The 113321-nt window shown below is 73.2% G+C and carries 104 protein-coding genes (2 of these 104 cut by a window edge); 60 read left to right on the plus strand and 44 right to left on the minus strand.

What is annotated here, in order from left to right:
- From ACFPFQ_RS29330 to ACFPFQ_RS29340, 3 genes are all read right to left on the minus strand, one after another.
- Positions 1 to 491, minus strand: the start of a protein-coding gene (locus ACFPFQ_RS29330) for a cytochrome ubiquinol oxidase subunit I (protein WP_379624555.1). 910 nt of this gene lie to the left of the window's left edge; 491 of the gene's 1401 nt are visible here — the first part of the coding sequence; its start codon is at positions 489 to 491; its stop codon lies beyond the left edge, outside the window.
- Between the two features lie 508 nt (positions 492 to 999).
- Positions 1000 to 1710: a zf-HC2 domain-containing protein gene (locus ACFPFQ_RS29335; protein ID WP_379624557.1), complete on the minus strand. Its 711-nt coding sequence runs from the start codon at positions 1708 to 1710 to the stop codon at positions 1000 to 1002.
- Positions 1707 to 2267, minus strand: coding sequence for a sigma-70 family RNA polymerase sigma factor (locus ACFPFQ_RS29340; RefSeq protein ID WP_379624559.1), 561 nt, complete (start codon positions 2265 to 2267; stop codon positions 1707 to 1709). Before ACFPFQ_RS29340 ends, ACFPFQ_RS29335 begins: the two co-directional genes overlap by 4 nt.
- A gap of 90 nt (positions 2268 to 2357) precedes the next feature.
- Between ACFPFQ_RS29340 and ACFPFQ_RS29345 the strand changes: the two genes are divergently transcribed.
- The 9 genes from ACFPFQ_RS29345 to ACFPFQ_RS29385 all read left to right on the plus strand — a co-directional run bounded on the left by ACFPFQ_RS29345 (position 2358) and on the right by ACFPFQ_RS29385 (position 11733).
- Positions 2358 to 3035 (plus strand): hypothetical protein, encoded by a 678-nt coding sequence (locus ACFPFQ_RS29345; RefSeq protein WP_379624561.1) that lies wholly within the window; start codon positions 2358 to 2360, stop codon positions 3033 to 3035.
- Positions 3035 to 3739, plus strand: coding sequence for a DUF6529 family protein (locus tag ACFPFQ_RS29350; protein ID WP_379624563.1), 705 nt, complete (start codon positions 3035 to 3037; stop codon positions 3737 to 3739). The genes ACFPFQ_RS29345 and ACFPFQ_RS29350 overlap by 1 nt, the downstream gene beginning before the upstream one ends.
- 50 nt (positions 3740 to 3789) lie before the next feature.
- The gene (locus tag ACFPFQ_RS29355) at positions 3790 to 4242 is read left to right on the plus strand and encodes a Rieske (2Fe-2S) protein (RefSeq protein ID WP_379624565.1); all 453 of its coding nucleotides are present in this window, start codon (positions 3790 to 3792) and stop codon (positions 4240 to 4242) included.
- A 78-nt stretch (positions 4243 to 4320) separates the two neighbouring features.
- Positions 4321 to 6231, plus strand: a complete 1911-nt coding sequence (locus ACFPFQ_RS29360) for a methylmalonyl-CoA mutase family protein (RefSeq protein WP_379624567.1) — start codon at positions 4321 to 4323, stop codon at positions 6229 to 6231.
- Positions 6228 to 8432, plus strand: coding sequence for a methylmalonyl-CoA mutase (scpA, locus tag ACFPFQ_RS29365; RefSeq protein WP_379624569.1), 2205 nt, complete (start codon positions 6228 to 6230; stop codon positions 8430 to 8432). The genes ACFPFQ_RS29360 and scpA overlap by 4 nt, the downstream gene beginning before the upstream one ends.
- On the plus strand, positions 8432 to 9418 hold the full coding sequence (meaB, locus tag ACFPFQ_RS29370) for a methylmalonyl Co-A mutase-associated GTPase MeaB (protein ID WP_379624571.1): 987 nt from the start codon (positions 8432 to 8434) through the stop codon (positions 9416 to 9418). The genes scpA and meaB overlap by 1 nt, the downstream gene beginning before the upstream one ends.
- Before the next feature lie 136 nt (positions 9419 to 9554).
- On the plus strand, positions 9555 to 10208 hold the full coding sequence (locus ACFPFQ_RS29375; protein ID WP_379624573.1) for a DUF742 domain-containing protein: 654 nt from the start codon (positions 9555 to 9557) through the stop codon (positions 10206 to 10208).
- A gap of 249 nt (positions 10209 to 10457) precedes the next feature.
- Entirely contained in the window at positions 10458 to 10919 is a 462-nt protein-coding gene (locus ACFPFQ_RS29380; protein WP_379624575.1) for a phosphotransferase, read from the plus strand.
- A 1-nt stretch (position 10920) separates the two neighbouring features.
- Complete coding sequence (locus tag ACFPFQ_RS29385) at positions 10921 to 11733, plus strand: metal-dependent hydrolase (protein ID WP_379624577.1); 813 nt, start codon at positions 10921 to 10923, stop codon at positions 11731 to 11733.
- Between the two features lie 13 nt (positions 11734 to 11746).
- On the opposite strand, the gene ACFPFQ_RS29390 is transcribed toward ACFPFQ_RS29385, so the two are convergent.
- From ACFPFQ_RS29390 to ACFPFQ_RS29400, 3 genes are read right to left on the minus strand one after another with little or no spacing between them, the layout of a single operon-like run.
- Positions 11747 to 13783 (minus strand): prolyl oligopeptidase family serine peptidase, encoded by a 2037-nt coding sequence (locus ACFPFQ_RS29390; RefSeq protein ID WP_379624579.1) that lies wholly within the window; start codon positions 13781 to 13783, stop codon positions 11747 to 11749.
- A 14-nt stretch (positions 13784 to 13797) separates the two neighbouring features.
- Positions 13798 to 14769: a quinone oxidoreductase family protein gene (locus ACFPFQ_RS29395; RefSeq protein WP_379624583.1), complete on the minus strand. Its 972-nt coding sequence runs from the start codon at positions 14767 to 14769 to the stop codon at positions 13798 to 13800.
- Between the two features lie 27 nt (positions 14770 to 14796).
- Positions 14797 to 15753, minus strand: coding sequence for a COX15/CtaA family protein (locus ACFPFQ_RS29400; RefSeq protein WP_379624585.1), 957 nt, complete (start codon positions 15751 to 15753; stop codon positions 14797 to 14799).
- A gap of 302 nt (positions 15754 to 16055) precedes the next feature.
- Between ACFPFQ_RS29400 and ACFPFQ_RS29405 the strand changes: the two genes are divergently transcribed.
- A complete protein-coding gene (locus ACFPFQ_RS29405) occupies positions 16056 to 16955 on the plus strand; it encodes a type IV toxin-antitoxin system AbiEi family antitoxin domain-containing protein (RefSeq protein ID WP_379624587.1) in 900 nt (299 codons plus the stop codon).
- A gap of 83 nt (positions 16956 to 17038) precedes the next feature.
- On the opposite strand, the gene nhaA is transcribed toward ACFPFQ_RS29405, so the two are convergent.
- From nhaA to mptB, 4 genes are all read right to left on the minus strand, one after another.
- The gene (gene nhaA / locus ACFPFQ_RS29410; protein WP_379624589.1) at positions 17039 to 19690 is read right to left on the minus strand and encodes a Na+/H+ antiporter NhaA; all 2652 of its coding nucleotides are present in this window, start codon (positions 19688 to 19690) and stop codon (positions 17039 to 17041) included.
- Between the two features lie 47 nt (positions 19691 to 19737).
- On the minus strand, positions 19738 to 20520 hold the full coding sequence (locus tag ACFPFQ_RS29415; RefSeq protein WP_379624591.1) for an ABC transporter permease: 783 nt from the start codon (positions 20518 to 20520) through the stop codon (positions 19738 to 19740).
- Positions 20517 to 21446 carry an ABC transporter ATP-binding protein gene (locus ACFPFQ_RS29420; protein ID WP_379624593.1) on the minus strand — a complete coding sequence of 310 codons (930 nt, stop codon included), beginning with the start codon at positions 21444 to 21446 and terminating at the stop codon, positions 20517 to 20519. The genes ACFPFQ_RS29415 and ACFPFQ_RS29420 overlap by 4 nt, the downstream gene beginning before the upstream one ends.
- An 82-nt stretch (positions 21447 to 21528) precedes the next feature.
- Positions 21529 to 23091, minus strand: a complete 1563-nt coding sequence (gene mptB, locus ACFPFQ_RS29425; RefSeq protein WP_379624595.1) for a polyprenol phosphomannose-dependent alpha 1,6 mannosyltransferase MptB — start codon at positions 23089 to 23091, stop codon at positions 21529 to 21531.
- 193 nt (positions 23092 to 23284) lie between these two features.
- On the opposite strand from mptB, the gene ACFPFQ_RS29430 reads away from it, so the two are divergent.
- The 7 genes from ACFPFQ_RS29430 to ACFPFQ_RS29460 are packed head-to-tail and all read left to right on the plus strand — an operon-like array spanning position 23285 to position 29581.
- Positions 23285 to 24037 (plus strand): helix-turn-helix transcriptional regulator, encoded by a 753-nt coding sequence (locus ACFPFQ_RS29430; protein ID WP_379624597.1) that lies wholly within the window; start codon positions 23285 to 23287, stop codon positions 24035 to 24037.
- Entirely contained in the window at positions 24034 to 25461 is a 1428-nt protein-coding gene (gene sufB, locus ACFPFQ_RS29435) for a Fe-S cluster assembly protein SufB (RefSeq protein WP_379624599.1), read from the plus strand. The genes ACFPFQ_RS29430 and sufB overlap by 4 nt, the downstream gene beginning before the upstream one ends.
- Positions 25458 to 26645, plus strand: coding sequence for a SufD family Fe-S cluster assembly protein (locus ACFPFQ_RS29440; RefSeq protein ID WP_379624601.1), 1188 nt, complete (start codon positions 25458 to 25460; stop codon positions 26643 to 26645). The genes sufB and ACFPFQ_RS29440 overlap by 4 nt, the downstream gene beginning before the upstream one ends.
- Positions 26646 to 26675: 30 nt before the next feature.
- Positions 26676 to 27446 (plus strand): Fe-S cluster assembly ATPase SufC, encoded by a 771-nt coding sequence (gene sufC, locus ACFPFQ_RS29445; RefSeq protein ID WP_379624603.1) that lies wholly within the window; start codon positions 26676 to 26678, stop codon positions 27444 to 27446.
- Positions 27443 to 28723 (plus strand): cysteine desulfurase, encoded by a 1281-nt coding sequence (locus tag ACFPFQ_RS29450; RefSeq protein ID WP_379624605.1) that lies wholly within the window; start codon positions 27443 to 27445, stop codon positions 28721 to 28723. The genes sufC and ACFPFQ_RS29450 overlap by 4 nt, the downstream gene beginning before the upstream one ends.
- Positions 28723 to 29178, plus strand: coding sequence for a Fe-S cluster assembly sulfur transfer protein SufU (gene sufU / locus ACFPFQ_RS29455; protein WP_379624607.1), 456 nt, complete (start codon positions 28723 to 28725; stop codon positions 29176 to 29178). Before ACFPFQ_RS29450 ends, sufU begins: the two co-directional genes overlap by 1 nt.
- The gene (locus tag ACFPFQ_RS29460) at positions 29171 to 29581 is read left to right on the plus strand and encodes a metal-sulfur cluster assembly factor (RefSeq protein WP_379624609.1); all 411 of its coding nucleotides are present in this window, start codon (positions 29171 to 29173) and stop codon (positions 29579 to 29581) included. Before sufU ends, ACFPFQ_RS29460 begins: the two co-directional genes overlap by 8 nt.
- 30 nt (positions 29582 to 29611) lie before the next feature.
- Here ACFPFQ_RS29460 and ACFPFQ_RS29465 read toward each other — a convergent pair whose 3' ends face one another.
- Positions 29612 to 30562, minus strand: a complete 951-nt coding sequence (locus tag ACFPFQ_RS29465) for an adenylate/guanylate cyclase domain-containing protein (protein ID WP_379624611.1) — start codon at positions 30560 to 30562, stop codon at positions 29612 to 29614.
- A gap of 130 nt (positions 30563 to 30692) precedes the next feature.
- Complete coding sequence (locus tag ACFPFQ_RS29470) at positions 30693 to 31142, minus strand: universal stress protein (protein ID WP_379624613.1); 450 nt, start codon at positions 31140 to 31142, stop codon at positions 30693 to 30695.
- 159 nt (positions 31143 to 31301) lie between these two features.
- Between ACFPFQ_RS29470 and ACFPFQ_RS29475 the strand changes: the two genes are divergently transcribed.
- Together ACFPFQ_RS29475 and ACFPFQ_RS29480 are read left to right on the plus strand one after the other, a co-directional pair.
- Positions 31302 to 34004, plus strand: coding sequence for a LuxR C-terminal-related transcriptional regulator (locus ACFPFQ_RS29475; RefSeq protein ID WP_379624615.1), 2703 nt, complete (start codon positions 31302 to 31304; stop codon positions 34002 to 34004).
- 151 nt (positions 34005 to 34155) lie between these two features.
- Complete coding sequence (locus ACFPFQ_RS29480) at positions 34156 to 34614, plus strand: nitroreductase family deazaflavin-dependent oxidoreductase (protein ID WP_379624617.1); 459 nt, start codon at positions 34156 to 34158, stop codon at positions 34612 to 34614.
- Position 34615: 1 nt separating this feature from the next.
- Here the strand turns inward: ACFPFQ_RS29480 and ACFPFQ_RS29485 are convergent, their stop codons facing one another.
- From ACFPFQ_RS29485 to ACFPFQ_RS29500, 4 genes are read right to left on the minus strand one after another with little or no spacing between them, the layout of a single operon-like run.
- A complete protein-coding gene (locus ACFPFQ_RS29485) occupies positions 34616 to 35374 on the minus strand; it encodes an SDR family NAD(P)-dependent oxidoreductase (protein WP_379624619.1) in 759 nt (252 codons plus the stop codon).
- Complete coding sequence (locus ACFPFQ_RS29490) at positions 35371 to 36420, minus strand: phosphotransferase family protein (RefSeq protein ID WP_379624621.1); 1050 nt, start codon at positions 36418 to 36420, stop codon at positions 35371 to 35373. The genes ACFPFQ_RS29485 and ACFPFQ_RS29490 overlap by 4 nt, the downstream gene beginning before the upstream one ends.
- Complete coding sequence (locus ACFPFQ_RS29495; protein ID WP_379624623.1) at positions 36417 to 37190, minus strand: SDR family NAD(P)-dependent oxidoreductase; 774 nt, start codon at positions 37188 to 37190, stop codon at positions 36417 to 36419. Before ACFPFQ_RS29495 ends, ACFPFQ_RS29490 begins: the two co-directional genes overlap by 4 nt.
- Entirely contained in the window at positions 37190 to 38488 is a 1299-nt protein-coding gene (locus tag ACFPFQ_RS29500; protein WP_379624625.1) for an acyl-CoA dehydrogenase family protein, read from the minus strand. The genes ACFPFQ_RS29495 and ACFPFQ_RS29500 overlap by 1 nt, the downstream gene beginning before the upstream one ends.
- 115 nt (positions 38489 to 38603) lie before the next feature.
- Here ACFPFQ_RS29500 and ACFPFQ_RS29505 point away from each other — a divergent pair, with 115 nt between their 5' ends.
- Both ACFPFQ_RS29505 and ACFPFQ_RS29510 read left to right on the plus strand, forming a co-directional pair.
- Positions 38604 to 40280 (plus strand): class I adenylate-forming enzyme family protein, encoded by a 1677-nt coding sequence (locus tag ACFPFQ_RS29505; protein WP_379624627.1) that lies wholly within the window; start codon positions 38604 to 38606, stop codon positions 40278 to 40280.
- Positions 40277 to 40948: a helix-turn-helix domain-containing protein gene (locus tag ACFPFQ_RS29510; protein ID WP_379624629.1), complete on the plus strand. Its 672-nt coding sequence runs from the start codon at positions 40277 to 40279 to the stop codon at positions 40946 to 40948. Before ACFPFQ_RS29505 ends, ACFPFQ_RS29510 begins: the two co-directional genes overlap by 4 nt.
- 200 nt (positions 40949 to 41148) lie before the next feature.
- Here the strand turns inward: ACFPFQ_RS29510 and ACFPFQ_RS29515 are convergent, their stop codons facing one another.
- Both ACFPFQ_RS29515 and ACFPFQ_RS29520 read right to left on the minus strand, forming a co-directional pair.
- Complete coding sequence (locus ACFPFQ_RS29515; RefSeq protein ID WP_379624631.1) at positions 41149 to 42309, minus strand: lycopene cyclase family protein; 1161 nt, start codon at positions 42307 to 42309, stop codon at positions 41149 to 41151.
- Between the two features lie 16 nt (positions 42310 to 42325).
- Positions 42326 to 43414: a serine hydrolase domain-containing protein gene (locus ACFPFQ_RS29520; RefSeq protein ID WP_379624633.1), complete on the minus strand. Its 1089-nt coding sequence runs from the start codon at positions 43412 to 43414 to the stop codon at positions 42326 to 42328.
- An 82-nt stretch (positions 43415 to 43496) separates the two neighbouring features.
- Between ACFPFQ_RS29520 and ACFPFQ_RS29525 the strand changes: the two genes are divergently transcribed.
- The 6 genes from ACFPFQ_RS29525 to ACFPFQ_RS29550 all read left to right on the plus strand — a co-directional run bounded on the left by ACFPFQ_RS29525 (position 43497) and on the right by ACFPFQ_RS29550 (position 50994).
- Entirely contained in the window at positions 43497 to 44963 is a 1467-nt protein-coding gene (locus tag ACFPFQ_RS29525; RefSeq protein ID WP_379625469.1) for a deoxyguanosinetriphosphate triphosphohydrolase family protein, read from the plus strand.
- A gap of 143 nt (positions 44964 to 45106) precedes the next feature.
- Positions 45107 to 46738, plus strand: coding sequence for an ABC-F family ATP-binding cassette domain-containing protein (locus tag ACFPFQ_RS29530; RefSeq protein WP_379624635.1), 1632 nt, complete (start codon positions 45107 to 45109; stop codon positions 46736 to 46738).
- Between the two features lie 316 nt (positions 46739 to 47054).
- Entirely contained in the window at positions 47055 to 47264 is a 210-nt protein-coding gene (locus ACFPFQ_RS29535) for a helix-turn-helix domain-containing protein (protein ID WP_028932228.1), read from the plus strand.
- Positions 47265 to 47366: 102 nt separating this feature from the next.
- Positions 47367 to 48164 (plus strand): enoyl-CoA hydratase/isomerase family protein, encoded by a 798-nt coding sequence (locus ACFPFQ_RS29540; RefSeq protein ID WP_379624637.1) that lies wholly within the window; start codon positions 47367 to 47369, stop codon positions 48162 to 48164.
- Between the two features lie 161 nt (positions 48165 to 48325).
- The gene (locus ACFPFQ_RS29545; protein WP_379624639.1) at positions 48326 to 50290 is read left to right on the plus strand and encodes an ABC transporter ATP-binding protein; all 1965 of its coding nucleotides are present in this window, start codon (positions 48326 to 48328) and stop codon (positions 50288 to 50290) included.
- A gap of 53 nt (positions 50291 to 50343) precedes the next feature.
- The gene (locus tag ACFPFQ_RS29550; protein WP_379624642.1) at positions 50344 to 50994 is read left to right on the plus strand and encodes an SAM-dependent methyltransferase; all 651 of its coding nucleotides are present in this window, start codon (positions 50344 to 50346) and stop codon (positions 50992 to 50994) included.
- A 13-nt stretch (positions 50995 to 51007) separates the two neighbouring features.
- On the opposite strand, the gene ACFPFQ_RS29555 is transcribed toward ACFPFQ_RS29550, so the two are convergent.
- Both ACFPFQ_RS29555 and ACFPFQ_RS29560 read right to left on the minus strand, forming a co-directional pair.
- On the minus strand, positions 51008 to 52504 hold the full coding sequence (locus ACFPFQ_RS29555; protein WP_379624644.1) for a CoA transferase: 1497 nt from the start codon (positions 52502 to 52504) through the stop codon (positions 51008 to 51010).
- Positions 52501 to 54264, minus strand: a complete 1764-nt coding sequence (locus tag ACFPFQ_RS29560) for an acyclic terpene utilization AtuA family protein (RefSeq protein ID WP_379624646.1) — start codon at positions 54262 to 54264, stop codon at positions 52501 to 52503. Before ACFPFQ_RS29560 ends, ACFPFQ_RS29555 begins: the two co-directional genes overlap by 4 nt.
- 97 nt (positions 54265 to 54361) lie before the next feature.
- Here ACFPFQ_RS29560 and ACFPFQ_RS29565 point away from each other — a divergent pair, with 97 nt between their 5' ends.
- A complete protein-coding gene (locus ACFPFQ_RS29565) occupies positions 54362 to 55234 on the plus strand; it encodes a LysR family transcriptional regulator (protein ID WP_379624648.1) in 873 nt (290 codons plus the stop codon).
- A 20-nt stretch (positions 55235 to 55254) separates the two neighbouring features.
- On the opposite strand, the gene ACFPFQ_RS29570 is transcribed toward ACFPFQ_RS29565, so the two are convergent.
- Entirely contained in the window at positions 55255 to 56715 is a 1461-nt protein-coding gene (locus tag ACFPFQ_RS29570) for a glycosyltransferase family 39 protein (protein ID WP_379624650.1), read from the minus strand.
- 160 nt (positions 56716 to 56875) lie between these two features.
- A complete protein-coding gene (locus ACFPFQ_RS29575; protein ID WP_379624652.1) occupies positions 56876 to 57463 on the minus strand; it encodes a TetR/AcrR family transcriptional regulator in 588 nt (195 codons plus the stop codon).
- Positions 57464 to 57581: 118 nt separating this feature from the next.
- Here ACFPFQ_RS29575 and egtA point away from each other — a divergent pair, with 118 nt between their 5' ends.
- Genes egtA through ACFPFQ_RS29600 form a run of 5 tightly spaced genes read left to right on the plus strand, consistent with a single transcriptional unit; the run spans position 57582 to position 62569 of the window.
- Positions 57582 to 58931: an ergothioneine biosynthesis glutamate--cysteine ligase EgtA gene (gene egtA, locus ACFPFQ_RS29580; RefSeq protein ID WP_379624654.1), complete on the plus strand. Its 1350-nt coding sequence runs from the start codon at positions 57582 to 57584 to the stop codon at positions 58929 to 58931.
- Positions 58928 to 60280: an ergothioneine biosynthesis protein EgtB gene (gene egtB / locus ACFPFQ_RS29585; RefSeq protein WP_379624656.1), complete on the plus strand. Its 1353-nt coding sequence runs from the start codon at positions 58928 to 58930 to the stop codon at positions 60278 to 60280. The genes egtA and egtB overlap by 4 nt, the downstream gene beginning before the upstream one ends.
- Positions 60281 to 60296: 16 nt before the next feature.
- Positions 60297 to 61067: an ergothioneine biosynthesis protein EgtC gene (gene egtC / locus ACFPFQ_RS29590; protein WP_379624658.1), complete on the plus strand. Its 771-nt coding sequence runs from the start codon at positions 60297 to 60299 to the stop codon at positions 61065 to 61067.
- Complete coding sequence (gene egtD, locus ACFPFQ_RS29595) at positions 61064 to 62035, plus strand: L-histidine N(alpha)-methyltransferase (RefSeq protein WP_379624659.1); 972 nt, start codon at positions 61064 to 61066, stop codon at positions 62033 to 62035. Before egtC ends, egtD begins: the two co-directional genes overlap by 4 nt.
- 21 nt (positions 62036 to 62056) lie before the next feature.
- Positions 62057 to 62569, plus strand: a complete 513-nt coding sequence (locus ACFPFQ_RS29600; protein WP_379624661.1) for a cupin domain-containing protein — start codon at positions 62057 to 62059, stop codon at positions 62567 to 62569.
- Here the strand turns inward: ACFPFQ_RS29600 and ACFPFQ_RS29605 are convergent.
- Positions 62536 to 63768 carry an FAD-dependent monooxygenase gene (locus tag ACFPFQ_RS29605; protein WP_379624663.1) on the minus strand — a complete coding sequence of 411 codons (1233 nt, stop codon included), beginning with the start codon at positions 63766 to 63768 and terminating at the stop codon, positions 62536 to 62538. The two genes, ACFPFQ_RS29600 and ACFPFQ_RS29605, sit on opposite strands and share 34 nt — an antisense overlap.
- A gap of 172 nt (positions 63769 to 63940) precedes the next feature.
- On the opposite strand from ACFPFQ_RS29605, the gene ACFPFQ_RS29610 reads away from it, so the two are divergent.
- Positions 63941 to 64882, plus strand: a complete 942-nt coding sequence (locus ACFPFQ_RS29610) for a TetR/AcrR family transcriptional regulator C-terminal domain-containing protein (protein WP_379624665.1) — start codon at positions 63941 to 63943, stop codon at positions 64880 to 64882.
- Positions 64883 to 65022: 140 nt separating this feature from the next.
- On the opposite strand, the gene ACFPFQ_RS29615 is transcribed toward ACFPFQ_RS29610, so the two are convergent.
- A complete protein-coding gene (locus tag ACFPFQ_RS29615) occupies positions 65023 to 67878 on the minus strand; it encodes an aconitate hydratase (protein WP_379624667.1) in 2856 nt (951 codons plus the stop codon).
- 283 nt (positions 67879 to 68161) lie between these two features.
- Here ACFPFQ_RS29615 and ACFPFQ_RS29620 point away from each other — a divergent pair, with 283 nt between their 5' ends.
- The 6 genes from ACFPFQ_RS29620 (at position 68162) to ACFPFQ_RS29645 (ending at position 74699) form a co-directional block, all read left to right on the plus strand.
- Entirely contained in the window at positions 68162 to 69490 is a 1329-nt protein-coding gene (locus ACFPFQ_RS29620) for an NlpC/P60 family protein (RefSeq protein WP_379624668.1), read from the plus strand.
- Positions 69491 to 69773: 283 nt separating this feature from the next.
- A complete protein-coding gene (locus ACFPFQ_RS29625; protein WP_379624670.1) occupies positions 69774 to 70814 on the plus strand; it encodes an AAA family ATPase in 1041 nt (346 codons plus the stop codon).
- Between the two features lie 74 nt (positions 70815 to 70888).
- Positions 70889 to 71770: a DUF58 domain-containing protein gene (locus tag ACFPFQ_RS29630; RefSeq protein WP_379625471.1), complete on the plus strand. Its 882-nt coding sequence runs from the start codon at positions 70889 to 70891 to the stop codon at positions 71768 to 71770.
- 2 nt (positions 71771 to 71772) lie between these two features.
- The gene (locus tag ACFPFQ_RS29635; protein ID WP_379625472.1) at positions 71773 to 72759 is read left to right on the plus strand and encodes a VWA domain-containing protein; all 987 of its coding nucleotides are present in this window, start codon (positions 71773 to 71775) and stop codon (positions 72757 to 72759) included.
- A gap of 102 nt (positions 72760 to 72861) precedes the next feature.
- Positions 72862 to 73737 carry an ABC transporter ATP-binding protein gene (locus tag ACFPFQ_RS29640; RefSeq protein ID WP_379624672.1) on the plus strand — a complete coding sequence of 292 codons (876 nt, stop codon included), beginning with the start codon at positions 72862 to 72864 and terminating at the stop codon, positions 73735 to 73737.
- Positions 73734 to 74699 (plus strand): hypothetical protein, encoded by a 966-nt coding sequence (locus tag ACFPFQ_RS29645; RefSeq protein ID WP_379624674.1) that lies wholly within the window; start codon positions 73734 to 73736, stop codon positions 74697 to 74699. Before ACFPFQ_RS29640 ends, ACFPFQ_RS29645 begins: the two co-directional genes overlap by 4 nt.
- Positions 74700 to 74721: 22 nt before the next feature.
- Here the strand turns inward: ACFPFQ_RS29645 and ACFPFQ_RS29650 are convergent, their stop codons facing one another.
- A complete protein-coding gene (locus ACFPFQ_RS29650) occupies positions 74722 to 75411 on the minus strand; it encodes a hypothetical protein (RefSeq protein ID WP_379624676.1) in 690 nt (229 codons plus the stop codon).
- Between the two features lie 136 nt (positions 75412 to 75547).
- Here ACFPFQ_RS29650 and fabG point away from each other — a divergent pair, with 136 nt between their 5' ends.
- On the plus strand, positions 75548 to 76258 hold the full coding sequence (gene fabG, locus ACFPFQ_RS29655) for a 3-oxoacyl-ACP reductase FabG (protein ID WP_379624678.1): 711 nt from the start codon (positions 75548 to 75550) through the stop codon (positions 76256 to 76258).
- Between the two features lie 37 nt (positions 76259 to 76295).
- Positions 76296 to 77072 (plus strand): enoyl-ACP reductase FabI, encoded by a 777-nt coding sequence (gene fabI, locus ACFPFQ_RS29660; protein WP_379624680.1) that lies wholly within the window; start codon positions 76296 to 76298, stop codon positions 77070 to 77072.
- Positions 77073 to 77074: 2 nt separating this feature from the next.
- Here the strand turns inward: fabI and ACFPFQ_RS29665 are convergent, their stop codons facing one another.
- Entirely contained in the window at positions 77075 to 77554 is a 480-nt protein-coding gene (locus tag ACFPFQ_RS29665) for a GNAT family N-acetyltransferase (RefSeq protein WP_379624682.1), read from the minus strand.
- A 55-nt stretch (positions 77555 to 77609) separates the two neighbouring features.
- Here ACFPFQ_RS29665 and ACFPFQ_RS29670 point away from each other — a divergent pair, with 55 nt between their 5' ends.
- Genes ACFPFQ_RS29670 through ACFPFQ_RS29680 form a run of 3 tightly spaced genes read left to right on the plus strand, consistent with a single transcriptional unit; the run spans position 77610 to position 79387 of the window.
- Entirely contained in the window at positions 77610 to 78212 is a 603-nt protein-coding gene (locus ACFPFQ_RS29670) for a TetR/AcrR family transcriptional regulator (protein WP_379624684.1), read from the plus strand.
- A gap of 8 nt (positions 78213 to 78220) precedes the next feature.
- Positions 78221 to 79249, plus strand: a complete 1029-nt coding sequence (locus ACFPFQ_RS29675) for a ferrochelatase (protein ID WP_379624686.1) — start codon at positions 78221 to 78223, stop codon at positions 79247 to 79249.
- 9 nt (positions 79250 to 79258) lie between these two features.
- Complete coding sequence (locus ACFPFQ_RS29680) at positions 79259 to 79387, plus strand: hypothetical protein (RefSeq protein WP_379624688.1); 129 nt, start codon at positions 79259 to 79261, stop codon at positions 79385 to 79387.
- 279 nt (positions 79388 to 79666) lie between these two features.
- Here the strand turns inward: ACFPFQ_RS29680 and ACFPFQ_RS29685 are convergent, their stop codons facing one another.
- Both ACFPFQ_RS29685 and ACFPFQ_RS29690 read right to left on the minus strand, forming a co-directional pair.
- Positions 79667 to 80845: a tyrosine-type recombinase/integrase gene (locus ACFPFQ_RS29685; protein WP_379624690.1), complete on the minus strand. Its 1179-nt coding sequence runs from the start codon at positions 80843 to 80845 to the stop codon at positions 79667 to 79669.
- A gap of 34 nt (positions 80846 to 80879) precedes the next feature.
- Positions 80880 to 81083, minus strand: a complete 204-nt coding sequence (locus ACFPFQ_RS29690) for a hypothetical protein (RefSeq protein ID WP_379624692.1) — start codon at positions 81081 to 81083, stop codon at positions 80880 to 80882.
- 412 nt (positions 81084 to 81495) lie between these two features.
- Between ACFPFQ_RS29690 and ACFPFQ_RS29695 the strand changes: the two genes are divergently transcribed.
- Entirely contained in the window at positions 81496 to 82539 is a 1044-nt protein-coding gene (locus tag ACFPFQ_RS29695; protein WP_379624694.1) for a response regulator receiver protein, read from the plus strand.
- Positions 82540 to 82623: 84 nt separating this feature from the next.
- On the opposite strand, the gene ACFPFQ_RS29700 is transcribed toward ACFPFQ_RS29695, so the two are convergent.
- Positions 82624 to 83106 carry a VOC family protein gene (locus ACFPFQ_RS29700; RefSeq protein ID WP_379624696.1) on the minus strand — a complete coding sequence of 161 codons (483 nt, stop codon included), beginning with the start codon at positions 83104 to 83106 and terminating at the stop codon, positions 82624 to 82626.
- A 62-nt stretch (positions 83107 to 83168) separates the two neighbouring features.
- Between ACFPFQ_RS29700 and ACFPFQ_RS29705 the strand changes: the two genes are divergently transcribed.
- The 5 genes from ACFPFQ_RS29705 to ACFPFQ_RS29725 all read left to right on the plus strand — a co-directional run bounded on the left by ACFPFQ_RS29705 (position 83169) and on the right by ACFPFQ_RS29725 (position 87080).
- Positions 83169 to 84122 carry a helix-turn-helix transcriptional regulator gene (locus ACFPFQ_RS29705; protein WP_379624698.1) on the plus strand — a complete coding sequence of 318 codons (954 nt, stop codon included), beginning with the start codon at positions 83169 to 83171 and terminating at the stop codon, positions 84120 to 84122.
- A 121-nt stretch (positions 84123 to 84243) separates the two neighbouring features.
- Positions 84244 to 84915: a hypothetical protein gene (locus tag ACFPFQ_RS29710; protein ID WP_379624700.1), complete on the plus strand. Its 672-nt coding sequence runs from the start codon at positions 84244 to 84246 to the stop codon at positions 84913 to 84915.
- A 10-nt stretch (positions 84916 to 84925) separates the two neighbouring features.
- Positions 84926 to 85774, plus strand: coding sequence for a heavy metal-binding domain-containing protein (locus ACFPFQ_RS29715; protein WP_379624702.1), 849 nt, complete (start codon positions 84926 to 84928; stop codon positions 85772 to 85774).
- A gap of 25 nt (positions 85775 to 85799) precedes the next feature.
- Positions 85800 to 86630, plus strand: coding sequence for a heavy metal-binding domain-containing protein (locus ACFPFQ_RS29720; protein WP_379624704.1), 831 nt, complete (start codon positions 85800 to 85802; stop codon positions 86628 to 86630).
- Between the two features lie 12 nt (positions 86631 to 86642).
- Entirely contained in the window at positions 86643 to 87080 is a 438-nt protein-coding gene (locus tag ACFPFQ_RS29725; RefSeq protein WP_379624706.1) for a hypothetical protein, read from the plus strand.
- An 83-nt stretch (positions 87081 to 87163) separates the two neighbouring features.
- Here the strand turns inward: ACFPFQ_RS29725 and ACFPFQ_RS29730 are convergent, their stop codons facing one another.
- From ACFPFQ_RS29730 to ACFPFQ_RS29760, 7 genes are all read right to left on the minus strand, one after another.
- Positions 87164 to 88027, minus strand: coding sequence for a MurR/RpiR family transcriptional regulator (locus ACFPFQ_RS29730; protein ID WP_379624707.1), 864 nt, complete (start codon positions 88025 to 88027; stop codon positions 87164 to 87166).
- On the minus strand, positions 88006 to 88845 hold the full coding sequence (gene phnE, locus ACFPFQ_RS29735; RefSeq protein ID WP_379624709.1) for a phosphonate ABC transporter, permease protein PhnE: 840 nt from the start codon (positions 88843 to 88845) through the stop codon (positions 88006 to 88008). Before phnE (ACFPFQ_RS29735) ends, ACFPFQ_RS29730 begins: the two co-directional genes overlap by 22 nt.
- Positions 88842 to 89630: a phosphonate ABC transporter, permease protein PhnE gene (gene phnE, locus ACFPFQ_RS29740; RefSeq protein ID WP_379624711.1), complete on the minus strand. Its 789-nt coding sequence runs from the start codon at positions 89628 to 89630 to the stop codon at positions 88842 to 88844. Before phnE (ACFPFQ_RS29740) ends, phnE (ACFPFQ_RS29735) begins: the two co-directional genes overlap by 4 nt.
- Positions 89627 to 90433: a phosphonate ABC transporter ATP-binding protein gene (phnC, locus tag ACFPFQ_RS29745; protein ID WP_379624713.1), complete on the minus strand. Its 807-nt coding sequence runs from the start codon at positions 90431 to 90433 to the stop codon at positions 89627 to 89629. Before phnC ends, phnE (ACFPFQ_RS29740) begins: the two co-directional genes overlap by 4 nt.
- Positions 90433 to 91464: a phosphate/phosphite/phosphonate ABC transporter substrate-binding protein gene (locus ACFPFQ_RS29750; RefSeq protein WP_379624715.1), complete on the minus strand. Its 1032-nt coding sequence runs from the start codon at positions 91462 to 91464 to the stop codon at positions 90433 to 90435. The genes phnC and ACFPFQ_RS29750 overlap by 1 nt, the downstream gene beginning before the upstream one ends.
- Positions 91461 to 92189 (minus strand): HAD family hydrolase, encoded by a 729-nt coding sequence (locus tag ACFPFQ_RS29755; RefSeq protein WP_379624717.1) that lies wholly within the window; start codon positions 92187 to 92189, stop codon positions 91461 to 91463. The genes ACFPFQ_RS29750 and ACFPFQ_RS29755 overlap by 4 nt, the downstream gene beginning before the upstream one ends.
- A 73-nt stretch (positions 92190 to 92262) precedes the next feature.
- Positions 92263 to 93150, minus strand: a complete 888-nt coding sequence (locus ACFPFQ_RS29760) for a LysR family transcriptional regulator (RefSeq protein ID WP_379624719.1) — start codon at positions 93148 to 93150, stop codon at positions 92263 to 92265.
- 79 nt (positions 93151 to 93229) lie between these two features.
- Between ACFPFQ_RS29760 and ACFPFQ_RS29765 the strand changes: the two genes are divergently transcribed.
- Positions 93230 to 94063 (plus strand): oxidoreductase, encoded by an 834-nt coding sequence (locus ACFPFQ_RS29765; RefSeq protein WP_379624721.1) that lies wholly within the window; start codon positions 93230 to 93232, stop codon positions 94061 to 94063.
- Between the two features lie 91 nt (positions 94064 to 94154).
- Here ACFPFQ_RS29765 and ACFPFQ_RS29770 read toward each other — a convergent pair whose 3' ends face one another.
- Positions 94155 to 94952, minus strand: a complete 798-nt coding sequence (locus ACFPFQ_RS29770) for a hypothetical protein (protein ID WP_379624723.1) — start codon at positions 94950 to 94952, stop codon at positions 94155 to 94157.
- Between the two features lie 139 nt (positions 94953 to 95091).
- Between ACFPFQ_RS29770 and ACFPFQ_RS29775 the strand changes: the two genes are divergently transcribed.
- The 3 genes from ACFPFQ_RS29775 to ACFPFQ_RS29785 all read left to right on the plus strand — a co-directional run bounded on the left by ACFPFQ_RS29775 (position 95092) and on the right by ACFPFQ_RS29785 (position 97992).
- Positions 95092 to 95901 carry a DUF3097 domain-containing protein gene (locus ACFPFQ_RS29775; RefSeq protein WP_379624725.1) on the plus strand — a complete coding sequence of 270 codons (810 nt, stop codon included), beginning with the start codon at positions 95092 to 95094 and terminating at the stop codon, positions 95899 to 95901.
- A 34-nt stretch (positions 95902 to 95935) separates the two neighbouring features.
- Entirely contained in the window at positions 95936 to 96367 is a 432-nt protein-coding gene (locus ACFPFQ_RS29780) for an NfeD family protein (RefSeq protein ID WP_379624727.1), read from the plus strand.
- 113 nt (positions 96368 to 96480) lie between these two features.
- Positions 96481 to 97992 carry an SPFH domain-containing protein gene (locus ACFPFQ_RS29785; protein ID WP_379625474.1) on the plus strand — a complete coding sequence of 504 codons (1512 nt, stop codon included), beginning with the start codon at positions 96481 to 96483 and terminating at the stop codon, positions 97990 to 97992.
- Between the two features lie 10 nt (positions 97993 to 98002).
- Here ACFPFQ_RS29785 and ACFPFQ_RS29790 read toward each other — a convergent pair whose 3' ends face one another.
- The gene (locus tag ACFPFQ_RS29790; RefSeq protein ID WP_379624729.1) at positions 98003 to 99469 is read right to left on the minus strand and encodes an NAD-dependent succinate-semialdehyde dehydrogenase; all 1467 of its coding nucleotides are present in this window, start codon (positions 99467 to 99469) and stop codon (positions 98003 to 98005) included.
- Positions 99470 to 99665: 196 nt separating this feature from the next.
- Between ACFPFQ_RS29790 and ACFPFQ_RS29795 the strand changes: the two genes are divergently transcribed.
- The 4 genes from ACFPFQ_RS29795 to ACFPFQ_RS29810 all read left to right on the plus strand — a co-directional run bounded on the left by ACFPFQ_RS29795 (position 99666) and on the right by ACFPFQ_RS29810 (position 105107).
- Positions 99666 to 101129 carry a DHA2 family efflux MFS transporter permease subunit gene (locus tag ACFPFQ_RS29795; protein ID WP_379624730.1) on the plus strand — a complete coding sequence of 488 codons (1464 nt, stop codon included), beginning with the start codon at positions 99666 to 99668 and terminating at the stop codon, positions 101127 to 101129.
- Between the two features lie 106 nt (positions 101130 to 101235).
- Positions 101236 to 102423, plus strand: a complete 1188-nt coding sequence (locus ACFPFQ_RS29800) for an acyl-CoA dehydrogenase family protein (protein ID WP_379625476.1) — start codon at positions 101236 to 101238, stop codon at positions 102421 to 102423.
- Positions 102420 to 103454 carry an acyl-CoA dehydrogenase family protein gene (locus ACFPFQ_RS29805; RefSeq protein ID WP_379624732.1) on the plus strand — a complete coding sequence of 345 codons (1035 nt, stop codon included), beginning with the start codon at positions 102420 to 102422 and terminating at the stop codon, positions 103452 to 103454. Before ACFPFQ_RS29800 ends, ACFPFQ_RS29805 begins: the two co-directional genes overlap by 4 nt.
- 12 nt (positions 103455 to 103466) lie before the next feature.
- A complete protein-coding gene (locus ACFPFQ_RS29810) occupies positions 103467 to 105107 on the plus strand; it encodes a protein kinase domain-containing protein (protein WP_379624734.1) in 1641 nt (546 codons plus the stop codon).
- A gap of 286 nt (positions 105108 to 105393) precedes the next feature.
- Here ACFPFQ_RS29810 and ACFPFQ_RS29815 read toward each other — a convergent pair whose 3' ends face one another.
- From ACFPFQ_RS29815 to ACFPFQ_RS29830, 4 genes are all read right to left on the minus strand, one after another.
- A complete protein-coding gene (locus ACFPFQ_RS29815; protein WP_379624736.1) occupies positions 105394 to 107250 on the minus strand; it encodes a serine/threonine-protein kinase in 1857 nt (618 codons plus the stop codon).
- A 7-nt stretch (positions 107251 to 107257) separates the two neighbouring features.
- Entirely contained in the window at positions 107258 to 107713 is a 456-nt protein-coding gene (locus ACFPFQ_RS29820) for a pyridoxamine 5'-phosphate oxidase family protein (RefSeq protein WP_379624738.1), read from the minus strand.
- 197 nt (positions 107714 to 107910) lie between these two features.
- On the minus strand, positions 107911 to 108615 hold the full coding sequence (locus tag ACFPFQ_RS29825) for a phosphonatase-like hydrolase (RefSeq protein ID WP_379624740.1): 705 nt from the start codon (positions 108613 to 108615) through the stop codon (positions 107911 to 107913).
- Positions 108616 to 108639: 24 nt separating this feature from the next.
- A complete protein-coding gene (locus tag ACFPFQ_RS29830; protein WP_379624742.1) occupies positions 108640 to 109764 on the minus strand; it encodes a TIGR03364 family FAD-dependent oxidoreductase in 1125 nt (374 codons plus the stop codon).
- Between the two features lie 143 nt (positions 109765 to 109907).
- Between ACFPFQ_RS29830 and ACFPFQ_RS29835 the strand changes: the two genes are divergently transcribed.
- Entirely contained in the window at positions 109908 to 110648 is a 741-nt protein-coding gene (locus ACFPFQ_RS29835) for a GntR family transcriptional regulator (RefSeq protein ID WP_379624744.1), read from the plus strand.
- A 7-nt stretch (positions 110649 to 110655) separates the two neighbouring features.
- Here the strand turns inward: ACFPFQ_RS29835 and ACFPFQ_RS29840 are convergent, their stop codons facing one another.
- A complete protein-coding gene (locus ACFPFQ_RS29840) occupies positions 110656 to 112245 on the minus strand; it encodes a bifunctional 3'-5' exonuclease/DNA polymerase (RefSeq protein WP_379624746.1) in 1590 nt (529 codons plus the stop codon).
- Positions 112242 to 113321, minus strand: the 3' portion of a protein-coding gene (locus tag ACFPFQ_RS29845; RefSeq protein ID WP_379624748.1) for an FAD-dependent oxidoreductase. Its footprint extends 459 nt past the window's final position; the window shows 1080 of its 1539 coding nt (coding positions 460-1539); its start codon lies off the right edge, out of view — the gene reads right to left on this strand; the stop codon is at positions 112242 to 112244. The genes ACFPFQ_RS29840 and ACFPFQ_RS29845 overlap by 4 nt, the downstream gene beginning before the upstream one ends.

Below are 113321 nucleotides of genomic sequence, written 5' to 3' on the forward strand. Positions count from 1 at the left end.
CCACCGACCGGCTGGTCGACGGTGAAGCCGACGGGGTGTCGCATCCAGGCGTTGGCGGCGAGGATGAAGTAGGCCGACAGGTTGGAGCCGATGGCCGCGATCCAGATGGTGGCGAGGTGGACGCGGCGCGGCAGCCGATCCCAGCCGAAGATCCACAGCCCGAGGAACGTGGACTCGAGGAAGAACGCGAGCAGGGCCTCCATGGCCAGCGGGGCACCGAACACGTCGCCGACGAAGGTGGAGTAGCTGCTCCAGTTCATCCCGAACTGGAACTCCTGCACGATGCCGGTGACCACCCCCATCGCGAAGTTGATGAGGAAGAGCTTCCCGAAGAAGCGCGTGGCGCTGAGGTACTCGGGACGGCCGGTGCGGTGCCACGCGGTCTGCAGCGCGGCCACGACGACCGAGAGCCCGATCGTCAGCGGCACGAACAGGAAGTGGTAGATCGTCGTGATCCCGAACTGCCACCGGGACAGGTCCAGCGTGTCCACCGCAGTGCCTCCTCGCGCGAACTTCTACGTTCTGTAGTAGTTCTACCGCATGTAGAAGAAGGATGCGAGGAGGGGGAGATCACGTGCGGGGCGGCACCTGGGCGTTGCAGGAAAGCCACTTTCCTGCAACGAGGTTGCGGGAAAGTGGCTGTCCGGAGAATCCCCATCCGAACGCGGCCTACCAGCGGGACCTACCGGGAACCGCACCCGACGCCCCCGCGCCGGCCCCGTTGCGAGAGCCCGCCGCGCCGGGCGAGTGATCAACGCCCACCGGTTCCGGTTCGATCATGAGCCAGTACGCGCTCGGCGGCGAACGCGCTGATCAACGCCCACTGGCTCATGGTCAACACGGAACCAGTGGGCGTTGATCACCCGCACCACAGCGCCGTCCCGAGGACCGCGGGATGCGGCTCGTCCGCGCCGGGTGGCTGTGGTGCCCTCCCTGTTGATCTGCCGGCGGGGACCTTCCGGCAACGGGAGTCCTCGCGCCGCTGCGGCGATGCCGCGCTCAGGCGTTGAGGTGCAGGTACTCCGTGCCCTCGGTGTTCTCCACCACCACGGCGGCGACGTCGCCCACCGCCACCGCGGCAGAGCCGTTGAGCGTGACCCCGTTGGTCTCGGCCGTGACCGGCACGATCCAGGAGCCTGCGGTCTCGCGCGTGCCGTCCTTCGCCACGACGATGATCCGGCAGTGCTCGCCTGCCGGCACTCCGCGCACGTTCGCCACCACCCGCACCCAGTTGCGGGCCGGCGCCACGGTGGCCTGCATGCTCGTGCCCTCGACGCCGTTGCCGACCAGCGTCAGCGTGCCGGCGGGCAGGGGAGCGGCCGGTGGCAGCGCCACGGCCACCGGTGGGGCGGTGGCGCGACCGACGGCCACCCCGCCGCCGAGCAGCGCCCCGGCCACCACGACGGCCGCCGCGGCGATCCCGAGTAGCCGGCGCCGCCTGCTGCTCGCCCGTTCGCTGCGCATCTGCCGCAGCGTGCGGGCCAGTACGAGGTCGGAGTCGGGCGGGCCGTCGAGGAAGGCCTCCGGTGGCACGTCGTCGAGCAGGACGGACATGGCGTGGAGGTCCTCCCACTCGGCGCGGCACGATGGGCAGCTCGCCACATGCTCCTCCACGGCGCGGGCCGCGTCGGCGTCGAGCAGGCCCAGCGCGTGCGCGCCCAGGTCGACGCGGTCGTGGCCCGTGGCGGGGTCGTGCTCGCGCCCGCTCATGCCGACATCCCCCCGGGTGCTTGACCGTTGTCGGCCAGGGTGGCGCGCAGTGCCCGCAGCGCGTAGTAGGACCGCGACTTCACGGTGCCGGCCGGGATGCCGAGCGCGTCGGCGGCCTCGACGAGGCTGCGGCCCTGGAAGTACAGCTGCTGGAGCACGCCTCGATGGTCCTCCGAGAGCTCGTCCATCGCACGCAGAACCGTGACGGAGGCGACGACGCTGTCGGCGTGGTCGCGCTGCACGGGCGGTGCGGTGGGGTCCTCGGCCACCTCCTTCGGGCGGGCCGCGCGCGCCCGGATCCGGTCGGTGACGAGGTTGCGGGTGACGGTCAGCAGCCAGCCGCGCGCCGACCCCTTGCCGTTGGTGAGCACCTCGGGGTGGCGCCACGCCCGGATCAGGGTCTCCTGCACCACGTCCTCGGCGGCGGCGCGGTCACCGAGCAACCGGGTGGCGTAGGCGAGCAGCGCGCGCCCGTGTTCGGCGTACACCGTGTGCACCAGCGCCTCGTCGGCGTCAGGCCGCCCGCGTGCGCCGCCGGGAGCGCTGCTGACCGCCATCAACCCCCCTCACGGGACCAGGAACCCCGCCGACACTAGCGGAGCGGAAACTGCGATGAACCGAGCATGGTCCTCGCTCGTGTAGTCGGCATGAAGCGCTACGGACCCCTGCTGACCCTGCTGGTGGTCGCGGTGCTCGGCGGGCTGCTGTTCGTGGTCAACCGAGCCGGCGATCCTGCCAACAACCCTGCTCCCGCCGCGGCCGCTGCCGCACCGGCGGCCGCCACCACGACCGCGCCACCCCCGGCCGCCGCGGCCACCCCGACGAAACCGCCCGCTGCCGCCGTGCAGCGCGTGTACGCCGGGCGCTCGTCGGGCAACGAGGTCACCGTCGCCATCGCGATCAAGGACGGGCGCGCCGTCGCCTACGTCTGCGACGGCAAGAAGGTGGAGGCCTGGCTGGAGGGCACCGTCTCGGGAGAGACGCTGTCGCTGACCGGCCCCAACGGTGCGACGATCACCGGCTCGGCGAGCGCAGCCAACTCGCTGGGCACCATCGCCGTCGGCGGGAAGCAGTGGCCCTACGCCGCGAAGACCGTCGACACGCCCGCCGGGCTCTACCAGGGCCGGGCCGACGTCAAGGGCGTCGCCAACCGGATCGGCTGGATCGTCCTGCCCGACGGCACCCAGACCGGCATCCGCTACGCCGGCGGTGAGCGCAGCCCCGCACCGGTGCTCGACCCGGCCCGACCCGCAGCAGTGACCATCGACGGGGTCCCGGTCACCGTCGAGACGCTCGACGGCGACTCCCAGGTGGTGGCGAAGTGATGAACGACGAACCGACCCGTCCGATCCGGCGCGAGGACCTGATCCCGCCGGGCCAGCAGGGTGCCCCGTACCCGGGACCGCCGCTGCGACCCGGGACGGCACCCGGCCCGATGGGAACGGGGCAGCTGGCCCCGGCCGGACCCCCCACCGGACCCCCCGCCCCCGCTGCACCCGCTGCTCCCAACATCGGCGCGGTGCTGGTCGCGGCGGCGCTCGCCGCGCTGGTCAGCGTCGGGATCGGGGTGTACGGCCGCTACCACGAGGCCACCTTCTTCGCGTTCAACATCGCCGGGTTCTCCTCCGGTGTCGCCGCGAAGGCGTGGCTGGCGACGCTGGCGTTCGTGCTCGCGCTCGTCCAGCTCGGCTCGGCCTTCGTCATGTACCGCGGGTCGTCGCCGGCCCCGGCGTGGATCAGCCCGCTGCACCGCTGGTCGGGCCGGGCCGCCGTGATCATCTCGGTGCCCGTCGCCGTGCACTGCCTCTACGCGCTCGGCTTCCAGCCCGCCGAGCCCCGCACGCTGATCCACTCGCTGTTCGGCTGCTTCTTCTACGGCGCGTTCGTCGCAAAGATGCTGCTGCTCACCCGCAAGGGCACACCCGGATGGACCCTGCCCCTGTTCGGCGGTGCCGTGTTCACCGCGCTCACCGCGCTGTGGCTGACGTCCTCGGTGTGGTTCTTCGCCACCAGCGGCATCACCTTCTGACCGTTTCGGCACCTCCCCGACCCACCACACGAACTTCCGGGAGCACGACGATGGAGCACCTGACCCGCCGCGCCGTACTGGCCGGCGCCTGCACCGCCTGCGCGGCCGTGGCCGTGACCGGCTGCGCGGGCTACGGCGCGGGCGGTCCGGCCGCGGCGGCCCCCGCCCCGGCGGCAGGCGGGGCCCCACCCGCAGCGGGTGCGGCGCCTGCCGCGGGCGGCGCGCTGACCACCACGGCCGACATCCCGGTCGGTGGCGGCAAGATCTTCGCCGACAAGGGCGTGGTGGTGACCCAGCCCGTCGCGGGCACCTTCAAGGCGTTCTCGACGACCTGCACGCACCAGGGCTGCACCGTGACGGCCGTGGCGGGCGGCACGATCAACTGCCCCTGCCACGGCAGCAAGTTCCGCATCGCCGACGGTTCGGTGGCAGGTGGGCCCGCTCCCAAGCCGCTGCCGAGCGCCTCGATCGCCGTGAAGGGGACAGCGATCACACTCGCCTGAGCGGGTGGGGAGCGCTACCGCGTCATTACACTCCGACCACTGCGGCACAGCGGCCGCGGTGGGCGGAGGAGCTGGAAGATGAACGCCGGAGAGGTCGCCGAGGCGGGTGTGGGGGACGCCGCCGTGCTCTCGCTCGCGGCGGGGTTCCCCCCTGCCGACGAGGCACAGTGGGCAGGGCTGGTCGATCAGGTGCTGCGGCGGTCCGGGCGGCTCGGCGAGGACGCCGCGCCCGGCTCCGGTGTCGAGAAGCTGACGTGGACGACCCCCGAGGGGATCCGCGTCCGCCCGCTCTACACCGCCACCGACGCTGCCGGCGCGGCCCCTGCCGGTGTGCCCGGCCTGCGCCCCTTCACCCGCGGCTCCCGTGCCGCGGGTGTCACCGCGGGCGGCTGGGACGTCCGGCAGCGCCACGCCGGCGCCGACGCCCGCGTGCTGCACGAGGCGGTGCTGGCCGACCTCGAGAACGGGGTCACGTCGATCTGGCTGCGGGTGGGCACCGGCAGCATCACCGCCGACGAACTGGCGGTCGCGCTCGAGGGCGTGCTGCTCGACCTCGCCCCGGTGATCGTCGACGACGGCGGTGCCGGCGTGGCCGCCGAGGCGTTCCTCGCGCTCGCCGACCAGCAGCCCGTGGCGCCCGCCGACCTGCTCGGCACGCTCGGGCTGGACCCGATCGGGCTGCGCGCCCGCACCGGCGCCGGCCCGGACGTCGCGTCGGTCGTTCCCGTCGCGAAGCGGGTGGCGGAGGAGTTCCCCAAGGTCAAGGCCATCGTCGTCGACGCGCTGCCGGTGCACGACACCGGCGGCTCCGACGCGCAGGAGCTCGGCTTCTCCCTCGCGGCGGGTGTCGCCTACCTGCGGGCGCTCGTCGACGCGGGTCTCGGCGTCGACGCGGCGGCCCGCACCCTGGAGTTCCGCTATGCCGCCACGGCCGAGCAGTTCGCCACCATCGCCAAGCTCCGCGCCGCCCGCCGCGTCTGGGCGCGGGTCCTGGAGGCCTGCGGCGCCGCTCCCGACACCGCGCAGGCGCAGCACGCCGTGTCGTCGCCGGTGATGTTCACCCGGCGCGACCCGTACGTGAACCTGCTGCGCGGCACGATCGCGGGCTTCGCCGCCGGTGTCGGGGGCGCCGACGCGGTCACCGTGGCGCCGTTCGACGCCGCGCTCGGGGCGTCCACCCCGTTCTCGCGCCGCATCGCGCGCAACACCCACGCGCTGCTGATGGAGGAGTCCCACCTCGCGCGCGTGATCGACCCGGCGGGCGGCTCCTGGTACGTCGAGTCGCTCACCGACGCCGTCGCTACCGCGGCATGGGCCTTCTTCCAGGAGATCGAGGCCGCGGGCGGTGTGGTCGCCGCACTCGACTCCGGGCTCGTCGCCGAGCGCACCGCCGCGGTGCGAGCCGCCCGGGAGCGCGCCATCGCCACCCGCAAGGTGCCGATCACGGGCGTCAGCGAGTTCCCCGACCTCGACGAGAAGCCCGTGGTCCGCGAGCCGCTCCCGCTGTTCGACGAGGACGGTGGGCTGCCCGTCTACCGCCCGGCGCAGGTCTACGAGTCCTTCCGCGACCGCTCCGACACGATCCTCGACGATGCCGGATCGCGCCCGCAGGCGTTCCTCGCGACGCTGGGCCCGCTCGCCGCCTACACCGCCCGCGCCGGGTTCGCCCGCAACCTGCTGCAGGCCGGCGGGATCGCGGCACCCGAGGCCGGTCCCACCGAGACGGCGCAGGACGTCGTCGCCGCGTTCGAGCAGGCCCACACCCCGGTGGCGGTGCTCTGCTCCACCGACGCGCTCTACACCGAGCGCGGTGCCGAGACGGTCGAGGCGCTGCGGGCCGCCGGCGCTCGGTACGTGCTGGTGGCCGGCAAGGCCGACATCCCTGGTGTCGACGGCCAGCTCTTCGCCGGCTGCGACGCCCCGGCCGCGATCGGCGCGGTCTACGCCGCTCTCGATGCCGCTCTTGATGGATCTCCGGAGGCGAAGTGAGCATCCCCGACTTCACGAAGGTCGACCTCGCCACCGCGGCGCCGACGGCCACCTGGTCCGACGCGCTGGCCGGGGCCGCCGAGCCGCCGGTATGGGACGCGCCGGAGGGCATCGGCGTCAAGCCGCTCTACACCGCGAGCGACACCGCCGAGCTGGACTTCCTGGGTACCTACCCCGGCATCACGCCCTACCTGCGCGGCCCGTACCCCACGATGTACGTGACGCAGCCGTGGACGGTGCGCCAGTACGCCGGGTTCTCCACGGCGGAGGCCTCCAACGCGTTCTACCGGCGCAACCTCGCGGCCGGGCAGAAGGGCCTCTCGATCGCCTTCGATCTGGCCACCCACCGCGGCTACGACTCCGACCACCCGCGCGTGGCCGGTGACGTCGGCATGGCCGGGGTGGCCATCGACTCCATCTACGACATGCGCCAGCTCTTCGACGGCATCCCGCTGGACAAGATGTCGGTGTCCATGACGATGAACGGCGCCGTGCTGCCCGTGCTCGCGCTCTACATCGTCGCGGCCGAGGAGCAGGGGGTGAAACCGGAGCAGCTCACGGGGACGATCCAGAACGACATCCTCAAGGAGTTCATGGTCCGCAACACCTACATCTACCCGCCGCAGCCGTCGATGCAGATGATCTCCGACATCTTCTCGTTCACCTCGCGGAAGATGCCGAAGTTCAACTCGATCTCGATCTCGGGCTACCACATCCAGGAGGCCGGGGCCACCAACGACCTCGAGCTGGCCTACACCCTCGCCGACGGGGTCGAGTACCTCCGCGCCGGGATCGCCGCCGGTCTCGACGTCGACAAGTTCGCCCCGCGCCTGAGCTTCTTCTGGGCGATCGGCATGAACTTCTCGATGGAGGTGGCCAAGATGCGGGCCGCCCGGCTGCTGTGGGCCAAGCTGGTGAGCCAGTTCGAGCCGCCACATGGTCCTGCGCTCAATGCCAAGTCGCTGTCGCTGCGCACGCACTGCCAGACCTCGGGCTGGTCGCTCACCGCGCAGGACGTCTACAACAACGTGGTGCGCACCTGCATCGAGGCGATGGCCGCGACGCAGGGCCATACGCAGAGCCTGCACACCAACGCGCTCGACGAGGCGCTCGCGCTGCCCACCGACTTCTCCGCTCGCATCGCGCGCAACACGCAGCTGCTGCTGCAGCAGGAGTCGGGCACCACCAAGGTGATCGACCCGTGGGGTGGCAGCCACTACATCGAGCGGCTCACCCACGACCTGGCGCGCCGGGCGTGGGGCCACATCGAGGAGGTCGAGCGCGCCGGCGGCATGGCGCAGGCCATCGACGAGGGCATCCCGAAGCTGCGCGTCGAGGAGGCCGCCGCCCGCACCCAGGCGCGGATCGACTCCGGGCGCCAGCCCGTGATCGGCATCAACAAGTACGTCGTCGACGTCGAGGACGACGCTGCGGAGATCGAAATACGCAAGGTCGACAACGCCGACGTCCGAGCCCAGCAGATCGAGAAGCTGCGGCGGCTGCGCGAGGAGCGCGACGACCGGGCCGTCGACAGCGCGCTGCAGGCGCTCACCAACGCCGCGGCCGCGATCGCCGAGGGCTCGCCGCGCACCGACGAGCAGAACGTGCTCGCGCTGGCCGTCGACGCGGCCCGTGCCATGGCCACGGTCGGGGAGATCTCCGACGCTCTGGAGAAGGTCTTCGGGCGCCACGCCGGCCAGATCCGCATCATCTCCGGGGTGTACTCCGAGGAGGCAGGGAAGAATCCCGCCATGGACCGCGCCCGCGAGCTGGTCGAGGAGTTCGCCGCCGAGGAGGGCCGCCAACCCCGCATCCTGGTGGCGAAGATGGGCCAGGACGGCCACGACCGCGGCCAGAAGGTGATCGCCACCGCCTTCGCCGACCTGGGCTTCGACGTCGACGTCGGCCCGCTGTTCCAGACCCCCGGCGAGGTCGCCCGCCAGGCCGTCGAGGCCGACGTGCACGTGGTCGGCGTCAACTCGCTGGCCGCCGGGCACCTCACGCTGGTTCCGCAGCTTCGCGACGAGCTCGCGGCGCTCGGGCGCGGCGACATCATGGTCGTCGTCGGGGGCGTGATCCCGCCCGGTGACTACCCCGCGCTCCACGAGGCGGGGGCCGCCGCCGTCTTCGGGCCGGGCACCGTGATCGCCGAGGCTGCGGTGGACCTGCTGCAGAAGCTGACGGCGAGCCTCCAAGACTGATGGCTCGCACCATCGACGTCCCGGAGCTCGTCAAGGGCGTGCTGGACGGCAACCGGGCGGTGCTGGCGCGCGCCGTCACGCTCGTGGAGAGCAGCCGCGTCGACCATCGGCAGTCCGCGCAGCAGATGCTGATGGAGCTGCTGCCGCACGCAGGCGGGGCGCAGCGCGTGGGGATCAGCGGCGTTCCCGGGGTCGGGAAGTCGACGTTCATCGAGTCGCTGGGCACCCGGCTGACCGGCGACGGGCACCGGGTGGCGGTGCTGGCCGTCGACCCGTCCTCGACCCGGACCAAGGGGTCGATCCTCGGTGACAAGACCCGCATGGCGAAGCTGTCGACGCAGGAGCACGCGTTCGTGCGGCCCTCCCCGAGCGCGGGCACGCTCGGCGGGGTCGCCCGCGCCACCCGCGAGACGATCGTGCTGATGGAGGCCGCGGGCTACGACGTGGTGCTGGTCGAGACGGTCGGTGTCGGCCAGTCCGAGGTGGCCGTTGCCGGGATGGTCGACACGTTCCTGCTGCTCACGATCGCGCGCACCGGCGACGCGCTGCAGGGGATCAAGAAGGGCATCCTCGAGCTCGCCGACGTCGTCGCCGTCAACAAGGCCGACGGGCCGCACGAGCGCGAGGCGAAGGGTGCTGCCCGCGAGCTGAGCAGCGCGCTGCGGCTGATGGCGCCCGGGCCTGCCGACTGGCGCCCGCCGGTACTGCCCTGCAGCGCGCAGTCCGGCGCGGGGATGGGTGAGGTCTGGGACAAGGTCGTGGAGCACCGGGCCGCGCTGGAGGCCGGCGGTGACCTGGCGGCGAAGCGGGCCCGCCAGCAGGTGGAGTGGATGTGGGCGATGGTGCGCGACCAGCTGATGGACCGGCTGCGCTCCGACCCAGGGGTGCGCGAGCAGCTCCCGCGGCTGGAGCAGGGTGTGCGCTCCGGTGAGCTGACCCCGACGCTGGGAGCGCAGTCGATCCTGGACATGCTCGGCCTGGGCTGACCCCTGGGTGTCACGTTCCGTGAGTGATCGTGACCAGAAGTCACGATGGTGGAACCCGCAGGCAACAGAACCGAAACACGACGACGCCACGGTGATCCCGACGGGCAGGCGCCCGGCGGGCGGGAGGTGCCGGCGGATGATCGTGGTCGAGCGCGACGACGGGCCCGAGGTCGGCCTCACGGGCGCGCGGTTCGGCGGCGCCGGGCGGCGCCGGAAGGCCAAGGCCCTCCCCGACACCGACCCGGCCATCGACGCCGCCACCGACGTGTTCGCGGTGGTCTCGTCGCCGCCGGAGCCCGCACCCGCCGTCGGGCTCACGGGAGCCCGGTTCGGCGGAGCGACCCGCCGCAAGCGCACGCCCCGTGCGGTGGCGCCGCTCGCCGCACCCGCAGTCGACGCGCCTCCGCCGCTGCAGCTCGTCTCGCCGCCGTTGCCCGGCGTCGAACCGGAGCCAGCGGAGCTCGTCGCGTCCGGCGTCGCCGTGCGGCCCTACGTCCTCACCGGCGGTCGGACCCGGTCGCCGTGGGAGTTCGGCCTCGAGACGCTGATCTCGGCCGTCCCGCGGGCCACACCCGATCCGGAGCACCAGAGCGTCTTCGCCCTGTGTCGCGAGCCTCGCGCCGTCGCAGAGATCGCCGCACTGCTGCGGATCCCGTTAGGTGTGGCCCGCGTGCTCGTCGGCGATCTCGCGGCCGCGGGCGCGGTGGCCGTCCACCGCGCGCCGAGCACGGGTGGCCCCGACCTCGTGCTCATGGAACGCGTGCTGGGCGGGCTGCGCAGGCTGGCGTAGAGCCGGCGCGTCCGGTTGCGCGGTCTGCGAGGGTGGCGCCGTGGTCGACGTCCCGGTGCTGGTGCAGAACAAGGCCCGCTCGGTCGGCGCGACGGCGTGGCTGGCCGCGCTTCCCGGCGTGCTCGCGGAGCTGGAGCGCGAGTGGTCGATGAGCATCGGTCGGGCCTACGACAGCGGGACGGAGGCCTTCGTCGCGCGGGCGATCCTGCGCGACGCGACGCCGGTGGTGGTCAAGCTGATCATCCCAACGTGGTTCGCGAGTGGGAACGGCTCGACCGGCCGTGCAGCGAGCGCGCCGTCGAGCAGGCGGTGCGCTGTGCCGAGCGGTGCATCGCCGCGCACGACGACGAGCGGGCGGTGCTGGTGCACGGCGACGTGCACCAGTGGAACGCGCTGGAGGCGGGTGGCGGGTTCGCCTTGATCGACCCGGACGGGCTGCTCGCGGAGCCGGAGTACGACCTCGGCGTCCTGATGCGCGAGGACCCCGTCGAGCTGCTCGCCGAGCGGGAACCGTTCGACCGCGCCGCCCGGCTGGCGGCGTGGACGGGCCTCGACGCGAGCGCGATCTGGGAGTGGGGAGTGGTCGAGCGCGTCTCGACCGGGCTGATCTGCGCCGCGATCGAGCTGCAACCCGTCGGTCGCCAGCTGCTGGCCGCGGCCGACCGCGTCGCGGCGGCGTGGCACCACCTCGGACGGGTGAACGACGGCTAGCGTGGACGCAGTGCTCGGGATCAGCCATGCAACCTCCGGTGCGGCTCTCGGGCTGGTGGTGGCGGGGTACGCGCCGCAGCTGGCGGGCCTGCACCCCACGGCGGGCGGGATCGTCACGTTCGCCGCCGTGTGCGCGGGTGCGGCGTTGCTGCCCGACCTGGACCACCCGTCTTCGGTGGCGACGCGGCGGTTCTCGGTGGCGTCGTGGATCGCGAGCCGGGTGGTGCGGCCGCTCTCGGCCGTCACCTATGACCTCACCCGGGGCAGCCGCGACACCGGCCGCGGCACCCATCGCGGTCTGACCCACACGGCCGTCGCCGCCGTGCTGCTCGGCGTCGGGATCAATGCGGCGTCGGCGCGCTGGGGCACGCCGGTGCTGCTCGGCACGCTGTTCGTGTGCATCGCGCTCGCGATCAAGGGCCTGGACGCGATGGTGCCCGGCCCGCCGTCGCTGGTGATCGCGGCCGGGTTCACCTACGCCGTGGAGGAGTTCGTGCCGGGCGGCACGGCGGGCACCGCGGGGTGGCTCGGCTCGGCCGTGACGCTCGGGATGCTCGTGCACTCCGTCGGCGACGCCATCACCGAGTCGGGCGCGCCGCTGCTGTGGCCGCTGCGGATCCGCAAGCGCAGTTGGTACCCCGTCGGGACCCCGCGGCCGCTGCGGTTCCGCACCGGCGGGGCGGTGGAGCTCTGGCTGGTGGCGCCGGCACTGACCGTGGCGGTGTTCCTGCTGGCCGCGCTCGTGGTGCCCGGGCTGGGGGAGCTGTTGCTGCGGCTCAAGGACCAGGTGGTGGCGTTGCTGCCGGGGGCGTGACACGGGGGCGGCGCTACCGCAGCAGGTCCGGGGTCTCCCAGCCCTTGCCCAGCACGTGGTGGTCCAGGAACGCCTGCACCGTCTGGTACCAGACCGTCGCGTTGCCCGGGGTGAGCACCCAGTGGTTCTCGTCGGGGTAGTAGAGGAACCGGTGGGGCAGCTGCGCCGGGTCACCCTCGTGGCGCGACACCAGGTCCCACCACAGGTGCAGGGCCTCACCGATGGGTACGCGGTAGTCGCGGTCACCGTGGATCACCAGCGTCGGGGTGACGATCGCGTCGGCGCTGTGGTGCGGGCTGTTGCCGGCCGCCATCTCCGCGGTCATCTCCCGCGCCCAGTAGCTGGCGTCGTCGGTGGTGGAGCCGAAGCCCTCGAGGTCCCACAGGCTCGCGTGCGTGACGATCGCGGCGAACCGGTCGGTGTGGCCCGCCACCCAGTTGGCCATGTACCCGCCGAAGGAGCCGCCCATCGCGGCCGTGCGGTCGGCGTCGATGTCGGGCCGGGCGACGGCGGCGTCGGTGAGCGCCATGAGGTCGGTGTAGGGCGCGCCGCCCCACTGCCCCCAGCCGCGCGCGATGAAGTCGAGGCCGTAGCCGGTGGACAGTGCCGGGTCCGGCAGCAGCACCGCGTAGCCGCGGGCGGCGAGCAGCCACGGGCACCAGCGCCACGACCAGGCGTTCCAGCTGCCGAGCGGGCCACCGTGGATCCACAGCACCAGCGGCGCGGGCGACGCCGCCGACGCGCCGTCGGGCAGCACCAGCCAGGACCGCAGCGGCGTGCCGTCGGCGGCGGTGGACTGCACCTCGGTGAGCGTGCCCGGCAGCGGGCCGGACGCGGCCGGGCCCGGCAGCGGCACCGGCTGCTGGTCGGGGGTGTGCGCGTCGATCCGGACGGGTGCGGGCGGGGCGTCGACGGCGCTGCGCAGCAGGTAGACCGTGGAGCCGTCGGGCGCGACCTGCGGGTCGGAGTACGCACCGTGGTCGCCGGTGAGGCGCGTGATCGTGGCCGGGCCGCTGCCGTCGAGGTCGAACCGGAACGCCGGGGACCGCCCGTTGTCATCGGCGGTGACGATCAGCGCGGCGCTGTCAGGCGCCCAGGCGAACGCCCCGGGCCAGCGGTCCCAGCCTGCGGTGAGGTCGCGAGCGGCGCCGCCCGCGATCGGCAGCACGACGAGCGCGAGGTCGGTCGGCTCCGTCGGGGTGGAGCGCGACTCCCGGTAGCAGGCGACGAACCGGCCGTCCGGGCTGATGACCGGGCCGTAGAACTCCAGGCCCGCCTCGTCGGCGAGCGGGCGCACCGCGCCGGTGCTGACGTCGATGGCCACCAGGGTCGGGCGCTGGGCGCCGCCGGTCTCGGGGCGTGCCCAGTGCGCCACGACCGTGGAGCCGTCGGGGGTGATGTCGTAGGAGCCCTCGCGCAGCGCGGCCCCGGGGGCGGGCGTGAGGTCGTTCCAGACGATCGGGCCGTCGGTCGTCGGATCACCGGTGAGCAGTCGCGGCTGGTCGGGACCGAGGTCGTGGTCCCAGTAGCGCACGGGGTAGGCGGTGTGCAGGATCGCCGACACCTTCTGCTCCCGGCGGGCCTTGCGGCGCGTCTCGTCGTCCTCGGTGGTGACGGAGCCGGGCAGCGTCATCGACGTGACCAACACGGTGCCCGCGCTGCGGGCGACGACCGCGCCACCCACCCCACCCGGGCGGGTGCCGACGACGTGCGCCTCCCCGCTCGCCGGCAGGCACCACAGCGCGGGCGGCTCGTCGGCCGGCTGGTCCTTGCGCTCGGCGTCGGGACGGGCGGAGCCGAAGAGCAGGTCGCCGCCGGGGGTGAACACCGGCGACGACTCGCCCTTCGGACCGCGGGTGAGCCGCCGGGCGGGCTGCTCTCCGGTCGGGTCGATCTCCCACAGCGCCGGTCGGAACCGGGTCTTCTCGGGATCGAGCGTGGCCACGGTGGTGACCAGGCGCGTGCCGTCCGGGGAGAGCGCGAGGCCAGACAGGCGGGGGAGCGCCTGGAAGGCCTGCAGGTCATGGAAGCTGGTCGGGTTCTCCGTCACCAGCCGAGTATGTATCAGGGGGTGAGCAGCACCTTGCCGGTGGTGCGCCTGCCCTGCAGGTCCTCGTGCGCGCTCTTCGCGTCGGCCAGCGGGTAGCGGGCGCCGATGCGGATGTCGAGCGTGCCGTCGGCCACCGCGGCCAGCACCGCCGCGGCGCGGGTGCGCAGCTCCTCGGTGGTGATGACGTGGTGGGCCAGCGTCGGCCGGGTGAGGAACAGCGACCCGCCGCTGTTGAGCCGCTGCGGGTCCACCGGGGGCACGGGGCCGCTGGCGGCGCCGAACAGCACGAGCGTGCCGCGGATGCGCAGGCTCGCGAGGCTCGCGTCGAAGGTGGTGGCGCCCACGCCGTCGTAGACCGCGGCGACGCCCGTGCCGCCGGTGAGCGCGCGAACCTCCGCGGCGAGGTCGTCGACCTCGGTGTAGCGCACGACGTCGGACGCGCCCGCGGCCCGCGACAGCGCCTCCTTCTCGGCGCTGGAGACCGTGGTGATCACCCGGGCCCCGAGCGCCGTGGCCAGCTGGGTGAGCAGCAGCCCGGTGCCGCCCGCGCCGGCGTGCACGAGGATGTCGTCGCCGGGCCGGACGTGGTAGCTGTCGTGGAGCAGGTAGTGCGTGGTCATGCCCTGCAACATCGCGCCGGCGGCCTGCTCGTCGGTGATCCCGTCGGGCACCGGGACGACGCGCGCAGCCGGCACCGCGGCCAGCTCGGCGTAGCTGCCCGCGACGTCGCCCCACGCGACCCGGTCGCCCACGGCGACGTCGGTGACGTCCGCACCCAGTGCGCGCACGCGACCGGCCGCCTCCATGCCGGGAACGAAGGGCAGCGGGATCGGGTAGATGCCCTGGCGCTGGTAGGTGTCGATGAAGTTGACGCCCGCCGCGGCGACCTCGACGAGCACCTGGCCGGGGCCGGGCTCGGGGGTGGGCAGGTCGGCGGGGGTCAGGACATCGGGTCCACCGGTGGTGGTGATCTGGATGGCGCGCACCGGCTCATCATTCCCCGGCCGAGACGATCAGGTGCGGGCGGCCTCGGCCAGTTCCGGAGCCGTCGCGGCGGCCGTGACGAGCGGCGGGCGGGCCGTGGTGGCGGACCAGACGGCGGCCGCCCCGAGCGTGACCAGCGCCGCGCCGAGCACGTGCAGCGCAGCGAGGAGCTCGGGAACGCCCAGCGCGTACTGCGTGCCGCCGAGCGCGCCCTGCAGCAGCACGAGCGCGACGAGCCAGAGGTAGCGCCGCCATACCCGCTGCGGTGCGGCGACGGCGCGGAGCATGAACCCGAGGCCGATCAGCAGGCCGAGGTAGCCGAAGAGCAGGTCGGCGTGGAGCTGGGCGAGCTGCGGCACGCCGATGTCGAGGCGCGGCGTCCGGGCGTCGCCGGCGTGGGGCCCGGCGGCGGTGACGAGCGTGCCGGCCACGAGCAGCGCGGCGAGCACCGCGGAGCTGGCGGCGATGAGCCCGCGCACCGGGCGCCCGACGAGCAGGTGCCGCGGACCGTCGCCGTCGGAGGTGGCGTCGACCAGCAGCACCGACAGCCAGACCAGGATGATCGACGCGAGGAAGTGCAGCGACACGCTCCACCAGACCAGGCCGGTGAGCACCGTCATCCCGCCGATCACGGCCTGCGCCACCACCCCGAGTGGCTGCGCGAGCGCCAGCAGGGTGACGCGGCGCCGCCGGGGCCGCAGGTTGAGCGCGGCGAGCAGGCAGATGCCGGCGATGATCACCACGGCGACGCCGAGGAGCCGGTTGCCGAACTCGATCCACTGGTTGAGCGCGGCCACGTCGGAGTGCGGTGTGGGCACGAGGCTGCCGGGATAGCACTCCGGCCACGTCGGGCAGCCGAGCCCGGAACCGGTGACGCGCACCGTGGCCCCGCCGATCGCCACCCCCACCTCCGCGACCAGTGCGGCGATGGCGATGCGGCGCATCACGACGGCCGAGGTACCGGGCAGGCGAGCGATGACGGACACACCGAGATGGTATGCGGCGGCGTCCGGCGATCTTCTACGGGTCGTCGTAGACGGCGGCGTCGCGTCCTCGCACACCCTGTCCGGTCGTCGCAGGGGTTGGGCGCCGTGCGAGGTCGGGAGAGCCTCTGCGAGGTCGGGCGGGGTGTGCGGGTGCACACGTCGCACACCGTCGGAGGTCTTCGCACGATCTCGCAGGTCGTCGCAGGGGTTGGATGCCGTGCGACGTCGGGAGAGAGCATGCGATGTCGAGCGGGTTTGCGCGTTCGGGCCCGCGATCGCGCCCTGGTCGTCAACCTTGGCCCATGACATCCGGGATCCAGTGGAGGCGGTCGCTGCTCGCGGCGGGCGTCACCGAAGACGAGCTGCGCCGATGGCTGCGGGCGGGCTCGCTCGTGCCGCTCCGCCGTGGTGCCTACGCCACGGGCCTCCCGCCACGACCGGAGGACCAGCACCTGCTTCAGGCGCTCGCCGCTGCGCGGGAGCTCGCCCCTGATGCGGTGCTGAGCCACGTGTCGGCGGCCGTCCTGCACGGGCTCGACGTCTGGGGCGTGTCCCTGGACCGCGTGCACGTCACCCGGCATCGCCGCAGCGGGGTGCGGATCGGGCGCCAGATCCACGTCCATGCGGCCACGCTCGCCCCCCACGAGATCGTCTCGCTGCACGGCCTACGCGTCACCTCGCTGGCGCGGACGGTGGCCGACAACGCGCGGTCCCTGCCGATGCCGCCTGCGGTGGTGATCGCCGACTCGGCGCTGCACACCGGAACGGTCACGCATGCGGAACTGGTCGACGCGCTCGGTGAGCGCCGGCCGGGTGCGGCAGCGGCCCGGCGCATCCTCACCTTCGCCGACGGCCGCGCCGACAACCCGGGGGAGTCGCTGAGCCGGGTGCAGATGCGGCTGGCGGGGCTGCCTCCGCCCGACCTGCAGCACACCGTGCTGACGCGCGGTGGTCGGTTCGTCGGAACCGTCGACTTCTGGTGGCCCGGCGTGGTCGGTGAGTTCGACGGCCGCGTCAAGTACGGCCGGCTGCTCGAACCGGGCCAGGAACCCGGCGACGTGGTGTGGAAGGAGAAGGTGCGCGAGGACGCGATCCGGGCCGAGGATCACGCCGTCGTGCGCTGGATCTGGGCGGATCTGACCAACTTCGACCCGGTCGCCGCGATGCTGCGGGAGCGGATCGGCCGCGGCCATCGACGCTGACGTCGCACACGTTGCGGGGTCGTCGCACGGTGTGGGCGGTGTGCGACGACACTGCCGGGTGTGCGAGGTCGGGCTGGGTGGGTCTAGCCGAGGGCGCGGCCGAGATCGTCGGTGGAGGGTCGGCGCAGGATCGTGCCGTCGCGCAGCGTCACCATGGGGGTGTCGGTCGCGGCCACCCCGAGCTCGTCGAGCAGGCTGCCGGCGCCGGTGTCCTCGTCGAGGTCGGTGAAGGCGTGCGTCACGGCGTTCGCCGCGGCCCAGCGTCGCAGCTCTCCGGTGAGCGGGTCGGCGCCGCGGCCGATGACGCGCAGGTCGGCGGCGTCGGCGAGCAGGTGGGAGCGGCGCAGCAGGAACGCGCGCAGCACGATGTCGTGCAGCCGCGGGGACTCGGCGAACGCCGCGCGCAGGCCCGCGACGTCGAGGTCGATCACCGTGCCGGGCCGCGTCACCACCGCGGAGAGGAAGACGGGCTGGTCGCCGAGCAGGTTGAGCTCGCCGAGGAAGCGGCCGGTGCCGCTGACCGACAGGACCCGGCTGCTGGCCCGGTCGAGGTCCTCGACCACGGCGACGAGGCCGTCGAGGACGACGAAGAAGTCGTAGCCGGGGTCGCCCTCGCGGAACAGGACGTCCCCGACGGCGACGCTGCGGCGCACCCCGTGGCGCTCCAGCAGGTCCAACAGCTCCGAGGGCAGGCGCGGGAACGACCCGTCGGGGTCGTCGGTCTCCCGGTCCCCCTCCGGGAGCGTGGCGTCGGCCATCTGCTCGCCGCGCTGCTCGTCGCTGCGCCTGTTGCCGAGCATCGGCGTCGTTACGGCCATCGGGGCCCCGTCGCGGTGCGCCGGTTCGACACCGAGCCCGCCGGCGGATGCGAGGAGCCGCGCGGCGAGCGTCTCGGCGTCGTAGGGATCGGTGTGCCGGTGGCCGCCGACGAAGAACGTGGGCGTCGATCCCACGCCGCTCGCCTCGGCCGACGCGGCGTCGTCGCGGACGCGGCGGGCGTAGCGGGCATCGCCGAGGTCACGGCTGAAGCGCTGCACGTCGAGGCCGACGGCGGCGGCGTGGTCGAGCAGGTCGAGCGCCGAGAGCGCGTCCTGGTGGGCGAAGAGCCGGTCGTGCATCGCCCAGAAGTGTCCCTGCGCGGCCGCCGCCTCGGCCGCTTCGGCGGCGAGCATCGCGTGCGGATGGACGTCCTCGAGCGGGATGTGCCGGAAGACGTAGCGCAGGCGGTCGCCGAAGCGCTCGCGCAGCTCCTCGACGACGCCGGTGGCCCGGCCGCAGAACGGGCACTCGAAGTCGCCGAACTCCACGAGCGTCAAGGGGGCGTCGACGGGCCCGCGGATGTGGTCGCGCTCGACGTCGACGGGTGGGTCCAGCCGGGTCGGTCGCATCGACGCCTGCGGGCCGCGCAACCGGTCGCCGAGCCGGAAGACCCCCCAGCCCAGCGCCGCTGCCAGCAACGATCCGACCAGCACGCCGATCCTGGCCTGGTCGGCGAGCGCCCGGTCGGGCAGCGACAGGTCGATGATGAACAGGGAGATCGTGAAGCCGATGCCCGAGAGCGCGGCCCCGCCGGCGAGCTGCCACGCGCCCAGTCCCGGAGCCAGGGTGCCCAGGCGCAGCCGGACCGCGGCGGCGACGCCGAACGTCACCCCGATGCCCTTGCCGAGCACCAGACCGGCGATGACGCCGAGCGTCACCGGCGACGCCCACGCCGCCCGCAGCGCTGTCGCATCCAGCGTGACGCCGGCATTGGCCAGTGCGAACACCGGCACGATCACGAAGCTCGACCACGGCTGGTAGAGCAGTTGCAGCCGTTCGGTGCCCGAGACGGAGCGGTCGATGCTGAGCCGGGCCGCCCTGGCGAACTCCGCGTTGGGGGACTGCCGGAAGGCGCGCGTGAGCCGCTCGGCGTCCTCGACGTCGTCGCGGCGCGGCCGGTAGGCCGGGGAGAACAGCGCGATCACGACACCGGCAATGGTGGGGTGCACGCCCGAGGCGTACATCGCGATCCAGATCCCGACGCCGACCACCCCGTAGGCGGGACCGCGCCAGACCTTCAGCCCGAACCGCAGCACCAGCATCAGCCCGAGCCCGGCGACGGCGAGCAGCAGCGGGCCGATCGCGAGGTGGTCGGTGTAGAAGACGGCGATGATCGTGAGCGCCCCGACGTCATCGGCGACGGCGAGGGTCAGCAGGAACAGCCGCAGCTGCAACGGGCAGGCCGGGCCCACCAGCACGAGAACCCCGAGCAGGAACGCCGTGTCGGTGGAGATCACCGCCCCCCAGGCCTGGGCGGCGGCGCCGGTGGGGTTGAACGCCAGGAAGATCAGGGCGGGGACGGCGAGCCCGGTCAGGGCCGCGACCACCGGGATCGCCGCCCGGCGCCGGTCGGTGAGCTCGCCGATGGCGAGCTCGCGCTTGACCTCGAGCCCGACGACGAAGAAGAAGAACACCATGAGGCCGTCGTTGACCCAGTGGCGCAGGTCCAGCGCGAGCTCGGCGTTGCCGACCCGGACCGCGAGCTGGGTCTCCCAGAACTCGGCGTAGGTCGCGGCCCACGGCGAGTTGGCCCAGATCAGCGCGATGACGGTGGCGGTGAGCAGCAGCCCCGCGCTGCTGGCCTGGTTGGCCATCAGCGACCGCAGCGGCGCCGCGACCTGCGCGACCAGCGTCCGCCCGCGCGGTTGCGTCCGGCCGGTGCCGATCGTCGGTCCGGCCGGTTGCGGCGAGTTCACCCGCGCAACCTAAGGGATGGGGCCCACGTGCCCGGCCGCGGTGCGCGTCAGCGCAGGCGGACCGTGCGGATGGCCAGTGCGGTGGCGGCCACCGCCCACCCCAGCAGCACGAGCACCGGCGACCAGCCCGGTGCTGCGCCCGTGGTGAGCGTGGTGCGCAGGCCCTCGGCCAGCGCGCCCGACGGCAGCACCGAGGCCACGGCGCCGAGCGGACCGGGCAGCTGCGCGATCGGCAGCACGATGCCGCCCGCGAGCAGCAGCAGGAACCACACGATGTTGGCGACGGCGAGCGTGACCTCGGCCCGCAGGGTGCCGCCGAGCAGGATGCCCAGCGCACCGAAGGCGGCACAGCCCAGCAGCACCAGCAGCACCGCCCAGCCGATGCCCGCGGGCTCGGGCCGCCAGCCCAGCGCGAGCGCGAGACCGCCGAGGACGACGGTCTGGATGACGACCACCCCGAGCACGGCCGCGAGCCGCCCGGTGACCAGCAGCCAGCGGGGCAGCGCCGTGGCGGCCAGCCTGCGGATGACCCCGTAGCGGCGGTCGAAGCCCAGCGCGATGGCCTGCCCGGTGAACGCCGTGGACATGACGGCGAGCGCGAGGACCCCGGGGGCGACGGTGGCGATGCGCGGAGTCGGGAGCGCCACGATGTCGAGCAGGCTCAGCCCGATCAGCAAGACGATGGGGATGAGCAGGGTGAGCAGCACCTGCTCGCCGTTGCGCAGCGCCAGCTTCAGCTCGGTGCCCGCCTGCGCGGTGAGCATCCGCAGCGGCCTGCCGGCGCCCGGCTGCGGGGTGAACGTGCCCGCGGGGAAGCGGTTGGCCGTCATGATCGCAGTTCCTTGCCCGTGAGCTCGAGGAACACGTCCTCGAGGCTGCGCCGCGCCACCTGGACGTCGTCGGCGAGCGCTCCCTGGTCGGCGCACCACGACGTGATCGTGGACAGGACGCCGGGGTCGATGCGGCCCTGAACGAGGTAGCGCCCGGCGCGGGGCTCGGCCGTGCGGTAGTCGGCGGGCAGCGCGGCGGCCAGCCCGTCGAGGTCCATGCCGGGACGGGCCCGGAAGCGCAGCTCCTGCTGCGGGCCGCACGCCGTGAGCGCCGCCGGGCTGCCGTTGGCGACGACCCGGCCGTGGTCGACGATGACGACGTCGTCGGCGAGCGCCTCGGCCTCCTCCATGAGGTGGGTGGTGAGCAGGACGGCCACGCCATCGCGGCGCAGGGCGTCGATCAGCTCCCAGACGAGGTGGCGACCCTGCGGATCCATGCCGGCGGTGGGCTCGTCGAGGAAGACCAGCTCGGGGCGACCGACGACGGCGCAAGCGAGCGCGAGGCGCTGCTGCTGCCCGCCGGAGAGGCGCTTGTAGGGCGTGCGGGCCGAGGTGTCGAGCCCGAGCACCTCGAGCAGCCAGCGGGTGTCGAGCGGCTGCGCGGCGCACGCGGCGACGACCCGCAGCATCTCGCCCGCCCGCACCCCGGGATAGGCGCCGCCGCCCTGGGGCATCACGCCGATGCGGGCCCGCAGCGCGTCGGGGGCGCCCGTCGGGTCGACGCCCAGCACCCGCACCTCGCCCGCGTCGGCGGTGAGGTTGCCCGTGCACGTCTCGACGGCGGTGGTCTTGCCGGCGCCGTTGGGGCCCAGCAGCGCGAGCACCGAGGCGGGCGGGAGCTCGAGGTCCAGACCGTCGACGGCGGTGGTGCGGCCGAACCGCTTGACCAGTCCCCGTACGGAGAGCGCGGGCGGTGTCGGACTCACCTGCCGGAGTCTAGGGCGTGCCGGGCGGCGGCCCTGACCTGGTGTCGCCGCCCCACTGGCCGGGATGCCACGGGTCGGGACGCTACTGGTCGGGACCGCGGCCGGGCAGCGCGTCGATGTCGACGCCGGTCTGCCCCGTGAGGCGCCGCCGCTGCACGATCAGGACGATGATCATGAGCACGACGCCGGCGAGTACCGCCACCTGCAGCTGGTAGGCGCGGAAGTTGAAGTCGGCTCCCGTCGGCGGGACCACGAGCGCCAGCACGGCCGACGCCCCGAGCAGCCAGCGCCGGTACTGCGGCAGTCCCTGCGTGGCGGCCAGCGGGATCACGGCCCACAGGAAGTACCACGGGTGCGCCACCGGACCGAAGATCACGACGGCACCCAGCCCGGCGGCCATGCCGGTGACGGGGTCGAGCCGCCCGCGCAGCGTGCGCAGCAGCAGGATGACGCAGAGCACCGCCGCCAGCGCGAGGCCGATCCCGCGTGTGACGTCGAGCACGGCGTCGGTGTGGTCCCCGATCCCGCCGAGCACCCCGACCTGGCCGCCGATCATGCCGAGGTCGGTGGACACCGACATCCAGCTGCGGATCAGGCTCGGCGTGTCGAGCGTCTTGGCCCAGCCGATGCCCACACCGGTGCCCACGGAGATGGGGATGTAGAGCACGGCGGTGACGGCGGCGAGCACCGCCCCCACCGACACGATGTGGCGCAGCCCCCCACCCTGTCTTCGGGCCCACTCCAGCCCCAGGAAGCCGAGTGCGAGCAGGGCCGGGAGCTTGACCAGCGACGCGCAGACGATCAGGGCGGCCCCGCCGAGCAGCGCCGGATCGAGCAGGCGCGGCTTGGCACGCAGCCCGATCTCCATGCCCGCGAGCAGGAAACCGATCATGAGAGACTCGTTGTGGATGCCGCTGACCAGGTGGAACAGCACGAGCGGGTTGGCCGCGCCGAGCCACAGCGCCAGCCCGCCGTCGAGCCCGCAGCGGCGCGCCAGCCGTGGCAGCGCCCAGATGATGGCCGCGATGCCGCACAGCGCCAGCACCCGGTGCAGGAAGATCCCGAGCACGACGTTGTCGCCCGAGAGCGCCGTGATCCCGCGCCCCATCAGCAGGAACAGCGGGCCGTAGGGGGCCGGGGTGTCGCGCCAGATCGTGGGGATGCTGCGCACCAGCGGGTCGTCGATGCCCAGCGCCGCCGCCGGCCCGAGCACGTACGGATCCAGCCCGCGGGCGAGGATCGCGCTCTGCGCGAGGTAGCTGTAGACATCACGCGAGAACATCGGTGGCGCCACGGCGAGCGGGATCATCCACGTGATCGCGGTGCGCGCGAGCTGCATCGGGGTGGGCGCCGGCGCGACGGCGCCGTTGTTGCGCAGCATCTTGCCGACCCACAGCCAGCAGAAGACCATCAGGATGATGCCGGTGTAGGTGACCGCGATGGCGATGGTGGCGTTGCGGGCGGGCAGGCCGAGGATGCGCAGCCCCGAGAGCGGGTTGGGCACGGGCAGCGCACCGGATCCGAGCGCCCCGACGGCCATCAGCAGGCTGGCGGTCAGCCCCAGCCTGCGCACGATGCGGGTAGGGTCACGCGGCGGTCCCTGGAGCGTCGACGGGCGTGCGCCGTCGAGCTCGGGTGCGACCATGAGCAGAGGGTAGCGAGCGGGGTCGCACCGCCGACCGGCGGTTGGGGCGGCCCGCCCGGGGGCTGCGCCACCTGCGGCGGGACCTACACCACGGCAGTGCTCCGAACGTTGCACCGCTGTTGCAACGTGGCCGTCCTCACGCCACCGGCGGCCCGCGTTGCGCCGCCCCCCTGATATAGGCAACACTGGTGTTGTGAAAAGCGCCGGCGAGCTTCCGGTCGAGTCCCGCGACGGGCACTCGACCGGTGACGGGCGCACCCGTGCGGCGGTCGCGCGCCTGCTCATGGAGCAGGGGCCGGTCACCGCGGCGGCGGTCGCAGCCGATCTGGAGCTGTCGGCCCCGGCCGTGCGGCGCCACCTCGACGCTCTCGTCGCCGACGGTGAGGCGGAGGTCCGCAAGGCCTCCACCCGCGGCCCGCGCGGGCGTGGCCGCCCGGCGGGCCACTACGTGCTCACCGACGCCGGCCGGGCCCGGTTCGGCCATGGCTACGACGACCTCGCCGTGGCGGCGCTGCGCTACCTCGCCGAGTTCGGTGGCCCCGACGCGGTGCAGGGCTTCGCCCGCACCCGGGTCAAGGACCTGCTCGGGCCCGCCTCCGCGCAGATCGCCGCGGCGTCGCCCGACGAGCGCGCCGAGCTGCTGGCCACGGCGCTCACCACCCGCGGGTACGCCGCACAGGCGCGCGCCGGGGGCATGGGCGTGCAGCTGTGCCAGCACCACTGCCCGGTCGCGCACGTCGCGGCCGAGTTCCCGGTGCTGTGCGAGGCCGAGACGGCGGCGTTCGCCGACCTGCTCGGCACGCACGTGCAGCGGCTGGCCACCATCGCACGCGGCGATTCCGCGTGCACCACCCACGTTCCGCTCGACGTTCCCGACGCCGGGCGGAAGCACTCCACCACAACCATTTCAGGGGATCGATCCCTGAGAGGGAGGCAGTCCGAATGACGACCGCTCCTGAGGCACTCACCCAGGAGGAGACGCTCGCGACGCTCGGCCGCTACGACTTCGGCTGGGCCGATCCGGACGCCGCCGGCGCCACCGCACGTCGCGGCTTGTCCGCCGACGTCGTCGCCGACATCTCCGCACTGAAGAACGAGCCGCAGTGGATGCTCGACTTCCGGCTCAAGGCTCTCGACATGTTCGAGAAGAAGCCGATGCCGCGGTGGGGTGCCGATCTCTCCGGGATCGACTTCGACAACATCAAGTACTTCGTCCGTTCGTCGGAGAAGCAGGCCGCCACCTGGGACGACCTGCCCGCCGACATCAAGAACACCTACGACAAGCTGGGCATCCCGGAGGCCGAGAAGGCCCGACTGGTGTCCGGTGTCGCGGCGCAGTACGAGTCCGAGGTCGTCTACCACTCGATCCGCGAGGACCTCGAGGAGCAGGGCGTCATCTTCCTCGACACCGACACCGCGCTGCGCGAGCAGCCGGAGCTGTTCAAGGAGTACTTCGGCTCGGTCATCCCCAGCGGTGACAACAAGTTCTCCGCGCTCAACTCCGCGGTGTGGTCGGGCGGCTCGTTCATCTACGTGCCCAAGGGCGTCAAGGTCGACATCCCGCTGCAGGCCTACTTCCGGATCAACACCGAGAACATGGGCCAGTTCGAGCGCACGCTGATCATCGTCGACGAGGGTGCCTACGTGCACTACGTCGAGGGCTGCACGGCGCCGATCTACTCGTCGGACTCGCTGCACTCCGCGGTCGTCGAGATCATCGTGAAGAAGGGCGGCCGCTGCCGCTACACGACCATCCAGAACTGGTCGAACAACGTCTACAACCTGGTGACGAAGCGGGCCAAGGCCGAAGAGGGCGCCACCATGGAGTGGGTCGACGGCAACCTCGGCTCCAAGGTCACCATGAAGTACCCGGCCGTGTGGCTGATGGGTGAGCACGCCAAGGGTGAGGTGCTCTCCATCGCGTTCGCGGGCGAGGGCCAGCACCAGGACGCCGGCGCGAAGATGGTGCACCTGGCGCCGTACACGTCCTCCACGATCATCTCCAAGTCGGTGGCGCGTGGCGGTGGCCGCACGTCCTACCGCGGGCTCGTGCAGGTCAACCCGCGCGCGCACCACTCCCGGTCCACGGTGAAGTGCGACGCGCTGCTGGTCGACACGATCAGTCGGTCCGACACCTATCCCTACGTCGACGTGCGCAACGACGAGGTGTCGATGGGCCACGAGGCCACGGTGTCGAAGGTGAGCGGCGACCAGCTGTTCTACCTGATGAGCCGCGGTCTCACCGAGGACGAGGCCATGGCCATGGTCGTGCGCGGGTTCGTCGAGCCCATCGCGCGCGAGCTGCCCATGGAGTACGCCCTGGAGCTCAACAGGCTCATCGAACTGCAGATGGAGGGTTCGGTCGGATGACCGAGGTAGTTGCCGGTCTCGCGCCTGAACTGGCCGGGGCGAAGAAGGGGCAGGGCTCGAAGCCGCTCGCCTCCGCCAGCGAGCGCTTCACCTCCTACGACGTCGACGCCTTCGAGGTGCCCGGCGGTCGTGAGGAGAACTGGCGCTTCACGCCACTGCGCCGCATCAACGGCCTGCACGACGGGTCGGCCACGTTCGAGGGCACCGCGGCCGTCACGGTCGAGGACACGGGGGCGGGTGTCACGGTCGAGACCGTGACGCGCGATGACGCGCGCATCGGCGGCGCCGGAGTGCCCGCCGACCGCGTCGCCGCCGCGGCCTGGTCGGCGTTCCGCGAGGCCACCGTCGTCACGCTCGACGGTGCTCCGGCGCCCGTCACCGTGAAGGTCACCGGGCCGGGCGTCGGGGCCACCGCCGCCGGGCACCTGCACCTGCGCACCACGCCGCACGCCGCGGCCACGGTGGTCGTGGAGTACAGCGGTTCCGGAACGCTCGCCGACAACCTCGAGGTCGTCGTCGCCGACGGGTCCCGCCTCACGCTCATCGTCACCGGTGAGTGGGCCGACGACGCCGTGCACGTGGGCGCGCAGCACCTCTCGATCGGCCGCGACGCCACGCTGCGGGCCACCTCGGTGGCGCTGGGCGGCAGCCTGGTGCGCGTCAGCCCCACCGTGAAGTACCGCGGGCCGGGCGGCGACGCCGAGCTGGCCGGGGTGGGCTTCGCCGACGCGGGCCAGCACCTGGAGCAGCGACTGCTCGTGGATCACTCCGTGCCCAACTGCACGTCCAACGTGGTCTACAAGAACGCGCTGCAGAGCGTGAAGGGTGCCACCGCGCACACGGTGTGGATCGGTGACGTGCTGATCCGGGCCGCCGCGGAGAACACGCAGACCTTCGAGCTCAACCGCAACCTGGTGCTCACCGAGCACGCCCGCGCCGACTCGGTGCCGAACCTGGAGATCGAGACCGGCGAGATCGCCGGCGCCGGCCACGCCAGCGCCACCGGCCGCTTCGACGACGAGCAGCTGTTCTACCTGCAGAGTCGGGGCATCCCCTCCGACGTCGCCCGCCGCCTGGTCGTGCGGGGCTTCTTCGGCGAGATCCTGAGCAAGATCACCCTGCCCGAGCTGCGGGAACGGCTGGAGGCGGCCATCGAGGCCGAGCTCGCCGTCACCGGCGTCTGACACCCACCACCACACGGAGCACTGACTTACATGTCCACCTTGGAGATCAAGGACCTGCACGTCTCGGTCGCGACCGACGACGGCGCCAAGGAGATCCTGAAGGGCGTCGACCTCACCATCTCCGCGGGCGAGACCCACGCGATCATGGGGCCCAACGGCTCGGGCAAGTCCACGCTGGCCTACGCCATCGCCGGGCACCCGAAGTACGAGGTCACCTCCGGCACCGTCACCCTCGACGGGGAGGACGTCCTCGCGATGACCGTCGACGAGCGGGCCCGCGCCGGCCTCTTCCTGGCCATGCAGTACCCGGTGGAGGTGCCCGGCGTCTCCACGTCGAACTTCCTGCGCTCCGCCGCCACCGCCGTCCGCGGCGAGGCCCCGAAGCTGCGCACCTGGGTCAAGGAGGTCAAGCAGGCGATGACCGACCTCGACATCGACCCCGCCTTCGGCGAGCGCAACGTCAACGAGGGCTTCTCCGGCGGTGAGAAGAAGCGCCACGAGGTGCTCCAGCTCGCGCTGCTCAAGCCGAAGTTCGCGGTGCTCGACGAGACCGACTCGGGCCTGGACGTCGACGCGCTGCGCGTCGTGTCCGAGGGCGTCAACCGCTACAAGGCGGGCGGCGACGTGGGCGTCCTGCTGATCACGCACTACACGCGGATCCTGCAGCACATCACCCCCGACGTCGTGCACGTGTTCGCGGGTGGGCGCATCGTCGAGTCCGGCGGTCCGGAGCTGGCCGACGAGCTCGAGCGCAACGGTTACGTGCGGTTCGCGACGCCCGCCGAAGCAGCGGTGTCGTGACCGCCGGCCTCCAGGGGCCGGACATCCAGAAGATCCGAGCCGACTTCCCGATCCTGTCCCGCACGGTGCGGGAGGGCAAGCCACTCATCTACCTGGACTCCGGTGCCACGTCGCAGCGGCCGCGCCAGGTCATCGACGCCGAGCGCAGCTTCCTCGAGCAGCACAACGCGGCTGTGCACCGCGGTGCGCACCAGCTCTCGGAGGAGGCCACCGACGCGTACGAGTCGGCCCGCGCGCGGATCGCCGCGTTCGTCGGCGCCGACGCGAGCGAGCTGGTGTTCACGAAGAACGCCACCGAGGGCATCAACCTGGTGGCCTACGCCATGGGCAATGCCGCGGTGCGCACCGGGCTCGGCCCCGAGTCGGAGCGGTTCGCGCTCGGTCCCGGTGACGAGATCGTGATCACCGAGCTGGAGCACCACTCCAACCTGGTTCCGTGGCAGGAGCTGTGCCGCCGCACCGGCGCCACGCTGCGCTGGTACACGGTCACCGAGGACGGTCGGATCGACCTCGACTCGCTCGAGCTGACCGAGCGCACGAAGCTGGTGGCGTTCGCGCACCAGTCCAACGTGCTGGGCAGCATCGCTCCGGTGGCCGAGCTGGTGGCGCGGGCCAAGGCCGTCGGGGCGCTCACGCTGCTCGACGCCTGCCAGTCGGTGCCGCACATGGCCGTCGACCTCGCCGGGCTCGACGTCGACTTCGCGGTGTTCTCCGGGCACAAGATGCTCGGACCCACCGGCATCGGCGTCCTGTACGGGCGCACCGACCTGCTGGAGTCGCTGCCGCCGTTCCTCACGGGCGGCTCGATGATCGAGCTCGTGCGGATGGAGGGCACCACCTACGCGCCCCCGCCGCAGCGGTTCGAGGCAGGCACGCCGATGTCGTCGCAGGCCATCGGCCTCGCGGCGGCCGTCGACTACCTCGGTGCCATCGGCATGGACGTCGTGCACGCCCACGAGCTGGAGCTGACCGCGGCCACTCTCGCGGGGCTGGCCACGGTTCCCGGGGTCCGGGTCATCGGCCCCGCCACCACGGAGGCGCGCGGGGGAGCGGTGTCGTTCGTGGTCGACGGCGTGCACGCGCACGACGTCGGGCAGGTGCTCGACGACCGCGGCGTCGCGATCAGGGTGGGCCACCACTGCGCATGGCCGCTGCACCGCCGGTTCGGGGTGGCCGCCACCGCACGCGCGTCGTTCCACGTGTACAACACGCTCGACGAGGTCGACGCGCTCATCGAGGGCGTCAAGGCGGCCCGCACGTTCTTCGGGGTGGAGTAGTGCAGCTCGAACAGATGTACCAGGAGATCATCCTGGATCACTACCGCACGCCGCACGGCGCCGGGTTGCGCGAGCCGTTCGACGCCGAGTCGGTGCAGATCAACCCCACCTGCGGCGACGAGATCACCCTGCGGGTGAAGCTCGATGGCGATACGGTGTCCGAGGTCTCCCACGAGACGCTGGGCTGCTCCATCAGCCAGGCGTCCGCGTCGGTGCTCACCGATCTCGTGGTCGGGCGCAGTGTCGAGGAGTCGTTGCGGGTGCTCGCGGCGTTCCAGGAGATGACGCAGGGCCGGGGCAAGGTCGAACCGGACGAGGACGTGCTCGGTGACGGCGTCGCGTTCGCCGGCGTTGCTCGTTATCCGGCACGAGTGAAGTGCGCGCTGCTGGGCTGGATGGCGTTCAAGGATGCTGTCGTCCGCAGCACCGAGGAGAAGGAGCAGGTCCATGGCTGACACCGAGACCACCACCGACACCGAAGACGTCGTGCGTGGCGCGGCGGGCATGCCGGAGCTGCCCGCTCAGCGTGCCGACGACCCGTCGGTCGACGACCTCGAGGAGGCCATGCGTGATGTGGTCGACCCCGAGCTGGGCATCAACGTCGTCGACCTCGGGCTGATCTACGGCATCCGGGCCGACGACGGCGTCGCCACGATCGACATGACGCTGACGTCCGCGGCCTGCCCGCTCACCGACGTCATCGAGGAGCAGGCCCGTGCCGCGCTCACCGGTCCCGGTGGCACCGGCGGGCTGGTGAACGACATCAAGATCAACTGGGTCTGGATGCCGCCGTGGGGCCCGGAGAAGATCACCGAGGACGGCCGCGAGCAGCTGCGCGCCCTGGGTTTCCGGGTCTGACCCGGAGCCAGTACTCCCGCTGGCGCGCCGTCAGGGCCGCTCCAGCAACCAGGGGTGCAGGTGGCGATAGCCGCGCACCGACAGCGTGCGCACTGCGCGCAACGCGAACCGGCGGTTGCCGTCGAGCGCATCGGCGACGGTGCGATCGACCAGGACGGTGTCGGGACGCGCGTGCGACGTCAGCCGGGCCGCGATGTTGACGACCTCCCCGTAGACGTCGCCGTAGCGCACGAGCACGGGCCCGGCGGCGAGCCCGATCCGCAGGTCGGGCAGCGAGGACTCGCTGCGCACGCGTTCCTGCAGGTCCAGCGCGATGTCGGCGGCGGCGACGATGCCGTCGGCGACGAAGAGGACCTCGTCGCCGACGGTCTTGACGATGCGACCGCCGCCGCCGGCGATCACCTGGCTCGTGCTGGAGCCGAAGCCCTCGATCAGGTCGGCCAGCTCGTCGGTGGAGCGCCGCCGGGTGGTGCGGGTGAACCCGACCATGTCGGCGAACCCGACGGCCAGTGGCGTGGTGCCGTCGTCGCCCGTGCTGATGTCGCCGGACGTGACGAGCATGCGGTTGATCGTGGCGGCCAGGTGGCGGCGCCAGACGTAGGTCTGCAGCTCCTCGAGCGTCGGCACCAGCGCGGCGGCGATCTGCAACGACTGCTGTGGCGTGACGGCCGGGCCACCCTTGGTGTCGCTCTCGGTCTCGATGACGCTGCGCAGCATCCCGACCTGCCACTCCGTCAGCCGGGACATCGACTGCGCCACCGCCCGCGTCACCGCCTCCCGGACGCTCGGATCGAGCACGCCCGCGTCGGTCAGCTTCGTCATCAGCCGCAGCGCCGCCAGGTCACCGTCGGTGAACAGCACGGCGTCGTCGGGCACGTCGGCGAAGCCCAGCGCGCGCCACAGGCCCTGCGACGCAGCGGGTTCGAGCCCGGCCGCCTCGTTGAGCTGCAGCCGGGTGTAGCGCCGCGGCCCGCCGAGCACGACCTCCTCGAGCGCCTCCTCCAGCGGCCCGTCGCCGGCGACGTAACGGACCGTGGCGTTGTCGACCAGCCCGCCGAGGCGGGCCAGCCAGCCGGGACGGGCGCCGGTGGCGCGGGCGATGACGGGTTCCTCAGGTGGTGTGGACGATCAGGACATCGACGCCCGACCGGCGGGCCACGTCCGACGGGACCGAGCCCAGCAGCCGTCCGCTGAGGGTGTTGAGACCCTTGTTGCCGACGACCAGCAGGTCGGCGTCGGAGTCGGCGACGGCCTTGCGCAGCACGTCGACCGGCGCGCCGTCGGCGGCCAGCGTGCGGACCTTCGCCGCCCCGGCGGCGACGGCGCGGTCCTCGGCGGTGCGCAGCGTCTCCTCCGCGGGAGTCCAGCCGCGGACGAGGTAGGCCTCGTCCTTGAGCGCGTCCTCGGCGCCGGCGGTCTCCTCGCGGGTGGCCGGGGTGTAGGCGCAGACGATGAGCAGCTCGGCGCCGCTGTCCCCGGCGACGGCCGCGGCGCGGTCGACGGCGGCGAGCGAGGTGGCGGAGCCGTCGGTGCCGACGACGATCGTGCGGTAGGCGGGCATGGGAGCCTCCGGCGTATGGGGAACGTGCAGCGAGGTTACCGCCAGTAGCCGCAGGTGGCGGACCTGGGGTGATCACTCGATCGGGGACGATGCCGGCGCCCCCGCACGTCAGGAGGGACGCCCTCCTGCCACCGAGGGAGCTGGCAGAATGGCCGCCCTATGACCCGCGCCACCGCCCTGCCGGCCCCCGCCACCCGCTTCATCGGCCGGGTGGCCGAGCGGGCCGCGGTCACGGAGCTGCTGGGTACGGAGCGGCTGGTCACCCTCACGGGCGTCGGCGGTGGCGGCAAGACCCGGCTCGCCGCGCGGGTGGTCGCCGACCTCACCGGGCACTGGCCCGACGGTGCGTGCTGGGTCGAGCTGGCCTCCGTCACCGACAGCGCGCACGTCGCGGCGCTCGTCGCGGCCGCGCTCGGTGTCGCGGTGGAGCCGGTGCTCGGACCGGCGCGCTCGCTCACGGCGGCGCTGGGCCGCGAGCGGCTGCTGGTGTGCCTCGACAACTGCGAGCAGGTGCTCGACGGGGCCGCGGAGGTCGCCGCGGCGCTGCTGGCCTGTCCCGACGTCACGGTGCTGGTCACCAGCCGGGAGCCGCTGGCCGTGCCGGGCGAGGTCGTGTGGCCGGTGCCCGTGCTGGACCCCACCGATGCCGAGGCGCTGTTCGCGGACCGGTCTCGGGGGTTGCGCCCGGGCGTAGCCGACACCGACACCGACACCGACACCGCCGTGCGGAGCCTGTGCGCCCGCCTGGACGGCATCCCGCTCGCGATCGAGCTGGCGGCGGCGTGGCTGCGCACGCTCACCCCGGCCCAGATCGAGGAGGGCCTGGTCGACCGGTTCGCCCTGCTGGTGCGCGGCCCGCGCGGGGTCGCCGCCCGCCAGCAGACGCTGGCCGCGTCGATCGACTGGAGCCATGATCTGCTCGGCCCCGCCGAGCAGGAGATGTTCCGCGCGCTCGCGGTCTGCCGCGGGGGCTTCACGCTGGCGATGGCGCGGGCCGTCGGCGCCAAGGCCGACGTGCTCGGCCCCGTCTCCCGGCTCGTGGACACGTCGCTGGTGGTGGCCGAGGTCGGCGGCCTGCAGGTGCGCTACCGGATGCTGGAGACGGTGCGGGAGTACGCCGCGGCCCGACTCGCGGCCACGGGTGACACCGCGGCCGTCCGGGATCGGCACCTGGCCCACCTGCTGGCCGTCGCCACCGCAGCCGAGCCGGAGTTCGACCGCGACCGCGACGCCTGGCTCGCGCTGCTCACACCGGAGCGCGACAACGTGGCGGCCGCGCTGGAATGGGGACTGACTGCCGCCGATCCCGGGCCGGGACGGGAGCTGGCCGCCGCGGTGGCCTGGCTCTGGAACACCCGCGGCCGGTCCCGCGACGGGGTCGAGTTCCTGCAGCAGGCGCTGCGGCGGGCACCGCAGGACCGCACGGCGCTGCAGGCCCGGCTGCTGGCCGGACTGGCCGGGATCGCCGACACCGCCACCCCGCTCGACCTCGATCCGGCCATGGCCGGCTACGAGATCGCCACCGAGATCGGTGACGACCGGCTGCGCGGGCGGCTGCTGGCGCTCACCGGCGTCGCGCTGTTCTTCGTCGACGCCGCGGCGGGCTGGGCGCGCAGCGAGGAGGCGCTGCGCATCGCCGAGTCGGCAGGCGACCCGGTCGGGCGCGACGGCGCGCTCGCCCTGCGGGGCCTGATCCTGCACCTGCGCGATCGGCACGACGAGGCGCGTCCGGTGCTGGCCACTGCGGCGGCGAGCCTGGTCCGGCGCGGGGACCGCGGCATCGGGGCCACCGTCGTGGCGCTGCAGTCCGGTGCGGCGATGCTCACGGGGGACCTCGGCACCGCCCGGCAGCTGGCGGAGCGCGCGGCGCAGATCGCGGCACCGCTGGCCGACTTCCATCGCGTCGGCACCACCACCGCGAACGTCGCCCGGTTGCAGGGCATGGCAGGCGACGTCGAGGGCGGGCTGCGCCGCATGCAGCCGATCCTCGCCGTGATGGACGCGACGGGCGTCGAGGTGCCCGGCACGGCCTTCGTGCTGGGCGAGCTGTGGCTGCGCCGCGGCGACGTCGAGCGCGCGGTCGGCCGGCTCGAACGGGCCGCACCGGCGTCGGGGCCGATGGCCGACACGTACCCGACGGCGCTGGCCCTGCCGGTGCTCGGGACGGCGCTGCGCCTCGCCGGGCGGGCGGACGCCGCGGCCGCCGTGCTCGAACGGGCCGTCGCGCTCGCCGCGCTGCTCGACATGCCAGGGGTCGGCGCCGCCGCTCGCGAGCAGCAGGGTCATCTGCACGCCGCCGCGGACCCGGACCGGGCAGCGGGCCTGCACCACGAGGCGCTGGCGATCCGCGTCGAGCACGGCCTGCGCACGTCCTTTCCCGACGGCCTCGACGCGCTGGCCGGACTGGCCGCGCTCGGCGACCGGGCCGCCGAGGCCACCCGTATCGTCGCCGCGAGCGACCGGGCCCGCGCGGAGCTGGGGTATCCGCGCCCGCCCGTCGACGTCCCCGCGCACGCGGCACTCGTCGAGCGGCTGCGGGCGGCGCTCGAACCGGACGTCTTCGACCTGGCGTGGACGGAGGGCACCGCGCTCTCGCTCGACGACGCGGTGGCGTTCGTGCGGCGCACGCGGGGGCGACGTGGCCGCGCGAGCAGCGGGTGGGCCAGCCTCACCCCCACCGAGCGGGAGGTGGTCCGGCTGGCCGTCGAGGGGCTCACCAACCCGGAGATCGGCACCAAGCTGCTGATGGGCCGGGGCACGGTGAAGACGCACCTGTCGCACGTCTTCGCGAAGCTCGGGGTCGCCAACCGCACGGAGCTGGCGACGCTGGCCGCCGCCCACGACCGTCGCGGGCCGGGTTGAGGAGGACACGCCGCGGCCGCAGACCGTGGATGTCGAGAACGCCCCGCCGGCTCCGTTCCCGCAGCAGCGGAGTTCCCGCAGCAGCGGAGCGGCCACCGGGCCGCACCACCACGTCATACCCCCGAAAGACACCCTGGAAGGGACCGCCGACATGGCCGTCGCAGCAGACCTGGACCGTGCCACCGACTCGAAGTGGGACTGGGTCGCCGACCACACCCGCACCTATCTGGCCTCGGGTGGCACCGAGGGACACGAGAACAACGGGGTGCACACGCTCGTGCTCGCCACGACCGGGCGCCGCAGCGGCGTGGCGCGCCGCACCTGCCTGATCTACGGCCGCTCGGGCGACGCGTATGTCGTCGTCGCCTCCAAGGGCGGAGCCGACGAGGACCCCGCGTGGTTCACGAACCTCGTGGCGGACCCGAGCGTCGGGGTGCAGGCCGGCACCGAGCGGTTCACCGCGCGCGCCCGGGTGGCGTCCGCGGCCGAGCGCGAGGTCCTCTGGCCCCGGATGGCGCAGATCTTCCCGCTCTACGACGAGTACGCGGGCAAGACCGACCGCACGATCCCGATCGTGCTGCTCACGCCGGAGGCCGCGCCGCTCTCCTGAGCTAGCGGACCCCGCCGTCGAGGCGCAGTACCGCTCCGGTGCAGTACGAGGACGCGGCGCTCGCGAAGTACAGCGCCGCGCCCACCACCTCGTCGGGCTCGCCACCGCGGCCCAGCGCGATCGTCTCCTTGGCGCGCGCGGTGAACGCGTCGAGGTCCCAGGCATGCGAGATGTCGGTGAGGAACGGGCCGGCCTGGATCGCGTTGACCCGCACCGACGGGCCGAAGGCACGGGCCAGGCCCTCGGTGAGCGTGTTGAGGCCCGCCTTGGCGGCCGCGTAGGGCAGCTCGGCGGGGGTGGGGCGGATCGCGGCGATCGACGACACGTTGATGATCGAGCCGCCCGCACCCGCCGCCATCCGCGTGCCCACCAGCGAGGCGAGCCGGAACGGGCCCTTCAGGTTCACGCCGATCACCTTGTCCCACAGCGCCTCGGTGACCTGGTCGAGGCTCGGGTACAGCGGCGACAACCCGGCGTTGTTGACCAGGACGTCGACGTGGCCGAACGCGTCGTAGGCGGCGTCGACCAGCGCGTCGCACTGCTCCCAGTGACTCACGTTGCAGGCCACGGCGAGGCCGCGCCGCCCGTGGCGCTGCGCGATCTCCGCCACGGCCTGCTCGCAGGGCTCGATCTTGCGGCTGGCGACGACGACGTCGGCACCGCGCGCGGCGAACGCCTCGACCATCACCCGGCCCAGGCCGCGGCTGCCACCGGTGACCACGGCCACCTTGCCGGTGAGGTCGAACAGGGGGTCGGTCACGGGGCCTCCCGGATCAGGGCGCCGGCACGGTCGAACAGCCCGAACGCGGTGGTGTGCAGCCGGTCGCCGATGTCCTTCGGTGCCTTCCCGGCGCAGGCCCGCGCGTGCGTGCCCTCCAGCACGATGCCCAGCTTGAAGCAGGCGAGCACCTCGTAGAAGTCGATCACATCGTGGAGCTGCGACAGCGCGCGCCCGCTGTGTGCCGCGTACTCGGCCACGTGCTCGGACCGGGTCGGCAGCCCGCCCGCGGCGGCGATCGCACTCGTCCCGGCCGCAGCGGGTTCGGGGTGGGTCGCCAGCAGCCAGCCCAGGTCGAGCAGCGGATCGCCGACCGTCACCATCTCCCAGTCGACGATCGCCGCCAGCCGCGGGCCGTCGTGGGCGAACAGGACGTTGGCCAGGTGGTAGTCGCCGTGCATGAGCCCGGGGCGGGGTGCAGCGGGCCGGTGCGCGTCGAGCCAGGCCGCCACGCCCGCGACGTCGGGCAGGTCCGGACCGGGATAGCCGGGCAGCTGCGCGTAGGACTCCAGCTCACCCATCCAGCGGGGGACCTGCCGGTCGAGGAACCCGTCGGGATTGCCGACGTCGCCGAGCCCGACCGCCACGTGATCGACCGCTCCCAGCGCGGCGACGGCGGCGGCCGTGTTGAGTCCCATCCGGTGCCGGACGGCGGCGTCCCCGGCGTGCAGCGCCGGTAGCGCGACGGTGGCGTTGAACCCGTCGATGTCCTCCATCAGGTAGAAGACCGCCCCACCCGACACGTCCGGGTCGGGGCAGGTGGCGAGCACCCGCGGAGCCGGCACCGGCGTCGGCTCCAGCGCGGTGAGCACCCGCATCTCCCGCAGCAGGGCGTCGTTGCTGCGACGGCGCAGGTGCAGCGGCGGGCGGCGCAGCACGTAGCTGCGCCCACCGCGGCGCAGACGCAGCATGATGTTCTGCGTGCCGCCCGCCAGCGGCGTCACCTCGTCGAAGGGGCCGGGCGGGAGGCCGCGGGCGTCCATCCAGGTGCCCACGGCGGTGAGATCGACGCCCTGGGGTTCGGTCACGTGTTCTGCACCCGCAGCCCGCCGTCGACCTGCAGCACCACCCCGGTGCAGTACGACGCCGCGGGCAGGCTCAATGAGAGCGTCATCTGCGCCACCTCCTCCGGTTCGGCGTAGCGGCGCAGCGGCACCCGCCGTCGCGCGAACTTCGCCTTGTCATCCTCGCCGATGCCGGCGGTCATCGCCGTGCGGATCGGGCCGGGGCAGATGCAGTTGACGGTGATGGCCTCGCGTCCCAGCTCCACGGCGAGGCTGCGGGTCAGCCCGACCACGGCGTGCTTGGACGCGGTGTAGGCGCCGGCGCCCGCGGTGGCGCCCAGACCCTCGGTGCTCGCGATGTTGACGATCCGCGGCGCGGCCGCACGGCGCAGGTGCGGCAGCGCGGCCCGCACCATGAGCGCCTGACCGGTGACGTTGACGGCCAGCGTGCGGTCCCAGGCCGCCTGCCAGCCGTCGTCGCCGATGCCGGCTGGCGCGACCAGGCCCGCGTTGTTGACGAGGATGTCGATCCCGCCGAACCGCTGCACGACCCCGGCGACCACCTGCTCGACCGCGGCCGGGTCCGCGACATCGAGCACCCAGCCGGCCGCCTCGCCACCGGCCGCGACGATCTCGCCGACGACGGCCTCGGGGTCGTTGACGTCGAGCAGCGCGACGCGGGCGCCCTCGTCGGCGAACAGGTGCGCCGTGGCCCGGCCCATCCCGCTCGCCGCGCCGGTGACGATCACGACCGAGCCGGCGACCGAGCGGGACAGGCTGGTGAGCCGGACCATCAGACGGTCTGGCCGTTGCGGGTCAGGACGTCGGCGAAGCGCTGCCGGGCCGCGTCGCGCAGCTTGGGCAGGTGCAGCGTCGGGAACAGGTCGTCGGACGGCTTGTAGGCGCCGAGCACCTCGCGGGCGAGCGTCACCTTGTGCACCTCGGTGGGGCCGTCGGCGAGCCCCATGTGGAACGACTCGGTGACGTAGTGGGTGAACGGCATCTCGTTGCTCGCCCCGAGGGAGCCGTGGATCTGCAGCGCGCGCGAGGCGACGTCGCGCAGCACGCGGGGCATCATGGCCTTGACCGCGGAGATGTCGCCGCGCACCTTGCGGTAGTCCTGGTAGCGGTCGATGCGCCACGCCGTGCGCAGCACCAGCAGCCGGAAGGTCTCCAGGTCCAGCCACGAGTCGGCGATCATCTCCTGCACCATCTGCTTGCGGGCGAGCTGCTCGCCCTGCGTGGTGCGTGACAGCGCCCGCTCGGCCATCATGTCCAGGCTGCGCCGGACCAGCCCCACCGTGCGCATGGCGTGGTGGATCCGGCCCCCGCCCAGCCGCGTCTGCGCCACGACGAAGGCGCCGCCCTGTGGGCCGAGCAGCGCCTCGGCCGGTACCCGGACGTCGGTGTAGCGCAGGTAGCCGTGCGCGCCCTCGGTGCCGGGCTCGCCGCCCAGCCCGACGTTGCGGATGACCTCCACGCCGGGGGTGTCGGTGGGGACGATGAGCATCGACTGCTGCTGGTAGGGCGGGTTGTCGGGGTCGGTCACCACCATCACGATGAGGAACGCGGCGTTGCGCGCGTTGGAGGTGAACCACTTCTCCCCGTTGATCACCCACTCGTCGCCGTCGCGCACCGCGCGGGTGGTGAAGACCTTCGGGTCGGCCCCGCCCTGCGGCTCGGTCATCGAGAACGCCGACACGATCTCGTTGGCCAGCAGTGGCTCCAGCCAGCGCTTCTTCTGCTCGTCCGTGCCGTAGTGGGCGAGGATCTCGCTGTTGCCGGTGTCGGGAGCCTGCGCACCGAAGATCGTCGACGCGCAGCGGGCCCGCCCGAGGATCTCGTTCATCAGCGCGAGCTTGACCTGCCCGTAACCCTGGCCGCCCAGCTCGGGGCCCAGGTGGCAGGCCCACAGGCCGCGCTCCCTGACGACGGCCTGCAGCGGCGGGATCAGCTCCGCCCGGATCGGCTCGGCGATGTCGTAGGGGTTGGGGACCACGTAGTCGAGCGGTTCGATCTCGTCGCGGACGAACTCCTCGATCCAGTCGAGCTCGCGCTGGAAGTCGGGGTCGGTCTCGAAGTCCCAGGCCATGTGCGTCTCCTCGGCGTCGTCGGCGGTGCGCGCTCAGAGCGTAAGTCGAGTGCCTTAATGCGGCAACCATCTGCGTTGCTTGCCACGTCCATCGCCTTTCTCGCAGGATGTGCCGATGGGGCACAACGATGAGTCCGATCCCGTACCGGTGCTCACCGCGCCCGGTGCGCCGTTCGAGACGGTCGGCATCGAGATCGACGGGGTGGCGCTGCGGGCGTGGCGGCACGCCGCGCCCAGCCTGCGGTCGATGCTGGAGGCCTCGCGCGCGTTCGGGGAGCAGCCGTTCCTGATCTACCACGGCGAACGCACCTCCTACCGCGAGCACGCCGAGCGCGTCACGGCACTGGCCCGGCTGCTGGCCGACACCTACGGCGTCCGCAAGGGCGATCGCGTCGCCATCGCGATGCGCAACTACCCGGAATGGTCGGTGGCGTTCTTCGCTGCGGCCTGTGTCGGAGCGGTGGTGGTGCCGCTCAACGCCTGGTGGGCGGCGGCGGAACTGGAGTTCGGCCTGCGTGACAGCGGCTCGAGGGTGCTGATCGCCGACGCCGAGCGGCTCGACCGGCTGCGCGACGTGCTGCCGGGCCTCGACGTCGCCGTGCTGGTGGCCCGCCCGGACGGGCCGCTGCCGGCCGGGGTGCGTGACCTCGCCGACGTGCCGCCGGCGGCGGAGCTGCCGTCGGTCGCGATCGAGCCGGAGGACGACGCGACGATCTTCTACACCTCCGGCACCACCGGCGTGCCCAAGGGCGCGCTCGGGTCGCAGCGCAACATCTGCTCCAACCCGGTCAGCCTGATGTTCGCCGCCGCCCGGTCGGTGCTGCGGGCAGGCGGGTCGCTCGACGACCTGCCGACCGGACCGGGCGTCCGGCTGGTCACGGTGCCGTTCTTCCACGTCACGGGCTGTCATTCGGTGCTGCTGAGCGCGATCCAGGGTGGGCACGCGCTGGCGGTGATGTACAAGTGGGATCCGGCCGTGGCGCTGGAGCTGATCGAGCGCGAGCGCGTCACCCAGCTGACCTGCGTGCCGAGCATGGCCGCGCAGCTGTTCTCCCATCCCGACCTCGCGCGTCGCGACGTCTCCAGCCTCACCGCGGTGGGCACCGGCGGCGCGCCGGCCCCGCCCGTGCTGGTCGGGCGCAGCGCGGCGGTGATCCCCGGGCTGGGGATGTCCAATGGGTACGGCCTCACCGAGACCTCGTCGTTGACCTCGGCGAACATCGGGGAGGACTACGTGGCGCGCCCCGACAGCGTCGGGCAGCCGGTGGCGATCTGCGAGGTGCAGGTCGTCGACGGCATCGGGGAGCCGCTGCCCGTCGGGGAGGTGGGCGAGCTGTGGATCAGGGGCGCCAACGTGGTGAAGGGCTACTGGAACCGGCCCGACGCCACGGCGGCAGCGATCACCGACGGCTGGCTGCACACCGGTGACCTGGCCCGTCTCGACGACGAGGGCTTCATCCACGTCGTCGACCGGGCCAAGGACGTGCTGATCAGGGGCGGGGAGAACATCTACTGCGCCGAGATCGAGGCCGCGGTCTACGAGCATCCGGCCGTCGCCGAGTGCGCGGTGCTGGGCGTGCCGCACGAGGTGCTGGGCGAGGAGGTCGGCGCCGCCGTCCGGCTGCGGCGGGGGGAGACGCTCACCGCTGCGGAGCTGCGGGAGTTCCTGACCGGGCGGATCGGAGCGTTCAAGATCCCCGCCCACGTCTGGTTCCTCGACGCGGAGCTGCCGCGCAACGCGGCGGGCAAGGTGCTCAAGGCGCAGCTGCGCGGCGAGCTGGTGGCGACGTGAACCCGGCAGCGGTGGCGCAGGACGCCCGCTCCGCGCTGATCACGGCCGCCGAGCGGCTGTTCGCGGAGCGCGGCGTCAACGGGGTGTCGCTGCGAGAGGTGACGCGGGCCGCGGGCCAGCGCAACACCACCGCCCTGCAGTACCACTTCACCGACCGGGCCGGGCTGCTGCGGGCGCTGCTGCTCAAGCACGGCGTCGACGTGGGAGCGCGGCGCAACGTCCTGCTCGACCAGTACGAGCTGGCCGCCCGCGACGACCTGCGCGCGCTCGCGTCGGCGTTCGTGCTGCCGCTGATCGCGAAGCTGACCGACGACGACGGCGGCCGCGGCTACCTCCAGATCGCCGCGGAACTGCTCAACGTCACCAACCGGATGATCAAGCCCGGTAGTCCCGTCTCCGCGATCGTCTACGACGACCCCGGCGGCAGCGTGCCGCGCTGGCTCGATCTCGTGGCCCCGATGCTGCCGCCGGAGTCGGTGGGCCCACCGCTGCACCGGCGGTTCGCGGCGATGCACTTCGCGCTGGTGGAGCTCAGCCGCCGCGCGAAGGACGAGCCGAGCACCGACCACCGCCTCTTCACCCATTACCTCACCGACCTGGTGACGGCGGTGCTGGCGGCCCCGGTGTCGGAGGAGACCCGCCGGGTGCTGGTGGAGCGGCGGCGCTGAGGCCCCGTCCGCCCCGGTAGCCGGATTGCAGGAAAGCCACTTTCCTGCAACCTCGTTGCGGCAAAGTGGCTTTCCTGCAATCCCGAGCGGCCCTGCGCGGTCGGACGGGGTGGCACCGCGCCAACCCGTTGGCCACCGCGCCGATGTCGTGACGTTGGCGCCGAGGCCACTTCGTTGGCGCCGTCACCGGCGGCGCAGCGCTATCCCGCCGCGGGCGGAGCGGGTGGCAGCACCGCCGGGCCCACCAGCCGCAGGCGCAGCCGGTTGTCGGCCCGGCCGAACAGCGCACCCATCGCCGCCAGGGTGCCGGCGAGGTCGGTGCGCCCGTCCAGGTAGGCCCAGCGGTGCCGCGCCGGCAGCCCGAGGAACGTCTCGAAGAACGCCGGCACCTGCTCGGGCGGCATCCGCAGCAGCGCCTCGAGCCCGACGCGCCGGATCCGGTGCACCGCCTGCGCGCTCGCCGGCCACAGCACCGCCTGCGCGGCGGCCAGCGCGTCGCCCGGCCCGGCCAGCGCCGCCGCGACCGCCGGTGCCGCGGTCAGCGCCGTGGCCACGCTGAACCCGGTGGCCGGGTGCACCAGCGGCGCGGCCGCACCGAAGCCCAGTACCCCGCGGGTGTGGTGGCGTGGCTGGTCGACGGGGAACAGGACGCGTTCCGCGCGGGCGTCCGGCGCCGGGGTGATCCCGTGCGCGGCCAGCCGCGCGAGCAGCCGGCGCCGCAGCACCGGCATCGGCAGCGCGGGACGCCGGGCCAGCGACGTCTCCTCGAGCAGCACCGCGCCACCACCGAGCGGCACGGCGTAGAGGAACGTCGGGGGGCCGGGCTCGCCGTGATCAGGACGCCAGTCCATGAACAGCGCCGACCCCGGCTCGACCAGCGGCGCGGCCACGACCTCGTCGACGACCAGCCCGTACGCGCTCTGCTGGGCCGCGACGCCCGGTGTGCCGCCGGGCCGCAGGGGACGCCTGCTGCCGCCGGCATCGACGAGCAACCGGGCCCGGATCTCGCCGCCGTCGGCGAGGCGGACGGAATCGGGACCGCTGCGCCCGACCACCCGCCCCGCGCGGACGTCCACGTCGGCCAGTCCCGCGTCGAGGTGGCGGCGCAGCGCCGCGACGTCGAGCACCGCGTAGTCACGGTCGAGGTCCCACGCGGTGAGCGCGACCGCTGCGCCCCTGGCCACGGCGGCGATCACCGAGGCCGGGAGCGTGGCGGGCAGCTCCGTCGCCCAGCTGCCGTACGTCGCCCGCCACGGCGCGTCCGGGGCCGGGTCGACGAGCGACGTGGCGAGCCCGCGGCCGGCGCACGCACCGGCGAGCGCGCGCCCGGCCGGGCCACCGCCCACCACCAGCACGTCCACCGGCAGCAGTGTGCCGTCAACCCGGGTAGGCCCGCGCCACCGCCTCGTCGACGAGCTGGACCGCGGACAGGTCACCGGGGACGAATCGGCTGCGCATGACGGCCATGGCCACACCCGAGTCGATGTCGGCCCACGCGGCGGAACCGTTCGCGCCGACCATCCCGAAGGCGGACCCCGGCCGGGACGCGACGCCGCCGAACCGGCCGGGCGCGTACCCGAAGGCCCACGTGGTGGGGAACCCCATCACCTGGTCCAGGCCGCTGAACGCGGGCGCCGCCATCGCCGCGAGCCGGTCGGGGGACACCAGGTCCACACCGTCGACATGGCCGAGCTCGCCCGCCAGCAGCCGGGCCGTTCCGCGCGCGGACATCGTGCCGAACGAGGCGATGTCGCTGGTCAGGATGTCGCGGCGGTTCGCGAACGCGGCCGTGGGGCGCACCCCGGGCGGCAACGCGCGGGCCAGGGGAGTGCCCGGCTCGGGCTCCGGGGGCGCCCCGGCAGGCACCTGCGCCACCACCCGGTCCAGCAGGGCGGCCGGCACGCCGAAGTGCACCTCGTCGGCGATCCCGAGCGGGCCGGTGAGCTCGGCGTGCAGGACCTCGGTGAGGGTCGCGCCGGTCACGCGCCGGATCGTCTCGCCGAGCAGGAAGCCGAACGTCTGCGCGTGGTAGCCGATCGCGGTGCCGGGCTCCCACCACGGCGTGGCGGCGGCGAGCTGGGCGCACATCAGCGAGACGTCGCAGAGCTGGGCGGCCGTGGTGTCGGGCGGCAGGCCGGGCACGCCTGCGGTGTGCATCAGGACGTGGCGCAGCGTCACGTGTTGCTTGCCGTGCACCCCGAACTCGGGCCAGACGTCGGCGAGTCGCAGGTCGTAGGCCAGCACGCCGCGCTCCACCAGGACGTGGGCCAGCGACGAGGCGACGCACTTGGCGGTGGAGGCGGCCCAGAACAGGGAGTCCGACGTCGCGCCGGCGCCGCTGACCGCGTCGACCACCAACCGGCCCCGGCGCACGACCGCCACCTGCACCCCGACCTCGGAGCCGGCCGCCACGAGCTCGTCGAGCCCGTTCTGGATGCGATCCTGCAGGTCGTATCCCGGAGCCATGCCCCGGTTGTACCCGGTCGAGACGGTGGCCGCAGGCAGGGGTGACCGGGCGGCCCAAGGTCAGGCCTAGCCTGCTCGTGTGATCGATCAGGGGCGGCGGGGCCAGCGTCGCAGCGCGCTGGCGGAGTCGGGTGCGGGGCTGGCGGGCAGCCCGTTCCGCGTGGACCGGGACCGGATCGTCGCCTCGCCGTTCTTCGCCAGGCTCGCGGGTGTCACGCAGGTGGTGAGCCCGGCCGGCTCGGGTCTGCTCGTGCACAACCGCCTCACCCACAGCCTGCAGGTGGCGCAGGTGGCGCGCGCGATCGCGGAGCGGCTGGGCGCCGACGTCGACGCCGGCCCGTTGCTGGGGAAGCTCGGCGGCTGCGACCCGGACGTCGTCGAGGCGGCCGCGATCGCCCACGACCTGGGGCACCCGCCGTTCGGGCACCTCGGCGAGCAGGTGCTCGACCGGCTGGCCCGCGAGCGGCTCGGGCTGCCCGACGGGTTCGAGGGCAACGCGCAGAGCTTTCGCATCGTCACCACGATCGACCTGCACGGCCCGGGCGGCACCGGGCTCGACCTCACCGCCGCGGTGCGTGCGGCGATCCTGAAGTACCCGTGGGCGCGGCTGGGCTTCCCCGACCCGCACCCGAGCGCCGCGGCGCTGCCGCCGCGCGGCGCCGGCCCGTTGGCGTCGGCCCGCGACGCCGGGTCGGCCAAGTTCTCCGCCTACTCCACCGAGCTCGACGACCTGATCGACAGCCGCGCGGTGTTCGCCGACGTGATCGGGCCGTGGCAGCAGACGGTGGAGGCGGCGGTGATGGACACCGCCGACGACATCGCCTACGCCATCCACGACCTGGAGGACTTCCACCGCGTCGGGGTCCTGCAGCAGACCGGCGTCGCGGCGGAGCTGGCCGGGTGGCGGCGTGAGCCGGGCGCGGCCGGTCCCGGCTCGGACCTGGAACGGCTGCGGCGCCGGCTGGCGGACAAGGACGGCTGGGCCTACGACGACGACGCGTTCGCCGCCGCCGTCGACCGGGTGCACGCCGACCTCGTCGAGGGGCTGCTCGCCACGTCGTTCGACGGGTCGATGGCCGCCGAGCGGGCCGTCGCCGAGTTCTCGGCCCGCTGGACGTCGCGGCTGGTGGCGGGCGTGATCGTCAGCCCGGACCCGCCGGTGCGCTCGGCGCACGTGGCGCTCGGCGTCGCGCAGTGGCACGAGGTGGCGGTGCTGAAGTTCGTGCACCAGCGGTTCGTGCTGCTGCGACCCGACCTCGCGTCGCACCAGCGGGGTCAGGCCACGGTGCTCGCGGGGCTCGTCGAGGCGCTGCACTCCTGGTTGGGTGAGGAGGACGGCCCGCGCCTGCCGCCGCGGCTGCACGACCTCGTCGAGCTGGCTCGCGCGGAGTACACGCCGCTCGCCGCGCCCGCCACCGTCGACGCGCTCGCCCGGGGCCGGGCCGTGATCGACTACGTCGCCTCGCTGACCGACGGTCAGGCCGCCGCGTTGCTCGACGTGCTGACGGGCCGCAGCGGCCGCCTGTGGACCGACGCCGCCGTCCTGTAGCCCGTGAGATCGGTCATGTGCGGGCCCCTGCCTGCGCATTCCGTTGGACGTTGCCGGTAGCCTCGTAGGCGTGATCCTTCTCCAGTAGCTGCGCTTCGGCCCTCTCGCATGTCCGCCGAACGTCCTCTGGAGTGTTTTCTCTCATGATCACCGCTGTTGACCTGGAACTGCGTGCTGGGTCCAGGATCCTGCTGTCCGACGCCACCCTGCGCGTCCAGCCCGGCGATCGGATCGGCCTCGTCGGCCGCAACGGCGCCGGCAAGACCACCTCGATGCGCGTGCTCGCCGGTGAGGGCGAGCCCTACGGCGGTAGCGTCACCTCCAACAGCCCCGTCGGCTACCTCCCGCAGGATCCGCGCGAAGGCGATCTGAAGGTCTCGGCCAAGGACCGCGTCCTGTCCGCCAAGGGCCTCGACGAGATGCTGCGCAAGATGGAGAAGGCCCAGACGGCGATGGCCGAGCTGGTCGACGGCGCGCAGAACGACCGCGCGGTGCGCGAGTACGGCCGCATCGAGGAGCGGTTCTCCGCGCTCGGCGGGTACGCGGCCGAGAGCGAGGCGGCCCGCATCTGCGCCCACCTGGGCCTGCCCGAGCGGGTGCTGACGCAGGAGATCGAGACGCTCTCGGGTGGCCAGCGCCGCCGCGTCGAGCTCGCGCGCATCCTGTTCGCCGCGTCCGACGGCGGCGGCGGGGGCGCGCCGAGCGCCACCACGCTGCTGCTCGACGAGCCCACCAACCACCTCGACGCCGACTCGATCACGTGGCTGCGCTCGTTCCTGCAGTCCCACGACGGCGGGCTCGTGGTGATCAGCCACGACACCGAGCTGCTGGCCGCGGTGGTCAACAAGGTGTGGTTCCTCGACGCCACGCGCGGCGAGGTCGACGTCTACAACATGGACTGGCGGCGCTACCAGGAGGCGCGCGCCACCGACGAGAAGCGCCGCCGCCGCGAGCGGGCCAACGCGGAGAAGAAGGCCGCGGTCCTGCACACGCAGGCGCTGAAGATGGGCGCCAAGGCCACGAAGGCGGTCGCGGCCAAGAACATGGCCCGCCGGGCCGACCAGATGCTCTCGGCGCTGGAGCCCACGCGCAAGAACGACCGCACGGCGCGGATCCGCTTCCCCGACCCGGCCCCCTGCGGCAAGACGCCGCTCACGGCGGAGGGCCTGTCGAAGGCGTTCGGCTCGCTGGAGGTCTTCACGGGCGTCGACCTGGCCGTCGACCGCGGCGCGAAGGTCGTGGTGCTCGGGCTCAACGGTGCCGGCAAGACCACGCTGCTGCGGATGCTGGCCGGGGTCGACACTCCCGATGCGGGCAAGGTCGTGCCGGGCCACGGGCTGCGCACCGGGTACTTCGCCCAGGAGCACGACACCCTCGACATGGGTGCCACGGTCTGGGAGAACGTCCGCCACGCCTCGCCCGACACCCCGGAGCAGCAGCTGCGCACGCTGCTGGGTTCGTTCATGTTCTCGGGTGATCAGCTGTCTCAGCTCGCGGGCACGCTCTCGGGCGGCGAGCGCACGCGGCTGGCGCTGGCGGGTCTGGTGTCGAGCGCGGCCAACGTGCTGCTGCTCGACGAGCCCACCAACAACCTGGATCCGGCCAGTCGCGAGCAGGTGCTCGACGCGCTGCGCCGCTTCACCGGCGCGGTCGTGCTCGTCACGCACGACTCGGGGGCCGTCGAGGCGCTGCACCCCGACAAGGTCATCGTGCTGCCCGACGGCACCGAGGACCTCTGGTCGGCGGAGTACCTGGAGCTCGTGCAGTTGGCCTGATCGGCGGATCAGGTCCGATCATCACCACCCGTTCGGATACCTCCGCCGGTGACCGACATGGCCGGTGGGGTACCCGATCAGGGTGCGGCGGCCCGTTGTCGGCGCCGGGGGTGACGAGAAGGTGGCGACGGGGTGACGCTGTGATGATCTCGCAGTGCGAATGATCACCCGTCCGCGTGATCCATTCGGGCGAACCGCTCACCGATCATCGAGTGGATCTCCTGGCCCCGGCCCAGCGGGTGGACGATCATTGCCGCACCGAGGAGCCGTCCGGCCCCGGGTCACGGTCGCCCCGCGACCAGCTGAGGAGGTCAGCATGGCCGACCTGAAGAAGGGCGCCCGGATCACCGGGACCCAGCGCGACAAGCTCGCGACCGATCTGAAGAAGAAGTACGAGAAGGGTGCCAGCATCCGCGCACTCGCCGAGCAGACGGGCCGTTCCTACGGGTTCGTGCACCGCGTGCTCAGCGAGACGGGTGTGACACTGCGGGGGCGCGGGGGCGCCACCCGCACCAAGAAGAAGTAGTACCGCTCGCCGATACCCGGTGCGCCCGTGATCCGGGCGCACCGGGTGCTGGCGACGGCCGGCCGTTGGGGCTCCGGGTTACCCGGCAGTAGCCTGGGTGGCGTGACGACGACACCGGAGATCGACATCCTGACCCGCGGCGGGCTCACCCTCGACGTGGCGGGGCCCCGAGCGACGATCACGCTCGCGCGCCCCGAGGTCCTCAACGCGCAGACGCCCCAGACCTGGGAGGCGCTGCGCGTGGCCGGTGCCTCCCTGCCCGACGACGTCCGGGTGGTGGTGGTGCGCGGCGCCGGGCGCGCGTTCTCGGCGGGTCTGGACAAGAGCTTCTTCACCGCCACTGCGGCGGACGGCACGCCGGGCATCGCGAGCATCGCCACGCTCCCGGACGCCGAGGCCGACGCCACGATCGCCGCGTTCCAGGCGGGTTTCGCGTGGCTGCGCGACCCCGCCCGGGTCACGATCGCCGCCGTGCAGGGCCACGCCATCGGCGGCGGCTTCCAGCTCGCGCTGGCCTGCGACCTGCGGATCGTGGCCGACGACGTCAAGTTCTGCATGGCCGAGCCGACCCTGGGCATCGTGCCCGACCTCGGTGGCACCCAGCCGCTCGTGCGCGCCGTCGGGTACGCCCGCGCAGTCGAGATCTGCCTGTCGGGCCGCCGGGTGGGGGCCGAGGAGGCCGTCGCCACCGGGCTCGCGCTGCGGTCGGTCCCGCTCGCCGAACTCGATGCTGCCGTCGACGCGCTCGCCGCCTCGCTGCTCGCCGCGCCGCCGAAGGCCGCGTCCGAGACGCTGGCGCTGCTCGCCGGTGCCGCCGACCTGAGCGCCGCGGACGCCCGCGCGGCCGAGCGGGCGGCGCAGCTGCGGCGGCTGCGGTCGCTGGCGGCCGGGCAGGGCTGAGCACGGCAGCCGTTGCCGGCCCGATCCGTCTTCCAGCGGGGTGACATCGCTGACGTCCGGCGTCAGTAATGTCACCCCGCTGGCGCTCCGGCGGGACTACGTCACCACCGGAGCGCGTTGACGCGAGCAGTATGCAACGGTGTAAGTGAAGGGGGTGGCCGATGGAGCGACCCATGGGGCTCATGCGCGGCGTCATCCGGGGCGCCGATGCGCCGCGATCGGTGCGCAAGGGCACGATCCCGCGGATCTGGACGTTCGCCCGCCCGTACCGGCTGTGGCTGCTCGCGTTCCTGCTGCTGACGGTCGTGTCGGCCACCACCGGTGTGCTGACGCCCGTGCTCGCCGGCCGCGTCGTCAACCAGATCGTCGCGGGCGGTGCGGTGTCCGCCGCCGTCGGCACGGTGATCGGGCTGGCCGCGGCGATCGCGGCGCTCGCCGTGCTGGAGGCCGTCGTCGGGCTGGGCACGCGGTGGTTCTCCTCCCGGATCGGGGAGGGGCTGATCGTCGATCTGCGCAGCGCCGTGTACGAGCACGTGCAGCGGATGCCGGTGGCGTTCTTCACCCGCACCCGCACCGGCGCGCTGGTGAGCCGGCTCAACAACGACGTGATCGGCGCGCAGTCGGCGATCACCACCACGCTGGCCTCGGTGCTGTCCAACGTCATCCAGCTGACGCTGGCGCTGGCCGTCATGATCGGGCTGGCGTGGCAGGTCACGCTGCTGGCGCTGCTGCTCCTGCCGATCTTCGTGCTGCCCGCAAGGCGCATGGGGCGCACCATCGCCGACCTGCGCCGCGAGTCGGCCGATCTCAACGCGGGCATGGGCTCGCAGATGACCGAGCGCTTCTCCGCCCCCGGCGCCACCCTGGTGAAGCTGTTCGGCCGCCCCGAGCAGGAGGCTGCCGAGTTCCACGACCGGGCGCTGCGGGTGCGCGACATCGGCGTGCGCACCGCGATGGTGTCGCGGGTGTTCGTCACCGCGTTGTCGCTGGTCTCGGCGCTGGCCCAGGCGCTGGTCTACGGGCTGGGCGGGTACCTGGCCGTCACCGGTGCGATCGCGCCCGGCACCGTCGTCACCCTCGCCTTGCTGCTCACCCGCCTCTACACGCCGATGACGGCGCTGGCCAACGCCCGCGTCGACGTCATGACCGCGCTGGTGTCGTTCGAGCGGGTCTTCGAGGTGCTCGACCTGGCCCCGATGATCACCGAGCGGCCGGACGCCCTGGATGTGCCGGCCGGGCCCGTCACCGTGGCGCTGCGCGATGTCCGGTTCGCCTACCCCGGCGCCGACAAGGTGTCGCTGGCCTCGCTGGAGGAGGTCGCGGTGCTCGACAACCGGGTCGGCGAGGAGGTGCTGCACGGCGTCGACCTCGAGGTGGGCGGCGGGCAGCTGCTCGCGCTGGTCGGCTCCTCCGGTGCGGGCAAGTCCACCATCGCCTCGCTGGTGCCGCGCCTCTACGACGTCGACTCCGGGTCGGTGCAGCTGGGCGGTGTCGACGTGCGGGACCTGCGGTTCGCGTCGCTGCGCGCCACCGTCGGGGTGGTGACCCAGGACGGGCACCTGTTCCACGACACCATCGGGGCGAACCTGCGCTACGCCGCCCCCGGTTCCACCGATGCCGAGCTGCTCGACGCACTGCGCCGCGCCCGCCTCGGTGACCTGGTCGCGGCGCTGCCCGACGGGCTGGAGACCGTGGTCGGCGAGCGCGGCTACCGGCTCTCGGGCGGGGAGCGCCAGCGGCTGACGATCGCGCGGATCCTGCTGGCCAGGCCGCGCGTGGTGATCCTCGACGAGGCCACGGCCCACCTCGACTCCGAGTCCGAGGTGGCCGTGCAGGCGGCGCTGGCCGAGGCGCTCGCCGGGCGCACCGCGATCGTCATCGCCCACCGGCTGTCCACGATCCGGGCCGCCGACCAGATCGCGGTGGTCGAGGCAGGGCGGATCGTGGAGCGCGGCACGCACGACGAGCTGCTCGCCGCCGACGGGCGCTACGCCGTGCTGCACCGCACGCAGTTCGCCGACCAGCCGGCCGATCATCCGGCCGTCGTCCCCGCCGATGCCGGCATCGACTGCGGCATCGACGGCTGCACGGCCCGGCACACCGAGGAGCACGTGGTCCTGCGCTGAGCGGTGTCGAAAGGGGTTCGGGTCGCCGCCGGGGTCCTGCCACGATCTCGCGCATGGGGGACCGGACGGACAACGACTACGACGCCTTCGCTGCCGCGTACTCGGCGATGAACGAGACCAACGACTGGAACGCCGGCTACGAGCGACCCGCAGTTCTCGCGATGCTGGGTGACATCACCGGGCTACGGACCCTGGACGCGGGGGCGCGGGGCAGGCGCGCACGCCGCCGCGTTGGTGTCGCGCGGTGCCACCGTCACCGGTGCCGACACGAGCGCCGGACTGCTCGCGCTCGCCGCCGACCGGCTGGGGTCCACCGCGGCACTGCTGCAGGCCGACATCGGGTCCTGCACTACCTGCAGGGCTGGACGGTGCCGCTGCGCGAGTTCAGTCAGACACCGGTGCCCGGCGGCCGCCTGGTGATCTCCACCCACCACCCGTTCATGGACCACGCACTCGCCGGCGGCGATGACTACTTCGCCACGTGCGCGTTCGATGACGAGTGGCAGGTCGGCGACCGATCCGTGCGGATGCGGTTCTGGCACCGCCAGCTGGCCGCGATGAGCGGCGCGCTCACGCGTGGCGGTTTCGCGCTGACGGTCATCGACGAGCCGGCTCCGCAGCTCTGGGTCGAGGACCTCGATCCACGGGCCTGGCAGAGCCTCACGACAGCCCGCTTCCTGTTCTTCGGTGCCGAGGCCCCCTGACAGCCGTCCCCCGTCAACGCGGCAGCCATTCCGGCCGCGATGAGCCCCGTGGCACCAGTACCGTGCGGTACCGACCGGGCGTGACCGACATCGTGGCCTGGTCCGTGACGCCCTGGTAGGCGCCCAACGGCGTCTCGGCGGTGAACGTCTCGGGGTCGAGGTAGGCGTGCTCGCCACCGCTGCCGGCCACCTCGTGCGCGTAGTCCCGGTCGAAGATCCCCAACCCGAGCACCCAGAGCGCGGCCCGGGTGAGGGAGACGTGGACGCGGTAGCTGCCGCCCTCGACCGCCCGCCGGGTGAGCGCGGCCGTGATGCCGGTGGCCAGCAGCCAGGACACGATGTAGTCGTTGACCACGAGGATCGGGGGCAGCGCCGGCGTGCCGCTGCCGTCGGGGCCCATCCCGCCTTCGAGGTGCATCATCCCGGTGACGCAGCCCGCGGTCTGGTCGAAGCCGACGCGGTCGGCCCACGGCCCGGTCTCGCCGTACAGCGATGCCGTGGCGTGCACGATGCCGGGGCGCGTTGCGGCGGCCTCCTCGGGGGAGAGCCCGATCCGGGCGAGGTAGCCGGGCCTGCGGTTGGCGTAGAAGACGTCGGCGCCGCGCAGCAGGTCGCGGACCCGATCGGCGGCCCGGCGCGGATCGAGGGTGGCCGACCGGACGCCGACGTTCGCGCTGGCGTAGGTGGTGTCGTGCTCGAACTCGGTGGGCCGCCAGATGTTGAGGACGTCGGCCCCGTGCAGCGCCAGCGACCGCCCGGTGCCCGCGCCCGCGATGACGTGGCCCATCCCGAGCGCCCGGACGCCGTCGAGGGGCTGCTCGGCGCCGGGCGGCAGGGGCTCGGGCTCGCTGTCACCGATGCGGGTGATGCTGATCAGCGGCGCGTCGGCGAGCGCCTCGTGGTACTGCGCCTCGGCCAGCAGCTCCGAGGTGGTGCGCAGCATCGGCATGACGATCCCGGCGGCGGCGCCGGCGTCCTCCAGGTCGGCGGCCTTCCAGCCGGCGATGCGCGCGGCGACGGCGTCGCTGTCGTCGGGGGTGTCGAGGACCTTCTGCGTGGCCACCTTCAGCCCCGGGTAGGCGTTGAGCGGCATCACCCAGCGGCCGTCGGCGGTGCGGTAGAACGCGAACCCCAGCGCGTTGCTCACGTTGGCGGCCGAGACGGGCGCGTACCCGTTGAGCAGCTCCCAGCGCCGGTCGTAGAACGGGCAGAGCCGGTGCGGCGCGGTGCGCAGGTCCACGCCGATGTCCTGGCCGGGTCCGCCGCGCGAGCGGTGCAGGGCCGCCAGCACCACGGACTTCGCCGCCAGCGCGACCGCGGCCGCGCCGCCCAGGCGCAGCGGGCTGGGGACGATCGGGTCGGCGCCGCGGAACGTGACGATGCCGCCGCCATCGGATGCGGCCAGGCCGACACCGCCCAGCACGTCCTGCAGGGCGGCGCCCGGGTCGAACGCGTCGTCGGTGGCGGGCGCGGCCACCACGGCCTGCAGGTGTGCGGTGAGGTCGGTCATGACAGCAGCTCCTCGGGGATGTCGACGAGGCGTGCGCGCAGGTGCTCGCCGACGGACTTGGCGGCCTGGTCGACCCGCAGCGTCGAGCCGCTGGCCGGTGCGAGCAGCCCGCGCAGCACCAGGTGCACGGCGCGCAGGTGGGGGAGCTCGTGCCGGACGATGTCGAGGTCCTTCGCGTCGGGCACCAGCCTGCGCACCTCCTCCACGGTGAGCAGGCTGCGCAACCACGGCCACGCCCGCTCGTCGGAGACCCAGACGCCGACGTTGGCGTTGGCGCCCTTGTCGCCGCTGCGGGCATGGGCGACCGTGCCCAGCGGCAGCCGCCGGGTGGGCCCACCGGGCAGCGGCTCGGGTTCGGGGTGCACGGGCTGGTTCGCGGGCGACGATGCCGCGGGGACCGGGATCGCGATCACGGTGGCATCGTCGAGCACGACGTCGTGGGCCACCACCGCGGCCGGCAGCAGCGCAGGCCAGTACCCGATGCGGGCCCGCGGCTCGTGCACCGGGGTGGCGGCCGTGTCGGTGAAGAAGCCCGGATAGCTGGCCAGGAACAGCGCGTGGACGTGCGCGGCGAACCGCCCCCGGGAGAGCACCTCGCGGTCGCGTGCGGTCGCGATGATCCGCACCGCGACCGTGGCCTCCCACTCCGTCTCGGGGTCGGCGGCCGGGACGCCGAGCTGCACCACCTCCAGCTCGTCGATCCCCTGCTCGGGTGCACCGAACTGCTCGTGGAGCTGCGCCCGCAGCAGCGCCACCTTCGCCTCGACGTCGGGTGCGGTGGCGAACGTCGTCATCACCATCTGGTAGCCCAGCGGGGCGAACAGCGCGATCTTCGCCGTGGGCGGTGGCGGGGTGCCGGTGGTGCCGCAGATGCGGACCCGGTCGGGCGCCTCCAGGGTGAGGACGGTGTCCTCGAGGTGCACCGTGACGTCCGGGTTGAGGTAGTGCGGGCCCTGGATCTCGTAGACCAGTTGCGCGGTGACGGTGTCGACCGTGACGGCACCCCCGTCGGCGACGTGCTTGGTGATCACGCTGGACCCGTCGGCCGCGACCTCGGCGATCGGGTAGCCGAGCCGCAGCGGGCGCGGGATCGACGCGAAGCCGGAGAAGTTGCCCCCGGTGGCGTGGGGTCCGCACTCGATGACGTGCCCGGCGAGGACGGCACCGGCGAGCTCGTTCCAGGCATCGGTGCTCCAGCCGTGCCACCAGGCGGCCGGGCCGCTGGTCAGCGAGGCGTCGGTGACGCGCCCGGCGATCACGATGTCGGCGCCGGCCTGCAGAGCGGCGGCGATCCCGGCCCCGCCGAGGTAGGCGTTGGCGGCGGCGGGCTCCACACCCCACGACGAGAGCGGGGCGCCGGTGTCCAGGTGCGTGAACGGGTGCCCGGCCGCGCGCAGCTCGTCGAGGTGCGGCAGCAGGTTGTCACCCTCGATGTGCGCCACCCGCAGCGCCAGCCCGGCCGCTGCGATGTGCTCGCGCAGCGCCGCGGCCAGCGCCTCCGGCCGGAAGCCGCCCGCGTTGGTGACGACCTTGAGCCCGCGCTCGGCGATCACCGGCAGGTGCGGCTGCAGCTGTGCGAGCGCGTAGCCGACGTACCCGCCCTCGGGGGACCGGGCCGCGAGCGCCGCGAGCGTGATCTCCGCGAGGTAGTCGCCGACCAGCACGTCGACGGGGTCTCCGGCGAGCACCTCGCTCAGCGCGGAGAAGCGGTCACCGAGGTATCCGGAGAAGTTGGCGATGCGGACGGGGCGGCGGCTCATGGCCTCGACGCTAGTCCCGCGCCGGCGTTGCTGACCACGACCGAGTCGTGCGAGTGAACATGACCTCCTGGGTCACGTTGCAGGTACGGTGCACCGCATGGAGATCCGGCACCTGCGCTCGTTCGTCGTCGTGGCGCAGGAGCGGAACTTCACCCGCGCCGCGGCGCAGCTGCACGTGGCCACCTCCCCGCTGTCGCGCCGGATCCGCGAGCTGGAGCGGACGCTGGGCGCCGAGCTGTTCGTGCGGGCCCACCACCGCATCGACCTCACGCCCGCGGGCGAGGCGCTGCTGCCCGCGGCCCGCGACGTGCTGGCCCGCTTCGACGCGTTGCCCTCGACGGTGGCGGCGGTCCCGCTGACGGCCCGGATCGGGATCGCCCCGGACGTGGTGCCCGGCGTCCGCGACGCCCTGTTCGGTGCGCTCGCCGGGCGGGTGAGCGTGCGGATGCACCCGGCGTCCACCGCGACGCTGCTGCGCCTGCTCGGCTCGGGCGCCCTCGACCTGGCGCTCGTGCACGGCTCGGTGCGTGGTGCCCACCTGCGCCACCGGCTGCTGCGCACCGACCCGGTGGGGGTCGTGGTGGCCACCGGCACCGGGTTCGACGGGCGGGAGGCCGTTCGGCTCGACGAGCTCGCGCACCTGCCGTTCGCGACGATCGACTGGTCGGCGGCGCCGTGGATCTACCGCGGGATCGACGCGGTCATGACGGCGGCGGGCGTCACGGGCCGCCTGGTCGTGGAGGGTGACAACTTCGCGGGCCTCGCGCAGCTGGTGGCGTCCGGCGAGGCGTTCACCGTGGCGGCCGCGGCGGGCGGCGCGATGGCCAAGGCGTTCGCCGGGGAGCACGTCGTGCACCTGCGGGTGGAGGGCGCCGACCTGACCCTGTCCACCGTCGCCGCGTGGCGCGGGGACCGCACCGGCGACGGGGGAGTGGTCGACCAGCTCGTGGCGGCACTCGACCAGCTCTGACGGTCAGCCGGTCCGGCGGGTCACACGGTCAGGGTGCGCAGCTGCGACCACATCCGATCCCACGGCTGCAGCCGGCCGGTGCACAGCCACACGCTCGCGTCCTGGCCGCCGTCGGCGACCTCGCGCACCGTGGTGAAGTACGCGCGCAGCGCATCGGGAGTCGAACCGACGAACAGGACCGCATCCTGGCCTTCCGGCGGGGGTGGGAAGTAGCCGTACGCGCGGTTGTTGCTGTACGCGGCGGGGAGGTCGAGCCGGCTGCCGTAGCCGTCCAGGTAGGCGGCGATGATGTACGAGTCGCCCATCAGCGCCGTCCGGGACCGGTCCGCTGCCGGCAGCCCGTGGTAGGCGTCCGCGGCCCGTTGCGCGATGCTCAGCCCGGCGTCGGACGGGGCCAAAGTGGTGGACAGGACGAGCATCGCGCCCGCCGCGAGCGTGGCCAGCGCGTAGGCGGGCCACGCGGCCCAGCGCAGCCGCCGGTGCCCGGACTCGCGTCGCCGTTGCAGCGCCACCGCACCGGCGGCGGCGAGCAGCCCGTAGATCCCGCCCAGGTAGTACGGGCGCCCCTCGGTCACCACGAAGAAGGCGTAGAGCACCACGGCTGAGACGCCGAGGAAGCGGTGGGCGCCACCGGCCCGGACCAGCCGCCACAGCCCGTAGCCCCCCAGCACCACCCCGGCGAGCCCGGCCATCAGGACCAGCGCCCCGGCCACACCCGGTCGGCCCCCGTAGAGGAACTCCGCCTCCGCGGTGGCCACCGCCCCCATCTGCAGCTGCGGCCATCCATGGGCGGCCTGCCACACCAGTGTCGGGGCCGCGATCACCACCGCGATCCCGGTCCCGGCCCACAGCAGCGGCCTGCGCAGCAGCTCCCGCGGGCCGAACACCAGCACGCCCACCACGAGCACGGCGCACAGCAGCAGCACCTGGAACTTGGTCTCGGCCGCCACCCCGGCCACCACGCCGAGCGCGAGCAGCAGGCGGTCGTCGCGGGTCCGCAGCCAGCGCACCAGCACCCAGAACAGCAACAGCCACTCGACCGGCTCCAGGCCGTACGGGGTGAGCCAGTGCCCCGCCATCGTGGTCCACAGCGCGGTGGCCTGCGCTCCCGCGGTGAGCACCTGGGCCCGCCGGTCCCCGCCGAGCTCGCGGGCGATCAGCGCGGCGACGAGCACCGCCGCGGCCGTCGCGAGGACGGCGGGCAGCCGCAGCACGAGCAGGGAGTCGGGGGCGATGGCGTGCATGAGCGCGGCCAGCAGCGGTGCCACCGGTGGCTGGTCGGCCGAACCCCAGTCGAGGTGCCTGCTGCCGATGACGAGCATGTAGACCTCGTCGAACCAGTGCCCGCCGATCGCGGCGACGACGCCCTGCACGAGCGCGACGGCGGCCACGATCGGCAGTACCGCCGCGCGGGCGAACGGTGGCGGCGCGCCGGAGGACTCGGAGCGGGCTCGGGCGTGATCAAGGGTGGCAGGGTGCACGGGTCTCTCCGGTCGACGTCGGGCCGGTTCCCATCCCACCCCGATCATCGTGGCGGCGCGACGGCCCATCGTCGTGATCACCGCATCGAAGGTCGCCGTGGGTACGACTTTCGTCGATCCGGCCGCCGCAGCTCCCCGCGCCGGATCAGCCCGCGCCCGGTCAGCGCCGCCGGACACCCGCTTCCACCAGGTCGAGGACGGGTTCGAGGTCGTCGGCGGGCAGCCCCATGGCGAGGTGGGAGACGAGCCCTTCGAGCACCAGTTCCAGGTACTGGGCCAGCACGGCCACGGGCACGTCGTCGCGCAGCGTGCCGGCGCGGCGCTGGCGCTCGAGCCGCTCGCGGGTGGCGCGGGTGAGCTCCGCGGAGTGTGAGCTCCACCGCTGCCGGAACTCCGGTTCGGTGCGCAGCCGCCGGGAGATCTCCAGCCGGGTGCCGAGCCAGCTGCTCTCGTCGGCGCTCGCGGGATCGGTGGCGGGCGGATGGGCCAGCAGATCGCGCATCACCTGGACCAGGCCCTGTTCGGCGACGACGTCGGCCATGCGCCCGGCGTCCTGCTCGGCCAGCGCCAGGAACAGGGCGTCCTTGTCGCGGTAGTGGTGGAAGATGGCTCCCCGGGAGAGCCCGGTGGTCTGCTCCAACCGGCGCACCGTGGCTCCCTCGTAGCCGTAGCGGGCGAAGCAGGCGCGCGCGCCGTCGAGGATCTGCTGGCGCCGGGCGGCGAGCTGATCGGTGCTGACGCGGGGCATTCCAAGATCCTACCGCCGTTCCCAGCCGTACGTACGGCTTGGGAGAGAGGGTCTTACGGGTCACTGACGGGTTCCGGACGGACTGCAATTGTCGGTGGGCGCGGGTAGCTTCGCCTGCGTGACACATGACCGGGGAATCGCGCTGGCCGTACAGGCCGCCGCGGTCGAAGAACCGGCACCCGACGCCGGGCCCACGGTGCTGCACGACTGTGCAGACGCGGAGGCCTACGTGGCGTCGGTGTGCTTCAAACACGGGCCGCCACGGCTCACCGGCGTCGAGCTCGAATGGCTGGTGCATGATCTCGCGGTTCCGGGTGCTCCCGTACCCGCCGCCCGGCTCGCTGCAGCACTCGGCGCGCACGCCCCCACCACCCTCGATCCCCGCTCGCCCGCCCTGTTGCTCCCCGGGGGGTCCGACGTCAGCGTCGAACCCGGTGGCCAGGTCGAGCTCGCCAGCCCGCCGCTCCCGGACCTCGCCGCACTGCTGAGCACCGTCCGCGCCGACACGGCCGTGCTGCACCGACTTCTCGCCGCGCAGGGTCTGCATCCCGTGCCCCGCGCCGCCGATCCGCTCCGCCCGCCGTCGCGGGTGCTCGACGTCCCGCGGTACCGGGCCATGGAGCAGGCCTTCGACCGCGTCGGGCCCCATGGCCGCAGCGCCATGTGCTCCACCGCGGCCGTCCAGGTCAGCCTCGATGCCGGTGAGGGGTCCGACATCGCCCGGCGCTGGGCCGCGGTCCACGCGTTCGGGCCCACGCTGCTCGCCGCGTTCGCCAACTCGCCGGTGCTGCACGGGCGCCGCACCGGCTGGAAGTCCTCGCGCTGGGTGAGCTGGATGCGGGCCGATCCGGAGCGCACGGGCCCGCCGCCGCGCTCGGCAGGCGCGGGCGCCGACAGCTCCGGTGTCGATCCGGCCGCCGCATGGGCGCGCCGGGTGGTCCAGAGCCCGGTGCTGTGCGTGCGTCGGGAGGGCGCCTGGACGGTGCCGGAGCACGTCACGTTCGCCGACTGGATCCGGGGCGCGCTGCCGGGCAGGCCCACCACGGCGGATCTCGACTACCACGTGTCCACGCTGTTCCCGCCGGTCCGCCCGCACGGCCACCTCGAGGTGCGCTACGCCGACGCGCAGCCGGGTCGGCGCTGGGCGCTGCCCACCGCGGTGCTGGTGGCGTTGCTCCACGATCCCGCCGTCACCGATCGGGCCCGGGAGGTGTGTGAGCCCGCCGAGGACCGGTGGGTGGCCGCCGCCCGCCACGGACTGGCCGATCGGGTGCTCGCCCGCTCGGCGGCAGCGCTGTTCGAGCTCGCCGTCACCCAGCTGCCCGCGGTCGCGGCACCGGCGTGGGTCACCGAGGATCTCATCGCCATGACCGAGCAGCAGGTGCTGCGCGGGCGATGTCCGGCCGACGACCCGGTCCCGGCATCCGAGCCCGACGAACCGGCCATCCCGGAGGACGTGATCGCATGACCGTTCCGGATCTGGAGACTTCGCACTCCCCTGAGGTGCTGCGCTCGCGCGTCGCCGAGCTGCTCGCCGCATCGCGGGCCCGCAGCACCCGGCTCACCGAGGCCGTCGACGAGGCCGACCTCGTGGCGCAGCACTCACCGCTGATGTCGCCGCTGGTCTGGGACCTGGCCCACATCGGCAGCCAGGAGGAGCTCTGGCTGGTGCGCGATGTGGGTGGTCGCGAGCCGCTGCGGCCCGAGATCGACGGGCTCTACGACGCGTTCCAGCACTCGCGCGCCAGCCGGGTCGAGCTGCCGCTGCTCACACCCTCGCAGACCCGCACCTACGTCGCCGAGGTGCGGGCCAAGGCGCTCGACGTCCTGAGCAGCAGCCCGCTGTCGGGGCGCAGGCTCGAGGAGCACGGCTTCGCGTTCGGCATGATCGTGCAGCACGAGCAGCAGCACGACGAGACGATGCTCGCCACCCACCAGCTGCGTACCGGTGCGCCGGTGCTGCAGGCGGTCGCACCGCCCGCCGGGCGAGCGTTGCCCCGCCGGGAGGTGCTGGTGCCGGGCGGTGGGTTCACGATGGGCACCGACACCGAGCCGTGGGCGCTCGACAACGAGCGCCCGGCGCACACCACCCACGTCGACGCGTTCTGGATCGACACCGCACCCGTCACGAACGGCGCCTACGCGGAGTTCGTCGCGGCAGGCGGCTACGACGACCGGCGCTGGTGGAGCGACGCGGGCTGGCGCCATCGCACCGAGGCGGGTCTCACCGCTCCCCAGTTCTGGGAGCGCGACGGGGGCGGGTCCACCGGCGGCACCTGGCACCGCAGCCGGTTCGGGCACGTCGAGCCGCTGATGCTCGACGAGCCGGTCGTCCACGTCTGCGCCCACGAGGCCGATGCGTACGCCCGGTGGGCCGGCAAGCGGCTGCCCACCGAGCAGGAGTGGGAGAAGGCGGCCCGGTTCGACCCCGCCTCCGGCCGCTCGCGCCGCTACCCGTGGGGTGAGGAGGAGCCCACTCCCGCGCACGCCAACCTCGGCCAGCGCCACCTGCAGCCGGCCCCGGTCGGTGCCTACCCGCTCGGCGCCTCGGCGCTGGGGGTGGAGCAGCTGATGGGCGACGTCTGGGAGTGGACGTCGTCGGGCTGGCACCCCTACCCCGGGTTCGAGGTCTTCCCCTACCCGGAGTACTCGCAGGTGTTCTTCGGCGGCGACTACCGCGTGCTGCGCGGCGGCTCGTTCGGCACCGACCCGTCGGCCGTCCGGGCCACGTTCCGCAACTGGGATCACCCGATCCGCCGGCAGATCTTCTCCGGGTTCCGGTTGGCCCGCGACGCCTCGCCCGCGGACGGCGCCTGATGGTGGGGGGCTAGTCGTGTGCCGGCACCTGGCCTACCTCGGCCCACCGGTGACGCTGGCGTCGCTGGTGCTCGAGCCCAAGCACGGCCTGCTGCACCAGTCCTACGCACCGGCCGACATGCGCGGCGGCGGCACCGTCAACGCCGACGGTTTCGGCGCCGGCTGGTACCCGGAGCGGGGGGCGCCGGCGGCGCGCTACCGCAGCGCGTCGCCGATCTGGTCGGACACGGCGTTCGCCTCGCTGGCCGGCGCCACCCGCTCGGGTGCGGTGCTGGCCGCGGTCCGCTCGGCCACCACGGGGATGCCCGTCACGGCCGAGGCGGCCGCGCCCTTCACCGAGGGCCGCTGGCTGTTCAGCCACAACGGCGTGGTCCGGGGCTGGCCCGCCTCGGTGGCCACGCTCGCCGCGCAGCTGCCGGTCACCGACCTGCTCACGCTCGATGCGCCCACCGACGCCGCGCTGCTGTGGGCGCTGGTGCGCCACCGGCTGCGCGCCGGCGCCGCACCCGGGTCCGCGCTGGGCGAGGTGCTGCACGCGGTCGCCGCAGCGGCACCCGATTCCCGGCTCAACCTCCTGCTCACCGATGGCGACACGATCTGGGCCACGGCCTGGGATCACGCGCTGTCGGTCCACGTCACCGACGACGTCGCCTTCGTGGCGTCCGAACCCATCGATCCGCACTGGCGGTGGACGCCGGTGCCCGATCGGCACCTGGTGGTGGCCCGCCCGGGCCGCCACAGCATCACACCACTGGGCACACCGCTCACGACCTCGGGGAACTCATGAGCTCCGCTCTGCTCGACATCCACCTCACCGACGACGACGCCGACATCGCGCTGCGGGCCGACGCGCGTGCCGGACTCACCGCGAGCCCGAAGGAGCTCCCGCCCAAGTGGTTCTACGACGCTGCGGGCAGCGAGCTGTTCGAGCAGATCACGGAGCTGCCGGAGTACTACCCGACCCGCACCGAGCGCGCGCTGCTGGAGCGGTCGGTGCACGAGATCGCGGCGGCATCGGGCGCGGCCACGCTCATCGAGCTGGGCTCGGGGTCCTCGGCGAAGACCCGCCTGCTGCTCGACGCCTTCCGGGAGGCGGGCACGCTCCAGCGCTACGTGCCCCAGGACGTCAGCGCCTCGGCGCTGCGGCTCGCCATGGATGCGCTCGCCCTGGAGTACCCGGGGCTGGCGCTGCACGGGGTGGTCGGCGATTTCACCAAGCACCTGCACCGGCTGCCCGGCGGCGACCGGCGGATGGTCGCGTTCCTCGGCGGCACGATCGGCAACCTGCGCCCCGCGCAGCGGGCCCGGTTCCTCGCCCAGGTGCGGGCGGTGCTCGAACCGGGGGAGCAGCTGCTGCTGGGCACCGGACTGGTGATCGACGAGCCCACCGTCGTCGCGGCCTACGACGATGCGGCGGGCGTCACCGCGGCGTTCAACCGCAACGTGCTGCACGTGCTCAACCGGGAGCTGCACGCCGACTTCGACGTCGACGCGTTCACCCACGTGGCCCGCTGGGACCGCGAGCACGAGTGGATCGAGATGCGCCTGCGCGCCGAGCGGGCCATCACGGTGCGGGTGGCCGACCTGGATCTCACCGTCGAGTTCGCCGCGGGGGAGGAGATGCTCACCGAGATCTCGGCCAAGTTCCACGTCGAGGGTGTGCACGCGATGCTGTGGGCCGCCGGGTTCGGCTTGTCACGCAGCTGGACCGACCCCGACAACCGCTTCGCGCTGACGCTCGCCACGGCCGAGTAGCACTCATCTAGTGTCAGCCCCATGAGCGGCGAATCCCGGGCCTGGCGTGACGACGGTGTGCGGGTGGTGCCGCCCGAGGCGCTCGACACGAACACGGCGCAGACGCCGGGCATGCACCGCGCGGCCGCGATCACCCACGGCCGGGTCGGTGCGGAGAAGCTGTGGGCGGGCACCGTCACGATCCACCCCGGCGCCCGCACCGGCGCCCACCACCACGGCGAGCTGGAGAGCGTGATCTATGTGGTGCGCGGCCGGGCGCGGATGCGCTGGGGCGAGAACCTGGAGTTCACGGCCGAGGCCGGGCCGGGCGGGTTCATCTACGTGCCGCCCTTCGTGCCCCACCAGGAGATCAACGCGCTCGACGACGAGCCGCTCGAGTGCGTGCTGACCCGCAGCGGGCAGGAGCCGATCGTGGTGAACCTCGACATCGACGGCGTCGCCGATCCCGAGCACGTGCCGTGGGTCGACCCGGGGCATCCCGATCAGCCCGATCAGCCCGATCAACCCGGCGCACCCGCCAGCAGCGGCTCGTAGGCGGGCAGGTCGATCCCGTCGGCCTTGGCGAACACCTTGGCGGCCATGCCACGCAGCGGCCAGCGCGTCATCCAGCGCATCGACGCCTGCGACGACCAGACCATGAAGCGACTGCCGGGAGCGAAGCCCTTGGCCCCCATCGGCGGCAGTTCCTGACCGCTGGCGACGTAGGGCGCCATGATGGCGTCGTAGCGGGGGAACGCGACGCGGTGGTCGCCGCCGGCCGCGGCGAGCTCGCCCGCGAGCACGTAGGCGCCCACGAGCGCCAGGCTCGTGCCGAGCCCGGTGAGGGCACTGGGGCTGTAACCGGCGTCGCCGACCAGCGCGACCCGGCCGCGTGACCAGCGCTCCAGCTTCACCTGGCCGACGGAGTCGAAGGTGAAGTCGGATGCGGTGTGCATGGCCCGCAGCAGCCACGGCACCTTCCAGCCCAGCCCGGCGAACCGTTCCTCCACCAGCCGCCGCTGCGCCGCGAGGTCGCGACGGTCGACCTGCAGCGGTGGGGACCGGAAGCTCAGTGCCGCCTTGGTCTCACCGGGGAGCCTGCCGGGTCGCAGCGACGCGACGCGACCACCCCCGGGCTGCTGCATCTGGAACCAGCCGTCGAGCGTGTCGTCGGCGGGTGCGGTGAACCACGCCATGTAGCAGTCGAGCGGCACGACGTGGTCGGACTCGGGGCCGAACGCCAGGCCGCGCACCACGGAGTGCAGCCCGTCGGCACCGATGACGAGGTCGAACCGGCGCGGCGCCGCCTTCTCGAACGTGACCGTGACGCCGTCGTCGGACTGGGCCAGATCGGTGATCGTGTCGTCGAAGAGGTACTCGGTGGCCTCCCCGTGGCGAGGGCAGAGGGTCGCCGAGTGGAGGATCTCGGCGAGGTCACCGCGCAGCACCTCGATCTCCGAGACGATGCCTTCGCCCCCGAACAGGTCCGACGGCAGTTCGGTGGTGACCCGGCCGCGCCGGTCCAGCATGGCCAGCCCGCGCTGGTCGACGGTGACGGCCCGGACCTGCTCCATGAGCCCCATGCGCTCGACCACGGTGCGGCCGGCGCCGCGCAGGTCGACGGTCTGCCCGCCGGGCCGGGGCGCGGGGGCCCGCTCGACGACGGTGGTGCGGTACCCGTACCGGTGTAGCCAGTACGCAAGGGCCGGACCGGCGATGCTGGCGCCGGAGATGAGGATGTTGAGCTGCTTCATGCCGGTGACAGTACGGCGTACATACGCGGCCGGCAAGGTGCTTGAATGGCTCTCTGAACTGCGTATATGTTGCTCGCTGGTGCGCTAGTGCACCGGGAGGGGCCACTGGCTGCGGTGACGAGTGGGCGCTAGGGTTCGGGCATGCAGGTGCACTAGTACACGGGAGGCTGGGATGGGTGGTGCGGAGGCGGCGCCGTACACGCGGATCGTCGCGGAGATCCGGCGCCGGATCACCGTGGGGGAGCTGTCGGCGGGGGAGCGCGTGCCGTCCACCCGCGAGCTGACCCGCGAGTGGGGTGTCGCGATGGCCACGGCGACCAAGGCGCTCACCGTGCTGCGGCTGGAGGGACTCGTGCGCGCGGTGCCCGGCGTCGGCACGGTCGTCGCTGCGGCCGTGCCGGTCGAGCCGGTGGCGACGCGACCGGCGATGCGCCCGCGGTCGGGGACCGAGGCGGCGCTCTCGCCGGAGTCGATCGTGGCCGCCGCGGTCGCGATCGCCGACGCCGAGGGCATCGCCGCCGTCTCGATGCGCCGCGTGGCCGCCGACCTCGGCGTCGCCACGATGTCGCTCTACCGCCACGTCTCCGACAAGGACGACCTGGTGCTGCAGATGCAGGACCGGGTGATGCTCGAGAACCCGTTCCCCGCCGAACCACCTGCGGGCTGGCGGGCGCGGTTGGAGCTGGCAGCCCGGATGTTCTGGGGCACCTGCCGCCGCCACCCGTGGCTCGCCGGGCAGGTGGCGCTCACCCGGCCGCAGGCCACCCGGGGCGGGCTGGCCTTCTCGGAGTGGATGCTCGCGGCGCTCGGCGATCTGGGCCTCGACATGCCGACGGTCCTCAACACCTACATCCTGCTGTTCACCTACGTGCGCGGTACCGCCATCAACCTGGAGTACGAGGCCGACGCCGAGGCCGCCACCGGGCTCAACAGCGACGAGTGGATGGACACCCAGCTCGCCTCGCTGCGGGCGATCCTGAGCGGGGGCGGCTTCCCGTGGATGGAGCGGGTCACCACGATCGACTTCGACCTGGACCTCGACGCGCTGTTCGAGACCGGGCTGGGCTACCTGCTGGACGGCCTGGCCGCCCGGATCGCCGCGGCCGCGGGTTGAAGCTCCTATGTCAATGAATGATTGACGCCACCAACTGGTCGATCCATCGATGACGGGGGACGACCGGCCGGAACGACGAAACGGCGGGCACCCCAGGTGTCCGGGGTGCCCGCCGTCGGCAGAGCGGGGGAGAGGACCAGCTAGCTGCGCAGCATGCCGCGCAGCACGTACTGCAGGATCCCGCCGTTGCGGTAGTAGTCGGCCTCGCCGGGGGTGTCGATGCGCACGACCGCGTCGAACTCGACGGTGCTGCCGTCGGCCTTGGTGGCGGTGACGGCGACGGTGCGCGGGGTGGAGCCGTCGTTGAGCGCGGTGATGCCCGCGAAGTCGAACGTCTCCGTGCCGTCGAGGTGCAGGGACTTCGCCGTCTCGCCCGCCGGGAACTGCAGCGGGATGACGCCCATGCCGATCAGGTTGGACCGGTGGATGCGCTCGAAGGACTCCACGATCACGGCCTTGACGCCCAGCAGTGCCGTGCCCTTGGCCGCCCAGTCGCGGGAGCTGCCCGAGCCGTACTCCTTGCCGCCCAGCACCACGAGCGGCGTGCCCGCGGCGGCGTAGTTCTGCGCGGCGTCGTAGATGAACGACTGCGGGGCGTCGTCCTGGGTGAAGTCGCGGGTGTAGCCGCCCGAGACGTCGTCGAGCAGCTGGTTCTTGAGCCGGATGTTCGCGAACGTGCCGCGGATCATGACCTCGTGGTTGCCGCGGCGCGAGCCGAAGGAGTTGTAGTCCTTCTTCTCGATGCCGTGCTCGTCGAGGTACTGGGCGGCCGGGGTGCCCGCCTTGATCGCGCCGGCGGGGGAGATGTGATCGGTGGTGACCGAGTCGCCCAGCAGCGCCAGCACGCGGGCCCCGGAGATGTCGACGACCGGCGACGGCTCGGGGTCCATGCCCTCGAAGTACGGGGGCTTGCGAACGTAGGTGGACTCCGGGTCCCACGCGAAGGTCTTGCCCTCGGGGGTGGGGAGCGACTTCCACCGCTCGTCGCCCGCGAAGACGTCGGCGTAGTCCTTGGTGAACATCTCCTGGCTGATCGAGTTGTCGATCGTGTCCTGGACGTCCTTGGCCGACGGCCAGATGTCGCGCAGGAAGACCTCGGTGCCGTCAGTGTCGGTGCCGAGCGGCTGGTGCTCGAAGTCGAAGTCCATCGTGCCTGCCAGCGCGTAGGCGATCACCAGCGGCGGCGAGGCCAGGTAGTTCATCTTGATGTCGGGGTTGATCCGGCCCTCGAAGTTGCGGTTGCCCGACAGCACCGAGACGACCGACAGGTCGGCCTCGTTGATGGCCGCGGAGATCTCGTCCGACAGCGGGCCCGAGTTGCCGATGCACGTGGTGCAGCCGTAGCCGACGAGGTGGTAGCCCAGCTTCTCGAGGTAGGGCCAGAGGCCGGCCTTCTCGTAGTAGTCGGTGACGACCTTCGAGCCCGGCGCCATGGACGTCTTGACCCACGGCTTGACCGCCAGGCCGCGGTCGACGGCGTTCTTGGCCAGCAGCGCCGCGCCGAGCATCACCGACGGGTTGGACGTGTTGGTGCAGCTCGTGATCGACGCGATGACGACGGCGCCGTGGTCGAGCACGAACTCCCCGCGCGACTCCGACACGACCGTGGTCGGCTTGGTGGGGCGGCCCTCGCAGCCCTCGGCGGCGGAGAAGACGACCGGCTTCGCGTCGGCGTCCTCGCCCGAGTGCGCCGGGGCGTCGCTGGCCGGGAAGGACTCGTCGTTCGACTCGTCGACCCCGGGCGGGGTGACCGCGCCCGCGACGGCGGGCGACACCCCTTCGGTGTCGTCGGTGTAGTCGTGCACCGACTTGCGGAACGCCGACTTGGCGTCGGTGAGCTCGATGCGGTCCTGCGGGCGCTTCGGGCCGGCGATCGACGGGACGACCGTGCCCAGGTCCAGCTCGAGGGTCTCGGAGAAGACCGGCTCGCGGGAGGCGTCGTGCCAGAGGCCCTGCTCCTTGGCGTAGGCCTCGGTGAGCGCGAGCTGCTCGGGGGAGCGCCCGGTGAGCTTCATGTAGCGGATGGTCTCGTCGTCGATCGGGAAGATCGCGGCAGTGGAGCCGAACTCGGGGCTCATGTTGCCGATGGTGGCGCGGTTGGCCAGCGGCACGGCGCTCACACCCTCGCCGTAGAACTCCACGAACTTGCCGACCACGCCCTGGCGCCGCAGCATCTCGGTGATCGTCAGCACGACGTCGGTGGCGGTGGCGCCCGCCGGGATCTCGCCGGTGAGCTTGAAGCCCACCACCTTCGGGATCAGCATGGAGACGGGCTGGCCGAGCATGGCCGCCTCGGCCTCGATGCCGCCGACGCCCCAGCCGAGCACGCCCAGACCGTTGACCATCGTGGTGTGGGAGTCGGTGCCGACCAGCGTGTCCGGGTAGGCCTGCAACGAGGAGCCGCCTCCGGCGGTAGGCACGTTGCGGGTCATCACCACCCGCGCGAGGTGCTCGATGTTGACCTGGTGCACGATGCCGGTGCCCGGCGGCACGACCTTGAACTCGTCGAACGCGCCCTGGCCCCAGCGCAGGAACTGGTAGCGCTCCTTGTTGCGGCTGTACTCGAAGTCGACGTTGCGCTCGAAGGCGTCCGGGGTGCCGAAGACGTCGATGATCACCGAGTGGTCGATGACGAGCTCGGCCGGTGCCAGCGGGTTGACCTTGGTGGGGTCGCCGCCGAGCTCGGTGACGGCCTCGCGCATGGTGGCGAGGTCGACGACGCAGGGCACGCCGGTGAAGTCCTGCATGATCACGCGGGCCGGCGTGAACTGGATCTCGGTGTCCGGCTCGGCGGCCGGGTCCCACGCGGCGAGCGCGCGGACGTGGTCGGCGGTGACGTTGGCACCGTCCTCGGTGCGCAGCAGGTTCTCCAGGAGGACCTTCAGGCTGAACGGCAGCCGGTCGGCGCCGTCGACGGCGGCGAGTCGGAAGATCTCGTACTCGGCGCCGCCGGCCTGGATCGTCCCTTTCGCTCCGAAGCTGTCGATGCTTGCCACGGTCGTGACCTCCTGGGCGGTGGTGGGCGCGTCAGTTGATGTTGCGAGTCTCGCGCACCGGCGCTCTCGCGACGCCGCGGACCCTCTGGCCCAAACAGTACGCGCGTCCTGTTAGCGCGTCGAGGTGGGGTGCCCCACGTCGGGGTGCCCGGAGCGCGCGGATCCGAGGTACTCCGTGTGGGTGAAACCGGCGGCGTCGCTGCGTGTGGCAACCCGGTGACCCGCGGCGGCGATGGCACGGTGCGGAACGCTCGCAACGATCATGTGCCGAGGTGGAGGTTCCGTGCGGCGGTCCGGGCGCGTTCTCGCGTTGGTCGTGCTGCTCGCCGTGCTGGGCGGGAACGGCACCGCGTTCGCCCAGCCGCCGACGCCGCCGCCCAACCCGAGCAACGACGATCTGAAGAGCAGCAGCGACGCGGTCAGCAAGACGGCAGGCGAGGTCGGCCTGCTCACGACGCAGCTGGCCGACCTCGACAGCCGCACCGACGACCTGCAGGCCGCGCTCGCGGGCCAGCGCGAGTCGGCCGAGGGTGCGCTCGTCGCGCTGCAGTCCGCCCGGGACGCCGCGGCACAGGCGGCGAAGCAGGCCGACGACGCCCGGATCGAGACCGACGCGGCGTCGGGCGCGATCGACCAGGCCCGGATGCGTCTCGACGAGTTCGTCACGGCCACGTACCAGCAGGGGATCGACACCGGACCGCTCGGCCTGCTCACCGAGGCGACCAGCCCGGACGACCTGGTGGCGCGCTCGGAGTTCAACGACCTCATCGTCCGCAGCCAGGTGGCGGCGCAGGACGCGCTCGAGCGGGCGCGCGTCGACAAGGCCAATGCCGACTCCGCTGCCCGCGCAGCGCTCGATGCGGCCCGGGACCGTCAGCAGCAGGCCCAGAGCGCGAAGGCGGCCGCGGACTCCGCGGTGGCCGCTGCCGATGCCGCCGCACAGGCGCAGGCCAAGGCGCTGGCCGACGTCGCCGCCCAGCGCGCGCAGGTGCAGGGCCGGCTCGACGCGGCCGTCGCATCGGACGCGGGGCTGCGCGACCAGCGGGCCCGCTACGACACCTGGCAGCGCCAGCAGGCGGCCGAGCAGGCCGCGCGGGAACGCGCCGCACGTGACGCGGCGAACGCGCGGGCAGCAGCCGCAGCGGCGGCCGCGTCAGCGCCGCGGATCGGCAACGCGCCGGCCCCGGCCCGGGGTGGCGGCGACGCCGTCCAGCGGGTGATGGACCGGGCGATGTCGCAGCTCGGCGTCCAGTACGTGTGGGGCGGGGGCAACGGGCGCGGCGCGAGCACGGGGATCCCCGACGGCCTCGGCTCCCCGCTCAACCGCATCGGCTTCGACTGCTCGGGCCTGATGCTCTACGCGTTCGGCGCAGCCGGAATCGCGCTGCCGCGGGTGGCGGAGAACCAGTACAACGCGGGCCGCCACGTCCCGATCTCGGACCTGCGGCCCGGTGACATGGTCTTCTACCAGAACCCGGGCGAGCCGATCCACCACGTGGCCATGTTCATCGGCAACGGCCAGATGCTGGAGGCGCCCTACACCGGGGCGAACGTCCGCATCACCCCGCTGCGCACCAAGGGACTCGTGTCGCAGGCGACGCGGATGTTCTGATCGGGGCCCGGCCCCGGGCCTCTCGTTGTTCGTGCCGGGTGGTCGAGCGCGCACTGGCTCATGATCGAACCGGAACCGGTGGGCGTTGATCACTCGCCCGGCGCGGCGGGCTCTCGCAACGGGGCCGGCGCGGGGGCCTGCCGCCCCCGATCACCTACTCCCCCGATGTCATCGAATCATTGACGCCTCCATCCCGACAACCGTTCGTTGACCGGCGAACGCCGGCCTCGACCCAGGGGAGCGGCTCACCGCCGTCTCACGGGCGCTGCGGTGAGATGGGGACGTGAGCGTCCAGGAGTCCGTACCCAGCCCGGCCCGAGAAGGCGAGCGGCTCGAGCGCGTCGTCTTCGAGATCAAGCGCGTGATCGTCGGCCAGGACCGGCTCGTCGAGCGGATGCTCGTCGGCCTGCTGGCCAAGGGGCATCTGCTGCTCGAGGGCGTGCCGGGCGTCGCGAAGACGCTGGCCGTCGAGACGGTCGCCAAGGTCGTCGGCGGCACGTTCGCGCGCCTGCAGTTCACGCCCGACCTGGTGCCTGCCGACATCCTCGGCACGCGGATCTACCGGCAGGGTCGTGAGGAGTTCGACGTCGAGCTGGGCCCGGTGGTGGCCAACTTCGTGCTCGCCGACGAGATCAACCGCGCGCCTGCCAAGGTGCAGTCGGCGATGCTCGAGGTGATGGCCGAGCGGCACCTGTCGATCGGGGGCAAGACGTTCCCGATGCCCAACCCGTTCCTCGTGCTGGCCACGCAGAACCCGATCGAGAACGAGGGCGTCTACCCGCTGCCCGAGGCGCAGCGCGACCGCTTCCTCTTCAAGATCATCGTGGAGTACCCGAACGTCGAGGAGGAGCGGGAGATCGTCTACCGGATGGGCGCCGAGCCGCCCGTCGCCACGCAGGTGATCGATCCCGACGAGCTGGTGCGGCTGCAGAAGGTCGCCTCCACCGTCTTCGTCCACCACGCGCTCGTCGACTACGTGGTGCGTCTCGTCGTCGCCACCCGCACGCCCGCGGAGCACGGCCTGGCCGACATCGCCGGGTGGGTGTCCTACGGCGCCTCACCGCGCGCGACGCTCGGGATCGTGGCCGCGTCGCGGGCGCTGGCGCTGGTCCGGGGCCGCGACTACGTGCTGCCCCAGGACGTGCTCGACGTCGCCCCCGACGTGCTGCGCCACCGGCTGGTGCTGTCCTACGACGCCATCGCCGACGCCGTCCCGATGGATCACATCATCTCGCGGGTACTGGCCACGGTGCCGTTGCCGCAGGTCAGCGCGCGCCCGCAGGCCGGCCCGCAGCAGTTCAGCGCGGCAGGTGCGCCGGCGTGAGCAGCGCTCCCGGCGCGGCGGTCGCGGCATCGCGACGGCCCGCCACGGCGCCACCGTCGTTCAAGGACGGGCGCATGGAGGCCGCGCTGCGCACCCTGGAGCTCACGGTCCGCGGCCGCCTCGACGGGCTCCTGCAGGGCAACCACCTGGGTCTCGTACCGGGCCCCGGCAGCGAGCCGGGGGAGGCGCGGGCCTACCAGCCCGGCGACGACGTCCGGCGGATGGACTGGGCGGCCACGGCCCGCACCACCGAGCCGCACGTGCGCGACACCGTTGCCGACCGCGAGCTGGAGACGTGGGTGGTGGTCGACCTGTCGGCCAGCCTCGACTTCGGCACCGCGTCGTGCGAGAAGCGTGACCTCGCCATCGCCGCACTCGCGGCCGTCACCCACCTCACCCGGGGCGGCGGCAACCGGATCGGCGTGCTCGCGGCCAACGGCGAGCGCATGCTGCGGGTGCCGGCCACCGGCGGGCTCGCCCACGCGCGCGGCCTGATCCGCAAGGTCGCCGAGATGCCGCGCGCCCCGATCGGCACCCGCGGTGATCTCGCCGCGGCCGTCGAGCAGCTGCGCCGCCCACCCCGGCGGCGCGGGCTGGCCGTGGTGATCTCCGACTTCCTGGGCGATCCCGACTGGGAACGCCCGCTGCGCGCGCTCTCGGCACGCCACGAGCTGCTGGCCGTCGAGGTGCTGGACCCCCGCGAGCTGGAGCTCCCCGACGTCGGCACGGTCGTGCTGGCCGACCCGGAGACCGGACGCCAGCGCGAGGTCGTCACCACCCCGCTGCTGTGCCGGGAGTTCGCGGCCGCCGCCGCGGAGCACCGGGAGCTGGTGGCCGCCACGCTGCGCCGCTGCGGTGCCGCTCACCTGACGTTGCGCACCGACTCCGACTGGATCGCCGACGTCGTGCGCTTCGCGCTCGGCCGCAAGCGGCTGTGGTCGGGGGGAGGGCGGTGAACGTGCTGTTCTCGGAGCCGTGGTGGTTGCTGCTGCTCATCGTGGTGGCGGTGCTGGCCGCGGCCTACGTCGTGCTGCTGCGCAGGCGCCGCCGCGACACGGTGGCGTTCACCAACCTGGAGCTGCTCGACCGCATCGCCCCGAAGCGCCCCGGCTGGTACCGCCACATCCCGGCGGCCGCGCTGATCGGTGCGCTCGCGGTGCTGACGATCGCGCTGGCCGGCCCGCAGGCCGAGGCGAAGGTGCCGCGCAACCGCGCCACAGTGATGCTCGTGATCGATGTGTCGCTGTCGATGAAGGCCACCGACGTGGTGCCGAGCAGGCTGGCGGCGGCGCAGGCCGCAGCCAAGTCGTTCGCCGACCAGCTCACGCCCGGTGTCAACCTCGGGCTGGTGTCGTTCGCCGGTACCGCAGCGGTGCTGCAGCCGCCCACTGCCGACCGGGAGGCGATCAAGCGCGCCGTCGACGGGCTGAAGCTCTCGGAGTCCACGGCCACCGGCGAGGCGATCTTCGCGGCGATGCAGTCGATCGAGTCGTTCTCCCAGTCGATCGCGGGTGCGTCGGCCGACGGCCCGCCGCCCGCGCGCATCGTGCTGATGAGCGACGGCAAGCAGACGGTCCCGGGCCCGGACGGCGAGGACGAGCCGCGCGGCTCCTTCACCGCGGCGAAGGCCGCCGCGGCGATGAAGCTGCCCGTGTCCACGATCTCCTTCGGCACGGCGTACGGCTCCGTGGAGATCAACCCGGGTGAGCGCACGCCGGTGGCGGTCGACGACGCGTCGCTGCGCCGGATCGCGGAGCTCTCCGGCGGGCAGTTCTTCTCCGCAGCCACCGAGCAGGAGCTGCGGCAGGTCTACGCGCAGCTCGGCGAGCAGATCGGGTACGAGACGCGCCGGGTCGACACCAGCCGCCCGTGGCTGGCCGGTGGGGCGCTGCTGCTGATCGGCGGCGTCGGATCGGGCATCGCGATGGGGCGCAGGCTCCCGTAGCCAGGCTCCGTCGGCGGCCCGGTAACCGATCTTCACCCGATGACACTTCGAGGTTCCGCAACGCGTCCGACGTGGGGCGGAGCGGCTGGCTATGATCCGCCGGTGTTGAGCGTGCGGGGGCTGACCAAGATCTATTCGGGGCGGACGGTGGTCGACGACGTCTCGTTTGATCTCCAGCCCGGCACCGTCACGGCCTTCCTGGGGCCCAACGGCGCCGGGAAGTCCACGACGATGCGGATGATCACCGGGCTGACGCCGCCCACGCGGGGTGGGAGCTGGATCGCGGGCAAGCCCTACCGGGAGTGGGCCAATCCCGGGCACATCGCCGGTGTGCTCCTCGACGCCTCGGCGGTGCACCCCGGCCGGGCCGGTGGGGCGCAGCTGCGCAACACCGCCGCCCTGATGGGGGTGCCCGCGGCGCGGGCCGACGAGCTGATGGTGCAGCTGGGTCTCGGGGACGCGATCCGCAAGAAGGTGGGCAAGTACAGCCTTGGGATGCGCCAGCGGCTGGGGCTGGCGCAGGCGCTGTTGGCCAACCCGCCGCTGCTGATGCTCGACGAGCCCATCAACGGCCTCGACCCGGTCGGGATCCGGGCGGTACGGGAGCTGCTGCGCGGGCACGCCGGGCGCGGCGGCACCGTGTTGCTGTCGAGTCACGTCCTGTCGGAGGTCGACCAGACCGCCGACCGGATCCTCATGATCGGCCATGGGCGGATCGTCGCCGACGGGCCCATCCGCGAGCTGCTCGCGTCCAACCGGGCGCTGGTGCGGGGCCCGGACATGCAGGCTCTCGCCGACGCGTTGATGCGGGCAGGCGTGCGCATCGAGCCCGGCCCGGAGGGGCAGATACTGGCCGACGCGACCAGCGGGCAGGTCTCCGACATCGTGTTCGCGGCGGGTGTCCGCGTCACCGGCATCACCGACCATCAGCAGGACCTCGAGGAGATGTTCTTCAGGTTGTCCGGGAGCGCGCGATGACCCACCCGCAGGGCCCCCGGCCCGCATGGCCGGCGCCCCCGAACCCGCAGGGCGGGTACCCGCAGCAGGCGCCTGCTCCCGGTCCGGTCTGGCCACGACCCGGGCCCCCGCAGGGAATGCAACAGCGGCAGTTCGCCCCACCCGCGTACGCCCCACCGCCGCCGTCCCCGGCGATGCCCCCGGTGCCGGCCGGACCGCAGGGCGGGTTCGAGGCGGCCTCCCGGCGCACGGGGTTCCCGACGCTCGTGCTGGTGGAGCTGCGCAAGCTGACGGGCACCCTGTCGGACCGGATCCTGCTGATCCTCGCCCCGCTGGTGGTCATCGGCATCACGGTGCTGGTGCAGACCGGGTCGAAGTACGCGTCCTCGCACGCGTCGGCCGCTGATCAGATCAGCCCGACGTTCTACGCCGTGCGCGCCGGGCACGTGCTGTTCCACGCGGCGCTGATCAAGCTGATCGCGGGCGAGTGGCAGCACCGCAGCGCGCAGTCGACGTTGCTGGCGCAGCCGTCGCGGCGGCGCTACTTCCTGGCGCAGGGCGCGGTGGTGCTGGTGCTGTGGTTCCTCGGTGCCGCGCTGCAGATCCTGATCACGTTCCTCATCGCACCGGGCGCCACCACCGGCGTCGGGGCCACGTACCTGCTGGGATACCGCGTGGGCTGGGTCATCGGGGTCAGCGTGCTGGGCACGTTGCTGACGATCCTGGTGGCGCTGACCGTGGCGATGCTCGTGCCCAACGCCGCCGGTGCGCTCGCGGTCTACGGCATCAGCGTGCCGGTGATGATGACGATCAGCGGCCTGGCTCCGCAGGTGTTCACCTGGCTCGATCCGTCGACGCCCACCGCGGCGCTGGCGACGTTGGCCCCGATCGGGGGGCCGGCACCGGTGATCGTGTCGCTGCTGCTGTGGGCGGCTCTGCTCGCGCTCGCCGGGTACCGGGTGTCGCGGCGCGACCTGGCCTGAGGGCTCGAGCCGCCCGGGCGGGTCAGGCGGTGGCGAGCGACCCGCCGCGGGGGTCGACGGCCTCGATGAGGTCACCCGCGATCTTCTCGACGACGGGGCAGTTCTCGTCCATGAACTTCTGGGTGCCCTCGTGGTCGATCTCGTAGCCGGTGTTGCCCGGGTTCAGCTCGGGATAGGTGTTGGCGAACTTCTCGGGCAGGATGCCGCGGAACTGCAGCGCCGTGGGCGAACCGGTGTCGACCGTGAGGAAGCAGCCGGGCTGGCCACCGTAGAAGTCGATCGTCTCGACGGCGTAGTAGCGGCCGGCGAAGATGAGCCTGCGGTGATACGTCGAGGCGCCCTTGCCGTCCCAGAGCAGCGGGAAGTAGCGCGGCTCGGAGGGGTTCGGGGGACTCTTGGGCTCGAGCCAGACCTGCTCGAGCTCGGGGTTGCCCGAGATCGCGACCATGCACCCGGCGGGCCCGGCCAGCGACTTGATGTCGGTGGCCTTGCGGCCCGAAACCGCGGCGAGCACCGGTGCCGTGATCTGCTTGCAGGAGTTCGTGAACGGGAACGGCCGGTCGGTGGACTTGAGCGCGTCGTACGCGATGGCGTCGGCGGGCAGGGCCGGGGCGGGGCTCGCCGGCGCCGGTCCCGGCGGCGAGGAGCAACCTGCCACGAGCGCCGCCGTGGTCACGAGCAGCGCGGCGGCCCCGCGAACGGTGATCTTCACGACCCCAGTCCACCATGTGCCGCCCGCGCGCCTGCACGAGACCTGGGCAACGAGACGTCGCGCGTGCCCATCGACACACGTGTCCGGGTCCGGCTCCGCGTGGCAGCGGCGCCGGCGTGCCCTAGGGTGGCGTCCCGTGGGCCGCAGCGTGCTGGTGACCGGAGGCAACAGAGGTATCGGGTTGGCGATCGCGAAAGCGTTCGCGGCCCAGGGCGATCAGGTGGCGGTGACGCACCGCAGCCCCGTCGACGATCTACCGGGGGAGTTGCTCCCGGTGCAGTGCGACGTCACCGACGCCGCCGCCGTCGACGCCGCCTTCACCGAGGTCGAGGACAAGCACGGGCCGGTGCAGGTGCTCGTGTCCAACGCCGGCATCACCGACGACGGTCTGCTGATGCGGATGAGCGAGGAGTCGTTCACCCGCGTCGTCGACGCCAACCTCACGGCCGCCTACCGCGTCGCGAAGCGCGCGTCGCGCGGGATGCTGAAGGCCCGCGGCGGCCGGATGATCTTCGTGTCGTCGGTGGTCGGGCTGCTCGGCTCGGCCGGTCAGGTCAACTACGCGGCGTCCAAGGCGGGGCTGGTCGGCCTCGCGCGTTCCGTCGCGAGGGAGCTGGGCTCGCGCGGCATCACCGCCAACGTCGTCGCGCCCGGCTTCGTCGACACCGACATGACCCGTGCGCTGCCCGACGCGCGCCGCGCGGAGATCCTCAAGCAGGTCCCGCTGGGCCGCTACGCGAGCACCGACGAGATCGCCTCCGCGGTCACCTGGCTCGGATCCGACGCTGCCGGCTACGTCACCGGGGCCGTGATCCCCGTCGACGGCGGCCTCGGCATGGGTCACTGATCCCGCTCCCTTCCTCCACCACGAAAGGCCTCCACCCATGGGACTGCTCGAGGGCAAGCGCCTGCTCATCACGGGCGTGATCACCGATGCGTCGCTCGCGTTCCACGCGGCCAAGGTCGCGCAGGAGCAGGGCGCCGAGGTCGTCCTCACCGGCTACGGTCGGATGCGGTTGGTGGAGCGGATCGCGCAGCGGCTGCCCAAGCCAGCCCCGGTCGTCGAGCTGGACGTCGCCGACCAGGCGCAGCTCGACTCGCTCGTCGAGCGCGTGTCGCCGCACCTGGGGGAGAACCCGGGGCTGGACGGCATCCTGCACTCCATCGGCTTCGCCCCGGCGTCGTGCCTCGGAGAGGGGGCGTTCCTCAACGCGCCGTGGGAGGACGTGGCCACCACGATCCAGGTGGGCGCGTACTCGTTCAAGTCGCTGGCGATGGCCCTGCTGCCGCTGATGAGCCCGGGTGGCTCGATCGTCGGCATGGACTTCGACAACCGGCAGGCCTGGCCTGCCTACGACTGGATGGGCGTGGCGAAGTCGACGCTCGAGTCGGTCAGCCGCTACCTGGCCCGTGACCTCGGCCCGAAGGGCATCCGGGTCAACCTGGTGGCCGCGGGTCCGGTCAAGACGATGGCCGCCAAGTCGATCCCCGGCTTCGCCGCGTTCGAGGACGCCTGGGACGACCGCGCGCCGCTGGGCTGGGACGTCACCGACCCGGTGCCGGTCGCCAAGACCATCTGCGCGGTGCTGTCGGACTGGCTGCCGGTCACCACCGGCTCCATGATCATGGCCGACGGCGGGTTCCACGCGATCGGCGTCTGAGCTCAGAGCGTGCGGCCGTAGCAGACCGAGATCGCGGACCCGAGGTACGCGCCGAAGTTCTCGATCCGCCGGTAGCCCTCGCGCTCGTAGAAGCGGATGGCGTCGGGCTGGGCCGTGCCCGTCTCGAGCACCAGCTCGGTGACGCCGAGCGTGCGGGCGGCGTCCTCCAGCGCGCGCAGCACCGCTGTCGCCACCCCGGTGCCACGGGCGGTGGGGGCGACGTACATGCGCTTGATCTCCGCCTTGCACTTCCGGTCAGCGCAGCCGGCGTCGAGCAGGCGCAGGCCGCCGCAGCCCAGTGCGGTGCCGCTGCCGTCGCGCGCGACGAGGAAGGTGGCGACGTCGGCCGCGGTCGGTGCGGATCCGGGCTCGTGGTCGTCGCAGCCGTAGCGGGCGTCGAGCTCGACGCGCTGGGCGGTGCGCAGCGCGGCGCCGTCGGGGGCGTCCCAGCTCTCGGAGCGGATGGTGACGGTGTCCTGCATGGGGCTCCCTCGTTCTCGTAGCGATCGTTACCGTAACAGTTGCTACGGTGTCGGGATGGCACGCACCCGGGACCTCGACGAGCAGCAGTCCCGGCTGTCCGCGGCCACCTGGGCGGTGCTTGCCGAGCACGGCGTGCGCGGGCTGACGCTGCGCGCGGTGGCCGAGCGCGCGGGCTGCACCACCGGGCTGGTGCTGCACGCCTTCCCCGGCAAGCAGGCGCTGCTGGCACACGCCCGCCAGCTGTTGCACGACCGCACCCGGGCCCGCGCCGACGCCGTCGAGGCTTCAGGGGCGCCTCCGCTGCAGGTGCTGCGCGAGGTGCTGGCCCATGCCGCGTCGCTCACCCCGCAGGCGCGCGACGAGGCCCGGATCTGGGTGAGCTTCCTCGCCGAGGGGCTCTCCGACGCGGCGTTGGGCCGCCAGCACGTGGGCCACAACCGCGCGTTCCTCGACCGCATCGCGCGGCTCGTCGCCGCCTGCCGCCCCGAGTGGGACGCGGCGGCGTGCCGGGCCGAGGCGACCTCGCTGGTCGCGCTCGTGGAAGGGCTCAACACCCTTGCCGCGCTGGACCCCGAAAGCTACGACGAACAGGCCCAGCACGCCGCGCTCGATGGCGCTCTCGCCCGCGTCGGCGCGTCCGACCCGCTGGGTGTCTAATCGGCATCGTGCATGTCGACGCCCTGCTGGTGCTCTCCTTCGGCGGTCCGGAAGGGCCTGGCGAGGTCCGTCCGTTCCTCGAGAACGTCACCCGCGGACGCGGCATCCCGCCGGAGCGACTCGACGCGGTGGAGGAGCACTACCAGCACTTCGGGGGCGTCAGCCCGATCAACGCGCGCAACCGGGAGCTGATCGCCGCGGTCGAGGCCCGCACGGACCTGCCGGTCTACTTCGGCAACCGCAACTGGCACCCGATGGTCGAGGACGCCGTGGCCGACATGGCCCGTGACGGCGTCGGGCGCGCTGTCGTGTTCGCCACCAGTGCCTATGGCGGCTACTCGGCGTGCCGGCAGTACCACGAGGACATCGCGCGGGCCCGCAAGGCCGTCGGTGAGGCCGCACCGGAGCTGCTGAAGCTGCGCCACTTCTTCGACCACCCCGCGTTCGTCGCCGCCAACGCCGACGCCGTGCGTGCCGCGCTGGGCGAGATCGAGGGCCCCGCCCGGCTGGTGTTCACCGCCCACTCCGTGCCCGACTCGGCCGACGCCACGGCCGGTCCGCCCGCCGAGGGCGGGCACCGCTACTCGCGCCAGATCGCGGAGGCTGCGCGCCTGGTCGCCGAGGCCGTCGGGGTGGCCGACTACGACGTCGTCTGGCAGTCGCGCTCGGGCCCACCGCAGGTGCCGTGGCTCGAACCCGATGTGCTCGACCACCTGCGGGTGCTGCATGCCGGGGGTGTCCCCGCGGTGGTGCTCGCTCCGGTCGGGTTCGTCTCCGACCACGTCGAGGTGGTGTGGGACCTCGACACGGAGGCGCGCGAGCTCGCCGCGGAGCTCGGTATGGGCTTCGCGCGCGCCGCCACGGCCGGCCCGGATCCGCGGTTCGCCGACATGGTCGTCGAGCTGATCGCCGAGCACACCACCGGCGCCCACGCCCGGTCGCTGGGCACCGTCGCGGCCGGTGGCTGCACGGTCAACGGGGAGCTGTGCGCCGCGCGGTGCTGCGAGCCCCCCGCGCGCCCCACCGCGCGTGCGTAGGCTCCGTCGATGTTCGACAACCTGGATCGGGGCGACGTGCCGGGGCTGGTCGCGCTGGGGTTCACCGACTACCCCGCCGACCCGGATCGGGCCCGCCCGGCCCGGGGGGTGACCGGCGGGGCCGTCGGCAGCGGGTGAGGTGCAAGCCCGACGCGAAGGTGGCGTGCCAACGGAGGACCCATCCGGTACCGCACTCGACGCCCGCGCCGGCCGCGTTGCGGGAAGGCCACCTTGCCACCTTCCTGCAACGCGAGATCCCGGCGCCGGTCGAGTGATCAACGCCCACACGTTCCGGTTGGATCATGAGCCAGCGCGCGCTCGGCGGCGAGCGTGGTGAATCGCACCCCACGGCCCCACGCGCAGCCACTCCGGCACCTCGATGTCACGAACGAAGCCTGTGCGCGGGGCCGGTGCCGCTCAGCCCGGCTCCGGTGCCGCCACGATCGCTTCTGCCACCAGGTCGGCGGCAGTGGTGTCGCGCGTGCGCCTGCCACGGTCGTAGTGCTGGGTGGTGGCGATCGTCGCGTGCCCGACGTCGGCCTGCACGTGCTGGATGCGCGCATCCTGCTCCAGCGCGATCGTGACGTACGCGTGGCGCAGCGCGTGCGGGTGCACGCGGTCGGCGAGCCCGTCCAGGGCGGGCCCCGCACCGGCCGCGATCCTCCGCAGCAGCGAGTACAGGTCCACCCGCGAGCAGCGACCCCCGCCGCGGGTCGCGATCATCGGGGAACCGCCCGCCGCCGTGCGCCCCCGTCGCGCGGGTGCGGCTGTCCCGCCGACGCGGTCCCGCTCGGCCAGGTAGGCGTCCAGCGCGTCGCGGGCCAGTGCGGTGACGTACACCTCACGATGCACACCGCCCTTGCCGAGCACCCGCAGGACGTCCTCGCCGCCGCTGCGGAGCAGGTCGGCGCGGTCGAGGCCGACGAGCTCGGAGATCCGCAGCCCCAAGGTCAGCAGCCCGACGAACGCGACGGCGCGCAGCGCGTAGAGCCGCGCCACCTGCGGGTCGCGCGAGTAGTGCAGCCGCGCCGCCCCCACCAGCAACGCCTTGAGCTGGGCCGCTGTCAGCCGGACCGTCGGGGAGGCGTCGCGGGCGCTCGTGGACAGGCCCAGCCGGGCCCGGTTGAGCGCCGCCGGGTTCGCCGGCACGACCCCGGCCTCGGTGAGGTGCCCGTAGAGCGCCGAGAGCGTGGACAGCATCCGCTGGCGGGTCCGGCGTTGCGCGCCGCCGGCGTCGAGCAGGTGCAGCCAGGCCTTGACGTCGGTGCCGGTGGCGGCCCGCGGGTCCATGCCGCGCCCGGCGCACCAGCGAAACCACGCCAGCGCGTGCAGGGGGCCCGCGGCTGCCGCGGGAGGGCGCTGCGGCGAGGTCGGGGTCGCGACGGCGGCACCCAGCGCGTCGGCCCAGGCGATCGGTAGCCCGAGCGCGTAGGCGTAGGTCCGGCGGGTGCCGGGGTTGGCGTACTGGCCGAGCCAGTCGGCGATCTGGGCCCGCAGCACGTCCGGATCGGCGACACCGGGCCACTCGTCACCGCCGAGCGCCACCGCGCCGCCGGCCGGCAGCGACTCCAGTACGGCGAGCGCGTCGGCGGACATGCCCCGAGCATCGCAGCCACACCGCGGATGGAAGTCAGGACGCGCCGACATCCCGGTGCTGGGACTGCACCAGCGCCTCACCCGTGGCCGAGCGGTAGTACAGCACCGAGCGTCCGGAGCGGCGTCGTTCGACGAGGTGGGCATCGAGGAGCACCTTGAAGCGCCGCCCGACCGAACCGAGGCCCTGCCCGGTCAGCGCGACGAGCTGCGTGGTGCTCTTGGGGTCGCCCAGCACCACGCCGCGGGTGCATTCCTGCTCGCAGTGCCCTACCTCGTCTTCGCGGTCGACCCGCCACTGCCCGTGGCGCTGGTCGCGGTGGCGGTGGCCTCGGGTACGCGGCGACGCTGCTGCTCCAGGACCGGCTGATGGCGCTGACCCCTGACGAGCTCACGGGCACGCGCTGGGGCTGCACTCCGCCGGGATGCTCGGCCTGCAGGGCGTCGGGGCGCTGCTCGCGGGGGCCGCGCGCAGTGGCTCGGGGCGGCACCGGCGATGGCCGTGCTCGCCGGGGGGTCGATCGCCGTGAGCCTGCTGCTCGCGCCGGCGCTGAGCACCCAACGAAACACAGGTTTCGTTGGTGATCAGAACAGTATGAGAAACGCCTAACTGGTTTCACAGTTTGAATACGACGAACTGTTAGCGTTCACTCATGATCGACGAGGCCACCCGCTGCGGGTACAGCAAGTGCCGGACCGAGCTGCCGGCTCCGGGACCGCAGGGCGGCAGGCGGCGCACGTTCTGCCGCGACACGCGCTGGGAGGGCGGTCGGACCTGCGCGCAGATGGCCAAGGGGGAACGCGACGCCCTCGACGCGTTGGGACTCGGCTCCGGCCGGGCCGCGTTCGGCCTGGACGCCGACCGGCTGCGCGAGCACGTCGACGCGGTGCGCGTGCCGGTGCAGGCGCTGGCGGCGGAGCTCGTCGCCGTCACGGCGCGCCTCGACGAGGTGCAGCACGACGCCGTCGCGGCCGTGGAGGTGGCCAACGAGCGGGTCGCGGCGGCCGAGCGCTCCCGGCTCGCCGCCGAGAGCGAACGTGACGAGGCCGTGGCGCGGGCCCGGCAGAGCGCGACGGCGGCCGAGCGGGCGGCGAAGGAGCGCGGCGAGGCCGTCGAGCGGGCGGGAGCGGCCGCCCGGCAGGCGCTGGAGGCCACCGAGGCGCTCGGTGCCGCCCGGCAGCGAGCCGACGCGGCGGTCGTCGCCGAGCAGGCCGCGCTGACCAGGTCCGATGCGGCCGAGCGGGACCGGGCGGCGGCGGTGTTGCGTGCCGAGCGGGCCGAGACGGAACGCGCCGCGGCGCTCGTCCGGGATCAGGAGCGGCAGGTCGAGTTGGACGCGCTGCGTGCGGATCGGGACGCGGCCCGCACGGCGGTCGCCCTCGTCGCAGCCGAACGGGACGCCGCCCGCAGCGCCGCCGCGGCGGCCACGGCTCGGGCCGAAGCGCTGGCGGGGGAGGTCGAGGCCCGGCGGGCCACCCACGACGCCCTCGACCGCGACCTGCGAGCGGCCCGGGAGCGGGCCGACCGCGAGGCGGCGCTGCGCCGTCGGGGGGAGGAGGAGCTGCAGCGCCAGCGTGACGAGCTCGACCGGGTCCGAGCGGAGGCGGCGCAGGCCCGCTCGCTCGCGCTGACCCCCGACGACCTCCGCACGGCACTGGCCGCGGTGCTGGCCGGATCACGCACGCCACCGGCCTGACCGCGGTCACGCTGCGTGGTCTCGCGCCACCCTCCGGGGCGGTCACCGGGAGTACCGAGGCTGCCACGAACCTGTCATAACGAACTAGCCGGCGGGGAAGAACTCCACACCCGCCACGTACTCCATCGCTGCGGTCCACCTCGGGTCGGCGAAGCGTCGGGCGAGCTCGTCGGCGTCGACCTCCTCGACGCGGGTCTGGATCCACCACAGGTTCCCGAAGGGATCGCGGACGCGCCCGACCCGATCGCCGAAGGCGAGGTGCGTGACCGCGGTGACCGACGTCCCGCCCGCGGCGACGGCCCGCCGGTGCGTGGCGTCCGCGTCGGGCACGTAGAGGCGCAGGAACTGGGGCGTGGCCGGCCAGTGCGGGCGGGCGTCGAAGAGCATCACGACCGCGTCGCCGATGCGGACCTCGGCGTGCCCGATGGCACCGTCGGCGACGACCACCCGGCCGAGCTCGACCGCGTCGAAGGCGGCGGTCAGGTAGTCGATCACGGCTGCGGTGTCGGGGGAGATGATCCACGGGGTCACGGTGGTGTAGCCCTCGGGAATGCCGTTGGTCGTCATGCCGGCAACGGTAGGAGCCGTATAGGTCTGTTTCGGTCCTAGTAGTGCGCCATCCTGGGACCATGACCGACACCGCGGCCCGCCTGCTGGCGCTGCTGACGTTGCTGCAGCTGCCGCGCGAATGGCCGGGCAGCGAGCTGGCCCGCAGGCTCGACGTCACCCCGCGCACCATCCGCCGCGACGTCGACCGCCTCCGCGAGCTCGGCTACCCGGTGGCGGCCACCCGCGGGTCCGACGGCGGGTACCGGCTGGTGGCCGGCACGGCGATGCCCCCGCTGCTGCTCGACGACGAGGAGGCCGTCGCCATCGCGGTGGGTCTGCGCACGGCCGCCACGCAGGCCGTCACCGGCATCGACGAGGCATCGGTCCGCGCGCTCGCGAAGCTGGAGCAGGTGCTGCCGTCCCGGTTGCGTCGCCGGGTCGGCGTGCTGGGCGCCGCGGTCGTGCCCGTGCCGGGTACGGCCCCGCCCGTCGACCCGGCCCACCTCACGCTGCTGTCGACGGCCATCGCCAACCGGGAACGCGCACGCCTGCGCTACCGCTCCCACGGCGGGGTCCCATCGCGCCGCCATGTGGAGCCGCACCGGCTGGTCGTGATCGGGCGGCGCTGGTACCTCGTCGCGTTCGACCTCGACCGCGAGGACTGGCGCACGTTCCGCATGGACCGCGTCACCGAGCCGGTCACCACCGGTGCCCGCAGCACGGTGGCCGACCTCCCCGATGCTGCCGAGCACCTGCTGGCGTCGCTGTACCGCTCGGCCCCGACCTGCATCGCCGACGTCACCCTGCACGCGCCGGCCGCGGCGATCACGGGCCGGTTCGGGGACACCCCCGCCGACGTCGAGATCGTGGACGAGCGCACCTGCCGGGTCCGCCGCCACACCGACACCCCGGACTGGATCGCGTCGCGGCTGATCGGCCTGGGCTGTGACTTCATCGTTCACGGGCCCCCGGAACTGCTGACCCACCTGCGCACGTTGTCCGAACGGGTCGCCCGTGCGGTGACCGCATCCTGACGTCCCCCGTCGCACCGGTTGTCGCTCGCACGCTTGTGACCGGCCGATTTCGGGTAGACCTCACCCGACGTAGGGGGTTCCCCTGATGGCCGGACCGACCGATCAAGGACATGATCGCCATATGACGAACTCGATCGCCTGGCGGCGCTTCGTGCCCGATCCGACGCATCTCGCCGCTGCCGGCTTCGGGATCGCCGGGGCGATCCTCGTCGCGTTGGACCTGCAACGCCCGGTCTGGGCGGTCACGAACACGATCAGCTCGTACGCCACCAGCCCGGTGGGGGTGCTCTACGTGATCGCGCTGCTCGCGGCGGCGGGCGGGGTGCTGGCCGCCGTGCTCGCCTCCGGGCGCTCGGTCACGCGGTTGCGCCCCGGTGGCCTGATGCTGATGGTGTTGTGGCCGATCGGCATCGCGATGGGCACGGTGTTCGACCAGGCGGAGAACACCTGGACGGGCATGGTGCACAACGTCGCGGTGGGCGCGGCGCTCGTCGCGGTCCACGTCGTCGCCGTCCGGATGGGGTCGCGGCTGCTGACGTGGGTCGCCGCGGCCGGGTTCGGGTGCATGGCGTGGATGGTGGCGCTGCTCGTGCTGCACACCACCACGGGTGCACCGATGCCGATCGGGCTGGCCGAGCGCGCGCTCGTCACGATCAGCGTGCTGGTGGTCATCGGCACGTTCCGGGTGCACGGACGGCTACCGCGCCCGTCGATCGGCCGGGGTGTTCCGTTCGTCCGTACCGTCCCTGACGTGCAGTTCTCGTCGCGGGCACGCGCCCGCGCGGAGGGCTAGTCTCGATGGCGTGGCCGACTGGGACGGGCGGGGACTTCCACCGGTAGCGGCCGAGCGGGCGCGCCGAGCCGCCGCGGGCGGCGCCTGGACGTCGTTGCTGTCCGCGCCGGCCGCCGCGGGGCTCGAGGCCGCCGGTTTCGACCCCGTCGGTGAGGTCATGGGTTCGATGGTGCAGCGCATCGGGTGGGCCGGTTACCGCGGCTGCGGTGTCTACGGCATCGGCGGCGGCTACGGTGTGCAGCCCACCTCGTTCACCGGGTTCGCCCCCTACGCCGATGCCCTCAACCGCGGCTACACCACGGCGATGGACCGGATGCTGCAGGAGGCGTCGACGATCGGCGCCGACGGTGTCGTCGGGGTCCGGCTCACCACCACGCGCATGGACAACAACGCCCGCGAGTTCACCGCGCTGGGCACCGCTGTCCGGGCGCGCAGCGCCACGCGCCCGCTGCGGGTCTTCAGCACCGACCTGCCGGGCCAGGACGTCGCGAAGCTCGTGGCGGCCGGCTGGATCCCCACCGACCTCGTGTTCGGGCTGTCGGTGGCCATCCGCCACGACGACTGGGCCACGCGCCAGCAGTCGTCGTGGGCGGCCGGCAACACCGAGGTCAGCGGCTACACCGAGCTGATCACGCACACCCGGGCCGACGCGCGGGCCCGGTTCGGGCGCCACGTCCGTGCCACCGGTGCCGACGGGGCCGTCGTGTCGTCGATGGACCTGCAGACCTGGTCGATCGAACCGGGTGAGAACCACCGTGACCACGTCGCGGAGGCGTCGGTGTTCGGTACCGCGCTGGCGCGCTTCCACGCCCCGGCGGCGGCGCCCACGCGCACCCTCACCTTCCTGTCCCTGAAGTGAGCCTTGACGTGATCAGGAGTTGCTCGTGACCGCCGATTCCACGCAGCTGGGCATCCCCGAGGACGCGATGCGTCGCCTCGCGGAGATGCGACCGGGGCAGGCCACGAGCCTGTTCACCTCTGATCTGTCGGTCAACGAGTTCCTGCTCGTCCGCGAGGCCGGGTTCCGGCCGCTGGGGCTCGTGCTCGGGTCGAGCATCTACCACGTCGGGTTCCAGTTCGGCCGCTGGAACAAGAACCAGGAGCTCACCACGCTCTCGCAGGCGATGTACCACGCCCGCGAGCTCGCGATGACCCGGATGGAGGCCGAGGCCGACCAGCTCGGCGCCGACGGCATCGTCGGGGTGCGGCTGGAGATCGAGTTCAAGGAGTTCGGCTCCGACCTCGCCGAGTTCATCGCCGTCGGCACCGCGGTCAAGGCCGACGAGCCGCGCACCCCCGAGGGCGGGTCGTGGCGCAACAACCGCAACCAGCCCTTCACCTCGGACCTGTCCGGGCAGGACTTCTGGACGCTCATCCAGGCCGGGTACGCCCCGCTGGGCATGGTGATGGGCACCTGCGTCTACCACATCGCGCACCAGCGGTTCTGGCAGGCGATGAACAACATCGGGCAGAACGTGGAGCTGCCGCAGTTCACCGAGGCCCTCTACGACGCCCGCGAGCTGGCGATGAGCCGGATGCAGACCGAGGCCGAGCAACTGCACGCCGAGGGCATCGTCGGGGTGCAACTGCTCTCCCACGCCCACCGCTGGGGCGGGCACACCACCGAGTTCTTCGCGATCGGCACCGCCGTGCACCCGTTGCGCCCTGACCACCGCATCCCCACCCCACAGCTCGTGCTGCCGCTCACCGACTGACAGGCTGGCCGCATGAGCATGGAAGCCAGCGGTCCGGACTCCAGCGGCTTGGGCCCGATGGGCGACGTCCACCTGCTCGCGGCGACGTTGCGCGCCGATCGGGCCGACGTCGAGTCCTACGCGCGCGTGCTGTCGGGCACGCTGGCCGACTCGCTGCCGGCCGGGATGGTGGAGGCCACCTACAAGCGGGGGCTGGCCGACCGGATGGCCGGGCGCGAGGGTCGTGCCGTGGCGCTGGTGGTGCACGGCCACGAGCGGGAGCTTGAGCTGACCGAGGGTGCCCGCGGCGGGGTCGAGGCGCAGGTGCGCACCGTGGTGCGGGGCATCGTGATCAGCAGGCGCAGCGTGGCCGTCGAGGAGTGGCTCCAGGCGCTGGCCGAGGACCTGACCCGCATCGCCGCCCGCGACGCGGCAGCCCGGGCAGCGCTGGACCGGCTGCTCGGCAGCTGACCACCCGCTCACGCACACCGTCAGGGGGTGACGCACACCGTTGACGCTGTGCGTGACCCCCGCACGGTGTGCGTCAGCGGATCTCAGTCGGCCAGGTTCGCGCTGACCACTTCCAGCGTCAGTGCCGCTGCTGCTGCCGCCACCGGTCCCAGCCGCTGCGCCACCGCCGCGAGGAGCCCCTCCAGCAGGATGACCTGGGGGATGCGGCTGGTCAGGGTCAGCTCGTCGTGGAAGGTGAGGTCGGGCATGCCGACCACGAGGCTGATGTCGGCGCTGGAGGTGAGGGGGGAGCGGGCGAACGCCGTGACCAGCACGACGGTGGCGCCGCCGGTGCGGGCGGCCTCCGCGGCGCGCACGGACGCGCTGTTGGCGCCGCTGCCGCTGATCACGAACAGCGTGTCGCCGGGGCGCAGGTGCCGCGCCGACACCTGCTGGCCGATCACGTCCGGGGGTGCCTCCGCGCGGCGTCCGATCCCGACCAGCCGCGCCGCGAAGTCGACGGCCAGCGGCGCCGAGAGCCCGTTGCCGACCACCACGATCCGGTCGGCGACGGCGAGCGCCTCCACCACCCGTTCGACGTCGGCGTGGTCGAGCAGTGCCACCATCGCCGGCACCGACGCCGCGACGTGCGCGAACGTCGACGCCACCCGTGCCCCCGGGGTGCCGGGGACGGCGCCGGGCACCTGCGGTGGGCCGGCGTCGCGGGCGAGCAGCACCCGCAGCTGCTGGTAGCCGCTGAACCCCAGGCTCTGCGCGGTGCGCACCACCGTGGCCCGCGACGCCCCGGCGGCGTCGGCCACCTGCTGCGACGACATCTCGACGACGTCGCCCGCCCGGTCGAGGAAGACACCGGCGACGGCCTGCTCGGTCGGCAGCAGCGAGGGCAGCACCGAGCGGATGTGCGCGAGCACCCCGCCCGCCGGGCTCACCGTGACCGCGGCGTCCACGGCCACCTCCCGTCGATGAGGCGGCGCCGCAGCGTGCCCGAGGCCAGATCGATCAGGACCGTCACGACCACCACCACGATGAGCAGTGTGCCCACCGAGTCCCAGATCCGGAACTGGACGTTGTCGGCGAGCGTCTTGCCGATGCCGCCGGCACCGATCAGCCCGAGGATCGCCGACGCGCGCACGTTGATCTCGAAGCGGTAGAGCCAGAACGCCAGCACTTCGGGCTGGACGCTGGGCCACAGTCCCCAGCGCAGCATCTGCGTGGTCGAGCCACCCGCGGCGCGCACGGCCTCGATCGGGCCGGGCTCGGCGCCCTCCATCGTCTCGTAGCCCCACTTGCCCAGCGTGCCGATGGAGCCGATCCCGATCGCGAGCGCTCCGGTGAACGCCGTGAGCCCGGTGACCGAGAGGATCAGCACGGCGATCACGACCTCGGGTACCGCGCGCAGCAGCGCGAACAGCCCGCGCAGCGGCCAGCGCAGCACCGCAGGCCCGACCCCGGCGGTGGACAGGAAGCTCAGCGGCAGCGAGACGACGATGCCGATCACGGTGCCCAGCCACGCCATCTGCACCGACTGGATCGTCGCCTCGAACGCGGTGGGCAGCGCGGTGAGGTCGGGCGGGGCGAACATCAGCCCGAGGTAGCGCACCAGGCTGGCCGGGAAGTCGGCCAGCTGCGACCAGTCGATCTCGACGCTCCAGAACGCCAGCACCACCACCGCGGTGATGCCGAGCGACCACAGCTTGGCGCCGATCCGCCGCGGCTTGGACGGGCGCGGCGGCGTGACGCGGGTGGCGACGGCGGTGACGGTCACGCGACCAGCCGCTTCCGCAACCAGGACGACAGCAGCTCCAGCACGACGACCACGACGAGGATCTCCAGGATGATCAGGCTCAGCTGGTGGTAGCGGTAGAACGTGCGCACCTGGTCGATGAGGATGCCCAGCCCGCCGCCGCCGACCAGCCCGATCACGGTGGACGCGCGGACGTTGAGCTCCAGCACGTAGAGCGTCTGCGACGCGAACGCGGGCAGCACCTGCGGCAGCACGGCGGCCCGGTCGGCGGCCGGCCAGGTGGCACCGGTGGCCAGCGCCGCCTCCAGCGGGCCGCGGTCCACGGCGTCGAGCGCCTCGGACACGAGCTTCACCACGATGCCGACGTTGAACAGCACCAGCGCGATCGTCCCCGACAAGGCCCCGGTGCCCACCACCGAGACCAGGATCGCCGCGTAGAGCAGGTCGGGCACCGAGCGCACCACGTTCATGACCGACCGCACCACCGCCAGCACCGGCCCGGACGGGTTGGTGGTGCGCGAGGCCAGGAACGACAGCGGCAGCGCGACGGCCGCCCCGACGGCCGTCGCGATCACCGCCATCTGCAGGGTCTGCGTGAGCGCCGGCAGCGTCTGCGGGAAGAACCAGTAGTCGGGCTGCGTGAGCAGCACGATCTTGTCGGTCGCGTTGGCGAAGTTCCGGATCAGGCCGCCGATGTCGACCTCGACGCCGAACCCCGCCCACACCGTCACGGCGACGACCGCGGCGAGCACCACCACGGCCTTCCACGCGGTGCGGGGTTTCGCCGGCCGTGCGGCAGCGGTCACAGGGCGGCCTTCGCGTCCATCACGTCCTCGCCGGTGAGCGAGCGGCCGTAGATGTCGGCGAACACCTGCTCGTCGGCGCCCTCGCCGGGCCCGTCGTAGACGATCTCGCCGGACCGCATCCCGATCAGGCGCCTGCCGTAGCGGCGGGCGAGGTCGAGGAAGTGCAGGTTGATGATCACGGTGATGCCGAGGTCGGCGTTGATCCGCTCGAGGTCCCGCATGACGACATGTGACGTGGGCGGGTCCAGCGACGCGACGGGCTCGTCGGCCAGCACCACGGACGGCTGCTGGGCCAGCGTGCGGGCGATCGCGACACGCTGCTGCTGGCCGCCGGAGAGGTTGCCGGCCTTCACGTAGGCCTTGTCGACGATCCCGACGCGTTCCAGCGCCTGCATCGCCAGCTCGATGTCGTCGGCAGACCACGCGCCCAGCAGCGTGCGCCAGGTGGGCGCGTGGTGCAGCCGTCCCATGAGGACGTTGTTGAGCACGGTGGTGCGCCGGGCCAGGTTGAAGCTCTGGAACACCATGCCGATGTCGCTGCGCAGCTCGCGCAGCTCCGAGCCCTTCGTCGCAGGAAGTTGCCGATCACCGACGGTGATCTGACCGTCGGTGATCGGCACCAGCCCGTTGATGGAGCGCACCAGCGTGGACTTGCCGGCCCCGGACAGCCCGACCACGGCCACCATCTCCCCGGCGGGGATCTGGAGGTCGATGCCGGACAGGCCGCGGACACCCCCCGGATAGGTCACCCCGACACCGTCGAAGGTGATGTCGACCCCGGAGCCCACGCCGGTGCGCGCCATCAGCCCAGCCCGATCGACGCCGCCGCGGCCTGGGTGCGCTGCAACGCGGCCGGGTCGGCCGGCTTGAGGCCGGTGATCTGGTAGATCGCGGTGAGCGCTGCGACTCCCTCGGGGGTGCCGGCGTAGTCGGTCAGCGCCGCGGTGATCTTCTGCTGCCAGGTCGGGTTGAGCTTGCCCGAGAGCGAGACGCCGTCGTTGGGGATCTCGTCGGTCAGCGCGAACACCACGACCTTCTTGCCGACGTCGGGGGTGTCCTTGACGACGACGGTGCGCGCGTCCCAGTAGGACGTGCCGACCTCGGCGTCACCGCGGTAGACGGCGAGCACCGACGCGTCGTTGGCCGTGACCTGCACGGTGGTGACGTCCTTGGCGGCGTCGAGGCCCGCGGCCTTCATCGCGGCGACCGGGAAGATGTAGCCGGCGGGCGAGGCCGCCTGCAGCAGCGACATCTTGGCCCCCTTGAGCTTGGGCAGCTGGTCGAGCCCCGCCGGGCCGTTGCCGGAGGCGGTGCCGTTGCAGAACAGCATGCCCTTGGCGTCGGGGGTCGGGGTGTCCTTGCAGTACTTCGCCGGGTTGTTGGTGAAGAACTGCGCCGCGTAGCTGATCTTCTTGTTGCGTTCGGTCTGCAGCACCGAGTCGGCACCGTACTTGGTGCAGGCCTGGATCATCTGCAGCGAGGGCAGGAAGCCGATCTGCGCCTGGTTGGCCCCGATCGCCTCGACGGCGGCCTGGTAGTCCTGGGTGATGACGCCCTTGACCGGGATGCCCAGGCGCTGGCTCAGCGCGGCCTGCAGCGGCTTGACGCTCTCCACGAGCTTGTTGGCGTCGCCGGAGGGCACCAGCGCGAGCGTCAGCTCGGTCGGGTCCTTGGCGGCGGGGTCGTTCTTGCCGGTGCAGCCCGCGGCGTTGGACGCCGCGGCGGTCGCGCCGCCGGAACCGGTGGAGCCCTCCTGGACCCCGCAGCCGGCGGCGAGCAGGGCGACGGTCGCGGCAGCGGCGACCGTGGCGAGGGTGGTTCGGGGGATTCTCATCGCGTGTCCTCGGGGGCAGAGGTACGGGGCAGGGTGGTGCTGATCTGAGGCGTGGTGGGCAGGGTGGCCGGGTCGGTGACCCAGGCCGCGATCGCGTCGTAGAGGTCGGGCAGGTGCGGGGCGCGCAGGTGCGCCGGGCGGGTGTCGAGCGGCGAGCGCACCACGTAGGCGGTGGCGCACCCCGCGGTCAGCGGCGGCTCGATGTCGTTGGCCCAGAAGTCACCGACGGACATCAGCGTCGCGGGGGCCGCTCCGGCGAGCAGCACGGGCAGCAGCGTGGTGAACCCGCCCGGCTTGCCGGCATCTGTGCGCACCTCGTCGATGACTCCGGTGAGGCCCAGCACCTGCAGCGACTCCGGGATGCCGGTGGCGGGTGCGTTGGTGACGAGCACGCGGTGCGCCCGGTCCTCGAGGGTGGCGAGGAACTCGGGCAGCCCGGCCGGTGCGGCGATGTCGAGCGCCGTGCGGGCCAGCGCGTCCCTGCTGGCCCGGTAGGCCTTGTGCAGGGTCTCCTGCGAGACGAGCGCGCCGGTGAGCTCGGCGATGGCGCGGTAGCCGTCGGGATAGCCGCCGATGCCGTCGTCGAGGTAGGAGCGCAGTGCGGTGGTGATCCGAGCCGCCTGCTCGTCGTCGATGTGGCGCAGGATCTCGTCGGCGTAGCACCAGACGGGGGCGTCACCGAGGCACACGGTGCCGTCGAAGTCGAGGACGAGTGTGGGTGGCACGGGAGCACCATAGAGCAGCACGAACAGATCGTTCACAATCGTGATGTCTATGAAACAAGTGTTCACGCGCTGTTCAGGGAGCGAGCCTCCGCTCGAAGATGAACGCCCGGCACGCCGCGGCCGCCGCGCTCAGCGGGCGTCCGGTGTGGTGCAGCAGGCCGACGGGACGCCGGACCGGCTCGGGCGCCACGCTGTGGATCGCCACGGGTGGCCCCGGCGCCTCGGCCACCGACCGGGCGAAGAGCCCCACCCCGAGCCCGTGCGCGACGAGATCACGCAGCCGCGGGAGGCTGGCCGTCTCGAAGGGCACGTGCGGGGTGAAGCCCTCGGCCGCAGCGAGCCGGTCGAGGATCGCGCGCAGCCCGCTCCCGGCGGGCAGGCACGCGAACGGCTCGTCGCGCAGCTCTCCGATCCGCAGCGCGCCGCGGTGGGCGCAACGGTGTGCGGGGTGCGTGACGAGCACGAGCTCGTCGTCGAACAGCGGGGTCGCGGCGAACCGGTCCGGCAGATCGGCCGCCAGCGGGCCCACCGCGAGGTCGAGCCGATCGACGTCGAGATCCTCGAGGAGGGCCGCCAGGCGTCCGGAGCGCAGCGCCAGCTCGACCCCCGGGTGCGCGACGTGGAACGCCGCCAGCGCACCGGTCAGGTCGAACGGGTCCAGCGCCTGGATGGCACCGATCCGCACCCGGCCGATCACCGCGCCCGACAGCTGCTCCAGCTCGGCCCGGCCGGACTCCACGGCACCCAGCGCGCGCCGGGCGTGGACGAGGAACAGCTCACCGGCATGGGTCAGCTCGACCCGCCGCGTGGTGCGCGCCAGCAGCGCGACGCCGAGCTCGGTCTCCAGCTTGCGGATCTGCACCGACACCGCGGGTTGGGCGACGTGGAGGTGCTCGGCGGCCCGGCCGAAACCGCCGTGCCGGACGACCGCGTCGAAGTAGGCGAGCTGGCGCAGTTCCACAGATTCATCATGATGCGTGATGAATCCGAGAGCAAACATGTCTTGGACGCATCCAGTGTGGCAGGCGCACGATGACCGCATGACAACGACGAACGGGTCCCGCCGCTGGCTGATCACCGGGGCCAACAGCGGTTTCGGGCTGGCGATCGCACAGGCGGCGCTGGCCGCGGGGGACGTGGTGGTGGCGGGTTCGCGCAAGGTGGAGGCGCTCGACGGGCTCGTCGCGGCCCATCCCGGCGCCGTGACGGCCGTGGCGCTGGACGTGACGGACCCCGAGCAGGTCGCCGCCGCGGCGACGGGCGAGATCGACGTGCTGGTGAACAACGCCGGTCACGGCCTGCTCGGCGCGCTCGAGGAGCTCACCGACGAGCAGTTGCGCCGGGTGCTCGAGACCAACGTCTTCGGCGCGCTGGCGATGACGCGTGCCGTGCTGCCGGGCATGCGCGCGCGGCGACGCGGGCACATCGTCCAGATGTCCTCGGTGGGCGGCGTGGTCGGCAACCCCGGCCACGCGGCGTACGCGACCTCGAAGTTCGCGCTGGAGGGCGCCTCGGAGGCGCTGGCCGCGGAGGTGGCGCCGTTCGGCATCCGGGTGACGATCGTGGAGCCGGGCCCGTTCCGCACCGACTTCGCGGGCCGGTCGATGACGTTCGCGGAAGCGATCCCCGACTACGCCGACACCCCGGCAGGGGCGCTGCGGTCCCGGTTCCGGGCCCAGGACGGTGTGCAGCCCGGGGATCCGGCCCGCGGCGCGGCGGCGATACTGGCGACGGTGCGAGCGCCGTCGGCGCCGCTGCGCCTGCCACTCGGGGTGGAGGCCGTCACGAGGATCCGGGCGAAGCTGCAGGCCCAGCTCGCGGACCTCGACGTGTGCGCGGACCTCTCGCAAGGCACGGCCTACGCAGACCAATGACGAGCACGGGCGTCGACGTCGCATACCCACACCAGTCCTCGCAGGCGTTCGACGGTGTGCGAGGACTGGTGACGGTGTGCGAGGTGTGTCGCTAGCCGATCGGGCTCGCCGCCAGCACCCGCACGGCCTCGGCCACGGCGGCGCGGCGGGCCACCCGGACGGCGGTCTCGATCGGGTGCAGGGCCTCCCGGCGCGCGCTGGCCGCCGTGGCGGTGAGCGCACCCCCTGGCTCGTCGACGGATGCGGCGGCGAGGATCGCCTCCACCTCGTCGGCGTGCTGCAGGACCCGCAGCGCCTGCCCGGGCATGCCGGCCGGCCACAGTGACGCCGGACGCGCGCGCAGGGCGGCAGCGATCTCCTCGCGGACACCGGGCCGGTGGCGCGCGACCCCGAGCGACGTGAGCACCGACGCCGACTGCCGGACCTGGTCGCGCAGCTCGCGCTCGGCCTGGCTCAGCGCCACGTACTCGGGCGTGGGGCCGGGATCGCGCACGGAGTAGACGGTCCAGCGCAGCACGCCGTCGGCGATCTGGGTGGGCACGATGCCCAGGCCGGCGTCGACGAACAGCACGCCCTCGCCCGCGGCGGTGGCCTCTCGGCTGAACTCGCCGGGGCCCGGCAGGCCACGGACGTCGCCGGGCGCGGGCAACACGAGCCGTCCGGGGGAGCGGGGAACGGCCCGGCGCAGTGCGGCGAGCAGGAACGTGAGCGACGAGACGGGCTCACCCGGCGACGGCAGCGACGTGGTGGCGCCGACAGTGGCATCGGCTGCCTGAACGTCGTGCGCCTCGGCCCACGGCGCGAGCGCGTCGAGGACGTCGTCGGGTGCCGCGGCACCGGCAAGCCAGGCCGATGTCCACACGGTGAAGGTGGCGGAGGGGCAGGGCACGGGGTCAGGCTAACCACGTACGGGGCGCTCGGCACTCCTGCCGTGCGGGTGAAATCGAATACGTTGCGTCACCGCTGGTCCGCGGCCTGTGGCGTGTCGGTGCCGGGTCGCGAGCCGTTGCGGCGGTAGAAATCGGGCCGTGGCCACCCAGGACTACCGCGGCATCTTCGGCGCCGACGGCACCCGGAAGACGACACGCAGAGCGATCCCGGAGGTGCCGGCCGAGACCGGGCTCGTCGTCGAGGATCCGGTGAGCGGCTTCTGCGGTGCGGTGGTGCGTGTCGACGTGCGCGAGGCGACGCTGGAGGACCGCCACGGCAAGCGCCGGGTGTTCCCGCTGCGGCCGGCCGCGTTCCTGTACGAGGGCCAGACCGTCACGCTCGTGCCGCCGGTCCGGGCCCCGGCCGCCCCCGCGCGCTCGGCGTCGGGCTCGGTGAAGGTGCAGGGCCACACCGCTCGTACGGCGCGTGCGGCACGGATCTGGGTCGAGGGCGTGCACGACGCTGAGCTGGTGGAACGGGTGTGGGGCCACGACCTGCGCGTCGAGGGGATCGTCGTCGAACCCATGCACGGCATGGACGACCTCGCCGCCGCGGTGGCCGACTTCCAGCCCGGCCCGCAGCGACGCCTCGGCGTGCTCGTCGACCACCTCGTGCGGGGTTCCAAGGAGACCCGCGCCGCCGCGTCGGTCGCGGGTCCGCACGTGCTCGTGACCGGCCACCCCTACGTCGACGTGTGGGAGGCGGTGAAGCCGTCGGTCGTGAAGATCCGCGCGTGGCCGCAGGTGCCCCGCGGCACCGACTGGAAGACGGGCGTCTGCGCGGCGTTGCGCTGGGGCGAGCCCGCCGACGGGGCCCGGCGGGTGCTGGGTGCCGTGCGGGACTTCCGCGATCTGGAGACCCCGCTGATCGGTGCGGTCGAGGAGCTCATCGATTTCGTGACGGGCTGATCACGGACCGCGCATCTCTGGCAGGATCGGGGGCATGCCCGCCGCCGTGATCTGGCTCATCCTGGCCATCGTGCTGGGAGCTGCCGAGGTCCTGTCCGGCGAGTTCGTGCTGCTGATGCTCGCCGGTGGCGCGCTCGTCGCCGCCGGGGCGTCGGCGCTCGTCGCGGGCCCGCTGGTCGGCGTGATCGTCTTCGTGATCGTGGCCCCGCTGCTGGTGTTCGCGGTGCGGCCGGCGTTGCGCCGCAAGCTCGAGCGCGGCATCGACCCGTCGGTCATGCACACCAAGGCGCACATCGGTGGGCCCGCCTTCGTCGTGGCGCGGGTCGACGGGCACGGCGGCCGGGTCAAGATCGGTGGTGAGGTCTGGTCGGCGCGCGCCTACGGCGACGAGGTGATGGAGGAAGGCGCGCGGGTCACCGTCATCGAGATCTCGGGTGCCACGGCGCTCGTCGTGCCCCGGGACTGATCGTGCGGGCGACCAACGGGCCCCCGCGACGGTGACGGGGCCGGTACGCAAGGATCCGCACCTCTGAACCACACCCGCGCATTCTGAAAGGGGAACCGGTGGACGCCAGCGTCGTGCTGCTGATCGTCGTCGTGCTGTTGGTGTTGCTCGTGGTGGTCTCGCTGGTCAAGGCCGTGCAGATCGTCCCGCAGGCCACGGCGGCGGTGATCGAGCGGTTGGGCCGCTTCAAGGCCACCGAGGAACCGGGTCTGGTGTTCCTGGTGCCGTTCATCGACAAGATCCGCGAGCGGATCGACCTGCGCGAGAAGGTCGTGTCCTTCCCGCCGCAGCCGGTGATCACCCAGGACAACCTGACGGTCAACATCGACACGGTCGTCTACTTCCAGGTCACCGACCCCAAGGCCGCGGTCTACGAGATCAACGACTACCTCGTCGGCGTCGAGCAGATCACCACCACCACGCTGCGCAACGTGGTCGGCGGCATGAGCCTCGAAGGCACCCTGACGTCCCGCGACGAGATCAACACCGTGCTGCGCGGCGAGCTCGACGAGGCCACCGGACGCTGGGGCATCCGCGTGGCCCGCGTGGAGATCAAGGCCATCGACCCGCCCGCCTCCATCCAGGAGTCGATGGAGCGGCAGATGAAGGCCGACCGCGAGAAGCGCGCCACGATCCTGACCGCGGAGGGCCAGCGCGAGGCGGCCATCCGCAACGCCGAGGGCCAGAAGCAGGCGCAGATCCTCACCGCCGAGGGCGCGAAGCAGGCCGCCATCCTCAACGCCGAGGCCGATCGGCAGTCGCGGATCCTGCGGGCCCAGGGTGATCGCGCGGCGCGCTACCTGCAGGCACAGGGCCAGGCCAAGGCCATCGAGAAGGTGTTCGCCGCCATCAAGCGCGGCAAGCCGACCCCGGAGCTGCTCGCCTACCAGTACCTGCAGACGCTGCCGCAGATGGCGCAGGGCGAGGCCAACAAGGTCTGGCTGGTGCCGTCCGACTTCGGCAAGGCGCTCGAGGGTTTCACGCGCATGCTGGGCGCGCCCGGCGAGGACGGTGTGTTCCGGTTCGAGCCCTCACCCGACGACGGCCCGCAGATCACACCGGAGGAGGACGACGACTCGGTCAAGGCCTGGTTCGACATGTCCAGCGATCCGGAGATCGCCAAGGTCGTGGCCGACGCGGAGGCGCTGGCGCGCTCGGAGGTGCCCCCGCTCGGGGCCCCCGAGCAGCCCTTGCCACCCACCTCGCCGAGCCCGGCGCAGCTGCCCCCGGCGGCGCGCCCGCGACCGGCCACCGCCGCGCCACAGGAGTGGAGTCGCCGCCCGGCCCCGGAGCCCACGCCCGAGCCGCCCTTCCCCGGGCCGTCGGCACCCGCACCGGCCCCGCCCCGCCCGCAGCCCCAGAGCGCGACGCCGACGCCGCCGCGCGGGATCCCGCGGGTGGACCCGGAACCCCAGCGGCCGGAACCCCAGCGGCCGGAACCCCGGCGCCCCGAGCCCCAGCGCCCCGAGCCCCAGCGCCCCGAGCCCCAGCGCCCCGAGCCCCAGCGCCCGGACACCCCGCACGGCGATGCTCAGCACACCGACCCGCCGGCGCGTCCGGGCTACCCGGCGCCGCCGCAGGAGTAGCGGTGGCGGGTCAGCCGCCGAAGCCGATGGCGACGTACTTGGTCTCGAGGTACTCCTCGATGCCCATGTCGCCGCCCTCGCGGCCGATCCCGGACTGCTTGATGCCGCCGAACGGTGCGGCGGGGTTGGAGACCAGGCCGGTGTTGAGGCCGACCATCCCCGTCTCCAGCCGCTCGCTGACCCGTAGCGCCTGCGTCACGTCCTCGGTGAACAGGTAGCTGACGAGGCCGAACTCGGTGTCGTTGGCGGCGGCGACGGCCTCGTCCTCGGTGTCGAAGACGGTGATCGCCGCGACCGGCCCGAAGATCTCCTCGCGGCTCAGCCGTGCGGCGAGGGGGACGTCGACGAGCACGGTGGGCCGGTAGAAGAAGCCGGGGCCGTCGACGGGGTCGGCGCCGACCCGCACGGTGGCGCCGCGCTCGACGGCGTCCTGCACGAGCGCGGAGACCTTGTCGCGGCTCTTCGCGTCGACCAGCGGGCCCACCTGCACACCGTCGTCGGTGCCGCGCCCGACGGTCAGCGCGCCCATCCGCTCGGCGAGCTTGTCGGCGAACGCGCCCGCCACCGAGCGCTGCACCAGGAAGCGGTTGGCCGCCGTGCACGCCTCACCCATGTTGCGCATCTTCGCGAGCATCGCGCCCTCGACGGCCTTGTCGATGTCGGCGTCGTCGAACACCAGGAACGGCGCGTTGCCGCCCAGCTCCATCGACGTGCGCAGGACCTTGTCGGCGGCCTGCTCGAGCAGCTTCTTCCCGACCGGGGTGGAGCCGGTGAACGACAGCTTGCGGGCGCGCCCGTCGCGGATCAGGGGCTCCATGACGGCCCCGGCCGACGAGGTGGTGATGACGTTGAGCACGCCGGCCGGTAGCCCCGCCTCGGTGAGGATCGCGGCGAGCGCGTGCATGGACAGCGGCGTCAGCTCGGACGGCTTGATCACCATCGCGCACCCGGCCGCGATCGCGGGACCGATCTTGCGGGTGCCCATCGCCATCGGGAAGTTCCACGGCGTGATCAGCAGGCTGACCCCGACCGGCTGCTTCTGCACGAGGAACCGGCTCGCCCCGTTGGGGGCGACGGCGTAGCTGCCGTGCACCCGCACGGCCTCCTCGGCGAACCAGCGGAAGAACTCCGCGGCGTAGGTGATCTCGCCCTTCGACTCGGCGATGGGCTTGCCCATCTCCAGCGTCATCAGCAGCGCGAGGTCGTCGATGCGCTCCATGAGCAGCTCGTAGGCGCGGCGCAGGATCTCGCCGCGTTCGCGCGGGGGCATGGCGGCGAACCCGGGTTGCGCGGCGACGGCGGCGTCGAGCGCGGCCATCCCGTCGGCGGGCCCGGCGTCGGCCACCTCGCACAGCGCCTTCCCGGTGGACGGGTCCTCGACGGTCAAGGTGGCGCCGGAGGCGGCGGGTCGCCAGTTCCCGTCGATGAACAGTCCGGTGGGAACGGCGTCGATCACAGCGGACTCGGAGGTCGTCATGACAGGAATGTTGCCACCGCCACGGTGGTTGACGCCGGTGGCAGTGGTCAGCGCGACGGCGACTGTGACCGAAGCCGCCATGAGGGCACCGATTAATCCGGAGGGTTCTGTCGGTCTCATCTCGTAGCCTGGTCGCAGTGATCGGGCGGAACCGGCCATCGTCGAAGCGCCGCCCGTAGAGGTAGTAAGGAACCCCGTGAGCCACTCGTCCGTCCTCGAACCCGAGGCCCCGAGCAAGATGCCGGCCCGCGATCGCACCGTGATCGCCGTGCTGCTGGTGTCCACCTTCGTGGTCATCCTCAATGAAACGATCATGAGCGTCGCGCTGCCGGTGCTCCTGACCGACCTGCAGATCGAGGCGAGCGTGGGCCAGTGGCTCACCGCGGGCTTCCTGCTGACCATGGCCGTCGTCATCCCGGTCACCGGCTACCTGATCCGGCGCGTGCCCACCCGCGCGCTCTACGGCGTCGCGATGACGCTGTTCAGCACCGGAACGCTCATCGCCGCGCTCGCGCCGGGCTTCCCGGTACTGATGGCGGCCCGGGTCGTGCAGGCCGGCGGCACGGCCATCATGCTGCCGCTGCTGATGACCACCGTGATGACGCTCGTGCCGCCGGCCCGCCGCGGCGCGGTGATGGGCAACATCTCCATCGTCATCTCGGTCGCCCCCGCCATCGGGCCCACCGTCTCCGGCCTGGTGCTGAGCGTGCTGGGCTGGCGCTTCATGTTCTGGCTGGTGCTGCCCATCGCGGTCGTCGCGCTGGTGCTCGGCATGCGTCGCATCGTCGACATCGGCGAGCCCGACCACACCCCGCTCGACATCCCGTCGGTGGTGCTGTCGGCACTGGGCTTCGGTGGCCTCGTCTACGGCCTGAGCTCCATCGGCCAGTCCGGCAGCGGCTCCACGCCGGTGCTGGTGTGGGTCGCGTTCGCGGTCGGCATCGTCGGGCTCGCCACGTTCGTCCTCCGCCAGCTCGTGCTGCAGCGCAAGGACCGCGCGCTGCTGGATCTGCGCACGTTCACGTCCCGCACGTTCACGATGGCCAGCGTCATGATGATGCTGATGATGGCCACGCTGCTGGGCACCATCGTGCTGCTGCCGATCTACATGCAGACGGTACTGGGGCTCACGCCGCTGTCCACCGGCCTGCTGCTGCTCCCGGGTGGTCTGGTGATGGGGCTGCTCGGGCCGGTCGTCGGTCGCCTCTACGACCGTTTCGGTGCGCGGGCGCTGCTGGTGCCGGGCACCGTCGCCACGAGCGCGGCGCTGTGGTCCACCACGTTCTTCACCGCGCAGAGCTCCGTGCTGCTGGTGCTGGGCTTCCACCTGCTGCTGAGCATCGGGCTCGCGTTCGTCTTCACCCCGCTGTTCACCGCGGGCCTCGGTGCCGTCGAGCCGCGCTTCTACTCCTACGGCAGCGCCATCTTCGGCACCACGCAGCAGCTCGCGGGCGCTGCCGGCGTGGCTCTGCTGGTCAGCGTGCTGAGCGTGCGGTCGGCCGATCTCGCCGCCGCCGGCGCGTCGGTGGTGGAGCAGACGGCGGGCGGCGTGCACGCGGCGTTCCTCGTCGCGGCGTTCCTGTCGCTGGTGGCCATCCTGGGCTCGTTCTTCGTCGGCACTCCGGAGAACGACGGCGCGCCGGCGCACGGGGCGCACTGAGTCACGCTCACTGAGTCACGCTCACTGGGTCACCCTTGCCACCATCCCCGGTCCGGGGAGTGATCCCGTCGATGTGGATCGCTCCCCGGGTCGGGGATGGCGCATGATGCCAGTCGTGACGCAGACACTCACACGCTTGCCGGCACTGGTGCCGCCCACCGTCGATCTGCCACCGCGCGCGGCCGCACTGCGTGCCGAGGTGCGGGAGTTCGTCGCCCAGGAGCGCGCCGCCGGGCTGTGGTCGCCCCGCGCCGATGTCTGGCTCTCCGGCTGGGACGAGCGGTTCACCCGGGAGCTGGGCAAGCGCGGGTGGCTGGGCATGACCATTCCCGAGGAGTACGGCGGGCACGGGGCGTCACCGCTGGATCGCTACGTCGTCACCGAGGAGCTCCTCGCCGCCGGGGCACCGGTGGCGGCGCACTGGATCGCCGACCGTCAGATCGGGCCGTCGCTGATGCGGTTCGGCACCGAGGCGCAGCGCCGCAAGTTCCTGCCGGGCATCGCCGCCGGTGAGGTCTACTTCGGCATCGGGATGAGCGAGCCGGACTCGGGATCCGACCTCGCGAGCGTCCGCACCAGGGCCGAGCAGGTCGAGGGCGGCTGGGAGCTCACCGGCACCAAGGTCTGGACCTCCGGTGCGCACCACGCCCATGCGTTCTTCGCACTGGCCCGCTCGGCGCCGCGGGACGACGCCCATCGCCATGCCGGGCTGAGCCAGTTCATCGTGGAGCTCGACTCCCCGGGCGTCACGATCCGGCCGATCCTGCTGCTCACCGGAGCCCACCACTTCAACGAGGTGATCCTCGACCGGGTCTTCGTACCCGACGCGATGGTGCTGGGCGAGGTCGGGTCCGGCTGGCACCAGGTCACGAGCGAGCTCGCGTTCGAACGCTCCGGTCCGGAGCGGTTCCTCTCCACGTTCCCGCTGCTCGTCGCGCTCGTTGGCGAGCTGGCCCGCGGCGCGGTCGACACCGGCACCCGCCGCGACCTCGGCGGCCTAGTCGCCCGGGTCTGGACGCTGCGCCGGATGTCGCTGGCGATCGCCGGAGCGCTGGAGTCGGGACAGGCACCCGATCTTGCCGCCGCCGTCGTCAAGGACCTCGGCACCCGGTACGAGAACGAGGTGATCGACGCCGCCCGCCTGCTGGTGGCGATACCACCCGACCCCGGCGCCGAGAGCGGCTACGCGCGGCTGCTCGCCGACGCGGTGCTGCACGCTCCGGGCTTCACCCTGCGCGGCGGCACCAACGAGGTCCTGCGCGGGATCGTCGCGAGGGGGCTGGGACTGCGATGAGCACCAGCGAGATCGACACCGCCTTGTCGGATCTGGCCGAGTCCGTCTTCCGCGACGCCCGCGGTGACGGCGAGCCCGGCACCGGCTTCGACGCGGCGCTGTGGAGCACCCTCGACGAGGCCGGGCTGGCCCGGCTCACCCTCCCGGCCGATGCCGGTGGCAGCGAGGCCACGTTCGCCGACGCCGCCGTCGTGCTCGGCGCCGCCGGTGCCCACGCGGCCCGGGTGCCGCTGGTGGAGACCGACCTGCTGGCCGGGTGGCTGCTGCACACCGCGGGCATCGCGCTGCCCGCAGGCCCGTTGACGCTGGCCACGGGCGACCTCGACATCGACCGCACCGTCAACCGCGCCTCCGGCGTCCTGCACCGGGTGCCGTGGGCGCGCGCCGCCGCCGGGATCGTGATGCTCGCGGGCGACCACGTGCTGCTGTTCGACCCGGCAGACGTCGCGATCACCGACGGCACCAACGTCGCCGAGGAACCGCGCGACACCGTCACCGTCGATGGGGCGATCATCGCGTCGTCGGTGGACGAGCAGGTCGGCGCCGAGTTGCGGCTGCGCGCCGCGCTCGGCCGCTCGCTGCTGCTCGCCGGGGCCGCCCGCGGCGCGCTGGCGGCGGCGGTGCACTACGCCGGTGAGCGCGTCCAGTTCGGGCGCGCGATCGGCAAGTTCCAGGCCGTCCAGCAGGATCTCGCCCGCGCCGCCGCCGAGGTCGCGGCGGCCTCCGCGGCAGCCGAGTCGGCCGCCCGCGCAGCCACCCAGCACGGGTTCGCCGCGCCGGAGAGCCGGTTCGCGATCGCCGCGGCGAAGTCGCGCACCGGCGAGGCCGCCGGTGTGGTCGCCCGGATCGCCCACCAGGTGCACGGCGCGATCGGGTTCACGCGCGAGCACGACCTGCGCCTGACCACCACCCGGCTCTGGGCCTGGCGCGACGAGGACGGCACCGAGGCCGAGTGGAACGAACTGATCGGCGGGCTCGTTCTCGAGGGTGGCGCCGATCAGCTGTGGCCACTGATCACCGGTAGCCCGTAATCTCGGCCGGCGATGGAACCACACCAGGCTGGTGACGACGCCCGACCCGCGGATGCGCAGGACGACCCTGCCGCGGCCGAGCCCCCGATGCTCGGCCGGTACCGGGTGCTGGGCCGGCTCGGCGTCGGCGGGATGGGCCGGGTGCTGCTCGGTGTCGACGAGGTCGGCCGCCGGGTGGCGCTCAAGATCGTCCATGCCGAGCTGGCCTCCGACCAGGGGTTCCGGGAGCGGTTCCGGCGCGAGATCCAGATCGCCGCGGCCGCCCCGGCCTGGTTCACCGCCCCGGTGCTCGACGCCGACCCCGACGCGGAACGGCCGTGGCTCGCCACCGCCTACATCGAGGGCCCCTCACTCGCCGGCTACGTGTCGCAGAACGGACCCCTCGACGAGTACGGCGTCGCGGCGCTGGCCGTGCGGCTGGCCGACGGGCTCGCGGCGCTGCACAGCACCGGGCTGGTCCACCGCGACATCAAGCCGTCCAACGTGCTGCTGGCCGAGGACGGCCCGCGGCTGATCGACTTCGGCATCTCGCGCGCGCTCGACGGCACGGCGCTCACCCAGACCGGCAAGGTGATCGGCACGCCGGAGTACATGTCGCCGGAGCAGGCCTCGGGCGAGCGCGTGGTCACCCCGGCGGGCGACATGTTCTCGTTCGGCTCGCTGCTCGTCTACGCCGGCACCGGCACGTCGCCGTTCGCGTCGGACTCGGCGCAGGGCTCGGTCTACCGCATCGTCTACGGCGAACCCGACCTCGGACGCCTCACCGGCCGCGTCCGCGAGGTCGCCGCGGGCTGCCTGCAGAAGGACCCCGCTGCGCGTCCGACGGCGGTGCAGGCCCGCGCCTCGTTGCGGGCCGCCACGGATCCGACGGCGGGCCCCGCCGACCTCGCCGCCGCACCCACGGTCGTGGTGCGCGCCCCCGATGCCACCCGCAACGCGCCCACGCTCGTCGGCGCACCGTCAGCCCCCGGGGCGATGTCACCGGGGGCGATGTCACCTGGGTCGATTCCGCCTGGGTCGATTCCGCTTGGGTCGATGTACGCGCCGGTGCCGGCGCGCGCGCCGCAACGCCCGGCGCGCACCCGGGTTCCGGGTGCCGTATGGCTGGGCGGAGCGGCGGTGGTGGGAGCGGTGCTCGCGCTCGCCGTGGTGTTCCTGCTGACCCGCGGTGGTGGCGGCGCCACCACGCCGACCACGACGGCTGCGGCACCCCCACCGGCCACCTCGCGCGTCGCGACACCCACCCCGACCGCGGATCCCGCCGCGGGCGCCACGATCATCGACGGCGCCACCGACACCCGGTTCGGTTCGGGTACGGCGCGGTTCGCCACCCCGAGCCGCAACATCGCCTGCATGATGGGCAGCGGCGAGGTCCGATGCGACGTCGTGCAACGCGCCTGGCAGCTACCGCCCAAACCGGCCGCCTGCCAGCTGGCGTGGGGCACCGGCGCCACCCTGCGCGGTACCGGCCAGGCGGAGCTCACCTGCGCGGGTGACACGGTGGCCGACGCCACGCTGGTCGTGCTCGGTTACGGCGAGGGCGTGCAGCTCGACAGCGTGGTGTGCGTGAGCCGCGAGAGCGGTCTGAGCTGCCAGAACCCCACCACGCACCACGGTTTCCTGCTGTCCAGGGAGACGTTCGAGGTCTACTGAACGACCTCCGCTCGGCCGGTTCGAGGCCATGCAGACCATCGAGCGGCGTGGCGGCCGGGCACTGCCGCCGCCGCTCCAACCCCGACGACCGGCGCTCGTCGCTGCTCGAGCTCACCCCTGCCGGCCGCCGGCGGTCATCGTCCTGTCCTTTCGATGGGGAGTTGCCGCGCTGCCCGCGCAGCGCGGCCCGTGCCGCGGCGAAGCGCTCCAGGTCGGGATCGGGGAGCCGAACCGGAGACCCTGCCGGACACGCTGCGAGCGACCCGCGTGCTCGGCAAGCTAGTGGTCACGGTCGGAGCAGGGTGAGCGTGCTGCCGCCCACGGCGTAGAGAGTGCGGCCATCGGGTGCGATGGCGATGTCGTCGATGGTGTCGGAGAGCGTCGCGGTGCGGCTGGCCGTGCCCGTGCCGATCGCGTACGCCGTGATCACGTGCTCGACCGGATCCGTCGCGTACAGCCAGCGGGCCCCGGCCAGCACCGCAGCGGGCGTCGGCGGAGCGGTCAGCCGGGCGGTGCGCCTGCCGGTGGCGGTGTCGAGCACCCAGACGCCGCCCGCGTCCGGCTCGGGGGACGGGTTCACGTCGGCGAGGTAGAGGGTGCGCCCGTCGGGGCTCGTGGCGAGGTCGGCGGGTGCCGCGGCACCCGGGAACGTCGTGATGCGGGTGAGCGTCGACGCGTCCAGGACGGTGACGGTGCCGGTGGCGGTGAAGTCGCCCAGAGCCACGTACACCCGGCCGTCGGGTCCGGCGGCCATGGCCATGGCGTCCGCGGCGCCGTAGGTCCAGGTGGCGCGCACCGTCAGCGTCGCCGCGTCGATGGCCAGCACGCTGCTGCTCGGCGGGTCCAGCACGTAGAGCGTGGTGGCATCGGGGCTGAGTGCGAGGGCGATCGCGCGGACGTTCGTGGTGCCCGCCGGCAGGTCCATCCCCCCGGTGACCTGCAGCGTTGTCGGATCGACCGCCACGATCCGCGTCGGGGCCGAGTTGAGCGCCACGAACAGTCGCGTAGGGGAGAGCGCCAGCGCCGTCGGGAACCGGCCGACGTCGACCCGCCCGGCGGGGGCACCCGCGGTGTCGAAGGCGGCGATCGCCCCGGTGTCGACGTCGCCGACGTAGACACGCTCGGCCGACGCCGTCACCGGGCCCGTCCGGAACCCGAGCGCGAACGTCGGGCCGACGGTGATCGCGGGGAAGTCGGGGTCGCCCGCGGGCGCTGTGGCCACCGGGGACGGCGGCACCGGGCCGGGCGCTGCGGCCTGCGGCAACAGCAGGACGCCCGCGGCGACGGCGGCGGCCACGACCGCGGCGGCGCCGGCCAGCAGCGGAAACCGGCGTTGCCAGCCGGGCCGGGTGGCACCTAGGAGCGTCGTCGCGTCGGGGCGGGCGGCGGGATCGCGGACGAGGCAGCGCCGCACGAGAGCGCGCACCGGCTCGGGGGTGTCGCCGAGGTCGGGGTCCTGGTGCAGGATCCGGAACAGGATCGCCGGGGTCAGCGGGGCGTCGTAGGGCGAGCGGCCCGTCGCGGCGAACACGAGCACCGAGCCGAGCGCGAAGACGTCGCAGGCCGGGCCGAGGTCCGACCGTCCGAGGGCCTGCTCCGGCGCCATGTAGGCGGGTGTCCCGATGACGCTGCCGGTGGTGGTCAGGCGGGTGGCGTCCGCGGCGCGGGCGATCCCGAAGTCGATGATCCGCGGCCGGTCGGCGGCCAGCAGCACGTTGGACGGCTTGAGGTCGCGGTGCACCAGCCCGGCGGCGTGCACGGCGGCGAGCGCCTGCAGCAGCCCGCGCGCCAGCACCCGCAGCTCACCCGCCGGAAGCGGGCCGTGCTCGTCGACGCGTTCGGTGAGCGAGGGGCCGGGCACGTAACGGGTGGCGATCCAGGGGCTCGCCGCGGCCGTGTCGGAGTCGACGACGGCGGCGGTGAACGCACCCGGGACGAGCGTCGCCGCCGCGACCTCGCGGTGGAACCGGGCGCGGAAATCCGCGTCCTCGGCCAGCTCGGAACGGATGACCTTGACGGCGACCTGACCGGACGACGCCGGGTCCTCGGCCAGGTAGACACGCCCCATGCCGCCGGTGCCGAGCACCCCGCGCAGCGTGAAGCGGCCGATCGTGCGCGGGTCGCCCGATGCGAGCGGCTCCACGCGGCGCTCAGCCGCCGATCTTGCGGAAGTCCCAGCTGGTGATCTTCTCCGGGATCAGGCGCAGCCAGGCGTGCCGCCCGTCCCAGCCGACGGCGCCACCGGAGTAGCGATCGGCGAAGGCCTGCTCGGGACCGTCCAGCTCGGGGACGGGCTCTCCGGTGCGCGGCACCTCGCCGACGACCTCGACCGAACCCCGCAGCTCGACGCCGCGCAGCTCCGTGTACGCGTCGCCGGTGTCGACGACGACGGCGATGCGGGGATCCGTCGCGAGGTCGGCCCAGCGCTGGCTGCGCGACAGCGACGTGAGCCAGAGCGCGCCCTCGTGCCAGACGTACCAGAGCGGGGTGGCGTGCGGCCCGTTCACCCCGACCGTCGCGACCCGGCAGGTGCGCTGCTCGGCGAGGAAGGCGTCGATCTCGTCGGGTGTCATGGCGATGGCTCGCGCCCGCCGCTGCTCCTTCATGCCCGAGACGCTATCCGGTCGCACTGAACAGCGACCCGCACACCGCCCCAGCGCCGATTTCGCCATCCCGACACGCCGATTTGGCCTTCTCAACACGCCGATTTCGCGGTCCGGACACGCTGTGTGGGCCGTTCTGACACGGCATGGCTTCGAGCCGCGTGCTCGATCGGCCGACACACCGTGCCGGATCGGCGAAATCACCGTGCCGGATCGGCGAAATCGGCCGGTCTGAGGCCCAGCAGGGCGGGGATGTCGCGGACGCCGGCCAGGATGTGGGTGGGGTGCTCGGTCTGCAGCTCGGCCTCGGTCTGCGAACCCGTGAGCACCCCGGCCACCACGCCCGCGCCCGCAGCGAGACCCGCCCGGACGTCGAGCACCGTGTCGCCCGCCGCCAGCACCGTCGACGCATCGGTGACGCCGGTCAGCTCCATCACCCGCTGGATCATGAACGGGGCCGGGCGGCCCGCGGCCACCTCGTCGGCGCAGACCACCGCGTCGAGTTGCTCGCCGACGGCCCAGCCGAGCGACGCCAGCAGGGGGTCGGTGATCTGCCGGCCGAAGCCGGTGGTGAGCGCGACCTTGATGCCGGCGGCCCGCAGCACCGCGATCGCCTCGGGGACGCCGGCCAGTGGCGTCGGCGGCACGTCGGCGTAGGCCTTGGTGAGCCGCGCGACGAAGTCCGCGTGCACCTCGGCGACCAGAGTCGGATCGGGGGTGCCGCCCAGCAGCGCGGCGATCGCCTCGCGCTTGTCGGCACCCATCCAGCGGCGGATGTCGGCGTCGGTGGGTGCCGCCCCCCGGTCGGTGACGACCTCGGCGAGCACGCGGTACACCGCGCCACCCTCCTCGACGGTGGTGCCGGCGATGTCGAGCGCGACGAGCGCGATGTGGGGCGTGGGCATGCGGAGCCTCCGGGAGTGTGGGTGTCAGAGCGAGTCGAGCACGTCCGGGGCGAGCCCGAACGCCGTGGTCATGCCGATGCCGGACGTGACGGTGACGGCCACCGCACCCGGCGCGACCCGCGCGTGCAGGAACTCGCCCGCCGCGCTGGCATAGGTGCCGCGCCAGCGGCGCACCACCTCCAGGTGCGGCACGCCGAGCAGGGCGGCGGTCTCGGCGAGCAGCAGCTCGTCGAGCCGTTCGGACGCCACGTCGAACGGGCCGGGGGTGCGGTCGTAGGCGTGGGTGTCGCCGATCACCAGGTCACCATCGGGCAGCTGGGTGAACATGTGGTTGACGACGCTCTCGAGCAGTTCGGGACGCTCGGCGGACAACCGGGCGCGGAGCCGGCGGGCACCCTCGGTGGCGGCGAACGCCGGGTAGCGCAGCATCGACGTGCCGGTGAGCACGGCAGGGTCGACCACAGCCCCGCCGGGGGCCCGGACCTGCAGCATCTGCAGCTCGCAGCGCTGCACGCCGGCGTCGTCGGTGACGGCGGGCAGCAACCGGTCCAGGTCGTGGCCGGCGCACACGACGATCCGCGCGGCCTCGACGTCGCCGCGCGCGGTGTGGACCACGCCCTCCTCGATCCCGGTGACGGGCGTCGACCACCGGATCCGCACCCCGGGTTGCGCGGCGAGCCATGCCGCGATGGCGCCTGCGGCCCGGCGCTGGTCGACCCTGATGTCTCGGGGCAGGAAGGCACCGCCGAGCAGCCCGTCGGCGGCGACCGGGACCCGGTCGGTGACCTGCGCGGCGCTGAGCAGCGCGACGTCGGCGCCGCCGCGCTGCTCAGCCAGCTCCGTGAGGCAGGCGAGCTCCTCCTCGGCGCGGGCGACCACGACGGCACCGGTCTCGGCAGCCCAGAACCCGGCGGCGCGGCCCAGTCGCAGCCAGGTGCCGCGGGCCCGCTCGCCGTAGGCCTGCGCGACACCCGCCTGCGCCGTGACGCAGCCGTGCCCGAAGTTGCGCACCGAGGCCCCGACGGCCCGGTCGTCGCGCTCGATCAGCGTGACCGACAGGCCGCGCGCCACCGCCTCGACCGCGTGGGCGAGTCCGACGATCCCGCCCCCGACGACAGCGAGGTCGGGGCGCTCCGACGAGGTGGTCACGGCGGCAACGCTGCCACCGACAGCGCGGGCACGTCAACCGGTTGTCACAACTTGTAGAGACAAGTTACAAGCAGTCTACGTGGACACATGAACGGCGAGCGGCGAGAAGTCGAATACGGGACCACACTTGTATAGTCGCCGCTGTGGCACCGTCCCTGCACCTCACCCTCGCCGCCGAACTGCGCCGTCGCATCCGCTCCGGCGCGCTGGGCATCGGTGAGCCGGTGCCGTCGGAGGCGCAGCTGTGCCGGGAGTTCGGCTCCTCGCGCGGTCCGGTGCGCCAGGCGCTCGCGGCGCTGCGCGAGGAGGGCCTGATCGGTGGCGGGCAGGGCAGGCGGGCGGTGGTGCTCGACGCCGTCGAGTCGCAGCCGTTCGAGACCTTCGTGTCGTTCTCGCGGTGGGCGCAGGCGATCGGTCGTGCACCCGGGCAGCACACGCAGGAGATCGCGCTGCGCCGCCCGGAACCTGCGGTGGCCGCGGCGCTGCATCTGGACGCCGACACCCCGGCGGTGCAGCTGCTGCGACTGCGGCTGCTCGACGGGGAGCCCGCGATGGTCGAGCGCAGCACGTTCGTCGCCGCCGTCGGACGCGCGCTGCTCGACGCCGATCTCGACACCGGATCGATCTACGAGTTCCTCACCGGCCGGGGCGTCGATCTGCACACCGCTCGACACACCCTCGACGCCATCGCGGCCGACGCCGTCGACGCCGCACTGCTGGGCGTGCCCGAAGGTGCGCCGCTGCTGCGGGAGCGCCGCCTCACCACGGACGCGACAGGCGCGCCGCTGGAATGGTCCGACGACCGCTACCGCAGCGACATCGCCACGGTCACGATCACCAACACCCGCCGGTCCCGCGCCGCGATGACCCGCACCGGTACCTGAGCGCCGGTCAGTGCTCGTCGTAGCCCGCCACCACCTGCACGCCCATCGGGAACCGGACGGGGGAAGCGCCGAACAGTCGCCGCCCCGCCGCGGCCGCCGCCTCGTGCACGGCCACCGCGACGTCGTCGGCCACCTCCGCGGGGCAGTGCAGCAGCACCTCGTCGTGCTGGAAGAACACCAGCTGGGCGGGGCTCCCGGCCGCGCGCAGCGACTGGCGCAGCTCGGCGAGCAGCACGAGCGCCCACTCCGCAGCGGTGGCCTGCACCACGAAGTTGCGGGTGAACCGGCCCCGCGCCCTGGCCGCGGCGGGCAGCTCGTGGCCGGGCCGGGCCGGCGGGGAGGTGCGGCCGAGGTGGGAGCGCACGAGTTGGCCCTGCTCGCCGGCCCGCGCCGCGTCGTCGACGAACTGCATGGCGGCGGGGAAGCGCTGCCGCAACGTGGCGAGCAGCTGCCCGGCACCCCCGGACGTCTGCCCGTACATCGCCGAGAGCAGGCCGAGCTTCGCCTTGGCGCGATCGCCGCCGAACTCGCGCTGGGCCAGCGCGCCGTAGAGATCACCGTCGCCCGGGGCCAGTGCGTGATCACCGGAGAGCGCGGCGAGCACCCGCGGCTCCAGCTGTGCGGCGTCGGCGGTGACCAGCCGCCATCCCGGGTCGGCGCGGACGGCGGCCCGCACGGCCTTGGGGATCTGCAGCGCCCCGCCGCCCCGGCTGGCCCAGCGGCCCGAGACGACGCCGCCGACCACGTACTCCGGGTGGAACCGGCCCTCCCGCACCCAGGTGCGCAACCAGCTCCACCCGTGTGCGGCGTGCAGCCTGGCCAGCTCCTTGTAGGCCAGCAGCGGCGCGACGGCGGGGTGGTCGAGCCCGCGCAGCTCCCACGACCGGGTGCTGGTGAGCTCGTGCCCGGCGCGGGCGAACGCTCGCAGGACCTCGGCGGGGGAGTCGGGGTTGAGCGTCCGACCGAACGCCTCGGCCACCTCGGTGGCGAGTGCCGCGAGCTTCGGTGGCCTGCCGCCGAGCACGGGACGGGGCCCGAGCACGGCGGTGAGCAGCTGGTCGTGGATGTCGGCCCGCCACGGCAGGCCGAACGCCGTCATCTCCTCGGCGACGAGCGCGCCTGCGGACTCGGCGGCGGCGAGCAGCCGCAACCCGGCGCCGCCCGCACCGAGGGTGCGCTGCTGGGCGGCGTGCACCGCGACGATGTCGGCGAGCTCGTCGGCGGGGCCGTCGTCGAAGAGCGAGAGCGCGCCGTCCTCCTCCGTCGCGGGCGGATCGGGGTCGGGGATGCGGCCCGCGAGCCGCGCCGCCGCGGCGGCCAGACCGTGCGGCTCACCGAAATGGCCGTCCGCCGCTACGAGCAGGCCCTCCACGAGCTCGACGTCGTGGGCGCGGGCCACGTCCACGCCCGCTTCCAGCAGCCGGCGGTAGCTGCGCGAGCGGGCGAACACCCAGCGGGGTGCCTCCGCACCGTCGATCACCGCGATCGCACCGAGGTCGGCGAGCACCTCCGGTGCGGCGAGCGGCGTGCCGTCGTCGGCGACGCGCTGGATGCGCGCCGGGACCTCCCGCGCGCCGGGGTCGAGCGCGATCCTCACCGACGGGGGGCTGGCAGCAGCCCGGCCAGCAGCCCGCGCTGGGGGACGCTGCGGATCTCCTCCGGCCCGGCACCGACCTCGGCGAGCACGTCGTTGGCCGCGAGCACACCCGTGACGGCGGCCCGCTCCATCAGCCCGGACAGGAACGGCGTGTCGACGTGATCGCCGGCGAGGCGGACCCCCCGTCCCTCACCCGCGACGACGAGCCGGGTGCCCGCGCTGCCCGGCGGGAACGTGGGGGCGGTGGCCTCGAGCCGCTGCTGCAGGTGGACGACGCCGGCATCGGCGGTCTCCGGCCAGAGCGCCGCGAGCTCGGCCCGCATCCGCGCCGTGGCGGTGTCGACGTCCGGGGCGGTGCAGGCGTAGGAGTGCAGCTCGATCACGGCGCCGCCGGTGCGCGCCGCCCACTGCGCGGAGGGTCGTTCCAGCCGGGAGTACACGGTGATCGAATCGAGGGTGGGCTCCCGGCTCACCGCGCTGAACGTGGCCCGGGACGCGGCGACGTCACGGTCGAGCCATAGCCTGCTCACGGCGAACGGCGGCGCCACCTGCACGGCGGCGGCCTTGCGGGCCAGCCGCGGTGCCACGGCCGCCACCTCGGGGGAGGCGGCGAGCAGCGCGCGGAGCGCACCCGGATCGGTGGCCAGTACGAGGTGGCGGGTGGTGAGCGGCCCGTCCGGCGTCTGCACCTGCCACCGGTGCCCGCCGACCGGCGCGATCGACAGTGCCGGGGTGGCGGTGCGGACCTGCGCGTCGAGCCCGTGCAGGTAGGCCGCGAACGGCTCCCAGATGCAGCCGAGGTAGTCGGTATCGGGTGCGTCGAAGCCGATGCCCTCGGGATTGCCCAGGAAGTAGTAGTGGAACATCGCGATCAGCTCGGCGGCCGAGAGCGCGCCCGGCTCGGCGAAGAAGGAGCGGGCGAACGCCTCGAACAGCATCGCCTGGGCCCGGTCGGACATGCCCAGCGCCGCGAGGAAGTCCGCGGCGGCCACCTCGTCGAAGGCCGCGGTGGTGCGCGCCCGGTCGTAGGCCAGCAGCTGGGCGGCCAGCGACTGGCGCGACCCCAGCAGGTCGCG

Source organism: Pseudonocardia sp. GCM10023141 (assembly GCF_042653605.1).

Bases quoted from the DNA above. Each gene is read 5' to 3' on its own strand.
- ACFPFQ_RS29335 (WP_379624557.1), bottom strand. From the start codon at position 1,710: ATGAGCGGGCGCGAGCACGACCCCGCCACGGGCCACGACCGCGTCGAC.
- ACFPFQ_RS29340 (WP_379624559.1), bottom strand. From the start codon at position 2,267: ATGGCGGTCAGCAGCGCTCCCGGCGGCGCACGCGGGCGGCCTGACGCC.
- ACFPFQ_RS29345 (WP_379624561.1), top strand. From the start codon at position 2,358: ATGAAGCGCTACGGACCCCTGCTGACCCTGCTGGTGGTCGCGGTGCTC.
- ACFPFQ_RS29350 (WP_379624563.1), top strand. From the start codon at position 3,035: ATGAACGACGAACCGACCCGTCCGATCCGGCGCGAGGACCTGATCCCG.
- ACFPFQ_RS29355 (WP_379624565.1), top strand. From the start codon at position 3,790: ATGGAGCACCTGACCCGCCGCGCCGTACTGGCCGGCGCCTGCACCGCC.
- ACFPFQ_RS29360 (WP_379624567.1), top strand. From the start codon at position 4,321: ATGAACGCCGGAGAGGTCGCCGAGGCGGGTGTGGGGGACGCCGCCGTG.
- meaB (WP_379624571.1), top strand. From the start codon at position 8,432: ATGGCTCGCACCATCGACGTCCCGGAGCTCGTCAAGGGCGTGCTGGAC.
- ACFPFQ_RS29375 (WP_379624573.1), top strand. From the start codon at position 9,555: ATGATCGTGGTCGAGCGCGACGACGGGCCCGAGGTCGGCCTCACGGGC.
- ACFPFQ_RS29405 (WP_379624587.1), top strand. From the start codon at position 16,056: ATGACATCCGGGATCCAGTGGAGGCGGTCGCTGCTCGCGGCGGGCGTC.
- ACFPFQ_RS29415 (WP_379624591.1), bottom strand. From the start codon at position 20,520: ATGACGGCCAACCGCTTCCCCGCGGGCACGTTCACCCCGCAGCCGGGC.
- mptB (WP_379624595.1), bottom strand. From the start codon at position 23,091: ATGGTCGCACCCGAGCTCGACGGCGCACGCCCGTCGACGCTCCAGGGA.
- sufB (WP_379624599.1), top strand. From the start codon at position 24,034: ATGACGACCGCTCCTGAGGCACTCACCCAGGAGGAGACGCTCGCGACG.
- ACFPFQ_RS29440 (WP_379624601.1), top strand. From the start codon at position 25,458: ATGACCGAGGTAGTTGCCGGTCTCGCGCCTGAACTGGCCGGGGCGAAG.
- sufC (WP_379624603.1), top strand. From the start codon at position 26,676: ATGTCCACCTTGGAGATCAAGGACCTGCACGTCTCGGTCGCGACCGAC.
- ACFPFQ_RS29460 (WP_379624609.1), top strand. From the start codon at position 29,171: ATGGCTGACACCGAGACCACCACCGACACCGAAGACGTCGTGCGTGGC.
- ACFPFQ_RS29470 (WP_379624613.1), bottom strand. From the start codon at position 31,142: ATGCCCGCCTACCGCACGATCGTCGTCGGCACCGACGGCTCCGCCACC.
- ACFPFQ_RS29475 (WP_379624615.1), top strand. From the start codon at position 31,302: ATGACCCGCGCCACCGCCCTGCCGGCCCCCGCCACCCGCTTCATCGGC.
- ACFPFQ_RS29480 (WP_379624617.1), top strand. From the start codon at position 34,156: ATGGCCGTCGCAGCAGACCTGGACCGTGCCACCGACTCGAAGTGGGAC.
- ACFPFQ_RS29495 (WP_379624623.1), bottom strand. From the start codon at position 37,190: ATGGTCCGGCTCACCAGCCTGTCCCGCTCGGTCGCCGGCTCGGTCGTG.
- ACFPFQ_RS29500 (WP_379624625.1), bottom strand. From the start codon at position 38,488: ATGGCCTGGGACTTCGAGACCGACCCCGACTTCCAGCGCGAGCTCGAC.
- ACFPFQ_RS29505 (WP_379624627.1), top strand. From the start codon at position 38,604: ATGGGGCACAACGATGAGTCCGATCCCGTACCGGTGCTCACCGCGCCC.
- ACFPFQ_RS29520 (WP_379624633.1), bottom strand. From the start codon at position 43,414: ATGGCTCCGGGATACGACCTGCAGGATCGCATCCAGAACGGGCTCGAC.
- ACFPFQ_RS29530 (WP_379624635.1), top strand. From the start codon at position 45,107: ATGATCACCGCTGTTGACCTGGAACTGCGTGCTGGGTCCAGGATCCTG.
- ACFPFQ_RS29535 (WP_028932228.1), top strand. From the start codon at position 47,055: ATGGCCGACCTGAAGAAGGGCGCCCGGATCACCGGGACCCAGCGCGAC.
- ACFPFQ_RS29545 (WP_379624639.1), top strand. From the start codon at position 48,326: ATGGAGCGACCCATGGGGCTCATGCGCGGCGTCATCCGGGGCGCCGAT.
- ACFPFQ_RS29550 (WP_379624642.1), top strand. From the start codon at position 50,344: ATGGGGGACCGGACGGACAACGACTACGACGCCTTCGCTGCCGCGTAC.
- ACFPFQ_RS29555 (WP_379624644.1), bottom strand. From the start codon at position 52,504: ATGACCGACCTCACCGCACACCTGCAGGCCGTGGTGGCCGCGCCCGCC.
- ACFPFQ_RS29560 (WP_379624646.1), bottom strand. From the start codon at position 54,264: ATGAGCCGCCGCCCCGTCCGCATCGCCAACTTCTCCGGATACCTCGGT.
- ACFPFQ_RS29565 (WP_379624648.1), top strand. From the start codon at position 54,362: ATGGAGATCCGGCACCTGCGCTCGTTCGTCGTCGTGGCGCAGGAGCGG.
- ACFPFQ_RS29575 (WP_379624652.1), bottom strand. From the start codon at position 57,463: ATGCCCCGCGTCAGCACCGATCAGCTCGCCGCCCGGCGCCAGCAGATC.
- egtB (WP_379624656.1), top strand. From the start codon at position 58,928: ATGACCGTTCCGGATCTGGAGACTTCGCACTCCCCTGAGGTGCTGCGC.
- egtD (WP_379624659.1), top strand. From the start codon at position 61,064: ATGAGCTCCGCTCTGCTCGACATCCACCTCACCGACGACGACGCCGAC.
- ACFPFQ_RS29600 (WP_379624661.1), top strand. From the start codon at position 62,057: ATGAGCGGCGAATCCCGGGCCTGGCGTGACGACGGTGTGCGGGTGGTG.
- ACFPFQ_RS29605 (WP_379624663.1), bottom strand. From the start codon at position 63,768: ATGAAGCAGCTCAACATCCTCATCTCCGGCGCCAGCATCGCCGGTCCG.
- ACFPFQ_RS29610 (WP_379624665.1), top strand. From the start codon at position 63,941: ATGGGTGGTGCGGAGGCGGCGCCGTACACGCGGATCGTCGCGGAGATC.
- ACFPFQ_RS29630 (WP_379625471.1), top strand. From the start codon at position 70,889: ATGGAGGCCGCGCTGCGCACCCTGGAGCTCACGGTCCGCGGCCGCCTC.
- ACFPFQ_RS29645 (WP_379624674.1), top strand. From the start codon at position 73,734: ATGACCCACCCGCAGGGCCCCCGGCCCGCATGGCCGGCGCCCCCGAAC.
- fabI (WP_379624680.1), top strand. From the start codon at position 76,296: ATGGGACTGCTCGAGGGCAAGCGCCTGCTCATCACGGGCGTGATCACC.
- ACFPFQ_RS29665 (WP_379624682.1), bottom strand. From the start codon at position 77,554: ATGCAGGACACCGTCACCATCCGCTCCGAGAGCTGGGACGCCCCCGAC.
- ACFPFQ_RS29670 (WP_379624684.1), top strand. From the start codon at position 77,610: ATGGCACGCACCCGGGACCTCGACGAGCAGCAGTCCCGGCTGTCCGCG.
- ACFPFQ_RS29680 (WP_379624688.1), top strand. From the start codon at position 79,259: ATGTTCGACAACCTGGATCGGGGCGACGTGCCGGGGCTGGTCGCGCTG.
- ACFPFQ_RS29685 (WP_379624690.1), bottom strand. From the start codon at position 80,845: ATGTCCGCCGACGCGCTCGCCGTACTGGAGTCGCTGCCGGCCGGCGGC.
- ACFPFQ_RS29695 (WP_379624694.1), top strand. From the start codon at position 81,496: ATGATCGACGAGGCCACCCGCTGCGGGTACAGCAAGTGCCGGACCGAG.
- ACFPFQ_RS29700 (WP_379624696.1), bottom strand. From the start codon at position 83,106: ATGACGACCAACGGCATTCCCGAGGGCTACACCACCGTGACCCCGTGG.
- ACFPFQ_RS29705 (WP_379624698.1), top strand. From the start codon at position 83,169: ATGACCGACACCGCGGCCCGCCTGCTGGCGCTGCTGACGTTGCTGCAG.
- ACFPFQ_RS29710 (WP_379624700.1), top strand. From the start codon at position 84,244: ATGACGAACTCGATCGCCTGGCGGCGCTTCGTGCCCGATCCGACGCAT.
- ACFPFQ_RS29725 (WP_379624706.1), top strand. From the start codon at position 86,643: ATGAGCATGGAAGCCAGCGGTCCGGACTCCAGCGGCTTGGGCCCGATG.
- phnC (WP_379624713.1), bottom strand. From the start codon at position 90,433: ATGGCGCGCACCGGCGTGGGCTCCGGGGTCGACATCACCTTCGACGGT.
- ACFPFQ_RS29750 (WP_379624715.1), bottom strand. From the start codon at position 91,464: ATGAGAATCCCCCGAACCACCCTCGCCACGGTCGCCGCTGCCGCGACC.
- ACFPFQ_RS29765 (WP_379624721.1), top strand. From the start codon at position 93,230: ATGACAACGACGAACGGGTCCCGCCGCTGGCTGATCACCGGGGCCAAC.
- ACFPFQ_RS29780 (WP_379624727.1), top strand. From the start codon at position 95,936: ATGCCCGCCGCCGTGATCTGGCTCATCCTGGCCATCGTGCTGGGAGCT.
- ACFPFQ_RS29790 (WP_379624729.1), bottom strand. From the start codon at position 99,469: ATGACGACCTCCGAGTCCGCTGTGATCGACGCCGTTCCCACCGGACTG.
- ACFPFQ_RS29800 (WP_379625476.1), top strand. From the start codon at position 101,236: ATGCCAGTCGTGACGCAGACACTCACACGCTTGCCGGCACTGGTGCCG.
- ACFPFQ_RS29805 (WP_379624732.1), top strand. From the start codon at position 102,420: ATGAGCACCAGCGAGATCGACACCGCCTTGTCGGATCTGGCCGAGTCC.
- ACFPFQ_RS29810 (WP_379624734.1), top strand. From the start codon at position 103,467: ATGGAACCACACCAGGCTGGTGACGACGCCCGACCCGCGGATGCGCAG.
- ACFPFQ_RS29820 (WP_379624738.1), bottom strand. From the start codon at position 107,713: ATGAAGGAGCAGCGGCGGGCGCGAGCCATCGCCATGACACCCGACGAG.
- ACFPFQ_RS29825 (WP_379624740.1), bottom strand. From the start codon at position 108,615: ATGCCCACGCCCCACATCGCGCTCGTCGCGCTCGACATCGCCGGCACC.